The organism is Acinetobacter sp. SAAs474 (assembly GCF_032823475.1).
Taxonomy (GTDB): Bacteria; Pseudomonadota; Gammaproteobacteria; order Pseudomonadales; family Moraxellaceae; genus Acinetobacter.
The window spans coordinates 922,744-1,038,086 of the sequence record NZ_CP127915.1; the positions used below are offsets into that span (position 1 = coordinate 922,744).

A 115,343-nucleotide genomic window follows, 5' to 3' on the forward strand; every position below is an offset into this window, starting at 1 on the left:
GATGCAGTCTAAATTGATAATTTTCCAACGACCAAAGTCTAAATTACAAGCGGTAGTGAAGCTTGTTACTTTTGTGCATGAAAATTCGAATTAAAAATGCTATGTACTCAAGGGTGGGTACTCAACAGGAGTTGAATTATGGATGAAGCACAAGTAGATCGTATTCTGCAAAATCCAAAGTTTAAAGAAATGGTACGTCAAAAAAGTATTTTGACTTGGACATTGACAATTATTATGTTAGTGATTTATGTCGGTTTTATGCTTTTAGTTGGGTATAACAAAGAGTTTCTATTAAGCTCAATTTCAGGTGGCGTAACCACTTGGGGTATTCCTTTAGGACTCGGTATTATTGTTTTATCATTTGTGTTGTGTGGGGTTTATTCATATATCGCAAATAATAAATTAGATCAACTCAATACTGATGCAATTCGTGAAGTTGAAGCAATTACCCATGAGAAAGGACAACGTTAAGATGAAATGGAATTCACTTAAAACATTGGTTGCATCAACTGCAATCATGTCAGGCATGGCATTTGCTGGTCCAGATTTAGGTGCTGCTGAACAGCAAGCAACCAACTGGTCTGCAATTATTATGTTCCTGATTTTCGTTGGGGCGACCTTATTTATTACTAAATGGGCTGCAAAACAAACAACCAGTACACAAGACTTTTATACTGCTGGTGGTGGGATATCTGGATTTCAAAATGGTTTAGCGATTGCTGGTGACTATATGTCAGCAGCCTCTTTCCTCGGTATTTCGGCACTGGTCTTTATGTCTGGTTTTGATGGCTTACTGTACTCACTTGGTTTTATGGTTGGTTGGCCAATTGTTTTGTTTTTGGTTGCAGAACGCTTACGTAACTTAGGTAAATATAACCTTTCAGACGTAGTGTCTTTCCGTTTATCAGAAAAACCGGTACGAACTTTGGCTGCTTTTAGTTCACTGGTGGTTGTGGCGTTTTATTTGATTGCACAAATGGTCGGTGCAGGTCAGCTGATCAAATTATTGTTTGGTTTAAACTATAATATCGCCGTGATTGTTGTTGGTTTACTGATGATGGCATATGTTATTTTTGGTGGTATGCTGGCAACAACATGGGTACAGATTATTAAAGCAGTCATGCTGCTTGCTGGTGCAACTTTTATGGCATTTATGGTCATGAAAGGTGTCGGTTTTAGTTTTACCAACATGTTTGAACAATCTATTCAAGTATTCGCAAAAGTACATGATGTGAGTTTAACTGATGCTGCCAAAATTATGGGGCCAGGAAGTCTTGCAGCTAATCCACTGGATGCTATTTCACTTGGTTTGGCATTGATGTTTGGTACAGCAGGCTTGCCACATATTTTAATGCGTTTCTTTACTGTAAAGGATGCGAAAGAGGCACGTAAATCTGTTGTCGTGGCAACTGGTTTTATTGGTTATTTTTACCTGCTAACCTTCATTATTGGTTTTGGTGCAATTCTATATGTATCGAATAATCCTCAGTTCTTAGATGTTGCTAAAATGGCAGTAACAGGCAAATTAGAGCTGGTGGGTGGTAATAACATGGCCGCAATTCACTTGTCTGATGCAGTGGGTGGCGATTTGTTCATGGGCTTTATTTCAGCAGTTGCATTTGCGACGATTCTTGCGGTGGTTGCTGGTTTAACGCTTTCAGGTGCATCAGCAATTTCTCATGACTTATACGCAAACGTATTTAAGAAAGGGCAAACAACACCACAGTCTGAACTACGCATGTCTAAAATTGCAACTTTAGGTTTAGCTATTTTTGCCATGATCTTAGGTATTCTGTTCGAGAAACAAAACGTTGCATTCATGGTTGGATTGGCATTCTCGGTTGCTGCATGTGCAAACTTCCCGGTATTGGTACTATCAATGTACTGGAAAGGTTTAACGACACGTGGTGCGGTCATTGGTGGTGTGGTTGGTCTTGTGACTGCAGTGGTCTTAATTGTACTTTCTAAAGCAGTTTGGGTAGATACATTAGGAATTTCAGAACAGGCGGTTAATCCATTTAATGGCCCTGCAATTTTTGCAATGCCTTTATCCTTTATCTGCTGTTGGTTATTCTCTGTGACTGATCAATCTGCACAAGCACAAGCTGAACGTAAAGCATTTGATGCACAGTTTGTTCGCTCACAAACAGGAATTGGTATCTCTGGTGCTTCTGATCACTAAACTTAAATCTTAAGTCATTCGTCTCAATGATGATGCCAGTCAGCTTAGCTTGACTGGCATCATTTTTTTATATCAATAAACTTATAGCAACATCATGCTGATGAGCTAAAAACAGAGCATGATCATGGTGTTGATGATGATTTGGCTAATGTAAAATAGCATCATCATGCTTAGTTACCATAAAATAACAATCATACAACATCTTTATTGTTAAAACTTGTTTATAATCTATTTATTAATGTTAAGTTATTCTTAATATTTCTTTTCACATTTTGTGCGTTAATCATCGCTGTGAAGCACTGCTGATCAGATCATTGATGTTTGCATTCATTTCTACGTTTAAGACATGATCTATCGTTGAATAAGAAAATAATCGACTGAAATTAATTTCTTGTTTTGCGATATTCGTAAATAGCACGCTGTCTTACAGAGATATGGTCCGAGATCTTTTACGGTGTTTTACAGCTTAAAGATCTCACTATGGCATATGTTCTATTTTTTATTATTGGTTAATTTGGCCAAGAATGTCACTCATTAATTTGATTCCAGTTGCTTCTAGCATTTTATATAAAAACTGAATGGGGGAATTATGCCTTCCAATAAAAAAACGTGGTATTCCAATGTGAATCCAAATGTTTTTTTGAGTACTGTTGCTTTTATTGTTTTATTTTTAGTCGTGGTACTATTAGCACCCAATACATTTGAATTAATTACTCAGCAATTAAATGCATGGGTGATCGATTCTTTTAGTTGGTTCTATGTGCTGTCTGTGGCTATTTTCTTAATTTTGCTCATTTATATCGCTTTATCCGATATGGGAAAAATTAAACTGGGCCCAGATCATAGTCAGCCTAACTATAGTAATGCCTCATGGTTTGCGATGCTATTTACCGCAGGTATGGGAATTGGCCTGATGTTCTTTGGTGTTGCTGAACCAATTATGCATTATATTGCACCACCCACCGGTGAAGCTGCCACTGTACATGCTGCTCAAGAAGCCATGCGTGTAACATTCTTTCATTGGGGCTTACATGCTTGGGGGATTTATGCACTTGTTGGACTTTCTTTGGCATATTTTGCTTATCGACACCGTTTACCATTAAAAATCCGTTCTTCATTGTATCCACTGATTGGCGATAAAATTTATGGTCCTATTGGGGATGGTATTGATACCTTTGCTACGATCGGTACAATTTTTGGTATTGCAACAACTTTAGGCTTTGGTGTGACACAGATTAACTCTGGTTTGCACTATTTATTTGGTATTGAAAATTCATCTACCGTACAGCTGATATTGATTGTATTGGTAACTGCGATGGCATCATTGTCAGTATTTCTAGGTTTGGATAAAGGTGTTAAACGCTTATCAGAAATTAATTTAATTTTGGCAGTGTTACTGCTATGTTTTGTCTTTTTTGCTAGTTCGACCATTTATTTATTACAAACAACGATCCAGAATGCTGGTCAGTATATATCCAGTCTTTTTCATATGACTTTTAATTTATATGCTTATCAACCTAATGGTTGGATTGGTGGTTGGACCATTATGTATTGGGCTTGGTGGATTTCTTGGTCACCATTTGTAGGTATGTTTATTGCACGAGTTTCTCAAGGTCGAACCATTCGTGAATTTATTGTGGGTGTATTATTGATCCCCACAGGATTTACGCTGATTTGGATGGGCTTTATGGGAAATGCCGCATTGCATAGCGTATTAAATGAAGCCAATAGTGCATTAGTTGCTGCCGTTCAACGTGATAGTTCAGTGGCTTTATTTGAGTTTCTACATGCATTGCCTTTTTCAGGCATTATGAGTTTTGTTGCGACTATTTTGGTGATTTTATTCTTTGTTACTTCGGCAGATTCTGGGGCTTTGGTCATTGATTATTTGACTGCAAAATCTGAAGCCTCACCGACATGGCAAAAACTATTTTGGACCACATTAGTTGCTGCATTGGCGATTATTCTGCTGTTAGCTGGTGGTTTACAAGCATTACAGTCAGCAACCATCCTGAGTGCTTTACCTTTTACCGTGATTATGTTGCTGATGAGTTGGGGGCTATTAAAAGCATTACGCTTAGATGTAATGAAGGTACACGCATTACAATTGGCGCGTATTACCCCAAGAGCAATTCAGAATCCAAGGAGTTGGCAACAACGTTTAGGACTGATTATGCATTATCCACATACGCTTGATGAGACCAATACGTTTATTGATATTTATGTTAAACAGGCATTTGAAAAAATTAGTCAAGAGTTTTCAAAACGTCATTTAGATGTAGAAATTTTACGGGTTGAAAATGGTTTAAAACTTCGTGTTGATCATTTGGATGAAATTAATTTTGTTTATCAGGTGATTTCAACTGCAACCATTCCACCAAGTTTTATGCCTGATCAAGATGTTGAGCAACAGACTTATTATCAAGCAGAAGTATTTTTAAAGGAAGGTGGGCAGAATTATGATGTCATTGAATGGACTGTTGAAGATTTATTGCAGGATATTATTGACCAATATGAACGCCATTTACACTTTTTAAGCTTAGTCAGAACACCTGAGAATTAAAATCAAGAAGGACGCTAAAAGCGTCCTTCTTGATGATCGTTATGACTAAAATTAGAAACGATATTGTGCGTTTAAGCCAACAGATTGAATATCTGGATTACGACCTAATGCATTTGTGCTGCTATATTGTGCTGCAACAGATAATGCTGGAGTGATGAAATAGTTTACATCAGCAGTCCACATTTGATCATAGCTTTTTGCACTACTATTTGAGTAAGAACCACCAATACTTAACGCAGGAGTGAGGTAAAGGTCAGATTTAAATGTATAGGCTGTATTTTCACCACGTACTAAACCTGCTTCAAAACCTACAGCCATATTGGTGCCATCGATACCACCGACATATTTAGCACGTGCAGTCGCGACATCTTTTTTATTGCCAATAGTGGCACGGTCAAAAGCAGCCTTTACAGCACCATTTTGAAGAATATCAAATGTATCGTAAGTAGATCGTGCTTGGTCTGCAACACGGGTATAGCCAGCAGCAATTAAGAAGTTTGGTATTACAACAGTACCTACTTCAACAGAGTAGATATCACCATTGTTATCACGTACACCGTTTTTATTGTCACGGTTGGTATGATTGTATGCTGCACTTGCATATACAGGAACAACTGGTGTTGCAAGATAAGCTTCACCTTTTACACCAAAAGATTGTGAAGTATATTGTGTATTACCGCCTACTTGTGAAAATTTACCGAAGTTATAAGCTACAGCAACATTAGATGCTTGATTTAAAAAAGCAGCTTCAGCTAAAGGTCCTTTTTTACTGTCAACATTATTAAAGTAATAAGTTCCTTGAGCAGCACCAGTAAATTTATTATGAGCACCATCAATTTCTAAATGCTCTGATTGGCCTTGTACTTCAAATTGATAAGCTTGAGCACCGGTCATGGCTAATAGTAATGCTGTCGCTAAACCGAGTTTTTTCATAATAAATACCATTGTGTTAACGTATAAGATATCTTGGTTATGCTATTGTAACAAAATATAATACTAATGTCTTAAGTGGTTGATTTAAGAAGTTTTTCGGACTGAATATATCGATGTTGATGAAATTGGGCTATAAATAAAAAACGATAAATATCAATATCATATAATATTTTAATGACAATATTGTGAAATTTTTCTTCATAGTGAATGGGCTGTCAAATACATATTTTATTCATTATTTTAAGCTTGTTTATAATTTAACTAATTGAAAAGAATAACAAATATTTTTTAAAATCAAAATTGATTTAAATATAATCATTTTTTGTTTGTTTTTTGTATTAAAATTGATAGTTTGTATTCTAATGAGTCATTTATCCTTTAATTTTGTAATGAAACACTCAAAATAGTCAAAAATTTTACGGTTAACCTATCTTGAATACACATCGAATAATACTTAACAACATCGATAAAAATAGATGCCTAACATCACATTTTTAGTTATATATAAATTTATAATTCATTAAAAAACATCGATTGATTTTACAACATTATAAGCCAAGCATACTGACATTAATTACATGCAATTGAGTACCGTAACTCACTCATCATCATATTATTTAATAGATACCGATGATGTTGAAATCACGATCTTATTTTCTTAACGCCTATTTATATTGACAATCAAAACCTAAAAGTATGGGTTTATTTCGTGATTAAAAGCTTTACATATTATGTTATTTATTACATAATTTATAAAACCAACTATTACAGTTGGTTTTAAGGTTTTTTTTAAAGATGTAATTTATTACATCTTTTATCAGCCCAACTTCCCCAAGGTTGGGCTTTTTTTTATCTTATTTTTAATGCACCTTTTTAGTGCTTTTTTTATTAAATTTATATTTTAAAAGATAAAAAAAATCCTGATTTCGTTAAAAATCAGGATTTTTTCGCCAAAACTTGTAGGTAATTGATAAAATCTGCTGAGAATTTTATTTTATTGCCCTAATAGGGGGCATTATGCACCTAAATGTGGCAGATGTAAATAGGGCAGTTTTATATTTTATTATATAATTTTATGCTGGCCTGATTTAAAATCTTGGTTTAGCTCAATCACAGCAAAGACGTTTTAATATGATGAAATAGTGACAATTTTAATAATGATTAGATAACTAAAGCGATTTTTTATCATTAAAATAATGAGTTAAGTGAAATATTTAAGCGAATTTTTTTAATCGTATCTCGATTTATTCACAAAAATATAAATTAGTTAAAATCTTTTTAATGCCATCATAAATTGAATGACGGGATAGATATCAAGGGTACGATCGATGACTCTCATCTGGATCTAAAGTCATTATTTAAATTTTATATATTTGATAATAAAAGAAAAAATACTAAAAAGTGCTAAGGGTGACTTGATGAAACAAGACGGTTTTTGGGGTATGGATTGTTTATGAAACATCATTTACCTTCCGAAGCGATTCAGCAACGGCTTTTGCTTGCAATGCTGATTTTGCTAGTCTCATTATTATTGATTGCTATACCTTTTGTGATCCATAGTTACCAAGTTTATCAACAATCAAAAAAAGCACTATCTGAGATGTCCTTGTTGCATGATATGACCAGTCTTGCCAATAAAATTGCGAAAGAACGTGCACCGTCTAATCAAGTTATGTCTAGTAGCGTAGAACAATTGCCAAGACATTTAAATGCATTATATCGTTATAGAACTGAGGTCGATGTACAAATAAAGCAAACTATCGTCTGTCTAAAGCAACGCGGTTTTCCTAAGCTGGCAAATCAGTTACAACATCATTTACAACAAAGATTATCGATCGCTCGGCAGGCTGTTGATCATTATATTGAGTTACCCGCAGAACAGCGTAATGCACAAAAATTGGATCAAGCCATTCAAAAAATGTTTCTAGCATCGGACTGTTTACGTCCAATTTTACAAACACTAATCACACAAGATACACAACAAAAATCTGGTTTTTCACAGGATTATATCGTGATTGTTTTATTGTCCGATTTAAGGGATCAAGCCGGTAGAATGGCATCAAATATACTTGCTGCAGTGACTTTTCAAGAAAAAATACCCGAAATTAATATTGTACGAGCCTTACAAACACAATATCAGTCTTATTCGTTATGGGAGTTAATTCATCGCTTACAACCAGAACAATTACAAACAGCACAATATTTATTGTTATATCAAAAAGTAAAGGGGGAGTTGATTGATAATGCCATTCCAATCGTGTCACATTTGATTGCACAAAGTCATCAACATCAACCTTTTTCCTTGAGTGGGGTTGATTTAACCCAAGTGTTACTTGATAAATTTTCGACGGTTGTACAGTTACAAACATATTTAATTGATCAGTCAATGCCCTTATTACAACAACAATATACGGCAGCATTACATCATTTTATTGCATCGGTCATTATTTCTATGATTGCATTTATGGCTGCTTTTATGACGTTATTTTATAGCCATACACGAATTTTTAAACCTTTAATTGAAATACGGCAAATGTTATTAAGTTTGCTTACATCTGCGCATGTTGATACAGCATCATCTCCAGCGAATATTTCATTATTTGAGACCATACAAAAAATACAGCATCATTTACAACAGCGTGATGCTTTACAAAGACAATTACAATATATCGCACATACAGATGCACTCACCGGTATCGCCAATCGTTTAGCTTTGGCCGATTATATTGCTGTTTTAGAACATGATCCGATCCAATTATGTCATACAGGTTTATTGATCGTTGATATTGATGATTTAAAAACGATTAATGATTGTGCAGGCCATATGATTGGTGATCAAATGATTCAATATGTGGCGACTCAATTAAAAACCTATTTAACTCAATCTGATAGAGTTATTCGTTATGGTGGTGATGAGTTTGTTGTGATTTTAACGACAACAACTTTAGCGGATATGACCTTAATGGCTGAAAAAATTCGACAGGAAATAGCCCAGAAAAAACTGACCATTACTGCGACTCAACAGCTTATTACCCTATCCGTGAGTATTGGGATTGCACTAGGTGCAGCGACTTGGCATGAGTTATTTAATCGCGCTGATCAGTCATTATTAAAGGCTAAAGCAACTGGGAAAAATAAAATTTTAGTATCACAGACGATTGTGCATTGATAACCCGCTAAAATGGTGTGATGAATATTGTATTGATCATCATCCAACAGTCTTGGTAATGGTAAAATGCAAGGATTGAGTGAAAATTGATGCATGATGTTGCGTTTATTTTAGTGTGATCTGTCAGCTGAATCAAAATGATCATGGATCAAGATTAAAGCATTTATAAGGGATGATATGGCAATATTCACCACCGTGAAGGTGGTGAATATTGCCTTAAATGTTTAATGATTTAATAAAGGTTTTAAAAATCTCGCTGTATGTGACACAGTCGATTGAACAATCTCTTCAGGCGTTCCTTCAGCAATAATTTGTCCGCCACCTGCACCACCTTCAGGACCAAGATCAATAATCCAGTCAGCTGTTTTAATGACATCTAGATTATGCTCAATCACCACAATAGTATTCCCTTTATTGCGTAGTTCATGCAGGATATCGAGTAGTTTGGCAATATCATGAAAATGCAATCCAGTCGTTGGTTCATCCAGTATATACAGAGTTTTACCAGTATCACGTTTGGCAAGCTCACGTGCGAGTTTTACACGCTGTGCTTCACCACCGGACAGTGTGGTGGCTGATTGTCCTAGACGAATATAACCTAAACCGACTTGATGCAAGGTTTCTAAACGACGATGAATGACAGGAATCGCTTCAAAAAAATGCATGGCATCTTCTACCGTCATTTCTAATACATCGGAAATATTACGGCCTTTATAATTGACTTCCAATGTTTCACGATTATAACGTTTACCATGACAAGCATCACAAGGGACATACATATCAGGTAGAAAATGCATCGCAACTTTAATCATGCCATCACCCTCACAGGCTTCGCAGCGGCCGCCTTTGACATTAAAAGAAAAGCGCCCTGCAGCATATCCTCGGCCTTTGGCTTCTGGTGTTTGGGCAAATAATTCACGAATAGGGGTAAATAATCCCGTATATGTGGCTGGATTAGAGCGTGGTGTACGACCAATTGGGCTTTGATCAATATCGACCACTTTATCTAGAAATTGTAATCCATCAATCGAATCAAATTTTTCTGCATTCAGTGTTGTTGCACCATTTAATTGTGTTGCCGCTAATGGTAATAGGGTTCGATTAATTAAAGTGGATTTTCCTGATCCAGAAACACCTGTGATACACGTCATGATTCCTAATGGAATGATTAAATCGACATGTTTTAAATTGTGGCCAGCAGCACCTAATAATTTAATTTTTTCATCGATTTTGGGTGGTTGGACACGCGTTTTTGGAACTGAAATTTTTAATTGGCCAGATAAGTATTGACCCGTCAATGAGTTGGGATTTGCTGCAATTTCTGCATATGTTCCTTCAGCAATGACATGACCACCATGAATCCCAGCACCAGGACCAATATCAATAATATGATCTGCGGCACGAATGGCATCTTCATCATGTTCTACCACCAATACCGTATTGCCGAGGTCACGTAGACGAACCAAGGTTTCTAATAAACGGTCATTATCACGTTGATGTAAACCAATCGATGGTTCATCAAGAACATACATTACCCCCATTAAACCTGCCCCAATTTGTGAAGCCAAGCGAATACGTTGCGCCTCACCACCAGATAAAGTTTCAGCAGATCGAGAAAGACTTAAATAATTGAGTCCGACCGAGACGAGAAAATGTAACCGTTCACGAATTTCTTTAAAAATTTTGTCTGCGATTTCACCTTTAGCACCATCCAGTTGTAATGCTTGATAATAATGCTCAGCATCACCGATTGACATTTGAGTAATCTGTGCAATGGTTTTATCTAATATTTTGACATGGCGTGAAATTTCATTGAGACGTGAACCACCACATGCATCACATGCGGCATTAGACAAATATTGTGCTAAATCATCACGTACATAATTACTTTCTGTTTCACGATAACGGCGTTCTAAATGCGGTAGAATGCCTTCAAAGCTTTGTAATCGTTGATGATGGCGACCACGCTCATCAATATAACTTAAATCAATTTTTTCTTTACCTGTGCCATATAAAAATTTCTTTTGTGTATGGCTATCGAGTTGCTGCCATGGCGTATCTAAAGCAAAACCAAAATGCTCAGCAACTTTTTCCAGCATGCTATAGTAGTAAGGGCGCTGACGATCCCAACCACGAATCGCCCCTTGGCTAATCGAAAGATCTCGATTTGGAATTAACTTATCTGCACTAAAATGACTACGTGTACCTAAACCATCACATACTGGACAGGCACCGAATGGATTATTAAAAGAAAATAAGCGTGGTTCGAGTTCTGCAACAGCACGATCACATTCAGGGCAAGAATGTTTTGCGGAAAAAACACGATCAGGCGATTCTTGATTCATCCAAGAAAGAATTGCAATATCAGCTCCCAAGCGCAGCGCGGTTTCAAAAGACTCTGCAATACGATTACCTAAATCATCACGAACTTTAAAGCGATCAACGACAACTTCAATATGATGTTTTTTCTTTTTGTCTAATTCGGGAATAGGATCAATCTCCATAATTTCCCCATCGACACGTGCACGGACAAAACCTTGGCTTTGTAACTGTTCAAATAGTGCGGTGTATTCTCCTTTTCGATCACGGACTACAGGTGCAAGCAGCATCAGTGCTGTCCCTTCAGGAAGTGCTTTAACGGCATCTACCATTTCGGTTACCGTTTGCGCCACCATAGGCAAATCATGCTCAGGACAATAGGGGGTACCGACCCGTGCATAAAGCAAACGTAAATAGTCGTAAATTTCAGTAATAGTACCGACCGTTGAACGAGGGTTATGGCTGGTTGATTTTTGTTCAATGGCAATTGCAGGACTTAGGCCTTCAATCGCATCAACTTCTGGCTTTTCCATTTGTGACAAAAACTGCCGTGCATAGGCTGAAAGCGATTCAACATAACGGCGTTGTCCTTCAGCATATAAGGTATCGAAGGCAAGGGAAGATTTCCCTGAACCTGAAAGTCCCGTGATCACCACAAACTTGTCGCGTGGAATATCGAGTGACACATTCTTTAAGTTATGGGTACGTGCACCTCGAATACGGATATGACTTTGGCTCATAAAGACTTCTCGAACAGAATACGTGGAAAGGTCTATATGATAGCGCATGAAAATTGTTCAAGTACAAACTAAAACAATTAAAACGTCAAATTATGACGTATTTATACCATAACAGCACAGTTCAATACTGTGCTTAAATCATATGAATATTAAGTTGAATCATTTAAGCAATATGGCATAGGCCTGCATAGGGCCGTTCAAAAATCGAATCGATTGCTTCAAAACATTGTTGCCGTGGTTGTTGAGTTTGCCCAAAGGAGTAATGAATAACAAGACGTTCTAATTCAGAAAGCAATTGATCATACTGTAGAGCAAAATCATGCAGATCAAGAAAATCAAAGTTCAGTGTAGGATTGCAATTATAACGTTCAATAAAGTTAAGTAATAATTGTTGAATTTTACGATTGGTAAAATAAAGTAAATAGGTTGCCGCAGAACCACAATGTAAGCAACCTTGATTTAAATAAATTTCTTCTTGTTCAAACCAGCATTTTCTGAGTGTAATTATGGCACGAATGGCTTCAGTCCCTTGGGTTTCATATGGCATGGGATGGTACTCCAATTTCTGTAGAATTTAATGATAATTATTCTCAATTGAGGTTATTTTAAGACTTTAGTTATAAAATGCAAGATGAATTCTATGTATGATGTATTTAATTTTGATCACATGGCGTGTAATAGATGATCTTTTGGCGATGAAGATGTCAAACTAGATTTAAGTCACTCTGTATGGTGATGATATTATGGATCATTATTGGATGAAATTGGTTTTTAATCACAGTAATTATTCAGATATCGTAGTGATTAAAATAATGTACTTGTAGTGTATTTTATCTGGATAGATATCATCATCAGATAACAAGTTGAGTGGATGGATGATCAGACTTAATCATGCACTTTAAGTGTTGAATCAAGAATTTTTTGAAAATTGAGTGTGCAGTGTTAGCGTTGTTTTTTAAGTGTATGCTGGGTGCAATTGCAGTTTTGATGATTGCAATTTTATCTAAGAGCAAATTATTTTATATTGCAGGTTTAATCCCGCTTTTCCCAACATTTGCTTTAATTGCACATATTATTGTAGCTCAGCAACAGGGTGCTGAAGCATTACGTCAGACGGCATTATTTGGTCTTTGGTCGTTAATCCCTTATTTTATCTATTTGCTGGCAGTCTATATACTGGCCATTAAAATGCCACTCTGGTCTTGTCTGATGATTGCAACACTGTGTTGGATCATGGCTGCAATCCTGTTAATTTACTTTTGGAATAAGTGGTATTGATTCATTTTGATTGCAACCATATCAACTATAATTTGAGTATAAACATCTATTAACATGGCGATTGAGCACAATATTAATAGATGCTGAGTATGATTTTAAGGGGTTAAACCGTGCCACTGTTGTTGATGGTAGGCACTGTCCCAAAATAACCATTCCAACTGTGCACCACGTGTATAAGCCTGATGCATCTTTTCCAGTGTATCTGCATCACAACGTGCTGCGATACGATCTATGGTGGCAATCACTTGAGCAACTGCAGTATGGAAGTCTTCACCAGAATAAGTATCAATCCAAGCCTGATAAGGATTATTATCGACAGCATGCTGAACAATTGCTTTACCAACCTCAGCATAAATCCAGAAACAAGGTAGTAATGCAGCTAAAACAACTGGATAGCTTTCAGACCATGCGGTTGCTGTTAAAAAACTGGTATAATGATGACATGCTAAAGTAAGTGGTGTTTGTTCAAACTGTACTTTTGAAATTGCAAAATCTTGCATAAAATCACGATGTAAGCTGCGTTCAACCACAATGGCAATTTTTGCTGCTTCGGTAAATTGAATCACATCATCAGCATCAAATGCCTTGGCTGCACATATGGCTAAAGCACGACCATATGCCAATAAATAATGTGCATCTTGAATGACATAATGACAAAATGCAGTTGGATCTAAAGTGCCTGAACTTAGCTCTTGATTAAAAGGGTGATGGAGTATTTTTTGGTATAAATCAATATTTTTATGCCAAACATCTTGAGAAAAATGCATTGCAGGTCCGTGATCATTTATTTAAAAGTATGATGAAGACTATCATAGATCAACTGTAAAATATTGAGTCTATCGATTAGGATTGCTATTCGAGTGATTGCGATAGAAAAAATGATATCGAGATTTGGGATGACTTGCTTAAAAGCGTCATCATTACTGCTTAAACTTCAAGAATATGCTTTTGACTGTACTGGGTTTAAATAGCTGTGATGCTATGGATTAAAAGGGTGACTGATCTCTTTTTGTTTTAGCATAAGTGACTCAATGATTTACAATCCCGAGCTATGAATGCTATGGCGCAATCATCAGAAATGATCTAAAGATCATGTAGATCTTGCAATAAAAGTATGGCGATATCAAAACTGTTAAAATATCGATCATCGGTATTTAAACCGTGCCAAGAGCATAGTTGTTACGAAACAATGTTTTTTCATGGAATCAGCATCTAGTTATAAATCCCTTTGTTTTGGTGAGGGGAAGATGTTCAATTCTATCTGTATATTTATGTAGGTCATGTTATGTTGAAACATTTTGGTTTCTCAATCATTTTTACAATTGTCTGCTTAGCCATTTCTGCCTATTGGGGATTGACGCATGGTCCCAATGCTGGATTGCAAGCGATGTTTTCAGCATTGACAATTACCGCAATCTTGGCAGTTTTAGAAGTCTCTTTATCTTTTGATAATGCTGTAGTGAATGCATCAGTCCTAAGAGGTTGGGATCATTTTTGGAAAATGATTTTTTTAACTGTGGGTATTTTAATTGCTGTATTCGGGATGCGGTTAATTTTTCCGGTGGCGATTGTGGCGATTACTGCCGATATGGCGATGATGGAAGTGGTTGAATTAGCACTTAATCAGCCCACCGCATATGCGGCCAAATTGCTGGATCATCATGCAGAAATTGCGGCTTTTGGCGGTGCTTTTTTGTCATTGGTCTTTTTAAATTTCTTTTTAGATAGTGGTAAAGATACCCATTGGTTTAAATTTATTGAACGTCGTTTAGCCAATTTAGCCAATGTTCCTGCGATGTCAGTCTTTATCGCGTTAGTTGCATTATTAGTGATGGCAATGAATGTAGATGAAGCCAAACGTTTGGTGGTCACCCTAGCAGGTATTTGGGGGATTGTTATCTATATTGGTGTACAAGTATTAAGTCACCTTTTGGGCGGTGAGCCTGATGTTGATGAAAATGGCCAAGCCGTTGGACATGATGCAAATGGTGCCTCTACGGGAGTCATTAAAGCCGGTATTGGCGGATTTTTATATCTTGAAGTCTTAGATGCATCTTTTAGTTTTGATGGTGTAATTGGTGCATTTGCGATTACATCTGATGTCGTCATCATTATGCTGGGCTTGGCGATTGGTGCCATGTTTGTCCGTTCGATGACGATTTATTTGGTCGAAAAAGGCACACTAGATGCATATATTTATCTAGAACATGGTGCACACTATGCCATTGGTGCTTTGGCTATGATTATGTTTGTCAGTGGTACAGGGATACATGTACCCGAAGTGGTTACAGGATTAATCGGTATCGTCTTTATTGTTTGGGCAGTCATTGCATCTATTCAATACAAGAAAGTACAAAATACATCCTCTTCAATGTGATCTGCAGCATAGTGTTAATAGATGATATGCGTACTGCAAAAATCATACGCTACCATCATAATTTCTGTTTCAAAAGTTTACTCGTTGTTGTTTAATAAATCAGTTAAGGTATATGGCTGTATATGGCTAAGATAGCTTAATCGTATAGCGAATTTGGCGATAGATAAGGTTGTTGATATCGCCAATGGGGGATATTTATGAGGATCAGACAAGTATTTATAATCAATATAAAAAATCAATTCGCACGATCTATTCTACATAAATGTACGGGTGTATTTTTTACTTTTCATTGATGATAAAAATTGATTTGACCTGAAATAGATATTGGGAAAATGATTGAATATTCTATAATCTTCAAATGATATTAATGAGTTAGTAATCGTCTATGATGAATGCCTTAGAACGTCGCTCAACCTTTGCTTTAAGCAGTATTTTTGCTTTACGCATGTTGGGTTTGTTCATGATTATTCCTGTATTTTCAATTGCAGGACAGTCATATGAATATGCAACACCAGCTTTAATTGGTCTCGCTGTTGGTATTTATGGATTAACACAAGCCATACTGCAAATTCCTTTTAGTTTAATTGCAGATCGTTATAGTCGTAAGCCTTTGGTGGTGATTGGTTTATTATTATTTGCTTTAGGTGGTGCAATTGCTGCCATGTCTGAGACTATTTATGGCGTGATTATTGGTCGTGCTATTGCAGGTGGGGGAGCTGTTTCTGCGGTTGTGATGGCATTACTTGCCGATGTAACACGAGAAGAACAACGTAGTAAAGCCATGGCCATGATGGGTATGAGTATTGGACTTTCCTTTACCATTGCCTTTAGTTTGGGACCATGGTTAACCAGTTTGGTTGGAATCTCAGGTTTGTTCTGGGTGACCACTTGTATGGGTATTGTTGCCATTTTTATGTTAATGCTGGTCCCTAAAGTCACTCGACATCACCGTAATTTTCAACAGGGTTATTTAAGCCAGTTAAAGCATGTGCTTAAAATGGGTGATCTAAATCGTTTACATGTATCGGTTTTCTCCTTGCATTTATTATTAACGGCCATGTTTATTTATATTCCATTCCAGTTAATTGAATTTGCAGATATTCCTTTGGAAAAACATGGCTTAGTTTATCTTCCATTGTTGGTCATTAGCTTATTTTTTGCATTTCCAAGTATTATTTTTGCTGAAAAATATCGCAAAATGCGAGGAATATTCTTAACAGCGATTGCAGGGATTATTTTAGGTTTAGTGGTTCTTATTTTTGGTTATCAATCTAAATATATATTACTCATTGGGCTAGGATTATTTTTTGTCGCCTTTAATATTATGGAAGCATTACTGCCTTCTTGGTTATCTAAGTCCGCACCGATTCAATCTAAAGCAACAGCTATGGGGGTGAATGCCAGCAGTCAATTTCTAGGTGCATTCTTTGGCGGAATTGTGGGTGGACAATTGTTATTACTGCACAATACTGCATTGGGATGGGGTATTCTGGCAGCTGTTGCACTCATCTGGTTGATCATTAGTTTTGGATTGGCTCAGCCACGTTATTTGTCATCACTGGTATTAAGCTTACCTGATGGTAAAAAAACAGATGAATGGACTTCTCAGTTATTGGCCATTCATGGTATTGAAGAAGTGGTGGTGATGCATGAACAACAAGTTGCTTATGTAAAAATAGATAAACATCAAATAAATGAAGTTTCGCGACAACATTTAACGCACTTGTTAGGGAAAGAGGTAGCCATTTAAGCATAACTCTTATAAAGTAAAATATAGAAACAGATAGGAAGAATAGATCTAATGCGCGGTGTAAATAAAGTTATTTTGGTGGGAACTTTAGGTCGAGACCCTGAAACGAAAACTTTTCCAAACGGTGGGTCATTGACTCAATTTTCCATTGCAACTAGCGAGTCTTGGGTGGATAAAAACTCGGGTGAACGTAAAGAGCAAACAGAATGGCATCGTATTGTTTTACATAATCGTTTAGGTGAAATTGCACAGCAATATCTACGTAAAGGTTCTAAAGTCTATATTGAAGGTTCACTAAGAACTCGTCAGTGGACAGATCAAAATGGTCAGGAACGTTATACCACAGAAATTCGTGGTGAACAGATGCAAATGCTTGATAGTAACCGTCAACAAGGTGAGCAAGGTCAAGCGGGTTTTGAACAGCCACGTTTTAACAATAACCAAACGGGTTATGCAGCTAACAATACTCAGCAAACGGGTTATGCTAATCAAGGCAATTTTAATCAAAACCAAGCTGGTGGCGGTTATGCCAATAATAATGCCAATAGCTTTGCTGCAAAACCTCAAGCAGCACCATCGCCTGCACCAGTAGATTTAGATGATGATTTACCGTTTTAAAGTGTACTGATAATACTTTATTGATGTAATTGAAAAGGTTTACAGAATGATTGCTGTAAACCTTTTTTATGATGATCGGTAGGAAATAGATTGAATTTTACTAGCCGAGTTGAGTTAAAAATCTAAAAGTATTGAAGAAATTCGGCATGTGCTAAATATTGATCATCATTTTGCCATGCCACAAACCGAGGGCCACCCAAATCGTTGGGAATACTGTCTTGTGCATCAATACTCTGTACACAAATGATACTGCTGCATAGCAGTAATATAGCTTTCATTTTCACACGACAAATCCTTTGTCATTACACTATTTATAATAGTTAATATATTAACTATTATAAATCAAACAGTTATATTGATAATAATTATTTGAAAACAGATATATGTGATGGCAATTAATCAGGCCATAGTATTTTATTTTTTAATATATAATATTGATTATTAAGTATTTTTATTTTACTTGCTATTTGAATAACCTAGATATATCTTATATTTTTCTTTAATTTTATTAGAAATAATTTAATTTTTTTATGTGATTTTTTATCGTTATAAATTTAGTGTAATTGATAAACTTATAATATTTAAAATTTTGATAAATGACTAGGGTGTGTCCTCATTTAGATTTACACCAAATGAACATGCCGGCGATATAAATCATAGACTGATAATTACGTGCGAGTTTATCAAATCGAGTTGCTATCGCACGGAAGTGTTTTAATCTTGCAAAGGCATTCTCAACTAAATGCCTTAAGCGATATAAGTACTTATCAAAATCAGGATTGAATTTCTTACTATTTGATCTTAATGGAATAATAGGTATCATTTTTCGATTTCTAGCTGACTTCCTGATATGTTCAGAATCACATCCCTTGTCCGCGATTAGATAATCTGCTGTTTCAATTAGATCTATTAGGTGTTCTGCAACTTGGCTGTCATGGACATCACCCCCAGTGATTTTAAAATCAATCGGTCATCCATTCGCGTCGGTTGCAAGATGAATCTTTGTTGTGAGTCCTCCACGAGATTGTCCAATTGCACGCTCGAAGCCATGCCGAGCTCCACTTGCATGCTGATGCGCGCGTATGTAGCTTCCATCAATGAATACCCATTCTTGGTCCAAGCTGCCTCGTAGTTTGAAAAAAATTTATCCCATAAGCCTTTCATAGCCCAGCGATTAAAACGGTTATAAGCAGTTTTCCAAGGGCAAAACTCTTGAGGAATATCACGCCATGTCGCACCTGTGCGTAGTTTCCATAAAATAGCTTCCATAATATTTCTACTGTTCTTTGAGCTATAGCAACCATGAAATTTCATTGTTACTTGAATCTGTTGCCAAATATCATCTGTGAGAAGAGTACGTGCCATTGAAAAATATTGAAATGGAGATAAAGTAGAGCCTAATTCTAGGCGTTTAAATATTATTCTTCAAATGAGGACACGCCCTAGATAAAATGATTATATTTTTGATGGTTGTGAGTAAAAAAATAATCATCATACATTTTTTAATTAAATTGATAAAATCATCACAATAATAATTTTTTTCAATATTTATACATTTTATCGTGGTTTTATTATGTTTATTAGCGATTTTTATTGATATTTTTTTAAATAATTTAATCTAAAATTATAGCGTGTAATCCTAATTTTTCTTGAGGGAATATGCTATTTAATATTGATATATAATGGTTTTTTTAAATAAGAATTAAAAATCTTACTGAATTTTATTTAAAATAAATTATAAAGTTACATTTATATTCTTGTTTTAAATAAAAATAATTATCCGTGAGTCGAATTATTTTAATTAATTTTTAAACAGTTCTCATTTTTTATAGAGTTAATTAAATCAATCAAGCTAATTTTTATTTATTTTGTAATTTTTTTGTTTTTAATTGTTTAATTTTGAATTATATTTAAGATGCTTATTTTATTTAAATAGGATGATATAAATAAAATACAAAATATATTTCATCAATAAATTAAATAAATAAAAAATCAAATAAAAACTATTTTTTAAAAATAAAAATTTTATCCAAAGGGGTAGATTTTTTAGGAATAATAATAATGAATAATATTTATAAAGTCATTTGGAATGCCAGTTTAGCGATTTGGATTGCAGTATCTGAATTGGCCAAGGGTCATAGCAAAAGTCAAAACAATACGTTGTTATCAGTTGCTAAGCCGGTTGATAGTCTAAAAACAATAAAAACACCCGCTGCTCATTTTAAATATCACGCCCTGTTACAAGGCATATTACTGCTCTCAGGATATAGCGTATCCACTGCACAATATGCCGGGGTATCGTTGGGGGTTGGCAGCAATGGCTCTGGAACAAATGCGCTAGCGATTGGTTCGAATTTGAATCCAGGATCATCACCAACTGTTGCTTCAGCAAATAGTGCTATAGCTATAGGTGCTAGTGTGCTTGCATCGGGTGTGTCTACAGTGGCACTAGGGAGTCTGTCACGAGCCACTTTAGCCAATGCAGTGGCCCTCGGTGCATTCTCCACCACCGCCAGTAATGCAAGTAATATTGCATCGGTCAGCCAAAATAATTTAAATTATGATCAATTTGCTGGGCAAGTCACTGATACTGGACGTCAAGTTTCCGTCGGTTATGCTGGATTTGAACGGCAAATTAAACATGTGGGTTCAGGTGCGATTGCGTTAGACAGTACCGATGCCATCAATGGTAGCCAATTGTTTGCCACCAATGCGGTGTTGGGAAATAGTGCCAATAGTCAAAAAAGCCTGCTCGGTGGCGATGCGGCCTTGGCGAGCAATGGCACATTGAGTATGAGCAATATTGGGGGTACAGGCAAAAATACCATTAACGATGCAATCCTAGCGGCACGTAATAAGGCGACTTCTGGGCATAATATTGTGGCGACACCAACGCTAGAAGCAGATGGCAGTACCAGTTATCAAATTTCGACTGATGTGGATTTAACCGAGTTAAACAGTGTGGAAACGGTTGATGGTAGTAAGAAAACCACCATGACAGCAAGCAGTACCGTGATTAAAGATGGCGCAGAAATCAGTACCTTAACTGCAAAAGGCAGTAATGTGACTGATGGAACATATAGCAGTCTTTATGGTGCCAATGGCCTCAGCATTAATTGTACGGATGTGGTACTAAATTCGAATGGTTTAAATATCGGAGGGGTTAGCTTAAGTAAAACAGGCATTGATGCCAATCATCAAAAAATCACCAATGTGGCAGATGGCAGTGTTACAGCAAGCTCTAAAGACGCGATCAATGGTGGACAACTCTTTACTGCATTACAGACCAGTACCATAGGAACACAAACTACGGTCAATAATTTGGGAACTGATATTGCCAAAAGCTTTGGTGGCAATGCTGCCTATGATACTGCTACAGGGGTATGGACCGCACCAAGCTATACGGTAACCACTGATCCAAATGCGCTAACGACGACCACGGTTAACAATGTGGGAGATGCCTTAACGGGGTTAAATAGTGCAGTCAATACACCACTGACTTTTAACGGAGATAGCGGCAGTTCAGTACATAAACTGGGTTCAAGTTTTGACCTTAAAGGTGATACCAATATCACCACGGCAGTTGGTCAGGGTGAAGTACAGATTAAGCTGAATCCCGATTTAAAAGCATTAAATAGTGTGGAAACGGTTGATATCAATCATGGCCTTAAAACGACCATGACGGCAGCAATGACGCGTATCGAAGATGGTGGCAATAGTACAATCTTAAGTGCATTAGGCAGTAGTGTGAACAATGCCAATAATGTCAGTCTTTATACGGCCAATGGACTCAATATTTTTACTGCAAATCAATATACTTTATTGGCCAGTCTAAATGCCAGTGGATTAGATGTTGGTGGGGTTACAGTGACGAAAGAGGGTATCAATGCTAATCATCAAGGTATTACTAATCTTGCCAATGGGCAAATTGCTTCAGATGCTGTCAATAAAGGTCAATTAGATACAGCGATTAGTAATTTACTCGGTGAATTTAATGAGGGTGATATTGGATTACGCAATACCTTAACTGTGTTATCAAAAGGGGTTGCCAATAGTTTTGGGGGAGGAGCGCGTTATGATGAAGTCAATCAAACATGGATTGCACCAAGCTATACAGTAACCACTGATCCAAATGCGCTAACGACGACCACAGTCAACAATGTCGGTGATGCTTTAACAGGATTAAATAGTGCAGTCAATACACCGCTGACTTTTAACGGAGATAGCGGCAGTTCAGTGCATAAACTGGGTTCAAGTTTTGACCTTAAAGGTGATACCAATATCACCACGGCAGTCAGTCAGGGTGAGGTGCAGATCAAACTCAATCCAGATTTAACCGCGTTAAATAGTGTTGAAACGGTCGATGGTAGTAAGAAAACCACCATGACAGCAAGCAGTACCGTGATTACAGATGGTGCAGAAATCAATACCTTAACTGCAAAAGGTAGCAATGTGACTGATGGAACATATCGCACGCTTTATGGTGCTAATGGCCTCAGCATTAATGGTACGGATGTGGTGTTAAATGCCAGTGGTCTAGATGTTGGCGGAGTAAGGATAAGTAAAAATGGTATCGATGCCAATCAGCAAGGTATCAATCATTTAGCTAGTGGTGTACTGGATAGTGATGCGACCAATTTAGGCCAAGTAAAATCTTTGATTCATGATAGTAGCTCATCCGTGGTCGATCTTGGCTTTGGCTTAAAGGCAGATGATCAGCAAATCGTGACTAAAAAATTGGCTGAAGCAATAGATGTACGAGGTGATGGGCTTAATATCTCGACTAAAATTGATAATAATCAATTGCTGATTCAATTGGCTGATCAACTTAATGTGGCATCAATTAACGCAGGCGGATCATTGTTAAATGCGATGGGTTTAACCGTGGGCAATAGCCATGTGAATGCAAATGGTCTCTTTATTATGAATGGCCCAAGTCTGTCCAATACGGGTATTGATGCAGGAAATAAAGTGATCAGCAATGTGGCCAATGCGACGCTTGCATCTGATGCGGTCAATAAAGGTCAGCTGGATACAGCAATTAATGATATTAAAAACAACGTTAATCATCTTTCAGCAGGTAGTGTACAGTATGATAAAAATCCTGATGGTAGTGTGAATAACAATTCGATTACTTTAGCAGGAAGCAATGCAACTGCTATACATAATGTCGCGGATGGTCAGGTGTTATCTGGCTCTAAAGATGCAATTAATGGTGGTCAGCTTGCGGATGTTCAAGATAATTTACAAGCACAAATTACGCAAAATACCAATAATATTACCAATATTCAAAATCAATTTAATAGCGGTGGTATTGGCTTAGTTAAACAAAATCATCCACAGGATGATATTACGGTGGCACAGCAAACTGGAGGTACGCGCGTTAATGTCGCGGGTACCGATGGTCATCGGGTGGTGACTGGAATAAAAGATGGCACTGTTGCTGCAGGCTCGAGCGATGCGGTCACAGGGAATCAACTCTATAATAACTATGAAAATATGGCCAACAGTTTAGGCGGCGGTGCTAAATATGATAATAATACCTGGACAGCGCCTTCATATACTGTGGGTGAAGGTGATAGTCGTACCACAGTTCATGATGTTGGCAGTGCTTTGGATGCACTTAATCGAACAGATAGCACTTTAAGTGCCCGTATAGATACTCTAGGTACACAACTAGAGAATTCATTCCGTACAACCAATCAACGTATTGATAAGATTGAAAAACAGACCAATGCAGGTATCGCAGCAGCACTTGCCATAGAAGCGCCTGCCTATGTTGCTGGTAAATTTACTTATGCTGTGGGCGCAGCTGCTTATAGAGGTGAAAGTGCAGCAGGGATATCTTTACGACGTACAGCAGAAAAAGGTAATTGGTCGATGACAGCTGGTATCGCTGCTGATTCACAAGGTACGCCTGCTTTCCGTATTGGAATAGGCGGTGTTATTGATTAGTTGTAGATAGCATCTTAATTTAAAAAAGGAAGATTAAAGTCTTCCTTTTTTTGAATTATTCTTGATATAAAACATGAACGAGAGATTTAAAAAATACGTGTGCTATTCACATAATCATGAATAACCTGATGATGTGCTGTTAAAATAAGATCAGCATTTTTTGATTGTAAGGCGCTATCTAATATTTGCATATAATTTAGCAATTGTTGTTTTGCGCTATAGGCAAATTCAGAGCTGACGGCTTCATCTTCATAGAGCAGCACATAGTTTTTCGCAAAGCTATAAATTAAAAATAATATTGCGGCATCTTGGGAAAGAGATGAATGATGTAAAACATCTTCACATTGATGTTTAAGTTGTTTAAATGCATCTGTGCCAGAAGAAAGGGATTGAAAATTTTTAAAAATCGTTGAGAAATTCATTTCTTTTATCCACTCAAAAACAAAATCTATAGAAAAATAATGAAATAGTCAATCAAACTATCATATATAAAAATGAAGTAATGACTCAGCCTTTTAATCTTTAAAAACGATCATTTTTATTAAAAACTACTGTTTTACCAATTAATAGCGGTGCTCTATGATCTCATCCATACGATTTGTTATCTAAAGTTACTGTATAAAGGTCAATTTATTATGAGTTTAATCAATACTGAAGTTAAAAAATTTAATGCAATGGCATATAAAAATGGTCAATTTATTGAAGTTTCTGAACAGGATCTTTATGGCCAATGGTCAATCATATTTTTTTATCCAGCAGATTTTACGTTTGTTTGTCCAACAGAATTAGGTGATTTAGCTGATCATTATGCTGAGTTCAAAAAAATGGGAGTAGAAATTTATTCCGTTTCTACCGATACGCATTTTACTCATAAGGCATGGCATGATTCTTCAGAAGAAATCAAGAAAATCGAATATGTCATGTTGGCTGATCCTACATGGACATTAGCAAACAATTTTGATGTATTGATTGAACAAGAGGGATTGGCAGATCGTGGTACTTTTGTTATTGATCCTGAAGGAAAAATTCAAATTATTGAGATTAATGCTGGTGGTATCGGACGTGATGCGAGTGAATTATTACGTAAAGTAAAAGCAGCACAATATGTCTATGCTCATCCAGGTGAGGTATGCCCAGCAAAATGGAAAGAAGGTGAGGCAACCTTGGCACCTTCAATTGATTTAGTCGGTAAGATTTGACATACTCCCCCCACTCAGCCAAAGGTTATCGTGGGGGAATCTTTGCGACCCATGCAATTAAATTGATTACACCTTACGATGCCACACACTTGCACTGACAAGTATCGTGGCACAGCAACTCTTTACACGGCACTAAGCCCTAGTGTATCAGCTAAAGCGAAATTACGGATATTAATACGCGCATTGACGTCACGATCTTCAATCAAGTTGCAACTTAGACACTCGAATAATCGAACACTTAGCGGTAATTTCTCCATCTTAATGCCACAGCAACAACAAGTCTTTGAACTTGGTACATATCGACCAATTTTTAGAATGTTTTTACCGTACCATTAAGCCTTGTATTCCAATAATGTTAAGAATTATCCCCACGCTACATCTGAAATAGATTTGGCTAGTTTACTGTTCTTCACCATGTTTTTAATCGCTAAATCTTCTACTGCATACGTGATCGCTTGGGTTTTCACAGATTAAGTGATGCGTTCGTTTGTGATTTAGGTTGAAGCGTTGCAAACGTACCTTTTCATGGATACCTGCAACATTTAATTTCTGATGTTGATAATTCTTAGATTCTTTTTTTATACTAGAGTTACGATAGAAACCATTAAGCGTCATGCTATTAAAAGAGCAATTTAAATCATGATGCGATTGGAGTAATGATTACACGAAGGGTGATTGTCCATCAATGTTTTACAGTGATCATTTGGTATTAAAAAATTTTTTGAATATAAAAAAACTTATGAAATTTATAAAAAAATTATTAAATTCACTTGATTTTTATTTATTAATCAATGATGATAAAAGTGTAAGAAAAAGAAAAAGCGAATATAAAATAAGGGGTAAAAATGAAAATTTATATAGATTATTTATATCTCGGTATTGTAATGACAATTGCGGTTCTTTGTGTAAGTACATTACTTTCGAGTATGGGAAGACCCATGAAGTACTTATTATTTTAATTAAAAAAAACCCTAACATGTTAGGGTTTTTTTAATCATGCTATTTAATTTTAAACTGGGCGTCATGGATCAAATATGAACAAATTATTTGGTTCACGTAGATGAATTGTCAACAGTAGCTAATCTGGTAGTTTTTAATAATTAGATTTTGTGATGATTAGGTCATAATCAGCATAATATTTTAAAAGATGGATTTTGATCTTGGATATTGCAGTTATTGGTGGCGGTATGGCTGGACTCGCTACGGCAAGAATTCTAAAAGATGCTGGGCATAATATTATAATATTTGAAGCCTTGTCAGGTCGTGGAATGGATAGCCATAGTATGGCATTTGATGGTGGGCTTATTGATGCACCTTTAAGGGTGATGAATCCTCATTTATGGAAAAATACCCTCAGTTTGGCCACTTATTTGGGTATAAAAACTTATCCTGTACGTACTTATATGGCATGTAGTTGGTTGTTTGAAGATAAAACAGAAACATGGTTGACGACATCACGTAGTCGTATTGGCAATTTTCCTGTGATTAGTAATCGTAAGGGTTTACAGCAGTATGGCTGGCGTTTAGTCAAAGGGATGTTACAGCTTAAAACAGCGATTGCTAAATTTTTTAAATCTAAACAGCAAGACATCACACTGGCTGAATTCATTAATCATAATGAAATCGAAGAAGTATTTTGGCATGGTGCCGTGATGCCTGTGCTCTATACAATTTGTACATGTAATCCAAAAACAATTGGTGAATGGCCTGCAAAACCTTTGTTGACATTTTTACGTCATTTAACTGATGGTGATGCACTATTACGCTTACAGGGTGGAACACCTGCATTGGTGGATAAATTAACACAAGGTATTGAAATTATTGATAATACTGTGATTACTAAAGTGCAACAACGCGATCAACATGTATGGGTTGAGAGTGCGACAGGTCAACAATATAGTTTTGATCGAGTTGTGATTGCCACACCAACCACAAAAATTGAAGATTTTTTAGATCAAGATCAATTTGCTGAGGATTTAAATTTACTAAAACAATTTAAATTTGAAGAAGGGGATCTGGTCATTCATACCGATGCAACGGTAATGCCACCTAAACGTAAAGACTGGTCAGTGTTAAGTTATATGATGGACCGTAAGTTTACACGTCAACAATTTACGGTATGGTTAAATTCAATCGAACCTTCTTTGGTGGGTAAACAGCCGATTTTCCAAACTTGGCGTCCTGTGACAGAAATTGATGCCAAAAAAGTGATTGTCTCAGTGAAGCTGAGTCGAGCTGTGGTTGACTCACAGACAGTCGCTTTAAATCAAGCCTTACAACAGCGTCATCAACAACCTGATCGTAAAGTATTTTTCTGCGGATCATGGTCTTGTGATGGCTTGCCTATTTTAGAGTCTGCGGTAACTTCTGCAATGCATATTGCACAAATATTTAAAGCACCATTACCTTTTATTGGATTAAAGCCTCAGGTTGAGATTGCACCACAATTAGGTTATTAAAATGTCTTTGCTTCAAGCCATTCAACAGATGTTTCTTACGCATAAATATGCCATAGATCCTGCTTTGTTAGGGGACAATACAGCAGTGGCTTGGAGTAATTTAGGTTTTTGGCATCATAGCCAGCATTATGGTGAGGCTGCTGAGAAATTAGCGGATCATTTGGCACAGTGTATCAAGTTAAATTCACAAGATCGTGTTTTAGACTTAGGTTCTGGTTATGGTGCAAGTTTATTATATTGGCAAAAAAATTATCAGATCACAGAAATGACCAGTGTTGAATTACAACCATTATGTGTCGAAAAAATACAACATTATTTTAATCATAGCGTTGCTGTGTATTGCGACTCTTATTTAAATTTAAAGTCTCTTCATTTTAAAAAGAAATTTGATGCGGTTATTTGCATAGATTCTGCCTATCATAGTCCTTTAAATTTATTTTTGGAGGCAGTTCATTCTGTTTTAGCTCCTAATGCGCGAATTGGATTTCATTATCTGGTTTTATCTCAAAATTGGTGCAATGCAAGTTTATGGAAAAAGTATCAATATAAATGTTTACTGAAAACGGCTGATATTGAGTTGCAAAATTTAACTTCAATCGATGAACTACAGTCAAAATTACAACAATTTAATTTTAAAAATGTGACAGTTATTGATTTGTCTGATGCTGTATTACTTGGTTTTGCTGAATATATTGAGCAAAATTTTATGAATCATAAAAATAATTTAAAGAGCTTTAAAATTAAAATGACCGCAAAATTATGTAGAAAGTTATTTGAAGAGGGATTGATTCAGTATGTTTTAGTACATGCACAATGTGAATGATTAAATAGACAATATAATAAAGGCTCACTAAAAAGCGAGCCTAAATTAATGGTGCCGGCACACGGATTCGAACTGTGGACCTACTGATTACAAGTCAGTTGCTCTACCAACTGAGCTATGCCGGCGTTGTGGGATGCATTTTACAGAAAGTCATGATGAATGCAAGCGAAAAAATAACCGATCAAATATTTTATTAAAAAAATAAAATATGCTGTACACATGACAGCATATCTTTGGTTGATTGAGCTGATATTTATCTAAGCCCAATTCATGATGAAGGTGAAAAATCAATAATACCTAGAGTGGATCATGTTATTTACTCCTTAAGATTTTATCTAAATCTTGAGCACATTCTTCTAAAGTAAAAGCCATATCTAGTTGCATTTGAGGTTTTAGCTCATTCGCAAGTTCTCGCCATTGTTCAATGAGCCTTAATGCTTTTTGAATTTTATGTTTATTAATATCTTTTGCAATGGTTGGTGTATATCCACCACGTTTAGCATTTTTCATCTGTTTGACATAATTGAGGCTGTTATTCATATTTGCTCCCGAATAGCAGTTTTTATGTTGACTAAAAGCTGTTCAATACACATGATTTGGCGTGAATACTCAGTTTAATTGACGAAATATGGTGTATTCATCTCCTATTTTTATTCCTGATTTTATTTCAATCCTCAATAACAATGTTCTAACATAGCCTAGTATTATTGTCTCTATACTAAATGTAAAAAATAATATGGAAATTGATAAAATAACTAATTGATTATTAAAATTTTAATTTATTCATTTCTTTGTAATATTCTATCAATATATATCGTAAATTAAGCCATGGAGTCTGGTGATCGGCGTATATTTTTTAGATGGTTATCGGGATAAATCAGGCAATCAAGCTGTCCTGCTGATGCCGTTGCTATCGCCTAAAATACGTTTTAAAGTGACGTGATTTTAAGATAATGATTAAAATAACTTTAAACGTGATGATCAGGTTTAATATTTTAACCATTATTTTTAAGTATTTATTGGCGATATCTTAGATTTAAAAAAATAATATAAGACGTGCTTAAGAGTAGATCAATGCAGTGTTGAACAGTGATGATGTTTGAAGAACATATTTTACGATTTAAGTTTAAGATCAGGTTTATGTTCAAGTTCTTTAGCCAAAAAGTAGTTAAGAAAGGTTCGTATCACTGCAATAATAGCTAATTTAATTAAGCTATCTAGATCTGGATCGACCGTAGTGGCCAAAATATCCGCTGCCAATTGAAATTCTAATGCTGTCGCTAACCAATTGCCAAAACAGTAACGGGCAGTTGCGCCTGATTTAAGTTGTAATAACACTATTAGGGTTTTTACCAAGCCAATTACGACACAAATGACTGAAATCGTTTCTAAAAGTAATTGTAGGATATGCACTGAAGAAACGAGTAGGTTACGTAAAATTTCGATATCAAACATAAATATTTATTTTTAATTGCATGAATATCGCTCAGCATAGCACTATTCATGATGATCTTTAATTGAAATTTATCATCAGAGAATTGCCATCTATGATACGTTTTATTTGTTGATGAGTGATTTTATCTAGGCCTAGTTAAACGGATTTTTATAAGGACACAAGTGGTTTTAAAGCGCGATATTTTTGTGTGGTATCACCCATTTTCTGCATCTTATTATAGATAGATTTGTTATTTTAGTTGAACAGTCTGCTGTGTTACTCTGAGGTATTTGAGCATATTTATTGATTTTGTATCGTGCTAAGGATGCTTGTACCAGTATGCTGTAATACTGGTACATATTTTTTTCAGTAAAATAAAATTTTATGTTAAGGCTTATATAATCCGTATAAGTCCAACCTCATTAAATATATTGCAGATTTAAAGTGTATGGCTTGGATTAAGCATAAATTTGGTGGCTTGCATGGCGTGTTGTAATGGTGTTTTATCTTTTTGTAATTTAGATAATAATGCAGCACCTAACCACATTTGGTAAATAATTTGAGCAACATCATGTGCTGGTAATTGGTTTTTAACTGAACCGTCTTGTTGCCCTTGTGTTATTAAATATGCAATTCTAGCGATAAGGTCTTTTGTGCTTGTATCCATAATCAAGCGCATATCCTCGGATAAGTCCGCAACTTCGGCTGCAAGTTTAACAATTAAACATTTTTCAGCCCAACCACATTGGCTTTGTTCATGGTAAATCCATGCATTGAAATAGCTTAAAATTCGATCTTGTGCAGAATTGTGATTTGACCAAAGTTCTGTTAAACGCGCATGATAATGTTGAATGTAATGTTCGAGTAATGCGCAGCCAAAAGCCTCTTTTGACTGAAAATAATAATAAAAAGATCCTTTTGGCACATGGCAATTTTTTAAAATTTCCTGTAGACCAACCCCGAAAAATCCTTTGCATAACACAAGATCAAAACTATTTTCTAAAATCAGATTACGCTTATCTTGCGATTTTTTTGCTTGGGATGGTTGCATTTTATGACCTATAAATCAAAATATTAGACCGGTCGTCTATTAAACTATATAATCAGGCTTACTGTAGCAATATTCCAATATAAACAGGAAAATTTATGTCAATTATACTTCATCATTTAAATGAATCTCGTTCATTTCGCATTTTATGGTTGCTTGAACAAATAAAACAACCGTATGAGCTAAAAACTTATCTTCGTGATAAAAAAACAATTCTTGCTCCAGAAGAATTGAAAAGCATACATCCTTTGGGAAAATCCCCAGTGATTGAATTAGATGGAAAGGTGATTGCAGAATCTGGAGCAATTGTAGAAATATTAATTCAGAAATTTGCACCGCAGCTGAGACCAGATCAAGATTCTGACAGTTATATAGCGTATCTACAATGGATTCATTTTTCCGAGAGTTCAGCAATGCTGCCTTTGTTACTCAAAATCTTTAATTCAGTTGAATCAAAACATGGCACTCAATTAAAATTCATAGATCAATATGCAGAAGTAGAGCTAGATAAAGTTTTTTCTTATTTAGATCAACAATTAAAAAATAAAAAATTTTTAGTGAATAATCAATTAACAGGTGCTGATTTTATGATGGGGTTTGTGGTCTATAACCTCATAAAGTACTTGGGCAGTCGTTCAAAATACTCTTATATTGAACAATACCTAAAAAATTTGGAAGCTTTAGAAAGTTGGAAACAAGCGATGATAATTGAAAAAAACTTGAATAATTAAATGCTACGATAAATGTGATATCGCTTAAGAAAAAGCATAATTTATTGTCATGATCATATAGACTGATTGCTCCATTTCTATGGTCAGTCTGTATGCTATAAGGTTGTGTAGGTTATTTAAATACAAAAAATTGATCATCATTTGCTGAATGAGTTCAGGATCAGATCTTGTGGGAGTAAGTACACTCTGTTTTCTTTAGTTTAAATACGTTTGATAAAGTTCTTTTTATAACACATCGAATAAATCGTCTAGATTACATTGCACGCCTAGATGCTCTTCATCAATTTTTTTGACCACTAAATTATATTTATTATTTTCTGTATAAACTGCTGCATTTATCTTGATCCAAAATTTTTCATTTTTATTTAATAATGAATAAATTCGCTCTTGATCTTTTGGATTTTCAAAATGTAACTTATATTCAGCTTTTACTGTTGAGCAACGAGTAAAAATTAATTGATTATTTTCCTGTTTAGGAACGCCAGAAAAAATATCAAAAAAGAGTATTTCTTTGGATGACGCTTTTGCCTGCGCCTGAAATATCATGAATAGTATAAAAAAAAGAAACACTAGGATGCGCATTATGAGAATTATCTATCGTAAATTTGTGATCGAATATCCATAATATATCAACAATCTAAAATGAGATAGAGCCTATATTCTAGTCTATTTACAAGTTAAGTATTTTGTCATTTTAGAATTCTCAAGATTTATTGTTTCGCGTTTTAATAAAACTTCAGCTGCCGCACCATATTTTTCAGATCGATCCAAAGTATTGTTTTCATGCGTGAAATCTATTATTTTTTTATAAATATCAAACTTTTTACATTGTAGTTTAGCCGCCTTTTGATAATCTTCTTTTTCTAATGCCAGATTAAATTGCTCATGCGTATTTTTTAATTGATTTAATAAGTCATCTAAAATAGTATCTAATTCTTGTGCTGTCTCGATCAATCCATATTTTGCTGATTCGGATGTTTTTGCGATAAGATTTGTCGTTGTTAAGGATATAAACACCATAACGAATATAGTTGATAAAAATTTAAACACGCTTAAACCTCAGATCATTCATATTGAAATCAATCTAAATACAAGTATTACATGATTTATTTTAATAATGGCATTCGATTATTGATCGCTATTATTTCTGTAGTTGATTATAGCGGATGTTATTGATGATTTTATAATTCTTATAAAATTTCTATAGCTTGGGTCGATAGGGGTACAATATGAGACAATGTCATTTTTATTTTATGGGTAGGGATATACCATTCTTTTGTATCAAAATTTATTTCATCCCATTCCATGTTTATCAGTTTGTTGCGGTTTTTTTTCTGGGTTTCATTTGGATTTATCCCGATTGCCATAGAGTGCATGTCATTGCATGAAACAACAAAAAAGGCTTAAACCCTTTGGATTTAAACCTTTTAAGACATCATGTGGCTACATGATCATGAAATTTGGCGGTGAAAGAGGGAATCATATTATTAATTTAAGTTGTTGTTATTTATATATTAGTTTATTGGTTAAAATAGCTTATACCAACAAATATACCAACAAAATACAAAAGTACCCCCTAAATACATTTTATAAGATAAATCTCATAAGCCTATAGGGTAGGGGGATGGTCAAAATAACCATACCTTTTGGTAAATGACCGACCTCTTAACCATATTTTTATATGAGCGAAATTAAAAATTGAGGGTCTTGACTGAATGTAAGCCTTATCAATCAAGAGAATTGGTTTTTAAAAGTTGGGTTTTGTTGGGTTCTTATGTTGTTTTTCATTCTTAATTCTTATTATTTTCATGCTTATTTTAGTTATTTTTAGGTCTTTCTAGGCTCTCCCTCACACGCTCACGCCTTTTGTTCTTGAATAATGCTTGCACTGGTATAGCGGTTTGCTGTGTTTTTTGTAACGGAATGGCATTCTAAATGCTGTCGGGTAACTTGGTGACATTTAAAATGTGAGCAAGTGCAAGGCATACGTTTAAAACGAATCCCTTAAAACTTGGTGAGTTTTTAAATCCGATCAACTTTGAGCATATCTTTTAATGTAAGCATTACCCATAGTGGGGGTTATCCTCAATTTGAGTACATCCACCAATGACGGTTGGATAATAGTTAAAGCTCGTTTTATTTGACTACCTTTTTAGTGTAGTGAAGCTCCATAAAACTATGGCTCTTATCCATCCTCAAATTGAGTGCAGACATGACAAAACACGACCTTTATTTAAAGTTATTTGTGATACCGAATAATCTTGTATCACTCTCCAGTGAGGGGAATGTAAAAGTTAAAAGGGATTAGATTTTCCTAGACCACTGCCAATCACACGTATAAAAAAATTTCTGTTTTTAGCGAAAAGTGCATATAAGTTTAACTTTTTCCCTTGTATGCCTTTGTTTATAAGGTTTTCCTTATTTATGAGATTAACTTCTCCATTAACTTTTGGTATGTTTTTTAATCTGAAAGTTAAAGTTATGCGGTTAAAAGTGCATCTCTGTACTTCTGACAGTTTTCAGTATAATCATAATGTTAAGGTGCTTATGTGGAACATTTGAATAAAATCATAATGTTATGGATTGGATTTAAAATCCGACCCTTTATGCAAGTTTTGATAATAACTTAACTCTTTGTTTTCTAAGGTAAACGCAAAATTGCGTTTTGTAGTTTTAAGGACGTTAAAAAGGATAGGATTCAACTATCATGATTTTAGTGATAATTAAGCATTATTCTTGCATGACGTAGCATGACAAAGTGGGGATTCTTGCTATACGTAGCTATACGAAATGGGGAGGGTATGGAGTTATAAAAAAACCTCCAATTAAGGAGGCTATTTATTAAAGTAGCTGCAATACATCTGCCCGAACTTCTACCACTTCCCGATCTGCTCCACTGGCTTTATCTTTCCATTTTCTTGTACGTAAGCTGCCCTCTATATAAACCTTACTACCTTTTTTAAGGTACTTGCCTGCAATCTCAGCTAGTCGGTTGTTAGCAGTGATTCTGTGCCATTCTGTAAGCTCTTTTCGTTCTCCAGTGGTCTTGTCTTTCCATTGCTCAGTAGTGGCTATACTGAAAGTGGCAATACTCCCACCATTAGGAAATTGTTTGCTCTCAGGGTCACGACCCAATACACCCATTAAAATAACTTTGTTCACGTTTGGCATTTTTCTAAATCTCTTAAATTTTCTTAGAATGTCTATTTTTAAGGGGTAACATGGGTAACGTGGGTAACATCCTTGCTATTAAAGGGTTTCAGCCTGTTACCTCTTTATTTTTCGTTAGGTAACGTGGGGTAACATGGGTAACACAACTCAAAAAAATTAGAACTTGTTACCTCTGTTACCTGTTACCTTTTTTGCTAGGTAACACCTTCAAAGCCTTTATTTATGCGGTTGTTACCCCTGTTACCTTTGTTACCTCTTAATTTTGCTATTCCCAGCTAAAAATAGCTTCTTTTACCACATAAGCTTTAAGTGCATTTTTTCTAGCTGGTACTCTCACAGTCTTACTAGTCTTACCTGTGTCATGCTCTAACAGCTTTTCAATAAGTAGGGCATTAGCTACTTTTTTACTATCGTGTCCTTTACATACTTCATTTTTAAATTGCTCAGGTAACACAATAAATAATTTTTCACCTTTCTCTATTTTCCAGTAGCCCACTCGATTAATAATTTTCTCGATACTTTCAATATCGGGGGTAATTGCTTCAAATCGGCTAGATTCATACGCCTCTAAAAAGGCTTTAACCGCTAAAATATATTCTCTATCTTGATAATTCCCAACATACTCAAAGCCATTGACCCATGTATTAAAAACAGTTTTTACAGCATCAAACGCCGTGCCTGCTTTCCATCCTGTTATCCCTGCTTGAGTAGCAAGTTCGCCTGCAACTGCAAGTAGAGCAAAAGTGTTAGCTACACGACTTATATGTCCTTGCTGTATGTCTGCAATCAATTCAAGGTTATATTGCTCTAATAGCTGTTTAGCCTGTGCCATTACCTTATCTTTATGACTGGTTAGATAATCTAGCCATACCATGCCTGCAACGCCATAAAACTGATTAGAATGCTCTACAAGCTGTCTTGATTGTTTTGCACCATCTTCAGCAAAATCAATCTGATCGAATAAACCATATTCTGACTGGTCAACATCAATATCAATTAATCGAACCTCTTGTCCTAATTTAGTTTTTTGTCCGCTTTCTTGCATAATTTCTTTTAAGCTTTTCTCACCAGTAGACATAAAAATAAGTTTCCATTTATACGGCGCTCTAGCTGTAATTTGCTTTGTTAAACGTGCTTTACCTTTACCATTTGCAAGCATATAAACAATATTGCCAAGCTCTTTAGGGTTTGATATTTCCCCGATCTCGTCCAAACCTAAAAAGCTGTCATTGTAGCTATAGGCTGTATGCTCTAAAGCATTACCTGTTGAACGCCATGTTTTATGATGCCTTTCAGGATTACCCCATACACTACAAGCGACATATAAAGCCGTAGTTTTGCCTTTAGATGATTGACCTTTGAAGTGTATGCCTGCACCTATTTGTTGCTCCAATGGTGTAAGCAATTGCCCTGCAAAAGCTGAACACATAGCCACGACCAACTTAGAATGACTAGCAATAGGCATAGAAATATTGTTTTGCCATTGCTCAAGTGTTCCTTTGTTTTGGTAGCTACTCTCAACTCCCTGTGTAGTTTGATATACAACTAAATCACTCTTTTTATGCTGTCCGATCTGCTTATTCGGTAATACATAAACATCATCATGCCATCCAGCACGTTCTACACATAAAGCACGTTTAGCAGTCGGGTAACTCATTAAGTAGCTTTGTAGTAAGTTTCTTGCTTTACCACTGGGAGCAATTACCACGCCTTGATTAGCTAAATCTTTTCTAAGTTCTACACCATCAGATTGGAAAAACTCCATAGATAAGGCTTGAGTGTGTTTAACGCCATCAGCATCATGCCATTCTAATAAGCGTCCCCATGCATTACTTGATGAATCTCTCGTTTGTGCCAATACATGAATAGGACTTGAGATATATTGCTTATATTCGTTGTCTTTTGACTGTTCAATGTAATACAAGCCATCCTTTAAAAGATGAAATACACCATCACCATAACGGAAAGGCTTAGCTAAATGACCTTTAGGCAATATCTCTTTTTTAGGAAGTAGCTCTACTGCTTCATCAATAAACGCCGTGATTTCTTCAACTGCTTCAAATTGTGATAAATCAGTGTGAAAAAGATTTCCTTCAACTTCCATACTTTGATTAATCAATCTCACAGCCGTGTTTTGTTCAAGCTGCTGGAATGGCTCAAGCTGTATATGTTCGGCTCTCACTGGCATATATAACTGTGTATAGCCTGCCTTGTATAATTGCTGAATAACAAATTGTATTTGCTCAAAATCAAACGGCTTGAGTTCTGTTAAATTTTTATTGCATAGAGTGGGTAATACCGCCAGTACCACTGCATAACCTGTTTGAGCAATCTTAAAGAATGCCTCTAGGTGATAAGTAATAATAATCGGCTTGTCGTGGTGCAAATCACCATAACTGGCAAAGCCCTTAGCTATGCTTCCCTCTGTAAACTCTACACGCTTTCCATCATTTAACACGGCGTATTGAATCAGCTCTAAACGTCCGTTATAGATCGGCAGCATTAAAGGCTGAATATACTCAACATCATTAATATCTAATATATTGGGATTAATACAGATCGGCTTTAAAGGACTGCCAAAACGCTGAATAATTGAATTCTGTAAATACTGTGCATCGTGTGGCATCAACTCCATACAATCAGCTATAATCTGATCGGGTGTTATTTGTTGTTGGGGGGTGTCGTGATTAAGCATTGCAACACTCCTTTTTATTTGCCTGTTGTTCTACTTCCCATTTTTCAAAAGTATTCTTAACAATAAAAAAACTTTTATGTGGAAAAGATTGCATTAAATTATTCTTATGTTTTTTCGCTTCTTGAAGTTCTATAAAACGACCATTTTCAGAACTTGGATGATAGCCAATAGGTGAATTATCATCCGCAATAACAACTGAAAAATAGCTAAGATATTGACTAAAACTAGGCATGGTTAATGCGCTCCTGAATTATTTAAAGGAGCTTTACCATTCACGACCAAGTGAGGGTGGCAAAGCTGGAAAGGGTTGGTCGACCAGTAATTCAGGTAACTGGCACACTCGAAAGTGTCCCCCTCTAGCTTCACCATAAAGATATGCAGACGCATAGAGAGATTACACATACAAAAAAAGCCCACTAAGCGGACTGTATGCGCTGAATATTTATAGCCGACCAAAGCTAACCTTGAGATTTTGCTCAAAGCCCGACAAATATAACCATACTTAGGCATGTTAGCAATATCGAATAATTTATTTTGCATTCTAAATACCTCCAAACAATGCCAATAAGTTCACCCCATAAACATCCGACCATGCTTGTGCTGGGTAGGTATTTACTTTGCCATAACGGTCATCATGTACCTTTTGAGGTTTTACGCCGTGAGCCTTGCACCACTTATTTAATGCCTGCCATGTGTATTCCTTACCAGTTAAACGCTCTACAGCTAAAACCGTAGCATTACGTTTACTTTGTCCTAACTTATCTTTTAAGCGTGTGTTTTCCTGTACGGCGTTACTTGCTGTTGCCATTGCTGTAGCAGTCTTTTTATCACTGATATAAGCCTTAGTTTTAACTGCAATCTCACGCTCTAATTGTGCTTGCTGTAATTGTTCGTGAGTATCTGCTAAGACTCTTAATGCAGTAGGTAGGTCTTGGGGTAAGTTGAATACTGGATTTAATTGTTGTTCTAATTCTTGCCATCTATCCACAATATGCGCCGTAAATTCAGGAGATAAACGAGCAACAACCACAAAGCTATCTCGCTTGTTTAATTCGTAGTAATCAAACCATTGCCCCCGATATTCAAATTTAAGTGGCTCAAGTTGAGCGTCTAAAATTCCATCAGATATTAAGTCACGAATAACTCTACAAACATTTTTATGTTCTTTGCCTGTCAGCTCTGCAATTTCACGGCTAGACATTTTTAATACTGGATTCATTAATTGATTCATTTTCTAGCCCTCATTGCACACGGTTAAGATTGATATTTAAATTAATCAAAATGCCATCATTCGATAAACCTACTTGCTGTCGGTTATCCATCATGGTTAAGAGGCTTTGTTCTGCTTCTTCAAAACTGATACCAAAGTGATTGGCAATATCTTCAAGGCGGTACATGGGTTCGCCATCATCTGTATAAGCACTGACTGGCGGTAGTAGCTTTAACTCTTTAGCCTTTTGGTGCATTTCCTTTTTGATGCTCTCAGGTGTGTAGTGCATCGTTAAAACAAATGCTTGCTCTGTAATAGGGTGGTCATCACCATACTGTTTAACCATTGCTTTGTAATGGTCAAAGGCTTTGAAAAATTCAGGGTCTACATGCTCAGTCATTGTGTATACCCTCAAAAGTTAATTGAATATTTGCCTTACATGCTTGTATGCGCTTGGCATTTAAATGCTTCTCTCGTTTACGCTTATGCATCCCATGACTGTGAAACGTGCCTTTATCTTTAGATAAATTTTCTTCCATACAAATACGGTTTAATTCATCAAAAGCAGTTTGTCTTGCTGTTGGTGAATAACTGCCTGTCTTTCTAATAACTGGCAATACTTCATTAAATACCCAATCTTGAAAATTCAGTGCTTCAAGTTTGTTAGATCGGAAAATAATGCGGTATAGGTTCGGCTCATTAATAAACTTCACTTTCTGAGTACCGCCATTTGTAAGGATGTGGCAATCTGCCATACCCTTTGAATCTAGCTCTCGTAATAATCGTGAGCTTCGATCTACTGATAAAACACTACATACATCAGTCAGACAAAATAGAGGCTCACCATTTGCACCATAAACAATACGAACGCCGTGATTATTAAAATTAAAGATAGTTGGCTTCATCATTACACCCCTTTCAATTCATAACGTGCATGAGTACCAGTGCCCGAATTATTACGCTCGTTATAGGTCAAAATCTCATGGCCTTGATTGCGTAAACGCTTGATGATTGCACTCAGGCGGTAACATTTATAAAGTCGGATTGCATCTACTTGAGTAATGCTTCGGCCTTGCTTGAGGTGTTCTAAAACTTGGGTTACTTGGGTGTTATTCATGGTTTAAGCCCCTATTTTTATGTCATCAAGTAGGGTTAAAAGGTGGTGCATAGCCTGTTGTTCGGTATCAAGTAAGTGGACGATCTGCTTAGGTGATACATGCGTATTTTTAAGGCGTGTCGGGCGTATATATTCCATCAGTGCATTAATGCGCTTTCTGACTAGCTCGGAATATTCCATCGGTTCATCAATGCCAGCTTTGAGGCTTCTTTGATATTGGTTATCCAGTACGCCGTACAAATCATTTAATTGCTCAGATACTTTCTTAAGCTGGTCATGGTTTATGACTGTGACTAAATCACGGTTATAAATATCTTTTGCCACTGCACTAAGCTGTCGGCTTGCATTTAAGGCAATAGACTTAATTTGTGTTTTGGTCATGCTTAAGCCTCCAATCCTTTGGACTGCATCCATGCTTTAACATCTGATAAACGCCATACAGTTACGCTGTCTGATAGTTTAATAGGAGAGGGGAACTCACCACGCTTGACCCACTTCCATATAGTTTTATCAGATACACCAATTAAACCTTTTGAGGCTGGGCGAGCATTAATATTCTTAGTTTTGCCTTTGTTGATACCGCTTTTATAGGTGTGAGTGGTTGCTTGCTTTTCGGGGTAATTAGCAAGGTCTTTGATTCTTAAAAATTGATCTGTATTGAGAGATGACATATCTACCCATCCTATTTAGTGAAAAAAATAGATAGCCTTTGCACTTCATTGCATTGGCTTGATGGATATATGAAAGCAAATAAAAATAAAGGTAGCCTAGCTACCTAAATGCAAAAAGTAGCTAACCTTACCTTAGCTACCTTATTAAATATCAATTACTTATTGAATTTTTTTCTTCTATCTACATGCCAACTTTCAAAAGGTGATGTAATCTCTCTTAGTCTTTTAACCTTAAGTTCGTTTTTATCTTTATATGGGGTGTTGCGAATAATCCAAAAATTAGCTTTATTGGTATGATTACCTTGTTCAGTTTCATTTTCGATATATAGGTGCTCCCATAACTGTATGCAATATACTAAATCAGGCGCATATCTTTCTATTTTAGTTTCATCAAAAATTAAATCTAAAAGATTGCTCGTTTTTTGTTTAGTATGTAATTGCTCTGATTCTAATTGTTCAATTCTAGTTTTAAGTTGGCTAATTTCATTGTTTGCTCTGTGCTTATCTAAAATAAGTTCAAAAGCTTCACTACTTTCTTTTTGAATCCCTTTTGCTAATTGCTCAATTTGAGCATCTTTTTCAACAACTTTCTCTTTTAATTTTTCGACTTCTACTTGTAGTGATTGGTAGTCCAATATGAGCAAAGACGATTGTGATTTTTCTTCATGTAACTTATGTTCTAGTTGTTCAATTTTTTTAAGTAACTCTTGATTCTTTTGCTTATATTCTTCATCTACAGTGCATTCTATAGCTGGATTCTTCACACTAATATTCTGTTGTGATATATCATTTTTTTTATCTTCATCATTCAAATATTGTTTTATATCATCCCAAAAATGGTAATCAGGCTCTTGTGAAGGTATCGAAAGGTTTAGATAGTATTCTTCATAGCTTACTTGTTCTTCTTTTTCTAATACTATCGGCTCAAATATAGTATTGGATAATTTTAAGGCTTCTTTAATATCCTTATTTTCAAAAAAAGCCTTTCTCTCCCAGTATGTTTCTATACAGCCATTATGGTACTTTGCAAATTTTGTGATTGTTCTAGCTGAATATGATTGCATTTCATTTTCAGCTATATATTGTAGCCATGAAAATGCATCATTATCGCCTACCCAAGTGGTTTCGCCACCTTGATAAGCCTCGAAGCTAGTCTGAACTATTTTATGGTCTGTGCTTCTTGAGTGACTATAAAGATGAATATACATGTCTTTATTGAGTAGATAAGTAGAAACTTCCCAAATATTAGAATTAGTTTCTTTGGCTAGTAATTCTATTGCTTCTTTAAGACTTATATAGTTTTTATCATTTTCTGTATTAATTAATGCCATTAATCCCATTCATGCCTCCCACAGCACCCCCAAAGAAGACTAGGTAAACAAGTTGGGTACTTGCTTGTCGGATGCCTCCTATACCTAGCTGAATCAATATATCAAATATTTAGGTAATTGCCAGTTATTGCATGTCCTAGCTTGTCGCTTTATTTATGCACGTTTATTTTTAGGGAATGGGACAACATTATGTCTAAGGCTATCTATAAAATTAGCCCATTCTTGCATCATTTTAGTTCTGTACTGTAAATGCTGAGCATGGTTATAAGCCTGTGACACGGCGTTACCAGTCTTATGAGCAAGTTGCACCTCAATAGCATCATGCATATAGCCTTGTTCATGTAGGGTAGTAGATGCCAGTCCCCTAAATCCATGACCAGTCATTTTGCCCATATAGCCCATTGTTCTAATTGCGCTTAATAATGAATTATTACTGATCTGTTTCGCCGTGCTGTGGTTATAAAACACGAATTGTTTATGACCAGTTAAAGGATGTAATTCTTTTAAAATCTCTATAGCTTGAGTAGATAGAGGGACAATGTGAGGCTCTGCCATTTTCATTTTATGTGCTGGGATTCGCCATAATTTACTTTCAAAATCTACTTCGTCCCATTCCATATTGACAAGCTCGCCAGTTCTTACAAAAGTCAGCGTCATAAACTGTAGAGCCGATTTAACTAAGAAACTGCCGTGATATTTATCCATACGGAGTAAGAAAGGCGGAAATTCAGATATATCTAATCTCGCCATATTCTTAACCTTTCTAGGCTTTAAGGCTTCATGTAAATGTGGAGTAGGGTCATTCTCAATAATTCCTTTACGGATTGCATAGCGGAAAACACGTCCCACCAGTGGTATGGAGCGTTTAGCCATCTCTTGAGCACCTCGAGCTTCAATCTTTTGGGCACACTCTAAAATATCTTTGCCTTTGAGCTGGTCAATAGGTGTATTACCAATAAAGGGAAATATATCTTTTTCAAATACGGATAAATCACGTAAATAGGTAGCCTCTTTAATTAAATCTTTTCTATTTTCCATCCATTCGATAGTAAGCGTTTTAAATAGAGTGCTTTCATCCTCTACCTGTTTGTTTTCTTTTTTATTTTCGGATGGGTCAATGCCGTTGGCTAAAAGTTGTCTTGATCGTAAATGGCTAATTCGTGCTTGTGCCAAGCTCATAAATTCATAAGAACCTAAAGTAATATTCTTTTGCTTTCCATTAAAACGATAGGCATATATCCAAGTCATGCGTCCATTTGGGAATACATGCAATTGTAAGCCGTTGCCATCACTGTATTTATCAGGTTTTTTGGTATTGGTAGGAGGCTTTAAACGTCTTATTTTTGAATCGGTTAGCATTAGAAATACCTCATTTGTTGGTATAGGACTGCTAATCTTGGATTTATACCAACAAAAGTGGGTAAAAGGGGGGATTTAAGCCTAAAACCATCATTGAAAGAAGTTCATTTGTTGGTATAAAAAGGCTACTTTTAATTTAATACCAACAGTTATACCAACACTATACCAACGATTGCACGTTATTGCACTTCTTTGCATAGGGCATTAAAAAAGGCTTAATCCCTTTAGAATTAAGCCTTTCGATACTGCTTTGGATTGCAGTTCTTTGCAATTTGGCGGTGAAAGAGGGATTCGAACCCTCGATACGCTATTAACGTATACACACTTTCCAGGCGTGCTCCTTCAGCCACTCGGACACTTCACCATTTAGGCTGTGGATAATACCCAAAAAATATCCCTCTGCCAAGCTGAAACAATTGATTTGCGGAATTTTTTTGTTTGTAGTGTTATGATTCGCAAAAATAGTGTCTAAATTTGAAGACAAAGTATGCAAAACACCGCAAAAAAAGCTGCTTTACCCGTCATTACTCTCGCTGCACTAGGTGTAGTGTTTGGAGATATTGGAACAAGCCCTCTTTATGCCTTACGCCAATGTTTTTTAACAGCGCATTTGGCAATTAATGATGCCACTGTATTGGGAATTTTATCCTTAATATTCTGGTGTATGATGCTCAGCATTAGTTTTAAATATGTCATCATCATTATGCGCGCAGATAATAATGGTGAAGGCGGGATTATGTCCTTGCTGGCATTAAATTTACGGACAACACGAATTGCTGAAAAGAAAAAAATTTACTTAATTTCTTTAGGATTTATCGGTGCTTCACTATTTTTTGGTGATGGTATTATTACGCCTGCAATTTCAGTTTTATCAGCGATTGAAGGCTTAAGTATTGCCACCCCGATGTTTAATGAATGGTTAGTACCACTCTCTATTGGTATTTTGACGGGACTTTTTTTGGTTCAGCGTCATGGTACAGGGACGATGGGTAAATTTTTTGGTCCATTGACTTTGGTTTGGTTTTTATCGATCGGACTCGTTGGATTATGGAGTATTATTCAAACGCCATTTATATTGGCCATGGTCAGTCCACACTGGGCATTTAATTTCGTCGTTCATCAGCCATTTGTGGCTTTTTTAACGATGGGTGCTGTGATTTTAACCATGACTGGTGGTGAGGCATTATATGCAGATATGGGGCATTTTGGACGCTTACCTATTCGTCTTGCATGGTTTTTAGTGGTATTGCCTTGTTTATTGTTGAATTATGCAGGACAAGGCGCATTATTGTTACGCAATCCAGCAGCAATTGAAAATCCATTTTATATGCTGGTACCTGAATGGGCATTATTTCCCATGATTGGATTAGCAACGGCAGCAGCCGTGATTGCATCACAAGCCGTGATTACAGGCGTTTTTTCAATGGTAAACCAAGCGATTCAGTTACGTTATTTACCACGTTTAACGGTACGTCATACTTCAGAAGTTGAACAAGGTCAAATTTATTTGCCTTCCATTAACTGGATTTTATTGGTTTCGGTGCTGATTTTAATTTTATTATTTAAAAATAGTGCCAATTTAGCCAGTGCTTATGGTGTTGCTGTGACAATGACCATGCTGTGTGGAACGATTTTGATTTCTGTTTTAGCTTATGGTTACTGGCGTTGGCCAATTTGGAAAGTGGCTTTATTTGCTGTGCCATTTTTACTTTTAGATTTTATTTTTGTTGCCTCAACTTCGCTAAAAATTATTGCGGGAGGTTGGGTGCCAATTCTAATTGGTGCAATGTTATTTACCATATTAATGACCTGGAAAGATGGCCGAGAATTGGTTTTAAAGCGTGTTAGTAAAGATGCTTTACCTATTAATTTATTTATTCAAAGCATTAATATGGGAAGTGATACTAAATTTGTTCCAGGCGATGCAATTTTTTTAACAGGAACGCCAGATATTGTTCCGCATGCAATGCTGCATAATATTAAGCATAATAAAGTATTACATGAGCGAAATGTGATGGTCACTGTGGTGACACAAGATATTCCTTATGTTAAACAAGTAGATCGAATTAAAGTTGAAAAACTGGATGATCGTTTCTATCGTGTCATGATGTATTATGGTTTTAAAGATCAACCGAATGTACCTAGAGCATTAAAACAAGCTTATGAACAATTGGGTTTTGAATTTGATTTAATGCAAATGAGTTTCTTTATTTCTAGAGATCGTGTCATTCATGCTGTAGGTGGGGGAATGGCAGCATGGCGAGAAAAATTATTTATCTCCATGCAGAAAAATACCAGTCCAGTAAGTGACTTTTATCAAATTCCAACCAATCGTGTGGTGGAGTTGGGGAGTCAGATTGAGATTTAAATCTTGATGATACAAAACCAGAGTGCGATGTGCTCTGGTTTTTTAGTTTGATCAATAACAGAATATGCAATGACTGCTATCATCGATATCGCAATCAGGATGGTTTTGTTGTTTTTTTAAACAGTTAATTGCATGAACATATACAAGTTTTATCAGGCTTGCTAATCTCGCGCAAAATAAAGTCGCTTGTGTATTGTATTCATAATGGTAAAAAAGAAACGTAGTTCAAAGAATTTTTTCTCTCCGCTATGGAGTCAAAATGGCTTAAAAATAATCTTGGGCTTAATTGCATCTTGTAGTTTTGCGATTGCTTTTGGACAGGAAAAAATTAGCCAATGGGTTCAATCGACATCTTTATCGACCAATACGGCATGTCTCAATCAATTTTATCGTGATACACCGCCTTATTTAGTTAAAGATTCACTTAAAAAAGATAGTTATCCATTGTGTTTTAATGGCTTTAATGTCATGTATTCAGGCAGATCAAAAACACCATTATGGTCAGCGGAAGCACTAACACCACAGCGTTTAAGCCAAAAAATTCCACGTGAAGATAGTTTTCATGAAGAAACCCGTGTGCCATCAGCATATCGTGCTGTACTCGCTGATTATAAGGGTTCAGGCTTTGACCGTGGCCATATGGCTCCAAATGCTGATATGCCAAATAAAGAAGCGCAATCAGACAGTTTTTCTTTAGCGAATATGGTACCGCAAGCACCGAAAAATAATCAGAAAATCTGGCGAGAAATTGAAGAAGCAACACGAGCAATTGTCACCAAGCAAAAGCAAGATGTTTATGTGGTCACAGGCCCCGTTTTTTTGGGTCAGAAGCTTAAAACTATTGGTAATGGGGTCATTGTACCCACAGCCGTCTTTAAAGCGCTTTATATTCCGAAAACAGGTGCCATAGGTGCATATTATGCACCGAATGATAACTCACTTAAAATGAATGTGGTGAGTGTGTGCTATTTAGAAGAAAAACTGGGTATTAACTTATTTCCACAACTCACGTCAGAACAAAAACGTAATACTTATAAATTACCACATACGGCCAATGCGGTAAAAGCCAATCAGCCTTTAGAATACTCACATTGGGATGCAGAGAGTCAATGTGCTGAGGATGTGACAGCAGAACAATTGCAGCAATTACAGCAAAGTTTTAAATCATCCAGCCCTAATTCGAATACAGCGACATCAACGATACCAGATACAAATAATGTCGAATCATGGATTACAAAGTTATTGGCGATTTTACAATATATTCTACAATTGTTGAAATAATGGTCATGATGATTGTGATGAAATGAGTTAAAGTAAATTATACCTACATCTTGGGGAATATCATGTTTAAACCATTTCAAAATGGTGTTGAATCAGATGCAATTCATGATTTAACCATTGAAAATAATAGTGATTATATTAGTTTATACGGTAATTTACAGTTAACCAAAGATCAGCAAGGATTGGTGATTGCTAAAAAATTACAAGCATTTTTAAACAGTGTGGTTATCGCATTAGAGAGTGAAGAAAATTTACCTGAGCATATCAGCATCAAAAAAATGGGTGAGGTTGAAAATCCATTTTTTTAACACCAGCAGATCATCATCAACGAGATTGTATTGTGGATGACACCTGTGATGGTGAAATGTGAATAGTGTAATGCTTGGATCATGAGGGCAGTGAGTAGTCAATTATTCACTGCCACTCAATATAAAAATTAAGATGGTGTGACTTCAGCCTGCTCTTGCTTTTCTTGACGATAATTTTCATCTTCAACATCGGCCAATGAAAATACTAAATAAACAATAATGAGCAGAATAGCAATTAGAATGGCGATAGATATTTTTTTTAAGTTACGCATAGCTCAAACTTTTGAAATAAATAGAATAATAATATTAAAACCCAAAAATAAAATGAAACAGTATAAGTTTTTAGTTCAATTATTGTATTTGAAACAAAAATTTACAGAGTTAAGGCTTTTATTTAGAATTTAGTAGCAGTTCATGATGATTATGGATCATTCATCAATAAATTACTGTAAATCATAGCAACTTATTGATGAATATAGAAACCGTTTATAAACGCATTTCGATACCTTGCGCAGCAAGATATTGTTTAGCTTCAGGGATGGTATGTTGACCAAAATGAAAAATTGATGCAGCCAATACAGCATCAGCACCGCCCTGAATAATCCCATCTGCCAAGTGTTGTAAATTACCTACACCACCAGAGGCAATGGTCGGAATATGGACACGTTGATTAATTTGACGCATTAATTCAAGATCATAGCCTGCTTTGGTACCATCTGCATCCATTGAGGTGATCAAGAGTTCCCCAGCACCAAAATCGGCCATTTTGACAGCCCAGTCAAGTGCATCAATCCCTGTCGGTTTACGTCCGCCATGTGTAAAAATTTCCCATTTATTGTCACCTGTTTGTTTAGCATCAATCGCAACAACAATACATTGTGCACCAAAACGTTGAGAGGCTTCTTGGACAAATTCGGGATGAAATACAGCAGCAGAGTTAATACTGACTTTATCTGCACCTGCATTGAGTAATAGGCGAATATCTTCAATTTTACGCACACCGCCGCCGACGGTGAGTGGAACAAAAACGGACTCTGCCATACGTTCAACGGTACGATAGGTGGTGTCGCGGCCATTTGATGTTGCCGTAATATCTAAAAAGGTAATTTCATCGGCACCTTGTTCATTATAACGACGAGCCACTTCTACTGGATCACCTGCATCACGAATATCGAGGAATTGAACACCTTTCACTACACGGCCATTATCGACATCTAAGCAAGGAATAATACGTTTAGCAAGCATAAATTTTTCCAGTAATTACAGTATATTATGAAACTGACCTACGGTTGGTGCTACAACTTGGTAGATGGACAAGGTATTCTATCAAAATTATGTAAGTTTTTTTGCAGGTTTTCTATGTCGGTTTATACCACTTTGACTTTAAAGGAAGTTCAGGATTTTGCTTTACCTTATGGATTAAAGGTGATTGACCTGATTCCCATTCAAGGCGGTATTCAAAATACAAACTATTTTATCATTAATCATGATCAGCAACATTATGTGTTAACCATCTTTGAAGATATGGATCAGCACAGTGCAGAAGAGATTATTCCTGTACTTAGACATTTAGCACAACAGGATTTGCCTGTAGCAGTACCTTTAGAATATGCCAATCAAGCGATTCATTGTTTAAAAGAGAAACCTGCACAGATTGCACCGCGTCTGATTGGCTCACATCCTATTCCTGCCAATATTGAACAGGTAGAGGCGATTGCTACTGCCCAAGCAACCATGCATATCGCATTGCAACACTTTCCCTTACAGCGTCAAAGCTGTCGTAATCACCATTACTGGCAACAAGTGGCCAATGAACTAAAACCAAATTTAAATCCCGCAGATAAGGCATTGTTATCTGAGCTTTTTGGTTTATATGACGTCTTTACTGCGATCTATCCAGATCGTCCTACTGGTTTTATTCATGCTGATTTATTTCGTGATAATACGCTATTTCAAGGCGCTAAACTGCAAGGAATTTTAGATTTTTATGAATTAAATCATGATGAACTATTATTTGATATTGCTATTACGATAAATGATTTTTGTACCGATTATCCTCATATGCATTTAGATAAAGCAAAAGCCAATGCATTTTTAGAGGCCTATCATCAGCTTAGACCCTTAACCTTAGATGAAAAAGCATGTGTTGAACTTTATTTAGCAATGGCAGCAGGACGTTTTTGGTTAATGCGTTTGCAAGTGGCAGAAAAAAATAAAATCGAAGGGCGTTGTGGGGGAGATATTTTACAAAAAGATCCATTTGAAATGCGTAATATGCTGATTGAGCGTCTAAAATTTGTAACAGCTTAAATTGGCTTCAACGAGGAGAGTGACATGCGTGATCAAGGCCGACTGGTTGAATGGTTTGATGAAAAAGGTTATGGTTTTATTCAACCTGAAGATTTAAGCAAAGATCGGGTATTTTTACATATTAAGGATTTTTCTCGTCCAGGACCACGTCCCATTATTGGCTGTGCTTTAGAATATACCGTGACGATTGATCATCGTTCACGTTATAAGGCTTTAGATGTAATTTATCTTAAAGCCAATCAAACTCAAAAAAAACTGCTGCAATCACATCGATATCAAGCTCAACATCAAGCTACATCATTCTCTTGGCAACCCATACAAATATTAGCTATTGCTTATATTATTGCAATTGCACTACTCACACTATTTGGATGGTTAAGTAATTTAGTCGTGTTATTTTTAATCGTGATCAATATCGTGACATATTGGTGTTATGCACAAGATAAAGAGGCAGCCCGTTCAGGTGGGAGAAGAATTTCTGAGCAAAAATTACATATCTTGTCTTTTTTAGGGGGATGGCCTGCTGCATGGTTAGCACAACAAAAGTTGAGACATAAAACACAAAAACAAACATTTAAAAAAGTTTATTTATATAGCATAGTGTTTAATATTCTATTAATACTATGGTTGGTTTCACCCTTAAATCACATGATTTTTTAACGGCAATGATCGTGTGAATCATTAAGGTTATAAAATGCGCATGGATATTAATTTGTAGCATGTGCCCCATGACTTTTGTTCAGTCTTTAAACGAAGAGAAATAATATGACTACCTATACGCCTGCTCAAGACTCACAAAAAACATTAACATTGATTTTATATGTACTGTATATTGTGGCGATTGTAACGGGTGGTATTTTGGCTATTATTGCCTTGATGATTAACTATATAAAACGTAGTGACATGGACGGTAGTATTTTTGCCAGCCATTTTACTTGGCAAATTCGCACCTTCTGGTGGTATTTATTCTGGAATATTATTGCTTTTATTCCATTTGGTTTTTTATTCTGGAACAATAATAATCCCGATATTTTTGCAGGTATTGCCTTGGGTGCAAGTTTGTTTTGTTTTGCTGTGATTGCACTTTCATGGGTTTGGATTGTTTATCGTGCAATCAGAGGGTTAATTTACTTAAGTGATAACAAGCCTATGTACAGTGAATAAATGACAATGATTATTCTTGTTATGTAAGGATCTGATCAGTTGTTGATTCATGACCTTTTTAGACTGTGTGATGACTGCAAGCCGTGATTCAGTCAGTATTTATTATCATCCGTTCACTATCCATTCGATTCAATAAAAGTAGACTGGTTTTGTAGCTTAACCATTCTCTGCTTAACATCTGCTATTCCCCCAATTTTTCCTTCTTTTTATCATCATATATTTCATGATTTCCAATAGAAAATTCTTGATCTGCATTTAAATGGAAATCATATTTTGCACTCAAATGAGTCATATTTTTTTATAGCTGCTTTATCTTGGATTTATTTTTAAATATTAAGTTTACATTTTTAATATTTAAAGTTTACATTTTTAATAAAATAAATGTACATTTATGTAAGGTTTGATTTATAAATAAATTATTTTTTTATTAAAAATAAAATTTAAAATAATTAATAATAAAAGCGTCCACGACCACGTTTTAAACCAAGATTATGAATGGCGCGAACTAAAACTGCATAAGAAACAGCATAACCAAATTGCTGCTCAAAAAGCGGAACTAAATCACTAATATTTTTAAATTTTGTATTTTTTACAAAGACTTGGAATTTGTCTAAATCTTTTATATGCGATGGTGCACCAGATTTTTGACGTGCTTTAGGCTGTAAATCACCTGTTTCTTCTTCTAGTTTTATCCATGCATCAAGTGTGACACGTGAGATATTAAATGTTTTACAAACAGCAACCTTATAATCTGTTTGTTTATAAGCCTGAAGCGCAGCTTTACGTATTTCTAATGAATATTTAGCCATTTTATTTAAAGTCCTTAAAATAAATATAATTATATTATATGGCACAGTTGTTGCAAAAAATAAATAAATTAAATGCAATAATAGGTGGCATAAATGAAGCAAGCACAAGTGGCTTTCAAAAAAATGTCGTTATGGCAAGTGGTCATTATTGGCATTGCTTATATGACACCAATGGTCGTTTTTGATACGTTTGGTTTGGTTTCTGGTATTACCCATGGCCGTGTACCATTGGCTTATATTCTAGCGTTATTGGCGATGTTGTTGACTGCATTTAGTTATGCAAGATTTAGTCGTGTTAATACACAATCTGGCTCTGCGTATAGTTATACAGCACAAGCATGTGGTTCAAAAGCAGGTTTCTTTGTAGGTTGGTGCGCATTACTCGATTATATGTTACTGCCGTTGGTCAATACTTTATTGGCCAGTATTTATCTCGAAGCTTTAATTCCCGCTGTCCCATACTGGGGATGGGTGGTTATTTTTGCTAGTTTAGTTACTTTGATTAATTGTTTTCGCATTAATATTTTAGCGAATTTAAGTTTAATTTTTGTTTTGGCTCCCGTATTACTGATGGTGATTTTTATTTATCTGGTCATTGACGGTGTACAGTTACAACAAGGTCATCAATATCTATTAAGTATGACACCGCTATGGAATGGTGATCCTTCTATTTTACCTTTGATTGCTGGTGCCTCTATTCTATGTTTTTCCTTTTTAGGATTTGATGCTGTGACAACAATGTCACATGAAACCAAAGATCCCCAACGTACTATTCCACGTGCAGTAATGCTTACAACACTATTAGGCGGCATTATTTTTATTACGGCTGCTTGGTTTATTCAACTGTATTTTCCAACTAATGTACGCTTTAAAAATCCAGATGAAGCCTTACCTGAAATTGTTTTATATGTCGGTGGTGCATTATTTCAAGCGGTATTTTTATCTGCTCAGATTATGAATACTTTTGCATCAGGACTAGCCACACATGCGAGTGCATCACGTTTAATTCATATGATGGGAAAAGATGGCATTTTTCATAAAACGACTTTTGGTCAAATTCACCCTAAATTAGGTACACCTTTATATGCCGTATTGAGTATAGGGCTGATTTCACTCTGTGCGATTGGTCTTGATTTAGCGACAGTTGTGGTCATGATTAGTTTTGGTGCATTGATTGCATTTACTGCGGTAAATTTTTCTGTCTTTATGAAGTTTTATATTCGTGATCGACAACGTCAGGGATTAAAAAATAAACTCTGTAATTTAGTTCTACCTTGGCTATCTGTTGCGGTCATGTTGTGTTTATGGGCTAATTTGGAACAGAGCGCTTTATGGTTTGGTTGTGCTTGGTTAAGCATTGGTGTTTTGATTTTTATCTATAAAAAACTGAGAAAGCAAAGTATTGCAATTAGTCATGCTTTTTCGATCAATGATTAGGATGGGGGTTATTTAATCTTGAGTAACTTTGATTTTGATCGATAAATTAAACCCGAAATGAAATCGTCTAAATTATCAAATAAGTGAGTAAAACTAATGCATATACAAAAACCAAAATTTGTCGATGATGTTGAATATAAAGCCAGTCATCATGTACAAACTGGTCAAGAATGGAACTGGTTGAATCCCGATCGTGGTCACTTTGATTTTCCAGCAAATTATTATGAAAGCTCACTAGAAACATGGGCGCAGTTTGCAACATTAGATCATGAGGCTGAATGTGATGTAGTGGTGATTGGTGGTGGATTATTAGGATGTTCAACAGCATTGCATTTGGCTGAGCAAGGGGTTGATACGATATTAGTGGAAAAAAATCGTATTGGTAGTGCTGCTTCGGGACGTAATGGCGGACAATTAACACCAGGTTTGGCTCGTTGGGAAGCGAGTGAAATGTTAACGCATTTTGGTTATGAAGATGCCAAACGACTTTGGCATTTTACCTCAACAGAAGCGATGAGCTTAATTGATCAAATTATTGATCGTTATCAACTCGATTTACAGCGAAAATCTGGACATATTACAGCTGCTGTTCATGAAGGACATTTGGTTGGTTTAACACAAGCGGCAGATGCACGAAAATTTTTAGGTGAATCTCATACTAAAATCATGGGTCAACATGAATTGATGGAACATGTTGTTTCAGAACAATATTGTGGTGGCTTATTTGATCGTTTAGGTGGCCAGATTCATCCATTAGCGCTAAACCGTGGTTTGGCTTATGCATTTCATCAACAGGGTGGCAAAATTTATGAACAAACTGAAGTGATCAGGATTGATGAACGAGATGATGCCATTTATGTGCATACTGCTCATGGCGTGATTAAGGCGCGTCAATCTGTTGTCATTGCAGTTCATCATGGTTCATTTAAGCTTTTGGAGACACAGCAGCAAACCACCATTCCATTTTATACTTATGTCTGTACCACAGCACCATTAGAAGTTGATTTAAAACAATTATTGCCTACAGATGCTCCTGTATATGATACGCAATTTCAGATTGATTATTATCGTGGCGTGTCAAAAAATCGGTTATTATTCGGTGGAGAAGGTACGGGTTCATGTTGGGGTCCAGCAAAAACTGAGCAATATTTACAAGGTCGTATTCGATATGTTTTTCCACAATTAGCACACGTTAAATTGGATTTTGTCTGGAGTGGAACGACTGATTTAACAGTGAATGGTGCAACAGATAGTCGAAAATTTGGTCATAAATTCCCAATTTATGCTGTACATGGCTGGAGTGGTCATGGTGTGGCGCAAACCGTACGTATTGGTAAAGCTATTGCTGATGATTTCTGTAAAAAAACGGCTGATTTTACCATGCTGACTTCAATTAGTCATAAAGATATACTTTTTGGGCGTGCCTTAGCACCGCTGGTGATTCCAATGGCAAAAAGTGCTTATGCTGTGGGTGCCTGGATGAATCCTGGTAAAATGGTATCATTTTAGTTGGCAAGATGGTCAATAGCTAGATGATATGCATCATATAGCTAGATGATATGCATCATATAGCTATATGATGCATATGACTATATAGGATATCCGATGCCATGATGTTGCATATAGCGTGGTGATGATCTGTGATCAAGATTGATTTTTATTTGTTTTAGGTCTGAATTCACTTAAAATTACACCTAAAACAATGCATATTCCACCGAGAATACTGAGCAGTGGCAAACGTTCACCTGCGATCCGACCAATCAGAGCTGCCCAAACAGGCTCACCGGCATAAATAATGGCAGCCTGGGAAGATTCTACATATTGTTGTGCCCAGTTCATGACCAGTTGAATACAGGCACTGGCAATACCTAAGCCGATTAATATGCTGATTAAGGACCAATTGAATGCGGGCATGCTGGTTTCACCCGCGATTGGTGCAATCATGAAACATAAGAAAGAAGCAAAAAAAAGTTGTAATACGGTGAGCCGGCGAATATTGACACGTGTAGCAAAATATCCGATGAAAATAATTTCAAAGGCGATTGCAATCGCACCACATAAGGTAATGATTTGTCCAAATTGTAATTGTAAGTTATTGAATTCTTTTACTGTCAGCAGTAATAATCCGAGAAAAGCACAGGCAACACCTAGCCACATCATTTTATTGGGCTGCTTTTTAAAGCATATCCACATAAAAATGGGCACTAACGGAACATATAATGCGGTTAGAAATGCAGATTCACTGCTGCTGATGGTTTGTAGCCCAATCGCTTGTGTACCGTAACCTAACCCAATCATCCCCCCAATCAAAAAACCTGCAACACATTCTTGTCGATTAAACTGTTTTAAATGTGGCCAAGAAATTAGGCTTACCGCAATTGCTGCAGCGGCAAAGCGTAAAGCCACAAAGAGAATGGGACTACTAAACTGTAATCCATATTGTACGGTAAGAAAGCTTCCGCCCCAGATCAATGTAATCATGATCAAGGCCAATTGTGGGATTTTAGTTTGGATCTTGTGTATGACAGAGAAGGACATAAATGATGATTAATGCTCGCAGTCTTCGCTCAATCAAGTGATTTATGCTAACCAGTATTGAATGAATGCAGCAGATGATGAGCGTGTAATTTAGCCTCGCAGGATTTGAGGACCATCTTGAGCTTAAAAAAGGTCATGTTGACCTCTTTTAAGCATTATGCTGTTGCACAGCTTTAAGCATCTAACAAGGCTTGTGCTTCATGCAAATTAAGTGAACCCTCATAAATTGCACGGCCCGTAATTGCACCTAAAATTCCAGGCTGACCTTTAAGTAAACGGACATCATCCAGATTCGTTACGCCACCAGAGGCAATCACTGCCAAACCTGAAGTATTGGCTAAGTGAACGGTTTGTTCGATATTAACACCCTGCATCATGCCATCACGTGCAATATCGGTATAGACAATACTAGAAACACCTGCATCAGCAAAGCGTTTTGCTAAATCAGCTGCCTTAACATCGGTGATATTGGCCCAACCATCAGTTGCTACCATACCATTCATGGCATCAATACCGACAATAATATGCCCAGCAAATTTTTGACATGCTTCTTCAACAAATGTTGGGTCTTGAACAGCTTTGGTACCAATAATGACATAGGATACGCCTGCATCCAAATAATGCTCAATGGTTTCAAGAGAACGGATACCACCGCCAATTTGAATGGGGAGATTTGGCTGTGCTTTGGCAATTGCTTCTACCACTGGCTTATGAATAGGGGTTCCTGCAAAGGCACCATTTAAATCGACTAAATGTAAGCGGCGAGCACCTTCATTAACCCAATGTTGTGCTGTTGCTACTGGATCATCAGAAAATACAGTATCGTCTTCCATACGACCTTGTTTTAAACGGACACATTTACCATCTTTCAGGTCAATTGCAGGGATGATCAGCATGCTTATGCTCCTCGCCAAATCTTTAAATAAAGTAGAATTTTGCCATCTTAACAAAGTATTGCCCAATCGCTAAGTAGCGAATGATGATTTTTATTTCAACAACATCAGTCACTCTTCTGTCGTGCTGTACTGAAGTGACGCTATAAAGTACCTATTGAGCCAGTCAAGAACATGGTTGAGTGGAATGAAATTTGCGACGCTAAATTTTATTGTTGTACGCTAGTATCGTTCGTTCATATTGGATTTTTATATGACTAGTACTGATTTTATTATGCAAAAAGTTAGCTTTTATTGAATATAAAACCGATCAGCAGTATAGATAATCCTAATAGAATTAAAAGTAACAGAACCATTTGACACCAGCCTAATATTTTTTCCCAGCCATACATGTTCCATGGATAGCCATAGCGATTTAAAGCCTGATTACCTCGACTCACTAAAAGATAGCAGATAAAAATTAAATTTAATCCGGGTACAAAATACAATACAACAAACCAGCTTCGATGATTACGATCATGTAATCGACGAATGATAATAATTAAAATATAGTAGAGATACGGTAGTAAGAGTACGATCATCAATACAATATATAAATATTCGATTAATACCGGACGCCTATCGTGCCAAATCAGCCAAAGACAAAATTCAACAACAAAAATGATAGTTAGAAAAATAAGGTTAACAAGGCATAGCCATGCAGCAAAAGCGAGCCGACCAAAACGCCCACGTGCATACAAAGGTTTATCCAATAACGGATGTTGTGGCTTAAAGGGAAATCGCATGAGGTATTGACCTCTGTATTTTAATTGTGATTTTTTACTTTATAATTTATATGAAAAATTAAATTTTAAACAAAATTCATAATAAACAATATGTTAATTATTTATTTTAAAGGATGCTCGATTGATCAATCAAGTGGCTTAATGGTAAAAAATTAATTTTGAGTACAGTACTAATAAAGGATAAGATTGCGATACCCATAAAAAAAAGCCCATTGAGGCGAGCTTTTTTGGGTATGCAATCTAGGCAAATGTTAAATATTCCACTCAACAAAGTTTTTCAATAATTGTAAGCCAGCAGTATGACTTTTTTCAGGATGAAACTGAGTTGCAAATAAATTTTCTTGATGAATCGCCGTACAAAAACTTAAACCATAGTCACATGTTGCAGCGACAATATCATGGTCTTGAGGTTCAACATAAAAGCTATGCACAAAATAAAAACGAGTATCTTGTTCAATATTTTTCCACATTGGGTGGCTTGGATCAGTTTGATGTACTTGATTCCAGCCCATATGAGGCACTTTTAAATCAGCAAAATCAGGAAAACGTTTGACTTGACCCTGAAAAATTCCCAGTGCTGCTACGCCATTATTTTCTTCAGAGTGTTGCATCAAAGCCTGCATACCTACACAGATTGCAAGTACAGGTTTATTAAAGGCAGCATGACGAATTACGTCATTAATTCCAGCTTCATGCATTCCTTGCATACAGTCGCGCATTGCCCCTACACCAGGAAAGACGATTTTATCTGCTTGGGCAATCAGTTTGGGATCATGGGTAACATCAACAGTTGCACCGACGTATTCTAGCGCTTTTGCTGCTGAATGTAGATTTCCCATGCCATAATCAAGAAGGGCGATACGGGTCATTACAAAGTCCCTTTGGTTGATGCAACAGTATTTTCTGCACGAGGATCGATTTCACATGCCATACGTAAAGCACGTGCAAATGCTTTAAATACACTTTCAATTTGATGGTGGCTATTTTTGCCTTTTAAGTTATCAATATGTAGTGTCATTAAGGCATGATTGACAAAGCCTTGGAAAAACTCTGAAAATAAATCGACATCAAAGTTACCAATGCGTGCACGGGTAAACGGAATATCCATCCATAAACCCGGACGACCAGATAAATCAACTACGACACGGCTTAATGATTCATCTAGGGGGGCATAAAAATGACCATAACGACGTAAACCTTTTTTATCGCCTAAGGCCTGTGCAAACGCTTGTCCTAGTGTAATACCACAATCTTCTACCGTATGATGATCATCAATCTCGATATCACCATCACAATGAATATCAATATCAAATAAGCCATGTCGCTTGATTTGGTCTATCATATGGTCTAAAAATGGGACACCAGTATTGAGTGTGCCTTGGCCTGTACCATCAAGATTCACACGAACTCGAATTTTGGTTTCGTTGGTGTTTCTTACCACTTCACTGATACGTTGCGTCATAGACACGTTCCTCAAAAACGTCAAAAATGATGTAAAAATGTTTTTCGTTGTGACGAAGTCACTGCATATTAGATTGCTTAGGAGGGTTAATCAATGCCTATTACCGTTCATCCTCAAACTTCTGTAAAAAATGATGACGTTCGACAGCAACTACAACGACTTTATGATACAAGTCCTGAGTTTGAAGATGGAAAACATGCACTTGAACAACTTGAACAACAGTTAAATCAATATACCGTGCTTTATACTGCAGAATTTAATTGCAAAATTATTGGCGCCATTTGGTGTCGTGGTCAAGGAGACTCTAAGCATTTAGAGCACTTGGTTATTCATCCAGCAAACCGTGGTCGTGGTGTTGCACAAAGATTGATCGCTGAACTATATCGGCTAGAACAAGCTCAAGGGATAAAAACCTTTCAACCCGGCTGTGTTGCAATTCAGCGTTGTTTAGCACAAATACAGCAAGCATAAAATGTGAAATAGATGCCTTAAGTAAACGCTTTTTTAATTTTAATGTAGGTAAACATCTCTATTTTGCTTTAAAAATAAACATTTGATATAAAAGTGATAAAAGTCACTTGACGTATCGACGCTGAACTTGTTTAATACGCGTCATTGGCGTGATAGCTCAGTCGGTAGAGCAACGGATTGAAAATCCGTGTGTCCCCAGTTCGATCCTGGGTCTCGCCACCATATTCAAAAAATCCCTAGCAATTTTGCTGGGGATTTTTTTATTGTGTAAAAAAAAAGCATTTAAATAAAATAAATCGGATTTATATTGACTATTTAATCGAGATGCGGCTTAATACACGGCATTGGCGTGATAGCTCAGTCGGTAGAGCAACGGATTGAAAATCCGTGTGTCCCCAGTTCGATCCTGGGTCTCGCCACCATATTCAAAAAATCCCTAGCAATTTTGCTGGGGATTTTTTATTTTAGGATCATATTGATTTATTTTGGCGAAGAAAAAAATAAAGTTAAATCGATAGATACATGATTCATATCGTTCCATCAATTTATAACGGTTGGCTTTGGATTAAATTTTTATTACCAAATTATCTGTTCATATTCCATCGTTTGGTTTTAGATTGTGATAAAGAATAATCAACATGATCAAGGAACCATGGATGAAAGATTTATTTTCTGTACAGAGTCAACTTTATCAATCTGCTCGTCCGAGTTATCCCGCGTATGTACTGCAGGCTATTTTACCTTATGTAACGCAGCATCAACGCGCTTGGGATTGTGCTGCAGGATCAGGACAATTTACTCGATTATTAAGCCCTTACTTTGATCAAGTCATTGCCACCGATTTAAGTGCACAACAATTGGCACATGCACCAAATTTGCCAAATGTCGACTATCGTGTACAGGCTGTGGAAAAAACGGTTTTTCCTGCACAATATTTCAACTTGATTACGGTCGCTCAAGCGATTCATTGGTTTAATTTTGATTTATTCTATCAAACCGCACAACGTTGCTTAACATCTGATGGTGTAATTGCTGTTATTGGTTATGGTTTATTAACGGTGGATGATGATGAAATTCATGATATGGTGCAAAAATTATATCATCACATTTTAAACGGATATTGGGACATTGAACGACGTTATTTGGATGAGGAATATAAAACGATTCCTTTTCCATTTAAAGAAATTTTGCTACCGCAATTACACATGACCTATTCATGGTCTTTATCGCAATTGCTGGATTATCTCAATACATGGTCCGCAATCCGGCATTACCGACAACAACATCAACAAGATCCATTACAGGATTTTCTGGAAAAATTGCAATATGCAGATCCAATGCTGCAGATCTCATTTCCTATTTTTTTACGTTTGGGAATGAAGCAATAAGAGGGTTGGATGTTAGTTTTACTATCGTGATAATGATCAGTCAATATAGTGAATCATCCATGAGCGGTCGATGTGATCTTACTCTGAGAAAAGGAGTAAATTGATGGCTTATACTGGATGTTTAACTAATTGTGCGAAATTCTCCATCCATAATCCCTAGAAACAGTGTTTCTAATTGGGCGGTGATGGATAGCACACCAATCGTTTAGATTGGTTAGCAACGTCAACTTGTGATGTATGACTTTATTGCATCAGCCTTTTTCTATTTATTAAAAGATATCATTCTTGTATGAATGGCGTCTTAATGAAAGCCTATAAATACCGTATTTATCCGAATGGTGAACAAAGAGTGTTAATTGAATGGGGAAATTACCGCTAAGTGTTCGATTTTCGAGTGTCCAAGTTGCAACTTGGTTGAAGATCGTGACGTCAATGCGCGTATTAATATCCGTAATTTCGCTTTAGCTGATGCACTAGGGCTTAGTGCTGTGTAAAGAGTTCCTGTGCCACGATACTTGTCAGTGCAAGTGTGACATCGCAAGGTGTAATCAATTTGATTGCATGGGTCGCAAAGATTCCCCCACGATAACCTTTGGTTTAGTGGTGGGAGTATATCAATTGGCCGACTACGGTTAAAGAGAGGGATGTGTGCTTCGTCGTGCTTGATTAGGCCTAAGATCAGCATATATGAATATCGTCAATATGATCACATTGAGGAGCAATACAGCGGTTCTTACAGCCTATTTACTGAGATCTTATATATTGATATAAAAAAGCCAGTCTGTGTGACAGACTGGCTTGATCTTATCGTCTATTTAGACCACAGTATTACGCAGTTTTTTCTTCTGCTGCAGATGGAAGCATGTGACCAGTTTCTTCAAAATTGGTGTGCCAAGATAGCGCTTCACGAAGAATATGTGGTGTATGCCCGCCAATTGCACAAGCACGATCAAAGTAGTCATTCAATGCATCACGATACATTGGGTGTGCACAATGATCGATGATTGCACGTGCGCGCTCACGTGGTGCTAAGCCGCGTAAATCAGCTAGACCTTGTTCAGTCACTAAAATGTCTACATCGTGTTCTGCATGATCAATATGTGATGCAAATGGTACTACAGAAGAAATATCACCACCTTTTGCAATTGACTTGGTAACAAAGATTGCCAGATGAGCATTACGTGCGAAATCACCTGAACCACCAATACCATTCATCATTTTGGTACCACAAACGTGAGTTGAGTTAACGTTACCGTAAATATCAAACTCAAGGGCAGTATTAATACCAATAATACCTAAACGACGTACCAGCTCTGGATGGTTAGAAATTTCTTGCGGACGTAGTACTAATTTATCTTTGTACTGTTCAAGATTATTAAATACTTTCTCACCATATTTTGCTGAAAGAGTAATAGAAGAACCTGAAGCAAATTTCATTTTACCAGCATCAATGAGTTCAAAAGTACAATCTTGTAGTACTTCAGAATACATAATTAGGTCTTCAAAATTAGAATCTTTTAAACCAGTGAGTACGGCATTGGCAATTGAACCAATACCAGCCTGTAATGGACCTAGATTTTTTGGTAAACGTTGCTCTGCCACTTCTTTTTCAAAAAATTCGATTAAGTGGTTTGCAATCGCTTGAGTATCTACATCCGGTTCGGTGACGGTTGATGGAGAATCATGTAAGTCATTATTAAATACAATGCCTACAATTTTGGCTGGATCGATCTGAATGGCTTGTGTACCAATACGCTCATCCACTTGAGTTAGTGGAATAGGTTGACGTGTTGGGCGATAGCTTGGGATGTAGATATCATGTAAGCCTTCAAAAGCAGGGCTTAAGTTGGTATTGATTTCAACAATCACTTGATCAGCAAAAATAGCGAAACTTGCTGAGTTTCCTACAGATGTTGTTGGAATAATGCCACCATCTTCTGTAATTGCGACAGCTTCGATCACAGCAATATCTGGTTTTTTTAACTGAAGGTTACGCATTTGTTCAACAGTTTCAGATAAATGCTGGTCAATAAACATGACTTCGCCTTTATTGATGGCTTTACGTAATGTATTGTCTACTTGGAACGGTAGGCGACGTGCTAGAACACCCGCTTCAGTCAATTGTTTATCTAAATCGTTTCCTAAAGATGCACCAGTAATCAAAGTGATTTTTAAAGGATTTTTTTGGGCTTGTTTCACTAATGCTAATGGTACTGCTTTTGCTTCACCTGCACGAGTAAAACCACTCATTCCGACTGTCATGCCGTCTTGAATAAAAGCAGAAGCTTCTTCTGCACTAATCACTTTATCATGCAGTGATGTCAAACGAATACGATCTAAAGACATGGTTTACTCTCGTTAAATTCTTAAAACTGATACGGATTGTACCGATCAAAAAAACCATTTTGCATACCTGTTAGGCTAAGGTCTAATTTTTTGCCGAAATGTAGGTATAAATTTTCTTGATGTTTTTTATACCATTGTTTTTGAATGATAAAAACAGTGTGGTATAAAGATTGATCAAAATTGATTGATCAATATTTGTGCTTTTGTTAAAAGCGTTCTGCCCAAGTTTGTTTAAATTTTTCAAATCTGCTGATTACATGGGGGTGCTCTTTTTCTGTCAAATGGAGGGGTAAGGCAATAATCGCTTCTAGTCCACCTTCGACTTTATTATGAATCGTTAATTCACCTTGATGGATATCAACAATACGTTTGACAATCGCTAAACCGAGGCCGCTTCCTTGAATAGTACGCGCTTCATTACCACGTACAAAAGGCTGCATTAATTCTTCAATTTGATTTTCAGGGATACCGTCACCATGATCGGCAACTGAAATATAAATTTTTTGGTTTTGATACCAAGCACTTAAGTCAATTGGTTCTGCACCATAACGTTTTGAATTATTAATTAAATTACCAATTAACCGTTTAAGGGATAAGCTGCGTGCTTCAATATTAGGCAGCTCTTGCGGTGTAAAACGAATATTTAACGGTTTAAACTGAATTACTAATTCTTGTAATAGTCCATTGATATTGGTGCTCTGTAGCTCTTCATCTGAGCCATCACGCATATAAGAAATAAACTGATTTAAAATAGCATCCATATCATCGACATCATAGATTAAACCTTCTTTGAGAAAATCATCATTTGACATCATTTCTGCACTGAGACGGATACGTGTCAGTGGTGTGCGCAGATCGTGGGAAATACCTGCAAGCATGATTTTTCGATCTTTTTCTGTTTTATCCAGTGTATAGATCATCAGGTTAAAGGCTTGATTGACCTGACGAATTTCTAATGGTCCATGATTGGTTTCTAAATAAGGAGCAAATCCAGTTTTGGTATAACTATTGGCTGCATTTTGTAAGCGTAATAAAGGACGGTTGAGTTGACGAACCAATGTTAAAATAATGATCGCTGCAATCAGAGGAATGCCCAATAACCAGCCTAAAAGCAGTTCAGGACTATAGTTGGCATAGGTTTTTAAGGGTTCACGTACCCAATTACCTTGCATGGCAGGGGTTTGAATCCAAATACTTGGGGTCGGCTTAAACTGAAAGTAGACAATTACATTGTCAATATTTAATTCATTAGCGAGTTTTTCCTCAACTTTATTGGTAAAAAATTCTGCAATCACCTTGTCTTTAACATTTGGAAATTCTTTGGGATTCGTCACATATTCAATCCCGACACGTTTTTTCATCCAAGTATCGACATCAACTTTATGGCCATTTTGAAAAATTTCTAAATCAGGATTGTTAATGACTTCAAGTTCAGTGGCTAAATAACGTGCATGTTGCTGAATTTCAGGTAAATAAAGTGTTCTCCAAAAAAACCACAACGACATAAATAGGCTAAAAAACACCACAAATAAAACTAAAACAGTGGTACGCATTGCCGCAGAACGAGGTTTGATTTTGTCGAGAAAACGTTCCCAGTGAGTACGTTTACGTTCTGAATATTTGACAAAATCGGTAAATTCTTGCGGATCTATGGGGTCGAGTTTCACTGATTTATCCTACATGATGCCATTCGGGTATGTGGGCTGATATAAAAGCAATACAGGCATTACAGCTTTATTGATAGCTGTATCAAGTCTTGGACAGATTGCGCCATCCGCTTTATCAGTCGCAGATGATGCACCATACGTAGTGGTGATATAAAGTTTTAAAGCATTCTCTCTTTATATTGAGCCACTACGACTGGTGAGTTTTAGCGCAGTGTCTAGTCTTTATAATCTATTACCTATTCGGCACCATCTGGAACAAAGACATAACCTACGCCCCAAACCGTTTGAATATAACGGGCACGGGCAGGGTTTTCTTCAATCAAACGGCGTAGGCGAGAAACCTGAACGTCAATTGATCGTTCCATTGCTCCCCATTCACGTCCACGTGCTAGATTCATAAGTTTATCACGTGTCAGCGGTTCACGAGGATGCTGTACCAAGGCTTTAAGTACAGCAAATTCACCTGTTGTGAGTGTAACGACTTGGCCTTCACGTGTCAGTGTGCGTGTCGAAAGGTCTAAAAACCATGGACCAAAGCTGACCACTTCCATTTGTTGGCTCGGTGCGCCAGGTACTTCGCGAACTTGACGACGAAGGACTGCACGGATACGTGCCAATAATTCATTGGGATTAAATGGTTTTGGCAGGTAATCATCTGCACCTGCCTCTAATCCAGCAATTCGATCAGAATCACTGCCACGTGCAGTGAGCATAATTACAGGGGTATCGATATTCGATTGACGTAAACGACGGCAAATGCTTAATCCATCTTCTACAGGGAGCATGAAATCTAACACAATAAGAGAAAATAGCTCACGCTGGAGGAGACGATCCATTTGTGTGGCATCGTGAGCTGTTTTAACTACAAAACCTTTGTCTTCGAGAAAGCGTTGCAAAAGTGTACGTAAACGAACATCATCATCAACAACGAGGATACGTTCAATGCGGTCAGTTTCGGCTTGTACAGTATCTGTATTTTCAGCAGGTACAACTAAACTCATGATGTGCTCCTTTATCTTTATTGTCATCGTAAATGAAATGCTGAGTTAACATTGAGTATACGATTGATTACTATAGGTTGACTATGTGCTAAAACGACAATTACAGTTTAAATCAAGCTATAGATACTAAATATATACAGGTAAAGCAAAAATAAACCAGTATAAAAATATGAATTTATGCTGATAATGCTTATAATTTAATAGATTTTTTTAAAATCTGTCATTTAATGGTATTGTTCATTAATAATTTTAATAAAACAATTGTGGATTTTATACACTCGGTCTTTATAATCATGGCTTTTAGTATCTATCCTTGTGGAATCAAACAAGATGACTGACTTAGTTCAGCAGTTGGCAAAAGAACTTGCCGTACGTCCAAACCAAGTAGAAGCAGCAATCAAGTTAATTGATGAAGGTGCTAGTGTTCCGTTTATTGCACGTTACCGTAAAGAAGTAACGCAAGGCTTGGATGACATTCAACTACGTCAACTTGATACGCGCTTAGCTTATTTGCGCGATTTATTTGAACGTCGTGAAAAGGTCATTGAGTCGCTAAAAGAACAAAATAAATTATCCGATGATTTATTAGTGCGTGTGAATGCTGCTGAAACTAAAAATGCATTAGAAGAAATTTATGCGCCATACCGTCCAAAACGGACCAGCAAATCATTTAAGGCAAAAGCTGCAGGCTTAGGCCCGATTGCAGACAAAATATGGCATGAAGCCATTGATCCAATTGCTGCGCTGGAAGGCTTTAGCCATGAAGAATATCCTGATGTAGAAAGTCAACTTGATGCAATTCATCATATTTTAATCGATGAATGGGCACAGAATATTGCATTAACAACAGCCTTAAAAGCAGCATTTGCTAAAACAGCATTGCTTAAAAGTGCTGTTGCCAATGATGAGAAAAAGGAAGTTGGTAAGAAATTCCGTGATTATTTTGACTTTTCTGAAAGTTTAAATAAAGTTGCTTCTCATCGTTTATTGGCAATGTTACGTGGCCGTCAGGAAAATGTATTGACTTTAAAAGTCGATGGTGATGATGAGTTGCCGCTTTCATTGATTGCCACTGAATATGATTTGACAACAGTTGAACCACAAACGCGTCAGACTTTTTTACAGCAAACTGCACAATTATTCTGGTTAGCGAAGATTCGTCCAAGTATTGAACATTCTTTATTAACAGAAAAACGTTTAGCTGCTGAAGCAGAAGCCATAGATGTATTTGCTGAGAATTTACGTCACTTACTGCTTTCTGCGCCTGCGGGAACACGTTGTACCTTAGGTGTTGATCCGGGTATTCGAACTGGCGTTAAACTGGCAGTGGTGAATCAATCGGGTGATGTACTGACACACAGTACCATTTATCCATTTGCACCAAAAGAAGATAAAGCAGGCTCAATTACTGAATTGGCGCGTTTATGTCGTGAGTTTAATGTTGATTTGATCGCGATTGGTAACGGTACTGCTAGCCGTGAAACTGAAGCGCTGATTGCTGAAATGATGAGTGCCAATACAGATTTGAATTTAACGCGTGTATTGGTTTCTGAAGCTGGCGCATCGGTTTATTCAGCTTCAGAATTGGCGACGCAAGAACTACCAGATCTTGATGTATCTATTCGTGGTGCAGTTTCTATTGCACGTCGTTTACAAGATCCATTGGCAGAATTGGTTAAAATTGATCCAAAATCGATTGGTGTTGGCCAATATCAATATGATGTCAATCAAGTGAATCTTGCTAAGACATTGGATGCTGTGGTTGAAGATTGTGTTAACGCTGTTGGTGTGGATGTCAATACAGCCTCTGCGGCGATTTTGGGCTATATTGCTGGTTTAAATAAAGCCATTGCACAGCAAATTGTTGAGTTTAGAAAAGAGCATGGCCGTTTTAACAGTCGTCAAGAGTTGAAAAAAGTGCCACGTTTGGGTGAGCGTACTTTTGAGCAAGCAGCCGGATTTTTACGTATTCAAGATGGTATCGAACCGCTAGATGCATCTGCAGTACATCCCGAATCTTATGCTTTGGTCAGTAAAATTGTGACAGCTAAAGCAACTTCAGTACAAGCGATCATTGGTAATAGCGAGATTATTCGTCAAATCAATGTAGATGACTTTATTGATGAACAATTTGGTGTATTGACTGTTCAAGATGTTTTAGCTGAGTTGGAAAAACCAGGTCGTGATCCACGTCCTGAATTCCGTACAGCAAAATTCCGTGAAGATATCACTGAAGTTGCACATCTTGCTGAAGGTATGCAGTTAGAGGGGGTTATTACTAATGTAACCAACTTTGGTGCATTTGTTGATGTGGGTGTACATCAAGATGGTTTAGTACATATCTCTGAGTTAACCAATGAATTTGTTGCTGATCCGCATAAAATTGTTAAACCGGGTCAAATTGTGCAGGTTCGTGTATTAAGTGTAGATGTTGAACGCAATCGTGTTAATTTGTCGATGCGCCCAGAAGGGGCTGCTGTAGCGGCAAAACCACAGCGTCAGCCGCGTCGTGATACGGCAAATGAACCACGTGGTGAGCGTAAAGCACATGCTAAACGTCCACAACATGCACGAACAGGCAATGAACGCGGGCAGGTTAAAAAATCACAAAATTCAAAACCACAAGAAAATAAAATTGGCGGTTTTGGTGCTTTGTTATTGCAAGCGGGTGTTAAAGGTTCTCAGTAAGGCTGTTGTGCTGTTTAAGTACGATCTTCAGTATTACCAATCAAGCCAGTCAGTCAAATGACTGGCTTTTTTAATACCGATCAGAATGGCAGATCTAGCACCCTATGAAGTTTAAATCAGCGGGACAATCCAACTACAAATGATGAGCATAATACCTAAATGGCCTAATTTGCGAGTAACTTGTTCGAGTTTAGAGGGGATAAAAACAGTGTTATTGACGACTTTATTCGAATTAAAGAGTTTATTGAGTTTGCTGGCGCTTAAAAATACACCTAAATCGATACAGATCAGTATGGTACCAATATTGGCGACTAGATCCATTAAAATATAGTGACCTGTATAGAGTGAAAGAGTGACTTGGTATAAAAGAAAAAGTGCAAAGCCAAAGCAGACAAGGCGTAAAACTAAAGCTAAAATTCGCATAAATCACAAACACCAAATCAGTGCTATCTTGAGAGGATAACAATATTAAAAAACCAAAAAGATAAAACCATTAGACTTGCCAATCATGGGAATCTTATTTGCTGTTGGCAAATCTAATATATTATTTTAATTACATATTTTATGTTCAATGTCGCGAGTGCACATTGAGTATGTAAAAAAACAGGATAAAAATGCCAGATTTAATATAGCAATTTATCTGAAATAGGTCTATTCATTTACCAATGTTCGCCAGGGAATAAACGTGCATATGCTTTTTGTACCCAGTTTAATTTCTGTGACTGACCAACCGATGCACTAGAACTTGGAAAGAGGTGATAGCCAATCGACATAAATTTATTATTAATTCCTGGTGCAATCGAATACGTAATAGATGCAAGACGTCCTAAATGTGTAGCAACTTTTTTGGGGCGTTTAATAATTGCATAAGCCACCAAATCTGCTGCTTGTTCAGGTGAGAGTGTTGGGACATATTTATAAATTTTAGTGGGCGCAATCATCGGCGTACGTACCAGCGGCATATAGACCGATGTAATGGCAATTTTATGCCCGTGTACTTCTGCTGCCAGACAGCGACTAAAAGCATCTAATGCAGCTTTAGAGGCGACATAGGCAGAAAAGCGTGTTGCATTCGCCAGTACACCAATTGAACTAATATTAATAATATGGCCGTCACGACGTATCATCATCTGTGGCAAAATATTCATAATTAAGCGAATGGCACCAAAGTAATTGAGCTGCATGGTGCGTTCAAAATCATGAAATCGGTCAACAGACTCATGTACGGCACGACGAATTGAACGGCCTGCATTATTCACTAATATATCAATATGATCGACTGCACTTAAAATTTGTTTTGAGGTCGCATCAATACCATCCATATCATTGAGATCACATGGGAAAATTAAGGCTTGTCCTCCTTTTGCTTCAATTGCTGCCTTGACCTCTTCCAAGGTGTCTGCTGTTCGTGCAACCAAAATGACACGTGCACCTGCATCCGCAAGTTTATGTGCTGTTGTGAGACCGATACCACTAGAAGCACCGGTAATCAAAACAGTTTTACCTTTTACTTTTTGTTGAAATTCTTTTTCAAGTTTCGCTTTCACTTTTCAGACCCTTGCGACTCAATTGACTGGCATTTCTGATCTGATTATATCGTCAATATGACTGAAGTTAAGTTAAATTGTTTTTTATTTTTGCGACGATGAGATGACGATGAGATATTGTATGCTTTAAACATTATTTAGATTAATTTTAAGGGCTTAGTATTATTTTCTCGAATAGTTTGTCATGATAGATACAACAACCTCTTTAATTTAGGTGAAATCAAAGAGGCTGAATATAGCAGATTAAACTTGTGCCAAAGCTTGTTCTAAATCGGCAATTAAGTCATCAATATGTTCAATACCAATAGAGAGGCGGACCATATCTTCACTTACACCAGCAGCGCGTAGTTCTTCTGGACTTAATTGACGATGTGTTGTGGTTGCAGGATGACAAGCCAAGCTTTTTGCATCACCAATATTGACCAAGCGTGTAAACAGTTGTAGGGCATCAATAAAACGCGTCCCCCCCTCACGTCCATCTTCTACACCAAAAGAAAGAATGGCAGAAGGTTTACCTTTTACATATTTTTGTGCCAAAGCATGCTGTGGATGATCAGTTAGACCTGCGTAATTGACCCATTTTACTTTAGCATGTGCATTTAAATATTCTGCCACTTTTAACGCATTTTCAGTATGACGTTCCATACGTAAATTCAGTGTTTCTAAACCTTGTAAAATTAAGAAGACACTTAAAGGACTAATCGCTGCGCCTGTATTACGTAAGGGTACCACACGAGCACGAGCAATATATGCGGCATCTCCTAATGCTTCCACATAATTTACCCCATGGTAACTTGGATCAGGCGTGTTTAGAACTTTAAAACGTTCAGGGTATTTGCCCCAAGGGAATTTTCCGCTATCAATGATGGCGCCGCCAATACTATTGCCATGTCCACCAATATATTTGGTTAAAGAATGGACGACAATATCTGCGCCATGTTCAAAAGGTTTTAGTAGTGCAGGTGTAGCAACAGTATTATCGACAATTACCGGAATACCATGTTGATGTGCAATTGCTGCAATGGCTTCTAAATCAATGATATTGCCAAGCGGATTGCCAATTGACTCAATAAAAACCAATTTAGTTTTTTCATCAATTAAATCAGCAAGACTTTCAGGTTTTTGATAATCAAAAAAACGGACCTCAATACCTTGTTTAGGTAAGGTATGGGCAAAGAGGTTATAGGTTCCACCATATAGTGTAGACACTGAAGCAATATTATCACCTGCTTCTGCAATGGTTTGAATCGCATAAGTGATGGCAGACATACCTGATGCAACAGCAAGTGCACCAATTCCCCCTTCAAGTGCAGCAAGACGTTGTTCAAGCACTGCCGTAGTTGGGTTCATGATTCGAGTATAGATATTGCCTTGCACTTTTAAATCAAATAGATCTGCACCATGTTGGGTATTATCAAAAGCATATGAGGTTGTTTGATAAATGGGTACTGCAACGGCTTTGGTGGTCGCTTCCGGGCTATAGCCAGCATGAATCGCTAAAGTTTCATCTTTATAAGTCATGTTAATTTTGTCAAAATTGTAAAATATCGGATTGAGTTTAGCATTAAACTTATGCGTGTAAAGTGATTAAATGTTGAATTTAAATCTTTTATTTTCATAAAGGTCGGTATAATTTAGACTGCGATAAGTGGTATTGATGCTCTACAATATTGTTGATTATTTATACCAATATCTTTTGAGATAAAAGCTTACATATGATGAAGTGCATGCCTTATGTTTTCAGTACTTTCATCGTATAATGACCCGATTAATTTTTTTCGCACCCTGCGATATTTTGGTTTTCTATTGAGGAGTCCTACGTGGCCCAATATATTTACACGATGAACCGTGTGTCTAAGATGGTTCCGCCAAAGCGCGAAATCTTAAAAGACATCTCTTTGTCATTTTTTCCAGGTGCTAAAATTGGTGTACTTGGTTTAAACGGTGCTGGTAAATCTACTTTGCTTCGTATTATGGCTGGCGTAGATAAAGATTTCTCTGGTGAGGCACGCGCTCAACCAGGTACTAAAATTGGTTATTTAGAGCAAGAACCGCCACTAGATCCAACCAAAGATGTGCGTGGTAATGTTGAAGATGGTATGCGTGAGGCATTGGACGCTTTAGCGCGTCTCGATCAGGTTTTTGCTGAATATGCTGAACCAGATGCAGACTTTGATAAACTGGCTAAAGAGCAAGAAAAATTAGAAGCAATTATTCAAACTTGGGATGCACATAATTTAGACAACCAGCTTGAGCAGGCTGCGGCTGCATTAAACTTACCAGCTTGGGATGCAGATGTGACCATGTTATCTGGTGGTGAGCGTCGCCGTGTCGCACTTTGTCGTTTACTGCTTTCTAAACCGGATATGTTATTACTTGATGAACCGACAAACCATTTGGATGCTGAATCTGTATCTTGGTTGGAACGTTTCTTAAAAGATTTCCCAGGAACGATTGTGGCCATTACCCATGACCGCTATTTCTTGGATAATGTGGCTGAGTGGATCTTAGAACTTGACCGTGGGCATGGTATTCCATACCAAGGTAACTATTCTGCTTGGTTAGAGCAGAAAAATGCCCGTTTAGAGCAGGAAAATAAACAAGAAGAATCTTTTGCTAAAGCATTGAAAAAAGAACTTGAATGGGTTCGTTCAAATGCGAAAGGTCAGCAAAAGAAAAACAAAGCACGTATGGAACGCTTTGAAGAGTTAAACTCGCGCGAATTCCAACAACGTAATGAAACTTCAGAAATCTATATTCCACCTGGTCCACGTTTAGGTAATAAAGTGGTTGAAGTGGAAAATATCAGTAAATCATTTGCTGATAAGTTGTTATATAAAGATTTATCTTTCACTGTTCCACCAACGGCAATCGTCGGTATTGTGGGTCCAAACGGTGCAGGTAAAACCACTTTATTCCGTATGATGACCGGTGAACAGCAGCCAGATACTGGTACAGTGACTTTAGGTGATTCTGTTAAAGTCGCATATGTGGGTCAGATTCGTGACACCTTAGATGACAATAAAACCGTTTGGGAAGAAGTTTCTGGTGGTTTAGATATTTTACGTGTCGGTGATTATGAAATTGCTTCACGTGCATATATTGGTCGTTTTAACTTTAAAGGCCAAGATCAGCAAAAACGTGTGGGTGAGTTATCTGGTGGTGAACGTAATCGTTTGCAGTTGGCAAAAATTTTACAGCAAGGTGCCAACGTTATCTTACTCGATGAACCATCTAACGATTTGGATGTAGAAACTTTACGTGCACTGGAAGATGCCATTCTAGTGTTCCCAGGTACCGTGATGGTGGTTTCGCATGACCGTTGGTTCTTGGACCGTATTGCCACACATATCTTATCTTTTGAAGATGAAACACCAGAGTTCTTTCCTGGTAACTATACCGAGTTTGAGGAATATCGCCGTAAAAAATATGGTGATGATCTAGCAGCAAAGCGCACTCGCTATCGTAAAATTGGTGCTTAATTGTTAAATTTGCGCCCATTGTTTTAATCGAAATGCCAATCAATTTTAGATTGGCATTTTTTATATTTGATTTAAAATTAATATTCTTAAATAACAAAAAATAACAAAGCTGCATTTTTAGATTTAAATTTGTAATGTTATTACACGGCACTTAATTGCTATATTTAGGCCAGTATTTTATTTGATGAATATCGTGAAACGTTCAAGATTATTTATAACAGTCTTGCTGAGCTTATTTATTTTCCAGAGTGCTTGGAATATTGCGGCTGCGTTTTGTATTCATGGTAATAATCCTGATTCTGCATTGATTAATCATTTTGGTCATCATGTATTAAATCAACAACATTATAATCATACTCATTCAGTATCTTCTGGGTCCTTGCTTAAATATTTAGATCAAATTAATCAACATGGTGATCATTTGCCTAGTGTGAATTGGGTCTATATTTTGCCCCAAGATACGGCGATAGATCCTAGAATGATCATTGTTTTTAGCCCCGTTATTTTTTGGGATCAAGCTAATTTTTATCAATCACCCTATTTAAATATTCCGATACAGCCTCCCGTATTTTCCCCGCTATAGGTGGGGTAGCCAAAATAAAACCGACCATTCGTTTTTTTACTAATGGTGTATATCTATGTCAAAAATAAAGTTAAATCCAAGAATTGGTTTACCGTTACGGTCGAATATTCATTTACTTGGTCGATTAGCCTGTGCATTGCTGATCAGTTTCAATATTGAAGCTGTCTATGCAAAGACTACCGATGCTACAACAGTTGATCAGCTCTCTTTGGCTGAAATTACTGAACGTGTTAAAGCCTATCAAAATTCACAGGGCGTGTGGCAAGCCCAGCAAGATATTGCAGATGCCAACATTAAAAATAGTCAGTTATGGAATAATCCTACCTTACAAGTAGATCGTACCGGATTTAAAAATGATCAAGATCAAGAATGGGCGGTTAGCCTATCACAGCCTTTAGATGTTTTTGGTCAACGCCGTGCCAGCCGTGCTTTAGCACATTTAAGCAAGCAACAAGCCAGTTTAAAACAAATGATTTATGATCAACAATTGGCGATGGCAGTCAAGTCGTTATGGTCACAAGTCATGTTGGCGGAAATTGAAACCAGACTGCTAAATGAGCAACTAAAGGTCAGTTTAGAAAATTTGGCAGCGACAGAAAAACGCTTTCAAGCAGGCAGTATTGCTCAGGTTGATGTAGAACGTGTGAGATTAACACAAACCAATCTTACTGCTTTAGTCCAGCAAGCAGACTTAACACGCCAAACTTTAAAAAATCAGTTATTTAATTTATGGGGGCAATCGACGGTCTCTAATGCGATTGGTGATGACTTTGTCTCTATGTGGCCACAAGATACTTTAACCAGCATAGAACAAAATCGAACAGAAAATCTCGTTGAAAAGTCTTTAAAACTAGATGAATTAGAAACCAGTGCTCAAATGGCCTTACTTAAAGCAAAAGCACGCCCGAATCCTGATATAAATCTAGGGGTTAAACGAACTAAAACAGCGCAAAATCAAGTTGATAGTCAATTGGTTTTAGGTGTGAGCGTACCCTTGAAATTGTTTAATCGAAATCAATATGCGACACAAATTGCACAGGTTAAGTCTGCGCTAATCGAAAAACAGCAAAACTTTTATCAAACACAGAATCAGTTAGATGTGCAAACCTTAGTGGTTGAGTTAAACCAATTAAAATCACAATTTGACTTTATTTTACAGCAACAGATTCCATTGGCTGTCCGTGTACAAAAACGCACCTTAGAAGGCTTTAAAGCAGGTAAGTTTAATGTCATGGATGTGCAGCAAGCGACAGCACAGTTATTGGATATTCGTTTGCAAAGTGTGCAGCTTTTAAAATCAGCTTGGCAAAAATCAATTGAAGCACAAAGTTTAAGTTTAGGGATTGATCCTAGCATAGTCACGTCTAAAAATGTCTTGGTACAACTCAATCAGGCCTTGATACAAGAAACCAAAGCGCTACCCGTTATAGAGGCAGGAAATTAAGATGAAAAATATTGCGAATCAATATGGAAAAGTTTCACAGAAAGTCTTAATTCTGATCGTCTTAATCATCACGGCCTTGATTGCACTGGGTTTAGCTTTTTGGAAAAAAACACCTGCAGAAGCAACAACAGATACTCAAACTGCACATGACGAAGAAAAAGAGGCAGAGCAGACCGTTAGTTTGACTGCACAGCAGGTTACAGAACAGGGTATTCAGCTACATAAAGCAGAAGTAGGGCCAATTGAGCAAATTATTAATTATCCAGCACGCTTGGTTGCCAATACCGATCAGCAAGCACATGTTGCGCCAAGTTTTAGTGGTCAAGTTCAATCTGTTAATGTTGCTTTAGGGGATTATGTTCAAAAAGGTCAAGCGCTGGCTGTTTTATGGGTACCTGATTTGGTTGACCAACAAGCTGAATTAAAAATTGCTCAGACTAACTTGCAATTGGCGCAACAAGATTATCAACGTGAGCGAGATTTATGGGCACAAGGGATTTCAGCGAAGCAGGATTATCAACGTGCATCGAATGCATACCGTCAAGCCCAAATCCAATTACAAGCTGCTCAAACGCGCTTATCTGCATATGGTGCACGCGCAGATTCTAATGGGCGTTATATTTTAAAAGCACCGATTTCAGGTGTGATTAGTCAAAAAGATATTGTAGTTGGTGAAAATGTACAGCTTGCTTCATCACTATTTGTTATTGATCAATTGGATCAACTGTGGTTAGAGTTTTTGGTACCTAATATTGATGTAGCACAAATTCAGCCAAATCAAATCATTGAATTTAAATCCTTACAAACAGGCAAAAAATATCAGGCACAAATTGTACATTTAACAGCGATGGCTGATACACAAACGGGTCGTTTGCAAGTACGTGCTAAAGTTCTTGATCGTGCAGATGAATTACGTCCAAATTTAATGGTCAATATTGAATTGCAACAACATAAAGCAGATCAATCATTACGTGTGTTAAAACGTGCTGTACAACAAATTGATGGTAAAGATGTGGTCTTTGTACCTCATTCAAAAGCCAAGCAAATTATTTTTAACCCACAACCTGTGACATTAGGACCAAGTTCAGTGGATGGGCAATGGGTTGAAATTACTAAAGGTTTAAAGGCGGGACAGTCTTATGTGGGGCAAGGTAGCTTTTTGTTAAAATCTGAACTGGAAAAGGGGGAAGCAAGTCATGCACATTAATGATATTGAACAGCCCAAGCAGGATCCTCAGGATTGCTTACCACCACCAGAAGGTCTTTTTGATCGCATTATTCAGTTTTCGATTCGTAATGCGATTTGGATCATGTTGTTTACGATGGCATGGATTGCTGTCGGGATTTATAGCTATCAAAAACTACCGATTGATGCTGTACCTGATATTACCAATGTCCAAGTCCAGATTAATAGCCAAGCCAATGGTTTTAGTGCTTTAGAGGTTGAACAGCGGATTACTTATCCAATTGAAACGGCAATGGCAGGGATTCCGAACTTAGAGCTCACTCGCTCTGTATCACGTTACGGCCTGTCGCAAATTACTATTGTATTTAAAGATGGCACTGATATTTACTGGGCAAGACAGCAAATTAATCAGCGTTTACAGGAAGCCAGTACTGAATTACCGGAAAAAATTTCTCCAACCATGTCACCTGTTTCAACTGGACTGGGCGAAATTTATCAATGGATTGTAAAGGCACAGCCGACTGCTAAAAAGCCAGATGGTTCAGCATATGAGCCGATGGACTTGCGTGAAATTCAAGACTGGATCATACGCCCACAATTACAACAGGTAAAAGGTGTTGCAGAAGTTAATACCATTGGTGGCTTTAATAAAACTTATGTGGTTACACCTGATTTAAGTCGTTTACAACAATTGCAAATTAGCACCACAGACCTACAAAAGGCATTGCAAGAAAGTAATGAAAATCGTGGTGCTGGCTATATTGAGGAAAATGGTCAACAGCTTACGGTACGTGTTCCTGGTTTATTAAATACCGTTCAAGATATTGAAAATATTACGGTAAGTACCAAACAAGGCTATCCAATTCGCGTTGCAGATATCGCTCAGGTTTCAATCGGGCATGATTTACGTACTGGTGCAGCCACCTATAATGGTGAAGAGACAGTACTGGGTATTGTCATGATGGGAATTGGTGAAAATAGTCGCACGGTAGCAAAAGCTGTTGATGCAAAAATACAAGAAATTCAGAAAACTTTACCTAAAGGTGTACAGATTGAAACAGTTTATGATCGAACATCACTGGTAGAGCGTGCAATCGCAACGGTACAAAAAAATCTGGTTGAAGGTGCCGTGTTAGTGATTGTGATTTTATTCTTATTTTTGGGTAATTTTAGAGCAGCGCTGATTGTTGCTTGTATTATTCCATTATCGATGCTGTTTACATTAACGGGCATGGCTGAAAAAAATATCAGTGCTAATTTAATGAGTCTGGGTGCACTGGATTTCGGTATTATTGTCGATGGTGCGGTGGTGATTGTAGAAAACTGTATCCGGCGTTTGGCATTAGCACAGCATCAAAAAGGGCGTTTATTAACACGGAATGAACGCTTTACCGAAGTCTTTTTAGCGGCTCAACAAGCCCGTCGACCATTAATTTTTGGTCAGTTGATTATCTTGGTGGTGTATTTCCCTATTTTTGCTTTATCTGGTGTGGAAGCAAAATTATTTCATCCAATGGCCTTGACTGTGATTTTGGCCTTGATTGGTGCGATTATCTTATCTGTTACTTTTGTCCCAGCTGCAGTGGCTTTATTTGTGACTGGAGAAGTAAAAGAAAAAGAAAGTCGCTGGATGCTTTGGTTAAAGCAAAAATATGAGCAGCTTTTAGATATTGCATATCAATTTAAATATTTGGTCATTACTTTGGCATTATGTATTTTGGTGCTGACAGGGATTATTTCGACGCAGGTCGGCAGTGAGTTTGCGCCACAGTTGAGTGAGGGTGATTTTGCTGTACAACAATTACGTTCGCCAAGTACCAGCCTAAGCCAGTCTTTAAGAATGCAAGAAAATACTGAAAAGGTTTTGTTAAAAAAATTTCCAGAAATTAAAGCAATTTTTGCTCGAACAGGAACGGCTGAAGTTGCGACTGATGTGATGCCACCTAATATTTCAGATGGTGTTATTTTATTAAAACCACAAGCAGAATGGCCTAATCCTAAAGAAAATATTGCTCAATTACGTCAGCGTATGCAGGAATACTTAGAAACCTTACCGGGCAATAATAGTGAGTTCTCTCAACCGATTGAATTACGATTTAATGAACTGATTTCAGGTATTCGTAGTGATATTGGTGTCAAAGTTTTTGGTGATGATATGGTGATCTTAAATCAGGAAGCCGAAAAAATTGCTCAAAAAATGAGAAGTATTTCAGGTGCAACAGCCGTCAAGGTTGAGCAAACAGAAGGTTTACCCTTATTGAATGTTGATGTGGATAAGGCACTTGCAGCTCAATATGGTTTATCGATTAAGGCGGTACAAGATTTGGTTGCAGCCAGTATTGGTGGACAAAACGTCGGGCAAATTCTGCAAGGTGATCGACGCTTTGATTTTGTTATTCGTTTAAATGATGCACAGCGAACTTCTGAACAATTGTCAATTTTACCGGTATCTTTACCCAATGGAGGGCTGATTCAGCTTAAAGACATTGCCAAGGTTGAGGTAATCTCTGGTATTAATCAGGTGAGTCGTGAAAATGGTAAGCGTCGTGTGGTCATTACAGCCAATGTTCAAGGTCGAGATTTGGGCTCCTTTGTGCAAGAGTTACAAGGCCAATTATCACAGCAAGCGTTACCAACAGGCTATTGGTTAAGTTATGGCGGACAATTTGAAAATTTAGCATCAGCTAAAGATCGAATGACGATGGTTGTACCTTTGGCATTAATTACAATTTTCATTTTATTAATGGCTGTTTTCCATAACGTTAAAGAAAGCCTATTGGTGTTTAGTGGTGTGCCATTTGCCTTATCAGGTGGATTAATTTCACTCTGGTTAAGAGATATTCCTTTATCGATGTCTGCAGGGGTTGGCTTTATTGCCTTATCGGGTGTTGCGGTATTAAATGGTTTAGTGATGCTGACTTTTATTAAAGAGTTAAGAGCAAATCTGGATATTCATTTGGCGACATGGAATGGTGCTGTGCTGCGGTTACGCCCAGTATTAATGACGGCATGTGTGGCATCTTTTGGTTTTATTCCGATGGCAATTGCTACAGGTACAGGAGCAGAAGTACAACGTCCATTAGCAACTGTTGTGATTGGTGGAATTATTTCCTCAACGATTTTGACTTTAATTTTATTGCCGATTATTTATCGTTGGATGAATGAGCGAGTTACACAAAAAAAAGTATCTGTGCTTTAAAAAATAGCGCATTAGATCAACAATAAGCCGATCATAATAGCAGCAGAATGATCATATCTATGATCATTCTGCCATAATAAAGGAGATAACAATGAGTAAAGAAGGTGGTCATAGTCATGATCATGGCGTTGTTGTAACTGGAACAAATATTAAAAAATTAGCCTTTGCTTTGGTTTTAACAACATCATTTTTAATCGTTGAAGTTGTTGCAGGTGTCATGACGCAGAGTTTGGCGTTAATTTCTGATGCTGCACATATGTTGACGGATGCAATTGCTTTGGCGATTGCACTCGCTGCGATTCGTATTGGTCGATTACCCGCAGATAATAAACGAACGTTTGGTTATCAACGTTTTGAAATATTGGCAGCATTATTTAATGCCATGATGTTGTTTATCGTTGCAATGTATATTTTATATGAAGCATATCAACGACTTTTTCAGCCACCAGAAATTCAAAGTATTGGAATGTTAATTGTGGCAACCATTGGTTTGCTCATTAATTTGATTTCCATGCGTATATTATTCTCTAGTTCGAAAGAAAGTCTAAATATGAAAGGTGCTTATTTAGAAGTCTTGAGTGATGCTTTGGGATCTGTGGGCGTGATTGTTGGTGCGATTATTATTTATTTCACCAATTGGAGTTGGGTGGATACTTTTATTGCAATTTTAATTAGTGTTTGGATTTTACCGCGAACTTGGATTTTACTCAAACAAAGTACCAATATTTTGCTTGAAGGCGTTCCGGAAGAAATTGATATTGAAACATTACGTCAAGATTTGTTGGCTTTACCAGATGTAGAAAGTATCCATCAATTAAAAGTTTGGGCAATTACATCTAAAAATATACATTTAACAGTGCATTTATATGCACCTCATGCAGATCGTAATCAGTTGTATCGGGATGCAGCAGCGTTATTACGCCATACACATGGCATTAATGAAATCACTGTACAAATTGAAGATAATGATTGTGTTACATAATTCTGTATGCGCACAGACAGAATGAGTGACCATATTTTACGGCAATACGAGAGCGCAATATGAATTGATAAAAACTCAATTGTTTATTCTGTATTGGCTGACATATAAAATCTGTTACGGTCACTCATTTATCAATGATTAGCTTAATTTAAGGGCGGCAAAAATTAAATTTGCCATTGATGATGGCACTCACGACACTGCCATTTTTTTTGTGATTGCATAAAAGATTGCATGGAAATTTTAAAATCGGGTAAGTCGCGGTAAAACATAAAGCCTGCAATTAAGCAGAGAACAAAAACTACAACCGTTGCAATTTGTAATGTTGTTCCAGCACCATTACCAAAAAGCCACATTGCAATACTGATTGCCACCAAAAGTAATAAAACCAAAACGGCTGGAATGAGAAAAATCAAACTTTTGGGCACAACAGGACGAGCAACTGTTTCACCAGGTTGAGTGACTGGCATAATTTTAGCACTTTGGCATTTTGGGCAACGGTATTGCATTATGGCTCCGGAATTGAAATTTATTTATTATTTTAGCGAAATGTTTTGAAAATAAAAAATATACTTTAAACAAATAGACAATAAAAAACCCAAGTCATGATGCTTGGGCTTTTTATCAGATGTTGCCATCTTAAATATGGCGTCCCTACGGGGATTCGAACCCCGGTTACCGCCGTGAAAGGGCGATGTCCTAGGCCTCTAGACGATAGGGACTTATTGAGGCTACAGATTAGAGTGTTAACACCTTGTCTCTGTGTGAGCGCTATATTAGGGATATAATCACAATGCGTCAATAAAAAAATGAGTTATGTGTTGTCAATTGCATCATTTTTCGGCAATTTTAAACTTTCATTGAGTTTTTCCCATACTTTTGCTTCTTTTTTACTTGGTCCGCCGATAATTTCAAGTGCATGACGTAGACGTGCAAATGTTAAATCTGGACCAATCGTTACCATCGATTGCATTACAGGCGTAGAGCTGGTTGAGCCGGCAATTGCGATAAAGAATGCGGGCATAAAATCACGCAGCTTAATATTCATCTGATTTGCAAGATCCATTAAGGTTTGACTAACGGTATCATTATTCCAGGTAAATAAATTTTCTAAACGCCAAATTGCAAATTGTAGACTCTGACGAACTTGTTCTTCAGTTAATTTTTTACTGATAAATTGTTCTTTTTCAAGAGTTGGGAATTGATTAAAATAAAAACCTGCCCAATTGACTGCTTCAGATAACAAATTAATACGTGGCTGAATCGCAGCAGCAATATCTTCTAAGGTTTGACGATCTGCTTTCCAGGCTAATAATGTGTCTAACAGTTCAGCAGGAGTGAGAGATTTAATCCATTGACCATTTAACCAATTCAATTTTTCAACATCAAAAATTGGGCCACCCAGAGAAACACGTTGAATATCAAAATGTTCAATCATGTCATTTAAGGTGAATTTTTCACGCTCATCAGGCATAGACCAACCCATACGGCCTAAATAATTTAATAGTGCTTCTGGTAATACGCCAATATTTTTATAATAGTTAATCGATGTCGGATTTTTACGTTTAGAGAGTTTAGATTTATCTGGATTACGTAACAGCGGCATATGACACAATACTGGCATTTCCCAGCCAAAATATTGGTACAGTAATTGATGTTTTGGTGCTGATGGAATCCATTCTTCACCGCGTAAAACGTGAGTAATTTCCATTAAGTGATCATCAACCACATTGGCCAAGTGGTAGGTTGGTAAGCCATCTGTTTTCAGTAGAATTTGCATATCAACCTGTGCCCAAGGAATTTCGACCTCACCACGCAACATGTCATTAAATTTACAGCTACCTTCAGTCGGTACCTTCATCCGAATAACATGAGGTTCTCCAGCAGCTAAACGACGTGCAATTTCTGCTTGAGAAAGTGTGAGGCCACGACCATCATAGCGAGGCGTTTCTCCACGAGCTTGTTGCTCTGCACGCATTTGATCTAGTTCTTCAGGGGTGGCGAAACAATAAAAAGCATGCCCTTTTTCAACTAGTTCTAAAGCATATTGTTTATAGATATGCATACGTTCAGATTGACGATAAGGCGCATGAGGTCCGCCAACATCTGGACCCTCAGACCATTTTAGACCTAACCAGCGTAATGAATCCAAAATCATTTGCTCTGATTCTGGTGTGGATCGCACTTGATCAGTGTCTTCAATACGCAGAATAAATTCACCTTCATGTTTTTTAGCAAAACATAAATTGAATAAGGCAATATATGCAGTACCTACATGAGGAAAACCTGTAGGAGAGGGTGCGATACGAGTACGAACTTTCATAGCAACATCATATTTAGAATGTAAATGGTGACTATTATAACGAAAAAGCCCCATAAAATTATGTTTAAATTGGTTCTAATCTGTGCAGTATTTTATATTTAATTATTTATTTACAGATCATTCAAATACGAATTGATTAATATCACAGCAAAATTAGCATGAAATTTACCCGTTTGAATGCATAGCAGCTTAACCATAAAAATAAAGAATAGAACGACCAGAACTTAATTTAAAAGTTCTCAAACGACTAGCTATTGAAGATAGTAATCATCCTTATGAGAAAAAAGATTGAATCAGTAGTGTGACTTTTTGATTTTGTGCTGAAAAAAAGTTTTGAGTTGGTGTAACGTTCATGGATCTAAGCACTTTAAGTTTATTATTGGATGGTGTTTCTCCCTTAATTTTTTGCTCATTTAATGCTTTACCAATTACAGAAACTTTGCTGTTGTTTATGGTTTTACTTGGCATAGCTTCAGCAGATACTACACCTGCACAATATCCAGTTTGAGACAGTAGGATTAAACCAAAGCACAGTAAGGTATTTAATTTCATTACTCCATTCCCCCATAGTCAGTACATATAGTATTCTCATATCACGATATTGTTGATATTGAATACTTTCGGTATATAATATCTTAGCATCTTGCTATGAAAAAATTTCATGATTATACATGATGTCGTTTTTAAATTTGTTTTACTAAAATTTTAATTTCTGCTTAAAATTAAATTTCGCAGCTATGTCGTAAAAAATAACAAAATAATCGCAATTAATCCAGTTTTTTAATGTATCAACTCATGACAGAATAAATGATTTCATTTCTTCTCAATTAACATGAGATTGGTTTGGAAAATGCTATTTTTACTTGGAAATAATTCAAAATAAAATGCTTATTGATGCGATCTATTAGATAAAGAAAGCTGTTATGGGGTGATCAATTTAAATCACATCCTACTTAAAACAGTCGATTAAGTGCGCATTATGGGATTTTAAATCACTGCTTCATATATCTAATTTATAAAAAATTATATATAGATTATTCATGTTTTTACTTTATGTTGGGTGGATTTAGTTGATGTATTTTGATTGCGATTTTAGTTTGGATTTCATATATTTGCTGATATCTAAAATAAATTGATTGTTACGCTATGAAAACGCCTTTTAAAGCACTGTTTAGTGCTGCATTATTTGTGACAGGTTTTGGTTTGTCTGCATTGAGCCAAATTCACGCTGCAGAACGTCAGTTTTTAAATGTATCTTATGATGCAACACGTGAATTTTATGATGAGTTTAATCAGTCATTTGGTGCGTGGTGGACCTCAAGAACAGGACAAAAAGTTGATTTTAAACAATCACATGGTGGTTCTGGAAAACAAGCACGTGCCGTGGTAGATGGTTTAAAAGCAGATGTTGTCACATTAGCATTAGCCAATGATATTAATGAAATTGTAAAATCAGGTCAGATTCAATCCAATTGGCAAAAGCAATTTCCATATAATTCTGCTCCATATACCTCGACTATTGTGTTTATGGTCCGTAAAGGCAATCCAAAACATATTAAGGACTGGCCAGATTTAATTAAGCCAGGGGTCGAAATTATTACACCAAATCCGAAGACTGGCGGCTTACCTCGTTGGGTTTATTTATCTGCATGGGGTTATGAATTAAAACAGCCAGGCGGTAATGATGCTAAAGCTAAAGCATTTGTGAGTAAACTTTATCATAATGTGAAGGTTATGGATTCTGCTGCACGTGCTTCTATGACTACATTTGCAGAGCGTGGTATTGGCGATGTGTTATTAACTTGGGAAAATGAAGCACTTGTTACACAGAAAACCTTGGGTAAAGATAAATTTGAAATTATTTATCCATCGATTTCTATTTTAACGGAACCATCTGTTGCAATTGTAAATAAAACCGTTGATAAAGATGGTAATAAATGGCTGGCAAAAGCATATATTAATTATATGTATTCACCATTAGGCCAAGATATGGTTGCACAGCATTATTATCGCCCTCGTAATCAAGCTGTTTTGGCGAAATATCGTTATCAATTTCCAGCATTAAAAACCTTTACCATTGATGAGGTCTTTGGTGGATGGGGCAAAGCACAGCAAACCCATTTTGTAAATGGCGCTATTTTTGATCAGATTTATAGTTCAAAACGTTAAGTCATTCAATTACTCAAAGTAAACGGCACATGCAGAGTTCAATCATGTTGCCGTTTTATATTAAAGATCATGTTAAAAATATTCTATTCACTATAATCAAACTAAATTTTGCGCGGCTTATAAGGATGGATTGAGATGATGGGTGTTACTGATCTCGTTTTTATCCGTAATATCGTTAAAATTTTCTGCCGAGTAATATTGCTATCATGATATAAGGCATGCGAGTGCTGATGAAGATAATATTTTTTGTCTTTGATTTTAAATGATCAATACAGCACAGTAGCGATAAGAGTCTGGAGACTCATTGTAGATTGGTCTGTTGATTAATCAACAATATAAAAATGATATTGATATGTAAATCAAGAGATTTGGTATTCTACTTTGACAAGGTGAATCATTTAAAAGCAATTTAATCGTCATTAAAACAAAATCGCTGAATATTCTTATGAAGAAATTATCGCATTTTTAAAGATGGTTAAAATAGCATCATCCGCAGTTAAAGTTGATTTCTTATGATCATAATTTTTAATTATTATATTAATTTCAATAGTTTATATGGGTTTTGATGATATTGCTTTAGTGACTGATCCATCATATACAGTTGATTAAATTTACTTGAATTTACATTGAAAACGGTTTTCTCTATGAAAAGTAATATTTACCTACAAAAAGTCGTTTGGAGCTTTGTTAAAACAAGGTAATAATGTGTAGTTAAATTTTTGGCTTTTAGATTGACTACGCTTATGTCGCATATTTCTGTATTACTTCATGAAACTGTTGATGCTCTTTTGGCAGGTCGCAATACAGGAGTTTATATTGACGCGACTTTTGGCCGAGGCGGCCATACGCGTTTATTACTGTCTAAACTCGATCAACATGCTCGTGTGTATGCATTTGATAAAGATCCTCAGGCTTTAGCAGTTGCTGCTGAATTAGAACAACAAGATTCAAGATTTACCATTATTCATGCCAGTTTTGCCGATTTACAATCACAATTAAATCATCTTGGTATTAATGCCGTAGATGGAATCATGGCAGATTTAGGCGTATCTTCTCCTCAACTCGATCAAGCTGAACGCGGTTTTAGTTTTATGAAAGATGGGCCTTTAGATATGCGGATGGATAATTCTCAGGGGCCTACTGCTGCAGAGTGGTTGCTACAGATTGATGAAGAAGATTTGGCCAATGTTATTTTTAAATATGGCGAAGAGCGTTATAGCCGTCGTATTGCAAAGGCAATTAAACATGCGGGTTATATTGATACCACAGCACAACTTGCTGAAATTGTTAAAGTTGCCCATCCAAAATGGGAGAAAAACAAACATGCGGCAACACGTACTTTTCAAGCGATTCGTATTGCGATTAATAAAGAATTAGAAGATATTGAGGTTTTTTTACCACAAGCAGTAGATGTTCTTGAAGTGGATGCTCGTTTGGCAGTGATTAGTTTTCACTCCTTAGAAGATCGTTTGATTAAACAATTCATTCAAAAAGAATCGACATTAGCTGAAGATAATGGTTGGGGCTTGCCTCAGCAAGTGATAGATACACGTAGATTAAAAAAAGTGGCACGGATTCGTGCAAGTGAGGAAGAAGTTAAAGCGAATCCACGTTCGCGTAGTGCTTGGCTTCGTGTTGCAGAGAAAATTAAATAATCATAGGTCAATCATGACGACAGAAACGCTTGAACATACACGTGATAACATAAGAAATAAAAAAATTTTATGTTATGCGTTATTATTACTTCTCGTCCTTGGTAGTGCTGTGATGGTTGTTTTTCAAGTTTTTGAATATCGACAAAATTATCGTGAACTCACCGGTTATTATCGGGAGCGTGATGATTTAAATGCTGAATGGGGGCGGCTGTTGATTGAGCAACAAACCTTTGGTGCAACTGCACAAATTGGTACGCGAGCTGTGACGCAATTGCGTATGTATTCACCTCCTGCAACACAGACAGTGGTGATTTCTTTACCTATGAAAACACCAGATCAAAAGTAGGATTGTGTAAATGACCGATTCTCGTAAAAAAATAATACGAAAAAAACAGTCCATTACTGAACGTAATACGATGAGTGTCGATATGTGGCGCTATTATCTGATGTGGGGGGTCGTATTACTGTGCTTTTTTGCTTTGGTCTGTCGTGCTTTTTATGTGCAAATTATTAATCATGATTTTTTGCAAAATAAAGCCAATGCCAATATTTTAAGAACAGAAAAAATTAAAGCCATGCGTGGTGTGATCTATGATCGCCATGGTGTACCTTTGGCAATTAGTACGCCTGTAATGAAAGTGGTCATTGATCCACAAGATTATTTTGAAAATAAAAAATTATATGATGAAACTTTGCTTGAGCTTAAAAAAGATCCACATAATCGTAAATTGAAACGACAATTGCCAGATAAAAATTTTAATTTAGATGAGTTAGCTGATATTGTCGGTATGGATCGTGCTGAATTACGTCAAAAAATGAAAGAACGTCCTCGTTCACGTTATTTGGTTTTACAAAAAGAAATTCCTCCCCAACAAGCCGAGTTAATTACCAAACTTAACTTTCAGGGTGTTTATACCGAAAAAAATTATAAACGCTTTTATCCTCAACCTCAGCCTAATGCACAAATTATTGGTTTAACCAATAGTGAAGGGGTGGGGATTGAAGGTTTAGAAATGCAGTTGAATAATCGTTTGGCTGGCATGGATGGCGAGCAACAGATTGTGAGGGATAAACGTGGTAATCGGGTTAAAGATCCTGAAATTATTAAGGATGTTGAAGCGGGTGAAAATATCACGCTCAGTATTGATTCACGTTTACAATATATTATGTATCGTGAATTGACGGCAGCAGGGATTGCCAATAATGCACGTTCAGCAACAGCAATTGCGGTGGATGTCAAAACAGGTGAAATTTTGGCGATGACATCTTGGCCTTCTTATAATCCAAACGATAAAAATGGCTTATTAAATAAAGATGCGATGCGTAACCGTGGTGCAGTTGATTCTTTTGAACCTGGTTCAACCATGAAACCTTTAACCGTTGCTATGGCGTTAGAAAGTGGTAAATATTCACCTAATACCATCGTCAATACCGCACCTGGCTCTATGCGCGTTGGAAATCATACGATTCGTGATACTCATAATTATGGCGCATTAACATTAGGGGGAATTATTCAAAAGTCTTCTAACGTTGGGGTGGCAAAAATTGCGCTGTCTTTTCCTTACGCGACCTTACCTACATTTTATAAGCGTATGGGTTTTGGCGAACGTTCAGCCGTGAAGTTTCCTGGTGAGAGTGCTGGATTAATTTTACCTAAAAGCAAATGGCATGTTTCTGAAGTGGCCACGATGGCCTATGGTTATAGTTTAAATGCAACCGTATTACAACTGGTTGATGCTTATGCCATGATTGCCAATAAAGGTAAAAAAATGCCATTAAGTTTATATAAGCTGGATGAGCAACCGAAAGGTGAGCAAATGATCAGTGCTAAAATTGCTGATGAAGTATTGCTGATGATGGAAGCTGTAACTTTACCAGGTGGTACAGCACGTCAGGCGCAGATTCCAGGTTATCGTGTGGCTGGTAAAACGGGTACAGCACATAAATTACGTGCAGATCGTAAAGGTTATTCACAAACTGATTATCGTGCACTATTTGCCGGTATTGCACCTGTGAGTGATCCACGTTTAGCGATGATTGTGGTTGTTGAAAATCCAAAAGGTTCTTATTATGGCGGTACCGTTGCAGCACCTGTATTCGCGCGTGTCATGCAAGAGTCATTACGTCTGTTAAATGTACCTTTAGATAAACCTTTAGATACTTCTCAAGTCCAATAAATAGGTGATAAATGCCAATATCTTTCCAAGACCTATATCCCATTGAACACCCATTGGATTGGATGCAGCAACCATTTCAGGGTTTTAATCTGGATAGTCGTAAAGTCAGTACAGGGCAAATTTTTCTTGCCCTGACTTCGTTTTCACAGCCGCAAAGAACAGCTGAATTTGCACAAGCTGCATTAGCACAGGGTGCTTTGGCGGTTATTGCTGAGACAGATCTTGGATTATCTCATCCCCATGTATATGTGATTCCTCAAATTCGTCAGTTAATGGGTGAGTGGCAAAAACGTTATTTGCAACTCAGTCAGCCGCTCCAACCTGCTCGGGTTATTGCGGTGACAGGTACCAATGGTAAAACCACCATTTCACGTTTAATTGCTGAATTATTGATGTTGCAAGGAAAAAAATGTGCAGTCATGGGGACAACAGGAAATGGTATTTTACCCGATCTAGAGCCATCCTCACATACCACATTAGATGCCTTACAGTTACAACATGCCCTACATGATTATGCGATAAAAGGTGCTTGCTTTGCCTCGATAGAAGCCAGTTCTCATGGTTTGGTACAAGGTCGTTTAAATGGTAGCGATATTGAAATCGCAGTGTATAGTAATTTAAGTCGTGATCATTTGGATTATCATGGCACTTTAGAGGCCTATGCTGCAGCAAAATCATTATTATTTCAATTTGCAAGTTTAAAAGTCGCGATTATCAATCTGGATGATGAATATGCATCTGTGATGTTAAATGCGGCAAAAAATAATCCTGCAAAACCTAAAATTTTAACGTATTCAACAACGCAAAATGCAGATTATCAAGTACACGATATTCAATATAGTTTAAATGGTGCAAACTTCAAGCTGGTAACTGCACAGACTGAAATTGAGATATATAGTCCACTGCTTGGACATTTTAATGTTGAAAATCTGGTGGCCAGTTTAATTGCAGTTGAACAAGCTGGTTTCGAATTATCTGCATTGGTATCAGTCGTTGCACAACTTAAAGGTGCACCTGGTCGTATGCAAGTCATTCGTGATGAACAACGATTATTTATTGTGGACTATGCGCATACACCAGATGCTTTAATTCAGGTTTTAAATACCTTGAAACGCCACGTAAATCAACAGTTATGGGCAGTATTTGGCTGTGGAGGGGATCGTGATCGTGGTAAGCGTCCTTTAATGACACAAGCGGCATTGGACTATGCTGATATCGTGTTAATGACCTCTGATAATCCACGTAGTGAAGACCCGGCACAAATTTTTGCGGATATGAAAGCTGGTATTGATTTTACTCAAGCCCATATACATGAAATCCATGATCGTCGTGCAGCCATTAAATTTGTATGTCAGCATGCAAAAGCAGGCGACATTGTGGTGATTGCAGGTAAAGGACATGAAAACTATCAAGAAATTGATGGTGTACGTCATTGGTTTGATGATGTGGTCGAGGTGAAATCTGCTTTGGAAAATCAACATCATCTTGATACTTCATATCCAGCTCAATAGGAAATTTACATGCATACTTCAACAACCAGTACTGTTCCTTTAGTGCCTTGGACAGCTGAGCAGTTGCAACAAGCGACAGGCGGACAGTGGTATCAAAATCGTATTCCTCAAGAGGTGATCAAACGTATTGTAACGGATTCACGTGATGCTGAAGCAGGTGATGTATTTCTTGCATTACAAGGTGAAAAATTTGATGCACATCAGTTTGTGCCTCAAGTAGCTGAAAAGGGATGTAATATTGCAATTGTTCATCAGCCAGTAGATGCCGATATTTGTCAGCTGATCGTCGATGATACGCGTTTGGCATTAGGTCATTTGGGGGCATATCGTCGCGCGCAGTATCCAGATTTAAAAGTGATTGCTTTAACTGGAAGCAGTGGTAAAACCACCACAAAAGAAATGTTAGGCAGTATTTTTACACGTATTGCACCAACATTAATTACCCGTGGTAATTTAAACAATGACTTGGGTGTTCCCATGATGTTATTGGAGCTCTGTCCTACACATCAATATGCGATTATGGAGCTGGGTGCAAGTCATCAAGGTGAAATTGATTATACATCTGCTTTAGTCCAACCACATGTTGCGGGTATTTTGAATATTGGTACAGCACATTTGGGTGAGTTTGGTGGCCGTGATGGTATTTGCCGTGCTAAATCAGAAATTTATGCCCATATTGATGCAACAGGCATTGCGATTGTTCCTGCTATCGATGATTTTAGTGATGAAATTCGTCAAGCTGCTGAAAGTAAAACAATACTGAGTTTTGGTGATGGTGGCGATGTATTTGCAACTGAGATTGTCTTACATCCACAATCTTCAACATTTATCCTTAATACGCCACAAGGTAGACAGCAGGTTAATTTACCTTTTGCTGGAGAACATAATGTACAAAATGCCACAGCAGCAGCAGCATTTGCTTTAGCGTTGAATATTGCCTTAGATGATATCGTGATAGGATTAGAGCAGGCAACAGGCGCAAAAGGTCGTCTAAATTTTATGCCTCATAAGCATCATTTATTTATTGATGATACTTATAATGCTAATCCTACATCCATGCGTGCAGCTGCCGAAGTGCTTGCACAGCAACAAGGTATCCGTGTCATGGTAATTGGAGACATTGGTGAGTTAGGCAGCAATGCCGCGCAACAACATTATATGCTGGGGCGTGATTTGGTTGCTGTCAAAGGTTTAAACTTTGTTGTTGCAGTGGGAGAATTTGCACCCGCTGTACAAGAAGGTGCAAGAAGTACCCAATACGGTAAAAAAATGCAGGCTTTTTTAACCCAAGAGCAGGCTTTACCTTTATTAATTGATCTAGTTCAAACACATCAGCCTCAGTCCATGAGTTTCTTGTTTAAAGGTTCTCGTTTTACCCATATGGAAACTTTGTTGGCTGACTTGATGGAGAAAATATAAATGCTGTTATGGTTATTTGAACAGCTTGCTGGCTATCACAGCTCATTTCAAGTTGTCCGTTATTTAACATTAAGATCGCTATTAAGTATCTTAACTGCCATGACTATTGGTTTAGTACTTGGTCCGATCATGATTCGTAAGCTTCAGGCTTTAAAATATGGACAGGCTGTAAGTGCTTATGCACCAGAAAATCATGCCAAGAAAATGGGTACACCTACCATGGGTGGGGTATTGATTTTACTGTCAATTGGTATCTCAACGTTATTGTGGGCCGATTTATCAAATCCCTATGTATGGATTGTCCTTGCGGTTATGGTGATTTTTGGTGCTGTTGGATGGGCAGACGATTGGATTAAAATTCGTTATAAAGATAATGCAGGGTTGCCGGCACGAAAAAAATTCTTTTGGACTTCGGTGGCATCGCTGGGTGCGGGTATTGCATTATATATCATTGCAAAACAGCAAAATGATCCAGTATATACAGCCGATATGTTAAATGTACTGATCCCATTTTTTAAGGAGGTCAGTATTCCTCTGGCCATGATTCCTTGGGGAATTGGCTTTATTATTTTTACCTATTTTGTCATTAATGGTGCATCAAATGCCGTCAATTTAACCGATGGTTTGGATGGTTTGGCAATTATGCCGATTGTTTTGGTTGCAGCAGGTCTTGGCGTTTTTGCTTATTTATCTGGTGATTTACGTTTTGCGAATTACCTGCATATTCCTTATGTTAAATATACCTCTGAATTGGTGGTGATTTGTGCTGCTATGATTGGTGCTGGCTTGGCTTTCTTATGGTATAACGCACATCCTGCACAGATTTTTATGGGTGATGTCGGTGCATTATCTTTAGGGGCAATGTTGGGGACTATTGCCGTTATGGTTCGTCAAGAAATCGTCTTTGCAATTATGGCAGGTGTATTTCTGGTTGAAGCCATTTCAGTATTTTTACAGATTGGTTCATTACGTATGCGTAATAAACGTGTTTTTCTCATGGCACCTCTGCACCATCATTATGAAAAAAAGGGCTGGCGTGAAACTCAAGTTGTGATACGTTTTTGGATTATTACCATTATGCTAGTGGTTTTAGGGTTGATGACCTTAAAATTACGTTAAGTAAGATGCAGCAAAAAAGTCGGCAACTGCCGACTTTTTTATGTTTAATGCTGCTTTGGAGAGAAAAATGAATTTGCTGATATGTCCTGTATGTCATGAGTCATTACAGCTTAATGATAAAACTTGGCGCTGTGAAAATCATCATAGCTACGATGTCGCTAAGCAAGGTTATGTCAATTTACATGTGGTACAACATAAACACAGTAAAAATCCAGGTGATACCGTTACATCCGTACAAGCACGTCGTGCATTTTTAGCTGCTGGCCATTATCAGTTATTACAACAGGCGGTGGTTGATAAAATCGCTCAGTTACGGATTGAGAATTTATTAGATATCGGCTGTGGTGAAGGCTATTATACCAGTGCAATGCAACAACAAGTCTTGCAATGTGTTGGGGTCGATATTGCTAAAAATGCCATTCAAGTTGCCGCTAAAGTTAATCCTCAAGTCACTTGGGTGGTGGGTACTGGTGCAACATTACCAGTATTAAATCAATGTATTGATTTATGTAGTAGTTTATTTAGTCCAATTCCTAAAAGTGAAATTCTACGCGTCTTAAAGCCGAAAGGGTATTTGCTGGTGGTAACTCCTGCGAGCGAACACTTGTATGCGATGCGTGAAGCATTATTTGAAGAAGTTAAACCGCATGAATCAGGTAAATTTGTGGCGCAACTTTCTGATGCTTTTGAGCTGATTGATCAGACAATTGTTTCAAATGAGATGCTGCTTAATCAAGATGATTTAAAAAATTTAATTGCCATGACACCTTATGCCTATAAAGCTAAGGCTGAACGGCGTTTAGCTTTAGAACAATATCAACAGTTTACAGTGACTGCACAATTTCAAATCTATTTATTTCAAAAGAAATAGTGGTTTAAAATAGCTTGAATCTGACGATTATATTGCTATGTTATTGGCAATTTGGATCAGTGATAAGCATATAAACAGGCGATAAACTATAGGCGATGAGTGTTTAATGCTCATTAAAGTAATTTTTACAGATGACTTGATTGGCTAGATAAGGCCCTCGTCAAAAACGATCAGTATTTTAATGTCATGATGATCTTGGACTCACTTTTGAGCTCATGCGATTGGTTTGTATATCTGATATCTGATATCTGATTAAACAATACATCAGATCGTTAATATCGTGCTATGGTTATCCGTAATGATCAAATTTATGGCGAAAAGCAAATTGCATTTCGTCATAAAATAATCGAGGTTATGGAGACTGCTCCAGTGTGCAATATCATCTGCTTAAATACATTAGAGCTTTGTTTATCATACTAAAATTTGTTTTTTTATCCTCTATTTTTATCAATTTAATAAATTAAAAAATAACCAGCATTGAACAGTACATAGAGATGATGTTTTATTTTTAGCTATGATAGGACAGATCAACTTTGTTAGCACGATAAGTCGTGATAGCTCACCTTAATAAGATCACATCAGAATTATAAACAACAGGCTGGAAATTTTTTAATCCAGCGTCAACAATTCAGAGAGATTTTAGCTCTATGCCCTATATAACGATATTAATTTTTCCCTTATTTATCAGTACTCAGATTTTTGCTCAAACGACTCCAGAGATGATGACAGTCAGATCAATACAATCTATTTCCAATCAACAACAGTTGCAGGGTCAGACGCTATCCTTTACGAGACCACCATTAGCTGGTTCATTTATATCATTTAATCCAGATCAGCATACGACTAGGTCACAATCATGGCAAAAATTAAAAGATCAGCATATGATTAAGCCAGATCATGATTTTTCTTGTGGGGCGGTAGCGATGATTGCCTTATTGAATGATGATGACCAGCAAAATTTTATACAACAACAATTGTTCAGCAGTATAGGTCAAAAAGATGGCCCAGCTTCTTTTATAGATAGGCAAAAGGTTTTAAATGAATTGGATATTCAAGCTCAAGGCTACGCCATTTCACTGCATAGATTACAGCAGCTACAAATTCCTGTAATTTCAGCAATAAATCAGGATTTTGTCAGACTAACTCATCCTTCCTTAGGCCAGAAGATGCGAAGTGTACATCCATTGAAACGTATCTGGCTGACCCATGCTATCGATGGCACCAAGGGAAAAATTTTGTTGATTGTGCCAAAAGAAGTTGTGCTTGAAACACCGAAAAATTTAGTGTTTTTTAGAACATCTCAAAAATTTATCGCAGTGGATATATTCGATCATTTACGTTGTAGCAGTATTGCTCCAGATATGATTTTTTATGATGTGACTCAAAAAAAATCAGGTATTGAATCTCAATACCTGAATGAATCGTCTAATCGTTTTATCGATGATAAATCGTTACTCAATTTGTTGAATTAAATTCTCCAATGCATCAGCACGGCCTACAGGTTTATTGGTTGTATTATTACTACTGGATGGTTTTACGGCGATAGGTTCAGGCAAATCATCAAAGTCATTATTGCTCGGTGCAACATTAATGACAGGTGCTGGACGATAAATTGGTCGCGCTAAAGGTGGTGATGAACGATCAATGCTAGGACGTGGTATAGTATTGACTGTTCGATTTGGATCTTGTGCTTTAAGATCTAATTTGACCCATGCTTCTGGTGTATCTTTAAGTGCTTTTGCCATAAAGTTACTCCAAATCGGTAGCGCTGCAATACCACCATATTCACGGCGTCCCAAGGTTGTTGGTCGATCAAAGCCAACCCAAGCAATCGCAACAAGTTTGCCGTTAAATCCAGCAAACCAAGCATCTTTTGCATCATTGGTCGTTCCTGTTTTACCTCCCAGATCATTACGACCAATTTTAAGCGCAGCACGGCCTGTACCATGTTGAATAACATCTCTTAAAATATTGGCCATATCATAGGCTGAGCTGGATTTTAAAATACGTTGTGCTTGACGATATTGGCTGTTTTTAACAGTATTTTGTTTTTGTAGTAAAGCAGCTTGAGCAATCGCTTCATCACTAACATCTTTAATGACTTCATCATCTGTCGTCATCACGCTAGAGGATTGAGGATTTTTTTCTTGGGTAGAAATACATGAAATACATGCATATTCAGGGTCTGCTTTATAAATCACTTTACCATATGCATCCTCAATATAACTAATGAAATGAGGTTGGACACGATAACCGCCATTGGCAAATGTTGCATAGCCAGTTGCCATTTGTACAGGTAATACCTGTGGTGTTCCTAAGGCAATGGTATAGTTATTGGGAATTTGATTTTCTTGTAAACCGAAGTCCATCAGTAACTGCTTAGTTCGCTCAATACCGATCATTTGTAAAAGGCGAACTGATACTGTATTACGTGATAAATACAATGCACGACGTAATGGAATCATCCCTAAATAACGACCATCGGAGTTTCTGGGCGTCCATTTGCCAATGGTGATAGGGCTATCATTGACCATGGTATAAGGGGTCATACCACGCTCAAGTGCCAGTGCATAGACAAATGGTTTAATGGTTGAACCCGGTTGACGCCATCCTTGTACAGCACGGTTAAAAGTAGATTGATAAAAGTTATATCCACCGACAATGGCTTCAATGGCACCATTATTGGGATTCATTGCAATTAATTGACCTTGTACTTTTGGTGTTTGTACCAATGACCAATTGCTTAAATTATCGTCGGGTCTTAAACGAATAATATCTTTAACTTTAACCAGTTGTGATGCGGTATAAGGTGCTGCACCGACACTATTGGCATTACGGTAAGGTCTTGCCCAAGACATGCCTGACCAATTGACCGTCACAGTTGTGCCATTTTGTAATCGTGCTTCAAAACTTTTTTGATTAACTTTGGTGACTTCTGCAGGATAGGTATTGGCATAAGCAACAAAGTCGCTTAAAGGCTTATCATGTGCTTCAGGGCCACGCCAACCATGCCGACGGTCATAATCTTCAAGGCCTTCTTGCACAGATTCTTCTGCATAACTTTGCAGTTTGCTATTAATTGTCGTATAAACTTTATATCCAGAATCAATGGCTTGTTCACCAAATTTTTCAACTAATTCGGAACGAACCATTTCACCAACGTAGGGAAATTTATTGATTAAACTGCGATCTGGCATATTCAGATTAATCGGTTCAGCAATCGCAACCTGATATTCATTTTGACTAATATACCCCAGCTGTAACATACGGCCTAAAATCCAATTGCGTCGTTCTAAGGCACGATCTGGATTAACTACAGGGTTATATTTTGAGGGTGCTTTGGGTAAGCCTGCAATCATAGCCATTTGCGCAATGGTTAATTGATTTAAATTACGGTTGTAATAGGTTTTTGCCGCAGCAGCAATACCATAGGCATTCTTACCTAAAAAAATCTTATTGACATATAAGGTTAAAATTTCTTCCTTGCTGAGATTTTGTTCTATCTTTCGAGCTAAAAAAACTTCAGTTAATTTTCTTTTTAACGTTCTTTCTGGGCTTAAATAATAATTTTTTGCGACTTGCATTGTGATCGTTGAGCCACCAGTTTGTACATTTGAACCGGTAATTGCCTCACTCATTGCACGGGCTAAACCTTTAAAGCTAATTCCACTATGATCAAAAAATGCTGAATCTTCTGCAGCTAAAAAAGCATAGATAAACTTTTTGGGTATTTTATCATATGCCACAGGAATAGAGAGTTTTCCGCCATATTCAGCAATTAATTGCTGATCTGAGCTATAGACTTGTAATGGTTTTAATAATGGTGCCTTTTTAAGCATGGTCATTTCGGGTAGAGATGGCGCAATATAGAGATACATCCCATAAAAGCCCATTGGAATAGACATTGATATGATGATGATCATTAGAAAAAATGGGTGAATGCGCCCCGAGCAAGATAGCTTTTTCATAACAAGTAAGTTTTAATAAAGGCTTATAGCAAACGAATAAGCAGTCAGTATATCCTGTACGCATAGTGATTGTTAGATGAGATATTGTTAATCAATAAAAAAATATACGCATTTCAATCTATGAATAGCGGCTTAAAAAAAATAATAATAGGAATAAAATATTGTGTTTGGTGTACTTTCTCGGCCCAGTAAAGGGCTAGTTGGAGTAGATATTAGTTCTACTTCTGTCAAATTATTAAAGCTTTCTCTTAAAAATGATGGTTATTGCTTAGAAAATTATGCAGTAGTCCCTTTGATTGAAGGCAGTATTATTGAAAAAAATATTATCAATGCAGAAGCCGTGGTAGATGCAATCAAACAGGCAATGAAGCTGATTGCTGTGTCTAGACACGATGTAGCGTTTGCACTTCCAACCTCTCTGGTTGTGACCAAAACTATGGAAATGGATGCAGATGTACCGGACGATGAACGAGAAGTTCAAATTCGTCTAGATGCAGAACAGTATATTCCATTTCCTCTCGATGAGTTGATTCTTGACTTTGCGCTTGTGTCGAATGCCAAAAACTTAGCGCATCGTGTCAATATTTTGCTGGTTGCAACACGGATAGAAAATGTAGAAACACGTAGAAATGTTATTGAATTAGCAGGACTTATTCCTAAAGTTGCAGACGTTGAAATGTTTGCAATAGAAAATGTCTTGGGTACTTTTACCGATTTATGTCCTGTGGATGCTGGGATCATTGTCATTTTGGATATTGGTCATACGACCACAACATTATCCGTCTTAGAGCAATACCGAACGATTTATAATCGGGAACAGGTATTTGGTGGAAAACAGTTAACTGATGCAATCCAGCAGCATTATCATTTATCTTTTCTTGAAGCTGAATATCTTAAAAAAAATGCGTCATTGCCAGATGATTATCGTGATGAAGTTTTAGATCCGTTTCTAAATTTACTCATACAACATGTTCAACGTGCTTTACAGTTCTTTTTTTCCTCCTCTGCGATTAGTGATATTGATTATATTTTATTGACTGGTGGCTGTGCCAATATCATGGGATTAACCCAATGGTTACAACAAGAGTTAGGTTATCCAGTCATGATGATTAATCCATTCTTAAACATGAAGCTCAGTCGTAAAATTAGTCCTCAACAATTGGCAAATGATGCGCCAGCGTTGATCGTGGCTTGTGGGCTTGCGTTAAGGAGTTTTGATCAGTGATTAAAATTAATTTACTGCCTTGGCGAGATGAATCAAGAATTAAACGACGCAAAGAATTTGTCATGATGAGTGCACTGGTGGTGATTGTCGCGAGCATGATAATGATGATGATTGCTTATTTTTACCATCAACGACTGCAGGATCAATTACATGCTAATCAAACCATTATTCGTGCTAATCAGGCTTTAGATCAACAATTAAAGTCATTAGATGGTTTACAAAGTCAGCGTCAGCAAATTATTGAGCGTATGGCACTTATTCAAAGTTTACAGAGTCAGCGACCGATTGTCGTAAGGTTGATAGATGAGCTTGTCCGTATGATGCCAACGCCATTATTTTTGACTCAATTGACACGTAAAGATGATCAGCTTGTCTTGATCGGACATGCGGATAATCCAAATACTGTTGCTGAATTTTTAAGAAATCTAGAACGCTCCCCTTGGTATCGCAATGCATTGATGAACTCATTTGTAGCGAAAGAAAAAGAAACAGCGCAAAACGTGCAAGGTATTGTGATTCCGGTTGTGGAATCTGGATTTGGTGATTTTGTTGTTACGGTCGATATTACTGAACCTGAGCCACAGTCAGCTATGGATCAAGTTGTTGATCGTGAGCGACCATCATCTGAGGTGAATTCATGAGTATAAATCGTGATCCATTATTAGATCGACAGACATCGGATAGAACAAGCGATATTCGCTTTTTTAAGCTTCAACAACTCAGACAGCAATTGAATACTTTGGATTATCATAATTATGGTGAATGGCCTGGCATGATTAAAATCATATTTTGGATTTTACTTTTTCTGATGCTACTGGGGCTTGGATATTTTATGGTGATTCAAGCTAAAATCCAAGAAATTGATCAGGCATTTACTTTACAAACGACTTTACTGCATGAATTTAAACACAAGGATTCACAACTCAGAAATTTAAAACAATATCAATTACAGTTAATTACGATGCAGGAAAATTTTGCTCAACAACTACAAGCCTTACCGAAGGAAACAGAAATCCCAGCTTTGATTGAAGATATTCATATTACTGGACGTCAAGCAGGGTTAAAGCTTAAAAATATTGTTTTAGAGCCTGAAGTACAGCATGAGTTTTTGATTGAACAGCCGATTTCTATTATAGCAACAGGCGATTATCACGCATTTGGTCGGTTTGTCAGCACTTTAGCGCAATTATCTCGTATTGTCACACTGCATGATTTTATGATTACAGCAGTTAAACATCCCGATCGGCCTACGGATATGCCAAGTATTACTTATCATATGAATAGCAAAACCTACCGCTATATCGATACATCAGAAATAAAGAAAGAACATGAATAAATATCAAAGGATATTAGCCTTTTGGGGATTAATTTTATTGAGTGGATGCCACTCACGTAGTGATGATGTTAAGGAGCAGATGGCAAAGATTCAGCATCAGGCCACTTTGCCAGTTGAATCTAATCCAACATTAGTACCAGCGCCAATATTTGAATATTCAGTATATCAATTGCGTAGTCCATTTGTTCCTCATTCATTGGCAAATGCCTTACAACGAAGAACATATACCAAGATGGATTTGAATGTCTCTCGACCACGAGAAGAGTTAGAAAACTATTCACTTGAATCTCTAAGAATGAAAGGGAGCTTTAAAACAATTGAGGGAAATCCTTTTGCATTAATTCAAACGCCTGATCAAACACTAAAACGAGTTCGATTAGGCAGTTATATGGGGCATAATCATGGTCGTGTCATCAAGATTCAACCAAAAAGTATTGATTTGATTGAAATGATTGCAAATGGAGATGATGGTTATATTGAGCGTTCACGACGTTTGATTTTGAGTGATAATTTTTAATAACAATAATAGATAATAATAAATAACAATGATTTATATAGAAAAATATTTAAGATTAACTTATCTATGGATAGGTCAATGGTTGGTTGGGTTACTCTTATGTGCCACCATACAACCTGTTTATGCACAGTTAGCTATTACCCATATTGAATCCTCCCATAGGATAGATCAAGGTACCGAGATTTATATTACATTTAATGGCTTACCATCTCAGCCTATCGCATATCAACTCAAGCAACCCGATAGGATTGTGTTGGATTTTGATCAAGTACAGCAGCATGTTGTACAAAAAAAAATGGCCATTAAAAGTCCCGAAGCCACATCAATGGATCTTTCTTCTGATCGACAACGTTCACGTTTGCTGATTTATCTTGCAAATGCGGGTGCATTTACCACACGTATTGATGGCAATAGGTTTATTCTTAAAATTTATCCGGTGGAGCAACATAAAAAATTAGCAGATCATTCCTTATCTTCGTCGATAAAACAACAGCAAGGTCTTGATAAATTTAATTTTCAATCTGGTCCACATGGGAGTGGTCAACTGATTTTAACCTTATTTGATGCTGCTACACCGATCGATATTCAGCAACAGGATAGAAATGTCGACATTAAATTACTGGGTCACCCCCTCGCTAAAAAAATGATCGGTCATTTAAATGTTGCTCATTTAGCACCAGCGATTACTGCTGTGGATGCTTATAATCAAGCTGGAAATGGCATTATTCGTATCAATATGAAGACTGGTCATACATATAATGCTTATCAGACTGAAAATATTCTCACCCTCAATTTTCAACCCATAACTCAGCATCGTGGTGTGAATACATCAATGCTCCCGCTATATACAGGAAAAAAAATTTCTTTAGATTTTCAAGACATTGATATTCGACGTGTTTTACAAATATTGGCAGATTTTACCCATATTAATATGGTTGCAGCAGATAGTATTACAGGGCATATTTCTTTGCGTTTACAGGATGTTCCTTGGGATCAGGCTTTAGATATTATTTTAACAGCTAAAAATTTACAAAAGCGTCAAAATGGTAATGTGATGTTAATTGCACCTGTCACAGAATTTGCACAATCAGATGCAGAACGGGCTAAAATGTTGGCAGAGCAAGTCAAGTTAGCCCCTATACAGACTGAATATATACAACTGAATTATGCTAAAGCTGAAGATATTGAAAAGTTAATTAATTCAAATAAATCAGCAATGCAGCCTACAACTGCATCACATCATTCGTCAGAGAATCAAGAAAGTTTATTAAGTTATCGTGGTGGTGTTGCCATGGATAAAAGAACCAATACTATTATTGTGCATGATACAGCACCTTTTATCAGTAAAATTCGCAATATGATTGCCTTACTGGATGTTCCTATTAAACAAGTCATGGTTGAAGCACGCTTGGTGACTGCAGATACTCATTTTTCTCGAGAATTAGGCATAAAATGGGGGGTACAACGCCATTTAAATACAGCTACAGATTCATCTAATTCTTTATCCATTACAGATCGTACGATGCCATCATTTGATTTGGCCGTTGATTTGGCAACAAAAGCAGTAGGAACACTCAGTTTTGGATTATTAAATATTTCCGATCATATGTTGAATTTACAGCTCACAGCAATGCAAGCTGATGGCTTTGGTGAGGTATTGTCTGCACCCAGAGTATTGACTGCTGATAAACAAACGGCATACATCTTACGTGGCGATCAAATTCCTTATCAGGCTTGGAGTCAGACAACAGGGAGTAAAACTGAATTTAAAAATGCCAATTTAAAACTGGAAGTCACACCGAGTATTACCGCAAATGGTCAAGTACAAATGGCCCTTAAAATAGAAAAAGATACGATTGGACAATTAACAGAGGCAGGTTACACCTTAAAGACCAATAAACTAGAAACCAATGTGTTAGTTCATGATGGTGAAACTGTTGTATTGGGAGGAATTTTTGATGATATAAAAACCATTAGTGATCAAAAAGTACCTTTATTGGGTGATTTACCATGGATTGGCGCCTTATTTAAGCAGAATAAGAAAACCAGCATGCAATCTGAACTATTGATTTTTATTACACCACGAATAGTTAATGACACTGTTTCAAGAAATCATTAATATATTTTCAATTTAAGCAGAAATAATAGGTGACTCCTTGCTAGGCAAAGAGTTTGAAACCCTACCAAACATTTATTTGGTAGGGCCGATGGGAGCAGGAAAAACAACAGTCGGTCGTCACTTGGCAGAATTACTTGGACGGGAATTTCTCGATAGTGATCATGAAATTGAGCGTCGAACTGGTGCTACAATTCCCTGGATTTTTGATAAAGAAGGGGAAAAGGGATTTCGGTTACGCGAAACCACGGTGATTGATGAGTTAACCCGTCAATCTCAGTTGGTTCTTGCCACAGGTGGTGGTGCGGTAACAAATTGGCAAAATCGTTATTTTTTAAAAAGTCGCGGTATTGTCATTTATCTGTTTACGCCGGTTGAAATTCAATTGCAACGGACATATCGAGATAAAAATCGCCCATTATTGCAAGTGGAAAATCCAGAGCAACGTTTACGAGATTTGCTGGCAATTCGTGACCCACTCTATCGTGAGGTTGCTCATTATATTATTGAAACCAATCAAGGCGCAGCACGTGATTTGGCGCAAAAAATTTTAAACTTGATCGTTTCTAAAGCATTAACCTTAAAATAAAGCAGTTATATCATGCAAACCTTATATGTTGAACTTGGTGATCGCCGTTACCCTATTTTTATTGGTAGCCATTTAAATTCAAAGCAACTCCTTGAACCCTATATTCATGGCCAACAAGTTATGATTGTCACCAATCAAACGGTTGCTCCTTTGTATTTACAACATTATATTGAAGCATTACAGTGCCTTAATAAAAAGGTGGCAACTTGTATCTTGCCTGACGGAGAGCAGTTTAAAGATATAGCGCATTTGAATTTAATTTTTAATGCCTTATTGGAAGCGGGTTTTAACCGTGATTGTACTGTTTTAGCCTTAGGGGGTGGCGTGATTGGTGATATGGCAGGTTTTGCATCTGCTTGTTTTCAACGAGGTGTATATTTTATTCAGGTGCCGACAACTTTATTGTCTCAAGTTGATTCTAGCGTTGGCGGTAAAACAGGAATTAATCATCCGCTAGGTAAAAATATGATTGGTGCATTTCAGCAGCCACAAGTGGTACTTGCAGATATGACACAATTAAAAACTTTACCTGCAAGAGAGTTATCAGCGGGTCTGGCTGAAGTGATCAAATACGCTTTGCTTGGTGATGCTGAGTTTTTGTTATGGCTAGAACAACATATCGATCAATTGGTTTTAGGTGATGAAACGCTATTGGCTGAAGCTGTTTATCGTTCATGTGCACATAAGGCACGTATCGTTGCTCATGATGAAAAAGAGCAAGGTGAGCGAGCATTATTGAATTTAGGGCATACATTTGGTCATGCAATAGAATCTTATTTAGGATATGGTCAATGGTTGCATGGTGAGGCAGTAGCCACAGGAATGGTGATGGCTGCAGATTTATCTTGTAAAATGGGATGGATCAGCACAGATGACCTGAATCGAATTAAAGCGATTTTAGTTCGCGCCAAATTACCTATTGTTTGTCCTCAAATTCCATTAGATGACTTTTTAGCGTATATGGCGCATGATAAAAAAGTTTTGAACGGTCAATTGCGTCTGGTATTACTACAGCAAATTGGTCAGGCTGTGATTACGAAAACGTTCGATATTGAGCTGATGAAACAGGCAATATTGGCAAATCAACAATAAGTATTAGGTGTTTTATGTCTACACTCCACTCACCATCGCAAAAAAATCAGTCAACTATATGGCTTGTGTGTGGAGTGTGTTTGCTCTTTTTAGCATTTATTTTTTGGATATTCACTGAAAAAGATACGGTAACATTGATCGAAAAAGAATCGGAAACATCACTGGAAAGGCAAATTCAGCCTGAAAAAGTGGCTGCTACCACATATTTAGGGGGCTTGACTGATGAAGTGAAACCCTTAGAAAAAACAGTACGTATTCAAGCAACAGATAACCACGATGCTGAGTTTCGTGGCACTAAGTTTATTGGTGATCGTCAAAATAACTATACAATTGAATTATTTAGAACCAATAAAGAAGATGTCATTAAAGATTTTCTCAGAAGACAAAATTCACGTGATGGTTTCTTTTATATTCGTTTGTCTAGCGAAGATATTCCTGAGCAATATGTATTATTATACGGTGATTTTGTCAATCAATTTTCAGCGGATTCGGCACTAGGGAAACTGGAGATTGGCTTGCCTGCTTCAGTCAAACCTACTGTGCAGACTTTTAAAAACTATATGGCGGATGTAAATGATTTAGGCGCGGAAGAAATGGGACTGAATAATGCCTTATATGCAGTCAAATTAACGCCTGCACCGATACCTAAACCGGCAATTATTACTGAACCTGTGACACCTTCAGCGACATTAAATGTTGAAACACCGACTACGACCACTACAGTGACACGTAAAGATCAACAAGGTAATATTGTCGATATTCAGACATCACAAACTAAACCGCTTGCGCCAAGTAATACCAGTCAGTCAACCAATACACCATAGATGATTAAATGCCAATTTTGTTGAATGAAAAAACTACTCTAATTTTTAGTTTCAAGCAAAAAGACTGATCTGCACTGAGGTTTTACGCTGATGTCATCGCTTGGTCGTATGATGACAGAGATGACGTTGTTGAGCTAATGAGTTGATTGTTGAGATTTTTAAGTTTTATGATATATTAATTATTATTACTGTTTATTTTTAAATGAATTATGGCTTTTTAATGGCTATTATTTAGAAAAATATCATGATTGCTGGTCGCTAGAATAAGCTGTTGATCTCAATCATGACTGGGATATGACAGCTAATCAGTATAAAAATAGCATTATCTGGTTTTGAGTTTTGTACCTCAGATATTGGGTTTAGAGCCAAAATGGTTTTAAGCCATGTCGATTATTATTTATACATTCAATCAAGATTTTTTTGCGTATGATTTTTTAACATACAATCCTATGTTTCAGCATGTAGCTCTGTAAATGCATCACATACTGCTGTTGCATCATGATATTGCACTGAATAATCACCAATAGGGGGCCAAAATGAAGCAGTATTTTTGATCTGTTTTTAAATATGCACATAAAGGGTGCAATTAGATTCATCATCGTGCTATTAGCTGTTTATAAATAACAAAAAAACACTGAATAACTTGAAGGATTGAATAAATTTAAAAGTTGGCACTATTTTTGCTTTATTGGTGCATGAGTTGAGTAAATGTCACTATTTTGGCGCAAAAAGATTCAATGAGTATGCGAAAATGTTCTGAATGTTTGCTTCGTTTAAGTGCGTAATAGTCACAAATAGTTTTTTATCTCCTTATGATTAAATGATAGTTTAATCATATAGACAATGTTGTGAATCATACGTTTTTCTGTAAGTCATAAAGACTAAATCGCAATATAAAATTTAGATTGGTTTAATGCTCGACAGAGCAAGTGAAAAGAAGGGTACGCTATGCACATGCCATCGCCTAATACTGTAGCTCCCGCTCAAGGTTTATACCAACCGGATGAGTTTAAAGATAACTGTGGTTTTGGTTTAATCGCCCATATGAAGGGAGATGAAAGTCATGATCTGGTCAAAACTGCAATTCATAGCTTAAGCTGTATGACCCACCGTGGTGGTATTGCTGCAGATGGTAAGACCGGGGATGGTTGTGGCCTTCTTTTAGCAATGCCCAAAGCTTTTTTTCGTGAAGAAGCTAAAAAGATTAGTGATATTACACTCAGTGAAATATTTGCTGTAGGCAGCATATTTTTAAACCTAGATCCAGCATTAGCCGCACATGCCAAAAATATTTTAACTAAAGAAATTGAAGAAGAAGGCTGTCGTGTTATTGGATGGCGTGTCGTTCCAACCAATAATGATGCTTTAGGCTCGATTGCTATGCAGTCATTGCCAGCATTTGAACAAATTTTTGTTAACTGTCCAATGGGCGTTACAGAAGTTGAATTTAATCGTAAATTATTGATGGCGCGTCGTCGTGCTGAACAGCAATTAACACAAGATCCATATTTTTATGTAACGACATTATGTTCAACTGTGATTAGCTATAAAGGCTTGATGATGCCATCTTATATTGCTGATTTTTACACAGATCTGGCAGATGAGCGTTTAGCATCACATATTGTTGTTTTCCATCAACGTTTTTCTACCAATACTTTACCACGATGGCAATTGGCACAACCTTTCCGTTATTTAGCACATAACGGTGAAATTAATACGATTACCGCGAATCGTAATTGGGCGATTGCACGTACACCAAAATTTAGCAATGAATTGTTGCCTGGCCTAACCGAACTGAATCCTATTGTGAATCTTACTGGTTCTGACTCTTCTAGTTTAGACAATATGCTAGAAATTTTAGTCGGTGGCGGTATGGATTTATTCCGTGCATTACGTATGTTAGTTCCACCTGCATGGCAAAATGTGGAAACTTTAGATGCTGATTTACGGGCATTCTATGAGTTTAACTCTAAACATATGGAAGCATGGGATGGTCCTGCAGGTCTGGTCATTCAAGATGGACGTCATGCAATTTGTATGTTGGATCGTAATGGGTTACGTCCTGCACGTTGGGTGATTACCAAAAATGGTTATATTACCTTAGCATCAGAAATTGGTGTTTGGGGCTATGAACCAGAAGATGTGATCTCTAAAGGGCGTGTTGGTCCAGGTCAAATTTTAGTGATTGATACCTTTACTGGTAAATTACTTGATACCAATGATGTGAGTCAGCATCTAAAACGTATGCGCCCATATCGTCAATGGTTACGTGAAAACTCTGTACGGATACAAGGTAGTCCAGAACTTGAAGAATATTTATGTGATCAAGGCTTAAAAGGTGATGACCTTAAAGCGGCACAAAAAATGTTTATGGTGACCTTTGAAGAACGTGATCAATTATTGCGTCCAATTGCTGAGAGTGGTCAAGAAGCTGTTGGATCAATGGGTGATGATACTCCAATGGCGGTTTTATCACGTCAGGTACGTCATGTTTCAGATTATTTCCGTCAACAATTTGCTCAAGTGACCAATCCTCCGATTGATCCATTGCGTGAATCGATTGTAATGTCATTGGAAACATGTTTAGGACGTGAACAAAATGTGTTTGAACAAAGTCCAGAACATGCTGATCGTTTGATCATCTCTAGCCCTGTATTGTCTAATTCAAAAATGCATCAAATTCGTACATTGGGGCGTGCAGGTTATGAAATTGCAGATATTGATTTAAATTATCCGCAAGAAGAAGGTTTAGATGCGGCAATTTCACGTATTTGTGAACTATCTGCTCAAGCAATTCGTGATGGTAAAACATTGTTGGTATTATCGGATAAAAAAATCCGTCCAGGTTATTTACCTGCCAATGCTGTGATAGTGACTGGAGCCGTACATCATTATTTAATGAAAGTAGGTTTACGTACCGATGCTAACCTCATTATTGAAACGGCATTAGCCCGTGATGCACATCAATTTGCCGTCATACTCGGTTTTGGTGCAACGGCAATTTATCCTTATCTGGCCTATGATGTGATCAATGACTTGATTGCAAAAGGTGAGCTTTTAGGTGATCCAATACATGCTCAAGCTAATTTCCGTAAAGGCATCGAAAAAGGCTTATTAAAAGTTCTGTCTAAAATGGGAATTTCAACGGTTGCATCTTATCGCGGTGGACAGCTATTTGAGGCAGTGGGATTGTCTGATGAAGTTGTTGCCAAGTGCTTTACAGGTGTTCCGAGCCGTATTCAAGGTGCAACTTTTGCCGATTTAGAAAATGATTTAAAACAATTGGCGGATTTAGCATGGAAATCACGTAAACCGATTGATCAAGGTGGCATGCTTAAATTTGTCTTTGGCAAAGAATATCATGCATTTAATCCAGATGTGATTAATGCTTTGCATAAAGCGGTTCGTTCCGGAGATTATGCAGATTTTAAACAATATGCAGAGCTTGTTAATCATCGTCCGATTGCCACAATTCGTGATTTATTTAAATTAAAAACTGATCAGTCTATTGCACTTGATCAGGTTGAATCTGTTGCAGATATTTTACCGCGCTTTGACTCTGCAGGTATGTCTTTAGGTGCTTTATCTCCTGAAGCACATGAAGCGATTGCCATTGCAATGAATACCATTGGCGGTCGTTCAAACTCTGGTGAAGGTGGTGAAGATCCTGCACGTTACGGTACGATTCGTAATTCAAAAATTAAACAAATTGCCTCAGGACGTTTTGGTGTAACGCCAGCCTATCTTACATCGGCTGAAGTTTTACAGATTAAAGTTGCACAAGGTGCCAAACCGGGTGAGGGTGGACAATTACCTGGCGGTAAAGTTAATGGCTTAATTGCACGATTACGCTATTCTGTTCCTGGTGTGACCTTGATTTCACCACCACCACATCATGATATTTATTCTATTGAAGATTTGTCACAATTAATCTTTGATTTAAAACAAGTTAATCCACAGGCAATGGTTTCGGTCAAATTGGTTTCTGAACCAGGGGTTGGTACTATTGCGGCAGGTGTTGCCAAAGCTTATGCTGACTTTATTACCATTTCTGGTTATGACGGTGGAACAGCAGCTTCGCCACTTTCTTCCATTCATCATGCTGGTTCACCTTGGGAGTTGGGTTTAAGTGAAGCGCATCAGGCACTTCGTATTAATGATTTGCGTGGTAAAGTGCGTGTACAAACCGATGGTGGTTTAAAAACTGGTCTCGATGTTGTTAAAGCCGCTATTCTCGGTGCTGAAAGCTTTGGTTTTGGTTCGACACCAATGATTGCACTTGGCTGTAAATATTTACGTATTTGTCATCTCAATAACTGTGCAACAGGGGTTGCAACCCAACAGGATCATTTACGTCAGTCACATTATATTGGCGAGCCAGAAATGTTGATTAATTTCTTCCACTTCATTGCTGAAGAAACACGTGAATGGTTGGCTGCGCTTGGTGTTGCTCGTCTTAAAGATTTGATTGGTCGTACAGATTTGTTGGAAGTCTTACCTGGTGAAACAGATAAGCATAGCCATCTTGATTTAACGAAATTATTAGTATCGCATCCTGCTGCTGAAGGCAAAGCACAATATTGTCAAGTTGAAGGCAATGCACCATTTGATAAAGGGCTTTTGGCTCAACAAATGGTGACAGATATGTTACCTGCCATTGATGCACATACGGGTGGAGAATATCGTTATCAGATTGGTAACTGTGATCGTTCGATTGGCGCACGTATTTCGGGTGAAATTGCACGTCGTTATGGTAACTTAGCAATGGAAGATCAGCCGATTACCATGCACTTAACGGGCACAGCTGGTCAGTCACTTGGCGTTTGGAATGCGGGTGGTTTGCATATTCGCTTGGAAGGCGATGCAAATGACTACGTCGGTAAAGGTATGGCTGGTGGGCGAATTTCCATCTTCCCACCAAAAGGTTCGCCATTCCAAACACAAGAAACAGCGATTATTGGTAATACCTGTTTATATGGTGCGACAGGCGGTAAACTATTTGCTGCAGGTACTGCGGGTGAACGTTTTGCTGTACGTAACTCTGGGGCTTTTGCTGTCATTGAAGGTGCTGGTGATCATTGCTGTGAATATATGACAGGTGGTGTGGTGACAGTATTAGGTAAAGTCGGTCATAATTTTGGTGCAGGTATGACGGGTGGATTTGCTTACGTGCTTGATTTAGATAATGACTTTGTTGATCATTACAATCATGAGTTAATTGAACTCAATCGTATTTCTACCGAAGCAATGGAAGAACATAAAACCTTCTTATGTCGTATTTTAGATGAGCATATTAAGGAAACTGGTAGTGCTTGGGCGTATAAGATTCGCAATGAGTTTGATTTTTATGGCCGTAAATTCTGGTTGGTAAAACCAAAAGCTGCCAACTTACAGACTTTACTTAAAACAACTCAAGCAGATCCACAGTAATTCCACGACCAAGATATAGGCAGGTGTAAGTCATAAAACTTACGCCTACCCACGGAGAGAGACATGGCAGAGCGCCTAAACAATGACTTTCAATTTCTGGATGTGCCACGTCAAGATCCAGAGAAAAAAGATTTAGCTGTCCGCAAAGCTGAGTTTGTGGAAATTTATAAACCGTTTACCGCCGAAATTGCAAAAAATCAAACACATCGCTGTTTAGGTTGTGGTAACCCATATTGTGAATGGAAGTGTCCAGTCCATAACTATATTCCAAACTGGTTAAAACTGATTGCAGAAGGGCGTATTTTTCAAGCAGCTGAATTATGTCATCAAACCAATACTTTGCCAGAAGTTTGCGGGCGTGTTTGTCCACAAGACCGTTTATGTGAAGGGGCTTGTACCTTAAACGATGGTTTTGGCGCAGTGACCATTGGTAATGCAGAAAAATATATTAATGATACTGCTTTTGCTTTGGGCTGGCGCCCAGATATGTCACATGTTCAGTGGACTGATAAAAAAGTGGCGATTATTGGTGCAGGCCCAGCAGGTTTAGGCTGTGCAGATATTCTGGTGCGTGCGGGTGTAAGACCGGTTGTTTTTGATAAACGTCCAGAAATTGGCGGATTACTTACCTTTGGTATTCCAGAATTTAAAATGGAAAAAGACGTGATGAAACGCCGCCGTGAAATTTTTAGCGGAATGGGCGTGGAATTTCGGTTAAATACTGAAATTGGCCGTGATGTGACCATCGATCAACTATTAGCAGATTATGATGCCATCTTTATGGGAATGGGAACCTATACCTATATGAAAGGTGGTTTTGCTGGCGAAAATCTAGAGGGTGTATACGATGCACTTGATTTTCTAATCGCTAATGTCAATCGTTGCCAAGGTTGGGAAAAAGATCCAGCTGAATACATTAGTGTTGAAGGTAAAAAAGTGATTGTACTTGGCGGCGGTGATACTGCAATGGATTGTAACCGGACCTCAATTCGTCAAGGTGCAGAATCTGTAGTGTGTGCTTATCGTCGTGATGAAGAAAATATGCCGGGTTCACGTCGAGAAGTTAGAAATGCCCGAGAAGAAGGTGTGGAATTCCAGTTTAACCGTCAGCCGATCGAAATTATTGGTGAGCATGGTAAAGTTACTGGGGTTAAGGTTGTGACAACTCAGCTTGGTGAAGCAGATAGTCGTGGCCGTCGTAGTCCAGAACCAGTGCCAGGCTCAGAAGAAATTCTCGCGGCAGATGCAGTACTACTCGCTTTCGGTTTTCGTACCAGTCCTGCAGATTGGTTTAGTGATGTGAATATTCAGTTAGATAGTTCGGGGCGTGTTATTGCGCCTGAGCAACAAAGCTATAAATTCCAGACCTCTAATCCAAAAATTTTTGCGGGAGGTGATATGGTACGTGGCTCTGATTTAGTGGTTACTGCAATTTGGGAAGGGCGTCAAGCTGCCGAAGGTATTCTAGATTATTTAGATCTCTAAGATAGAGGTATCGATTTTAAGATCAAAAATCCGCTTAGGCGGATTTTTTTATGTCGATATGACTGTATAAATAAAATAAACAAATCGATTGAAAAATAAGGTTAAAATGAATTTATTTAAAAGCAATAAAATGAAAAAAATTAGGGGTTTTACGCTGTGAATACCATAAAGAAAAGTATTTTAGCACTGCTATTGATGAGCAGTTTAACATTGGGTGGATGTGGATATAATACCTTGCAAGTCAAAGATGAGGCAGTGATTGCTGCATGGTCTGAAGTTCAAAACCAGTATCAACGTCGTGCAGACCTTGTACCCAATTTAGTCAATGTGGTTAAAGGCTATGCAAAACATGAGCAGCAGGTTTTAACCGAAGTTACACAAGCACGTGCGAATGTTGCAGGGATTAAGGTCGATAAAGATGTGTTACAAGATCCTGCATTATTTGAAAAATATCAACAAGCACAGGCACAAATGACCAGTGCATTATCACGTTTGATTGCTGTTTCAGAAAATTATCCAGATTTAAAGGCAAATCAACAATTTAGAGATTTACAGGTGCAGCTTGAAGGGACTGAAAATAGAATAGCCGTAGCACGCAATCGTTATATTACCACCGTACAAGACTTTAATGCTTATGCACGACAGTTTCCTCAAGTGATTACTGCAAAAGTGATTGGCATGCAAACTAAGCCAAATTTTGCTGCAGCACCGGATGCACAGCAAGCACCACAAGTTTCTTTTGAATAATATTAAAGAATAATGCCATGTTGAATTTTATAATGCTGTGGCTGCGATATTATTTGCTTGCTGTTATGATGCTGATTAGTGTGTTTAGCATATCCTTGACGTATGCACAACACAGCATTGCTCAACCGATAGAAAACAGTGTTGTGTCGACAGAACAAGTAACTGAAAAGCAAACCACTCTAGCATCATCATCTGCACCTGTTACAGATAGATCTGCTATTGCTGCTGATTTAACGACAACATTGCATCAGCTACCTACTTTAAATCAGCCTATTATTGATTCAGCCAATTTATTGTCTGCTTCTGATCAGGCACGTCTACTCAGCCAGATCAACACTTTATATCAACAGGCTCAGGCACAAGTCGGTATCATTATTATTCCGACAACAGGTTAAGAATCCATTTTTGATTATTCCATGCGAGCAGCAGAAGCTTGGCAACTGGGTAGTCAAAAACATGATAATGGTTTATTAATCACGGTCGCAGCTCAGGATCGTAAAATTCAAATACTGACGGGTTATGGTTTGGAAGGCGTATTACCTGATATTGTGTTAAATCGTATTATCCGTGACAAAATAACCCCATATTTTCAGAATCGTCAATATGGTCAAGGATTATCAGAAGGATTAATAGAGATCCAGCATATACTGGATATGGATCCTGAGGTTGCAGCACAAGCTGCGCAAGAACTACAACAGCGGTATGAAACAGCATTGCTTGAAAAACAAAATCGTGAATATCTGAGAAATGCCGTCGGCATAATTTTGTTGCTGGGTATCTTGGCATCTTTTTGGGTTGGAAATCGTTTAAGCTCAGCGACTGCGGGTGTTGCAGGTGTTGTTGCTGGCTTGGTCTATGGCATGGGAATTTTAAGCAGCCTTTTGATTGGTATTGTCGTGTTCTTTTTACTGATTACCAGCATCGCCCAAACGGTTTTTCAACTATTATTGACGATGATTGGTCGTGGCGGTGGATCAGGTGGTGGATCTAGAGGTGGTGGATCATCCGGATATCGCGGCGGTGGAGGAGGTTTTGGCGGAGGAGGTGCATCTGGCTCATGGTAACAAGATCTGATACAACACATATACTGACGCCACCTAAGCTGGTTGAGTTTGAACAGCCCAGTTTAACAAGATGGCTTAAGCATTTTTTTTATGTATCACGCACGAATAAAATCTTTAATTCACAAGTATTGGCAGGTATTACGCAAGCTGTAGAACATGCTGAACAAGGCCATCATGGTGAAATACAAGTGGTGATAGAGGGACATATTCCTGCTCATCAAGCCTATTATCAAAATGTATCTGGTCGTGCGAGACAATTATTTGCGCAATTGGGTGTTTGGGATACTGAATTCAATAGCGGTATTTTACTATATATTAATTTATGTGAACGTCGTATAGAAATTGTGGTTGACCGCGGTATACAGCAATATACAGCGCAATCTATTTGGGATGAATTATGTCAGCAGATGGCTGTGCAGTTTAAGCAGCAACAATTTAATGAGGCTATTTTAGCGGCTATCCATCGGATAGGTGAAATTTTAAATATTTATTATGAGAAAGAGTTGGGGCAGATTGATAATGAAATTAATAATCAGCCGGTGATTTTATAGTGGTTTGATCTATAGCATACAAGCAAGCGTAGAGCTAAACTCATTTCTGACGCTCGTACAGGATTCTTAATAAAGTTTTTTTATCTCAAATGTTTGTCGATTTTAAATTCTATTGTATAAACCGCTCGCTTCACTATATGCGACGCTATTTTAGCCGCCGCATAAATGAAGTTGAGTCGCATCAAGCCAAAATCGTGGCGGATAAATACAATCAGGCAGCCAGTAGTGCTGTGCTGTTAGATCCTCTAGATGTAGTGTAATCATCGTGATGCTACTGAATAAAATTATCAGCGCCAATAGATATGGTTTTTTTTGCGTCCATATCATGGGCGTAGATTGCTGGAGCATTGCATTCAAAATAAGCATCAATCCCCATAGATTCAGGATTTGACTGAGTGGATAAATCAACGTACCAGAAAATAGTATATTCATTAAAAAAGAAATTAAAAATCCAATTAAAAATATCGGTAATTGTTGATGTAGATCGTAAATTTTTTTAATGATATAGATTAAAAAAAAGGTCATGATTAGACCCGCCATTCCCCATTCTGCTAGCCACTGTAGTATCCAATTATGTGGATGTGCTGAAAATAAATACGGCTGTTGAAAAATAAAATTGCCACCACCTACCCCTAAAATGGGTGCATCCAACCATAACTGAATAGATTTAATCCATAAATCTATAC

General features: G+C 37.1%; 94 protein-coding genes, 5 tRNA genes and 3 pseudogenes (1 of these 102 running past the window's edge). 55 read left to right on the forward strand and 47 right to left on the reverse strand.

Annotated elements, in window-relative coordinates:
• Window positions 1–138: 138 nt before the first annotated feature.
• The 3 genes from QSG86_RS05290 to QSG86_RS05300 all read left to right on the forward strand — a co-directional run bounded on the left by QSG86_RS05290 (window position 139) and on the right by QSG86_RS05300 (window position 4,745).
• Entirely contained in the window at window positions 139–471 is a 333-nt protein-coding gene (locus QSG86_RS05290; RefSeq protein ID WP_317030537.1) for a DUF485 domain-containing protein, read from the forward strand.
• A 1-nt stretch (window position 472) separates the two neighbouring features.
• A complete protein-coding gene (locus QSG86_RS05295; RefSeq protein WP_317030538.1) occupies window positions 473–2,182 on the forward strand; it encodes a cation acetate symporter in 1,710 nt (569 codons plus the stop codon).
• Between the two features lie 589 nt (window positions 2,183–2,771).
• Window positions 2,772–4,745, forward strand: coding sequence for a choline BCCT transporter BetT (locus QSG86_RS05300; RefSeq protein ID WP_317030539.1), 1,974 nt, complete (start codon window positions 2,772–2,774; stop codon window positions 4,743–4,745).
• 51 nt (window positions 4,746–4,796) lie between these two features.
• On the opposite strand, the gene omp33-36 is transcribed toward QSG86_RS05300, so the two are convergent.
• Window positions 4,797–5,678, reverse strand: coding sequence for a porin Omp33-36 (gene omp33-36, locus QSG86_RS05305; RefSeq protein ID WP_317030540.1), 882 nt, complete (start codon window positions 5,676–5,678; stop codon window positions 4,797–4,799).
• Between the two features lie 1,453 nt (window positions 5,679–7,131).
• Between omp33-36 and QSG86_RS05310 the strand changes: the two genes are divergently transcribed.
• Complete coding sequence (locus tag QSG86_RS05310; protein WP_317030541.1) at window positions 7,132–8,847, forward strand: diguanylate cyclase; 1,716 nt, start codon at window positions 7,132–7,134, stop codon at window positions 8,845–8,847.
• Window positions 8,848–9,071: 224 nt separating this feature from the next.
• On the opposite strand, the gene uvrA is transcribed toward QSG86_RS05310, so the two are convergent.
• Together uvrA and QSG86_RS05320 are read right to left on the reverse strand one after the other, a co-directional pair.
• Window positions 9,072–11,906, reverse strand: coding sequence for an excinuclease ABC subunit UvrA (uvrA, locus tag QSG86_RS05315; RefSeq protein ID WP_317030542.1), 2,835 nt, complete (start codon window positions 11,904–11,906; stop codon window positions 9,072–9,074).
• 163 nt (window positions 11,907–12,069) lie between these two features.
• Window positions 12,070–12,453, reverse strand: a complete 384-nt coding sequence (locus tag QSG86_RS05320) for a hypothetical protein (protein WP_317030543.1) — start codon at window positions 12,451–12,453, stop codon at window positions 12,070–12,072.
• Window positions 12,454–12,845: 392 nt separating this feature from the next.
• Between QSG86_RS05320 and QSG86_RS05325 the strand changes: the two genes are divergently transcribed.
• Window positions 12,846–13,184 carry a GlpM family protein gene (locus tag QSG86_RS05325; protein ID WP_317030544.1) on the forward strand — a complete coding sequence of 113 codons (339 nt, stop codon included), beginning with the start codon at window positions 12,846–12,848 and terminating at the stop codon, window positions 13,182–13,184.
• Between the two features lie 95 nt (window positions 13,185–13,279).
• On the opposite strand, the gene tenA is transcribed toward QSG86_RS05325, so the two are convergent.
• Window positions 13,280–13,951: a thiaminase II gene (gene tenA / locus QSG86_RS05330; RefSeq protein ID WP_317030545.1), complete on the reverse strand. Its 672-nt coding sequence runs from the start codon at window positions 13,949–13,951 to the stop codon at window positions 13,280–13,282.
• Between the two features lie 518 nt (window positions 13,952–14,469).
• On the opposite strand from tenA, the gene QSG86_RS05335 reads away from it, so the two are divergent.
• The 3 genes from QSG86_RS05335 (at window position 14,470) to ssb (QSG86_RS05345) (ending at window position 17,929) form a co-directional block, all read left to right on the forward strand.
• Complete coding sequence (locus QSG86_RS05335; RefSeq protein WP_317030546.1) at window positions 14,470–15,561, forward strand: DUF475 domain-containing protein; 1,092 nt, start codon at window positions 14,470–14,472, stop codon at window positions 15,559–15,561.
• Between the two features lie 385 nt (window positions 15,562–15,946).
• Window positions 15,947–17,311, forward strand: coding sequence for an MFS transporter (locus tag QSG86_RS05340; RefSeq protein ID WP_317030547.1), 1,365 nt, complete (start codon window positions 15,947–15,949; stop codon window positions 17,309–17,311).
• A 51-nt stretch (window positions 17,312–17,362) separates the two neighbouring features.
• Window positions 17,363–17,929, forward strand: a complete 567-nt coding sequence (gene ssb / locus QSG86_RS05345; RefSeq protein WP_317030548.1) for a single-stranded DNA-binding protein — start codon at window positions 17,363–17,365, stop codon at window positions 17,927–17,929.
• A gap of 122 nt (window positions 17,930–18,051) precedes the next feature.
• Here the strand turns inward: ssb (QSG86_RS05345) and QSG86_RS05350 are convergent, their stop codons facing one another.
• Window positions 18,052–18,213 (reverse strand): hypothetical protein, encoded by a 162-nt coding sequence (locus QSG86_RS05350; RefSeq protein WP_317030549.1) that lies wholly within the window; start codon window positions 18,211–18,213, stop codon window positions 18,052–18,054.
• A 329-nt stretch (window positions 18,214–18,542) separates the two neighbouring features.
• Window positions 18,543–19,294 (reverse strand): annotated as a pseudogene (locus QSG86_RS05355) (IS5 family transposase).
• A 696-nt stretch (window positions 19,295–19,990) separates the two neighbouring features.
• Between QSG86_RS05355 and QSG86_RS05360 the strand changes: the two are divergent.
• Window positions 19,991–23,884: an ESPR-type extended signal peptide-containing protein gene (locus QSG86_RS05360; protein WP_317030550.1), complete on the forward strand. Its 3,894-nt coding sequence runs from the start codon at window positions 19,991–19,993 to the stop codon at window positions 23,882–23,884.
• Between the two features lie 86 nt (window positions 23,885–23,970).
• Here QSG86_RS05360 and QSG86_RS05365 read toward each other — a convergent pair whose 3' ends face one another.
• On the reverse strand, window positions 23,971–24,306 hold the full coding sequence (locus QSG86_RS05365) for a hypothetical protein (protein ID WP_317030551.1): 336 nt from the start codon (window positions 24,304–24,306) through the stop codon (window positions 23,971–23,973).
• A gap of 213 nt (window positions 24,307–24,519) precedes the next feature.
• On the opposite strand from QSG86_RS05365, the gene ahpC reads away from it, so the two are divergent.
• On the forward strand, window positions 24,520–25,083 hold the full coding sequence (gene ahpC, locus QSG86_RS05370; protein ID WP_317030552.1) for an alkyl hydroperoxide reductase subunit C: 564 nt from the start codon (window positions 24,520–24,522) through the stop codon (window positions 25,081–25,083).
• Window positions 25,084–25,205: 122 nt separating this feature from the next.
• On the opposite strand, the gene QSG86_RS05375 is transcribed toward ahpC, so the two are convergent.
• The gene (locus tag QSG86_RS05375) at window positions 25,206–25,400 is read right to left on the reverse strand and encodes a zinc ribbon domain-containing protein (protein ID WP_317032677.1); all 195 of its coding nucleotides are present in this window, start codon (window positions 25,398–25,400) and stop codon (window positions 25,206–25,208) included.
• An 843-nt stretch (window positions 25,401–26,243) separates the two neighbouring features.
• On the opposite strand from QSG86_RS05375, the gene QSG86_RS05380 reads away from it, so the two are divergent.
• Together QSG86_RS05380 and QSG86_RS05385 are read left to right on the forward strand one after the other, a co-directional pair.
• Window positions 26,244–27,542, forward strand: a complete 1,299-nt coding sequence (locus tag QSG86_RS05380; protein ID WP_317030553.1) for an FAD-dependent oxidoreductase — start codon at window positions 26,244–26,246, stop codon at window positions 27,540–27,542.
• 1 nt (window position 27,543) lies between these two features.
• Window positions 27,544–28,365 carry a class I SAM-dependent methyltransferase gene (locus tag QSG86_RS05385; protein WP_317030554.1) on the forward strand — a complete coding sequence of 274 codons (822 nt, stop codon included), beginning with the start codon at window positions 27,544–27,546 and terminating at the stop codon, window positions 28,363–28,365.
• Window positions 28,366–28,414: 49 nt separating this feature from the next.
• Here QSG86_RS05385 and QSG86_RS05390 read toward each other — a convergent pair.
• From QSG86_RS05390 to QSG86_RS05405, 4 genes are all read right to left on the reverse strand, one after another.
• Window positions 28,415–28,490: transfer RNA gene (locus QSG86_RS05390), tRNA-Thr, on the reverse strand.
• Between the two features lie 187 nt (window positions 28,491–28,677).
• Window positions 28,678–28,905 carry a hypothetical protein gene (locus QSG86_RS05395; RefSeq protein ID WP_317030555.1) on the reverse strand — a complete coding sequence of 76 codons (228 nt, stop codon included), beginning with the start codon at window positions 28,903–28,905 and terminating at the stop codon, window positions 28,678–28,680.
• Between the two features lie 573 nt (window positions 28,906–29,478).
• Window positions 29,479–29,820, reverse strand: coding sequence for a DUF1622 domain-containing protein (locus QSG86_RS05400; RefSeq protein WP_317030556.1), 342 nt, complete (start codon window positions 29,818–29,820; stop codon window positions 29,479–29,481).
• A 419-nt stretch (window positions 29,821–30,239) separates the two neighbouring features.
• Window positions 30,240–30,851, reverse strand: a complete 612-nt coding sequence (locus tag QSG86_RS05405) for a TetR/AcrR family transcriptional regulator (RefSeq protein WP_317030557.1) — start codon at window positions 30,849–30,851, stop codon at window positions 30,240–30,242.
• A 95-nt stretch (window positions 30,852–30,946) separates the two neighbouring features.
• On the opposite strand from QSG86_RS05405, the gene QSG86_RS05410 reads away from it, so the two are divergent.
• Entirely contained in the window at window positions 30,947–31,579 is a 633-nt protein-coding gene (locus QSG86_RS05410; RefSeq protein WP_317030558.1) for a glutathione S-transferase, read from the forward strand.
• Window positions 31,580–31,804: 225 nt separating this feature from the next.
• On the opposite strand, the gene QSG86_RS05415 is transcribed toward QSG86_RS05410, so the two are convergent.
• From QSG86_RS05415 to QSG86_RS05485, 15 genes and pseudogenes are all read right to left on the reverse strand, one after another.
• A complete protein-coding gene (locus QSG86_RS05415; RefSeq protein WP_317030559.1) occupies window positions 31,805–32,149 on the reverse strand; it encodes a hypothetical protein in 345 nt (114 codons plus the stop codon).
• 96 nt (window positions 32,150–32,245) lie between these two features.
• On the reverse strand, window positions 32,246–32,629 hold the full coding sequence (locus tag QSG86_RS05420) for a hypothetical protein (RefSeq protein ID WP_317030560.1): 384 nt from the start codon (window positions 32,627–32,629) through the stop codon (window positions 32,246–32,248).
• Between the two features lie 1,794 nt (window positions 32,630–34,423).
• Window positions 34,424–34,750 (reverse strand): annotated as a pseudogene (gene ssb, locus QSG86_RS05425) (single-stranded DNA-binding protein); the annotation flags it as partial.
• A gap of 265 nt (window positions 34,751–35,015) precedes the next feature.
• The gene (locus QSG86_RS05430; RefSeq protein WP_317030562.1) at window positions 35,016–37,445 is read right to left on the reverse strand and encodes a DUF927 domain-containing protein; all 2,430 of its coding nucleotides are present in this window, start codon (window positions 37,443–37,445) and stop codon (window positions 35,016–35,018) included.
• Window positions 37,438–37,677 carry a hypothetical protein gene (locus QSG86_RS05435; RefSeq protein ID WP_317030563.1) on the reverse strand — a complete coding sequence of 80 codons (240 nt, stop codon included), beginning with the start codon at window positions 37,675–37,677 and terminating at the stop codon, window positions 37,438–37,440. Before QSG86_RS05435 ends, QSG86_RS05430 begins: the two co-directional genes overlap by 8 nt.
• 2 nt (window positions 37,678–37,679) lie before the next feature.
• A complete protein-coding gene (locus QSG86_RS05440; protein ID WP_317030564.1) occupies window positions 37,680–37,985 on the reverse strand; it encodes a hypothetical protein in 306 nt (101 codons plus the stop codon).
• Window position 37,986: 1 nt separating this feature from the next.
• Window positions 37,987–38,676 (reverse strand): Rha family transcriptional regulator, encoded by a 690-nt coding sequence (locus QSG86_RS05445; RefSeq protein ID WP_317030565.1) that lies wholly within the window; start codon window positions 38,674–38,676, stop codon window positions 37,987–37,989.
• A gap of 10 nt (window positions 38,677–38,686) precedes the next feature.
• Window positions 38,687–39,055, reverse strand: a complete 369-nt coding sequence (locus QSG86_RS05450; protein WP_317030566.1) for a hypothetical protein — start codon at window positions 39,053–39,055, stop codon at window positions 38,687–38,689.
• Entirely contained in the window at window positions 39,048–39,563 is a 516-nt protein-coding gene (locus QSG86_RS05455) for a Bro-N domain-containing protein (RefSeq protein WP_317030567.1), read from the reverse strand. Before QSG86_RS05455 ends, QSG86_RS05450 begins: the two co-directional genes overlap by 8 nt.
• Entirely contained in the window at window positions 39,563–39,772 is a 210-nt protein-coding gene (locus QSG86_RS05460; protein ID WP_317030568.1) for a helix-turn-helix domain-containing protein, read from the reverse strand. Before QSG86_RS05460 ends, QSG86_RS05455 begins: the two co-directional genes overlap by 1 nt.
• A 3-nt stretch (window positions 39,773–39,775) precedes the next feature.
• A complete protein-coding gene (locus QSG86_RS05465; protein WP_317030569.1) occupies window positions 39,776–40,153 on the reverse strand; it encodes a hypothetical protein in 378 nt (125 codons plus the stop codon).
• 2 nt (window positions 40,154–40,155) lie between these two features.
• Window positions 40,156–40,443 (reverse strand): helix-turn-helix transcriptional regulator, encoded by a 288-nt coding sequence (locus tag QSG86_RS05470; protein WP_317030570.1) that lies wholly within the window; start codon window positions 40,441–40,443, stop codon window positions 40,156–40,158.
• Window positions 40,444–40,598: 155 nt separating this feature from the next.
• Window positions 40,599–41,783, reverse strand: coding sequence for a hypothetical protein (locus QSG86_RS05475; protein ID WP_317030571.1), 1,185 nt, complete (start codon window positions 41,781–41,783; stop codon window positions 40,599–40,601).
• Between the two features lie 144 nt (window positions 41,784–41,927).
• Window positions 41,928–43,133 (reverse strand): tyrosine-type recombinase/integrase, encoded by a 1,206-nt coding sequence (locus QSG86_RS05480; RefSeq protein WP_317030572.1) that lies wholly within the window; start codon window positions 43,131–43,133, stop codon window positions 41,928–41,930.
• A gap of 273 nt (window positions 43,134–43,406) precedes the next feature.
• Window positions 43,407–43,497: transfer RNA gene (locus QSG86_RS05485), tRNA-Ser, on the reverse strand.
• A 123-nt stretch (window positions 43,498–43,620) separates the two neighbouring features.
• Here QSG86_RS05485 and QSG86_RS05490 point away from each other — a divergent pair.
• The 3 genes from QSG86_RS05490 (at window position 43,621) to QSG86_RS05500 (ending at window position 47,090) form a co-directional block, all read left to right on the forward strand.
• Window positions 43,621–45,501 (forward strand): potassium transporter Kup, encoded by a 1,881-nt coding sequence (locus QSG86_RS05490; RefSeq protein ID WP_317030573.1) that lies wholly within the window; start codon window positions 43,621–43,623, stop codon window positions 45,499–45,501.
• A 204-nt stretch (window positions 45,502–45,705) separates the two neighbouring features.
• Window positions 45,706–46,782, forward strand: a complete 1,077-nt coding sequence (locus QSG86_RS05495) for a DNA/RNA non-specific endonuclease (protein WP_317030574.1) — start codon at window positions 45,706–45,708, stop codon at window positions 46,780–46,782.
• A 62-nt stretch (window positions 46,783–46,844) separates the two neighbouring features.
• Window positions 46,845–47,090: a hypothetical protein gene (locus QSG86_RS05500; RefSeq protein WP_317030575.1), complete on the forward strand. Its 246-nt coding sequence runs from the start codon at window positions 46,845–46,847 to the stop codon at window positions 47,088–47,090.
• A 128-nt stretch (window positions 47,091–47,218) separates the two neighbouring features.
• Here QSG86_RS05500 and QSG86_RS05505 read toward each other — a convergent pair whose 3' ends face one another.
• The gene (locus QSG86_RS05505; RefSeq protein WP_317030576.1) at window positions 47,219–47,362 is read right to left on the reverse strand and encodes a hypothetical protein; all 144 of its coding nucleotides are present in this window, start codon (window positions 47,360–47,362) and stop codon (window positions 47,219–47,221) included.
• Window positions 47,363–47,576: 214 nt separating this feature from the next.
• Window positions 47,577–48,335, reverse strand: a complete 759-nt coding sequence (gene hisF / locus QSG86_RS05510) for an imidazole glycerol phosphate synthase subunit HisF (RefSeq protein ID WP_317030577.1) — start codon at window positions 48,333–48,335, stop codon at window positions 47,577–47,579.
• A 114-nt stretch (window positions 48,336–48,449) separates the two neighbouring features.
• Between hisF and QSG86_RS05515 the strand changes: the two genes are divergently transcribed.
• The 3 genes from QSG86_RS05515 (at window position 48,450) to QSG86_RS05525 (ending at window position 50,564) form a co-directional block, all read left to right on the forward strand.
• Complete coding sequence (locus QSG86_RS05515) at window positions 48,450–49,400, forward strand: homoserine kinase (protein WP_317030578.1); 951 nt, start codon at window positions 48,450–48,452, stop codon at window positions 49,398–49,400.
• A 24-nt stretch (window positions 49,401–49,424) separates the two neighbouring features.
• Window positions 49,425–50,060 (forward strand): DUF1294 domain-containing protein, encoded by a 636-nt coding sequence (locus tag QSG86_RS05520; protein WP_317030579.1) that lies wholly within the window; start codon window positions 49,425–49,427, stop codon window positions 50,058–50,060.
• A 105-nt stretch (window positions 50,061–50,165) separates the two neighbouring features.
• Entirely contained in the window at window positions 50,166–50,564 is a 399-nt protein-coding gene (locus QSG86_RS05525) for a hypothetical protein (protein ID WP_317030580.1), read from the forward strand.
• A gap of 449 nt (window positions 50,565–51,013) precedes the next feature.
• Here QSG86_RS05525 and QSG86_RS05530 read toward each other — a convergent pair whose 3' ends face one another.
• Entirely contained in the window at window positions 51,014–51,373 is a 360-nt protein-coding gene (locus QSG86_RS05530; protein WP_317030581.1) for a helix-turn-helix domain-containing protein, read from the reverse strand.
• Between the two features lie 93 nt (window positions 51,374–51,466).
• On the opposite strand from QSG86_RS05530, the gene QSG86_RS05535 reads away from it, so the two are divergent.
• Both QSG86_RS05535 and QSG86_RS05540 read left to right on the forward strand, forming a co-directional pair.
• Window positions 51,467–52,810, forward strand: coding sequence for an APC family permease (locus QSG86_RS05535; RefSeq protein WP_317030582.1), 1,344 nt, complete (start codon window positions 51,467–51,469; stop codon window positions 52,808–52,810).
• A 96-nt stretch (window positions 52,811–52,906) separates the two neighbouring features.
• Window positions 52,907–54,319 carry an FAD-dependent oxidoreductase gene (locus QSG86_RS05540; protein ID WP_317030583.1) on the forward strand — a complete coding sequence of 471 codons (1,413 nt, stop codon included), beginning with the start codon at window positions 52,907–52,909 and terminating at the stop codon, window positions 54,317–54,319.
• Between the two features lie 135 nt (window positions 54,320–54,454).
• On the opposite strand, the gene QSG86_RS05545 is transcribed toward QSG86_RS05540, so the two are convergent.
• The 5 genes from QSG86_RS05545 to hisB all read right to left on the reverse strand — a co-directional run bounded on the left by QSG86_RS05545 (window position 54,455) and on the right by hisB (window position 58,488).
• The gene (locus tag QSG86_RS05545) at window positions 54,455–55,348 is read right to left on the reverse strand and encodes a DMT family transporter (RefSeq protein ID WP_317030584.1); all 894 of its coding nucleotides are present in this window, start codon (window positions 55,346–55,348) and stop codon (window positions 54,455–54,457) included.
• Window positions 55,349–55,521: 173 nt separating this feature from the next.
• A complete protein-coding gene (gene hisA, locus QSG86_RS05550; protein ID WP_317030585.1) occupies window positions 55,522–56,244 on the reverse strand; it encodes a 1-(5-phosphoribosyl)-5-[(5-phosphoribosylamino)methylideneamino]imidazole-4-carboxamide isomerase in 723 nt (240 codons plus the stop codon).
• A gap of 281 nt (window positions 56,245–56,525) precedes the next feature.
• Window positions 56,526–57,026, reverse strand: coding sequence for a DUF805 domain-containing protein (locus QSG86_RS05555; RefSeq protein WP_317030586.1), 501 nt, complete (start codon window positions 57,024–57,026; stop codon window positions 56,526–56,528).
• A 251-nt stretch (window positions 57,027–57,277) separates the two neighbouring features.
• On the reverse strand, window positions 57,278–57,895 hold the full coding sequence (gene hisH, locus QSG86_RS05560) for an imidazole glycerol phosphate synthase subunit HisH (RefSeq protein WP_317030587.1): 618 nt from the start codon (window positions 57,893–57,895) through the stop codon (window positions 57,278–57,280).
• Window positions 57,895–58,488 carry an imidazoleglycerol-phosphate dehydratase HisB gene (gene hisB / locus QSG86_RS05565; protein ID WP_317030588.1) on the reverse strand — a complete coding sequence of 198 codons (594 nt, stop codon included), beginning with the start codon at window positions 58,486–58,488 and terminating at the stop codon, window positions 57,895–57,897. Before hisB ends, hisH begins: the two co-directional genes overlap by 1 nt.
• 93 nt (window positions 58,489–58,581) lie before the next feature.
• Here hisB and QSG86_RS05570 point away from each other — a divergent pair, with 93 nt between their 5' ends.
• The 5 genes from QSG86_RS05570 to QSG86_RS16645 all read left to right on the forward strand — a co-directional run bounded on the left by QSG86_RS05570 (window position 58,582) and on the right by QSG86_RS16645 (window position 60,726).
• Window positions 58,582–58,959, forward strand: coding sequence for a GNAT family N-acetyltransferase (locus QSG86_RS05570; RefSeq protein WP_317030589.1), 378 nt, complete (start codon window positions 58,582–58,584; stop codon window positions 58,957–58,959).
• Between the two features lie 146 nt (window positions 58,960–59,105).
• Window positions 59,106–59,181 (forward strand) — tRNA-Phe (locus QSG86_RS05575).
• 124 nt (window positions 59,182–59,305) lie between these two features.
• Window positions 59,306–59,381, forward strand: a tRNA-Phe gene (locus QSG86_RS05580).
• Between the two features lie 234 nt (window positions 59,382–59,615).
• Entirely contained in the window at window positions 59,616–60,347 is a 732-nt protein-coding gene (locus QSG86_RS05585; protein ID WP_317030590.1) for a class I SAM-dependent methyltransferase, read from the forward strand.
• 304 nt (window positions 60,348–60,651) lie between these two features.
• Window positions 60,652–60,726: a helix-turn-helix domain-containing protein gene (locus tag QSG86_RS16645; protein WP_410487512.1), complete on the forward strand. Its 75-nt coding sequence runs from the start codon at window positions 60,652–60,654 to the stop codon at window positions 60,724–60,726.
• A gap of 449 nt (window positions 60,727–61,175) precedes the next feature.
• Here the strand turns inward: QSG86_RS16645 and QSG86_RS05590 are convergent, their stop codons facing one another.
• From QSG86_RS05590 to ompR, 3 genes are all read right to left on the reverse strand, one after another.
• On the reverse strand, window positions 61,176–62,693 hold the full coding sequence (locus QSG86_RS05590) for an acetyl-CoA hydrolase/transferase family protein (protein WP_317030591.1): 1,518 nt from the start codon (window positions 62,691–62,693) through the stop codon (window positions 61,176–61,178).
• A 206-nt stretch (window positions 62,694–62,899) separates the two neighbouring features.
• Window positions 62,900–64,360, reverse strand: coding sequence for an ATP-binding protein (locus QSG86_RS05595; RefSeq protein WP_317030592.1), 1,461 nt, complete (start codon window positions 64,358–64,360; stop codon window positions 62,900–62,902).
• A 236-nt stretch (window positions 64,361–64,596) separates the two neighbouring features.
• On the reverse strand, window positions 64,597–65,361 hold the full coding sequence (ompR, locus tag QSG86_RS05600) for a two-component system response regulator OmpR (protein ID WP_317030593.1): 765 nt from the start codon (window positions 65,359–65,361) through the stop codon (window positions 64,597–64,599).
• Window positions 65,362–65,691: 330 nt separating this feature from the next.
• Between ompR and QSG86_RS05605 the strand changes: the two genes are divergently transcribed.
• On the forward strand, window positions 65,692–68,049 hold the full coding sequence (locus QSG86_RS05605; protein ID WP_317030594.1) for a Tex family protein: 2,358 nt from the start codon (window positions 65,692–65,694) through the stop codon (window positions 68,047–68,049).
• Window positions 68,050–68,160: 111 nt separating this feature from the next.
• Here QSG86_RS05605 and QSG86_RS05610 read toward each other — a convergent pair whose 3' ends face one another.
• The 3 genes from QSG86_RS05610 to QSG86_RS05620 form a co-directional block, all read right to left on the reverse strand.
• Window positions 68,161–68,472 carry a hypothetical protein gene (locus QSG86_RS05610; protein WP_317030595.1) on the reverse strand — a complete coding sequence of 104 codons (312 nt, stop codon included), beginning with the start codon at window positions 68,470–68,472 and terminating at the stop codon, window positions 68,161–68,163.
• A gap of 236 nt (window positions 68,473–68,708) precedes the next feature.
• Window positions 68,709–69,596, reverse strand: coding sequence for an SDR family NAD(P)-dependent oxidoreductase (locus QSG86_RS05615; RefSeq protein WP_317030596.1), 888 nt, complete (start codon window positions 69,594–69,596; stop codon window positions 68,709–68,711).
• Between the two features lie 243 nt (window positions 69,597–69,839).
• Window positions 69,840–71,117 (reverse strand): O-acetylhomoserine aminocarboxypropyltransferase/cysteine synthase family protein, encoded by a 1,278-nt coding sequence (locus QSG86_RS05620; protein WP_317030597.1) that lies wholly within the window; start codon window positions 71,115–71,117, stop codon window positions 69,840–69,842.
• A 299-nt stretch (window positions 71,118–71,416) separates the two neighbouring features.
• Here QSG86_RS05620 and ettA point away from each other — a divergent pair, with 299 nt between their 5' ends.
• The 6 genes from ettA (at window position 71,417) to QSG86_RS05650 (ending at window position 80,472) form a co-directional block, all read left to right on the forward strand.
• Window positions 71,417–73,078, forward strand: a complete 1,662-nt coding sequence (gene ettA, locus QSG86_RS05625; protein WP_317030598.1) for an energy-dependent translational throttle protein EttA — start codon at window positions 71,417–71,419, stop codon at window positions 73,076–73,078.
• 193 nt (window positions 73,079–73,271) lie between these two features.
• Window positions 73,272–73,661 (forward strand): cation efflux protein, CzcI-like, encoded by a 390-nt coding sequence (locus QSG86_RS05630; protein ID WP_410487445.1) that lies wholly within the window; start codon window positions 73,272–73,274, stop codon window positions 73,659–73,661.
• Window positions 73,662–73,716: 55 nt separating this feature from the next.
• Window positions 73,717–75,105 carry a TolC family protein gene (locus QSG86_RS05635; RefSeq protein ID WP_317030600.1) on the forward strand — a complete coding sequence of 463 codons (1,389 nt, stop codon included), beginning with the start codon at window positions 73,717–73,719 and terminating at the stop codon, window positions 75,103–75,105.
• Window position 75,106: 1 nt separating this feature from the next.
• Window positions 75,107–76,312 (forward strand): efflux RND transporter periplasmic adaptor subunit, encoded by a 1,206-nt coding sequence (locus QSG86_RS05640; RefSeq protein WP_317030601.1) that lies wholly within the window; start codon window positions 75,107–75,109, stop codon window positions 76,310–76,312.
• Window positions 76,302–79,490 carry a CusA/CzcA family heavy metal efflux RND transporter gene (locus tag QSG86_RS05645; protein WP_317030602.1) on the forward strand — a complete coding sequence of 1,063 codons (3,189 nt, stop codon included), beginning with the start codon at window positions 76,302–76,304 and terminating at the stop codon, window positions 79,488–79,490. The genes QSG86_RS05640 and QSG86_RS05645 overlap by 11 nt, the downstream gene beginning before the upstream one ends.
• 91 nt (window positions 79,491–79,581) lie before the next feature.
• A complete protein-coding gene (locus QSG86_RS05650; RefSeq protein ID WP_317030603.1) occupies window positions 79,582–80,472 on the forward strand; it encodes a cation diffusion facilitator family transporter in 891 nt (296 codons plus the stop codon).
• Window positions 80,473–80,636: 164 nt separating this feature from the next.
• Here the strand turns inward: QSG86_RS05650 and QSG86_RS05655 are convergent, their stop codons facing one another.
• From QSG86_RS05655 to QSG86_RS05670, 4 genes are all read right to left on the reverse strand, one after another.
• The gene (locus QSG86_RS05655; RefSeq protein ID WP_317030604.1) at window positions 80,637–80,978 is read right to left on the reverse strand and encodes a hypothetical protein; all 342 of its coding nucleotides are present in this window, start codon (window positions 80,976–80,978) and stop codon (window positions 80,637–80,639) included.
• A 137-nt stretch (window positions 80,979–81,115) separates the two neighbouring features.
• Window positions 81,116–81,191 (reverse strand) — tRNA-Glu (locus QSG86_RS05660).
• A gap of 92 nt (window positions 81,192–81,283) precedes the next feature.
• Entirely contained in the window at window positions 81,284–82,792 is a 1,509-nt protein-coding gene (gltX, locus tag QSG86_RS05665; protein ID WP_317030605.1) for a glutamate--tRNA ligase, read from the reverse strand.
• Between the two features lie 273 nt (window positions 82,793–83,065).
• Window positions 83,066–83,344 (reverse strand): hypothetical protein, encoded by a 279-nt coding sequence (locus tag QSG86_RS05670; RefSeq protein WP_317030606.1) that lies wholly within the window; start codon window positions 83,342–83,344, stop codon window positions 83,066–83,068.
• A 594-nt stretch (window positions 83,345–83,938) separates the two neighbouring features.
• On the opposite strand from QSG86_RS05670, the gene QSG86_RS05675 reads away from it, so the two are divergent.
• The 9 genes from QSG86_RS05675 to QSG86_RS05715 all read left to right on the forward strand — a co-directional run bounded on the left by QSG86_RS05675 (window position 83,939) and on the right by QSG86_RS05715 (window position 95,185).
• Complete coding sequence (locus QSG86_RS05675) at window positions 83,939–84,961, forward strand: sulfate ABC transporter substrate-binding protein (RefSeq protein WP_317030607.1); 1,023 nt, start codon at window positions 83,939–83,941, stop codon at window positions 84,959–84,961.
• Window positions 84,962–85,704: 743 nt separating this feature from the next.
• Window positions 85,705–86,616: a 16S rRNA (cytosine(1402)-N(4))-methyltransferase RsmH gene (rsmH, locus tag QSG86_RS05680; RefSeq protein ID WP_317030608.1), complete on the forward strand. Its 912-nt coding sequence runs from the start codon at window positions 85,705–85,707 to the stop codon at window positions 86,614–86,616.
• 13 nt (window positions 86,617–86,629) lie between these two features.
• Complete coding sequence (gene ftsL, locus QSG86_RS05685) at window positions 86,630–86,962, forward strand: cell division protein FtsL (RefSeq protein WP_410487446.1); 333 nt, start codon at window positions 86,630–86,632, stop codon at window positions 86,960–86,962.
• 10 nt (window positions 86,963–86,972) lie between these two features.
• Window positions 86,973–88,793, forward strand: coding sequence for a penicillin-binding protein PBP3 (gene ftsI / locus QSG86_RS05690; protein WP_317030609.1), 1,821 nt, complete (start codon window positions 86,973–86,975; stop codon window positions 88,791–88,793).
• Window positions 88,794–88,804: 11 nt separating this feature from the next.
• A complete protein-coding gene (locus QSG86_RS05695; protein ID WP_317030610.1) occupies window positions 88,805–90,304 on the forward strand; it encodes a UDP-N-acetylmuramoyl-L-alanyl-D-glutamate--2,6-diaminopimelate ligase in 1,500 nt (499 codons plus the stop codon).
• A 9-nt stretch (window positions 90,305–90,313) separates the two neighbouring features.
• Window positions 90,314–91,723: a UDP-N-acetylmuramoyl-tripeptide--D-alanyl-D-alanine ligase gene (locus QSG86_RS05700; RefSeq protein ID WP_317030611.1), complete on the forward strand. Its 1,410-nt coding sequence runs from the start codon at window positions 90,314–90,316 to the stop codon at window positions 91,721–91,723.
• Entirely contained in the window at window positions 91,724–92,842 is a 1,119-nt protein-coding gene (gene mraY / locus QSG86_RS05705) for a phospho-N-acetylmuramoyl-pentapeptide-transferase (protein ID WP_317030612.1), read from the forward strand.
• 67 nt (window positions 92,843–92,909) lie between these two features.
• Window positions 92,910–93,713: a putative RNA methyltransferase gene (locus QSG86_RS05710; RefSeq protein WP_317030613.1), complete on the forward strand. Its 804-nt coding sequence runs from the start codon at window positions 92,910–92,912 to the stop codon at window positions 93,711–93,713.
• A gap of 881 nt (window positions 93,714–94,594) precedes the next feature.
• On the forward strand, window positions 94,595–95,185 hold the full coding sequence (locus tag QSG86_RS05715; protein ID WP_317030614.1) for a hypothetical protein: 591 nt from the start codon (window positions 94,595–94,597) through the stop codon (window positions 95,183–95,185).
• Here the strand turns inward: QSG86_RS05715 and ponA are convergent.
• A complete protein-coding gene (ponA, locus tag QSG86_RS05720) occupies window positions 95,165–97,681 on the reverse strand; it encodes a penicillin-binding protein PBP1a (RefSeq protein WP_317030615.1) in 2,517 nt (838 codons plus the stop codon). The two genes, QSG86_RS05715 and ponA, sit on opposite strands and share 21 nt — an antisense overlap.
• 163 nt (window positions 97,682–97,844) lie before the next feature.
• Between ponA and QSG86_RS05725 the strand changes: the two genes are divergently transcribed.
• From QSG86_RS05725 to QSG86_RS05790, 13 genes and pseudogenes are all read left to right on the forward strand, one after another.
• Entirely contained in the window at window positions 97,845–98,906 is a 1,062-nt protein-coding gene (locus tag QSG86_RS05725) for a pilus assembly protein PilM (RefSeq protein ID WP_317030616.1), read from the forward strand.
• Window positions 98,903–99,547, forward strand: coding sequence for a PilN domain-containing protein (locus tag QSG86_RS05730; protein ID WP_317030617.1), 645 nt, complete (start codon window positions 98,903–98,905; stop codon window positions 99,545–99,547). Before QSG86_RS05725 ends, QSG86_RS05730 begins: the two co-directional genes overlap by 4 nt.
• Window positions 99,544–100,242: a type 4a pilus biogenesis protein PilO gene (locus QSG86_RS05735; protein ID WP_317030618.1), complete on the forward strand. Its 699-nt coding sequence runs from the start codon at window positions 99,544–99,546 to the stop codon at window positions 100,240–100,242. The genes QSG86_RS05730 and QSG86_RS05735 overlap by 4 nt, the downstream gene beginning before the upstream one ends.
• Entirely contained in the window at window positions 100,235–100,759 is a 525-nt protein-coding gene (locus tag QSG86_RS05740; protein ID WP_317030619.1) for a pilus assembly protein PilP, read from the forward strand. Before QSG86_RS05735 ends, QSG86_RS05740 begins: the two co-directional genes overlap by 8 nt.
• 28 nt (window positions 100,760–100,787) lie before the next feature.
• Complete coding sequence (gene pilQ, locus QSG86_RS05745; protein WP_317030620.1) at window positions 100,788–102,878, forward strand: type IV pilus secretin PilQ; 2,091 nt, start codon at window positions 100,788–100,790, stop codon at window positions 102,876–102,878.
• A gap of 88 nt (window positions 102,879–102,966) precedes the next feature.
• Window positions 102,967–103,464, forward strand: coding sequence for a shikimate kinase AroK (gene aroK / locus QSG86_RS05750; RefSeq protein WP_317032679.1), 498 nt, complete (start codon window positions 102,967–102,969; stop codon window positions 103,462–103,464).
• A gap of 12 nt (window positions 103,465–103,476) precedes the next feature.
• Window positions 103,477–104,556 (forward strand): 3-dehydroquinate synthase, encoded by a 1,080-nt coding sequence (gene aroB / locus QSG86_RS05755; RefSeq protein WP_317030621.1) that lies wholly within the window; start codon window positions 103,477–103,479, stop codon window positions 104,554–104,556.
• 14 nt (window positions 104,557–104,570) lie between these two features.
• Window positions 104,571–105,380 (forward strand): hypothetical protein, encoded by an 810-nt coding sequence (locus QSG86_RS05760; RefSeq protein WP_317030622.1) that lies wholly within the window; start codon window positions 104,571–104,573, stop codon window positions 105,378–105,380.
• A gap of 954 nt (window positions 105,381–106,334) precedes the next feature.
• Window positions 106,335–110,810 carry a glutamate synthase large subunit gene (gene gltB, locus QSG86_RS05765; protein ID WP_317030623.1) on the forward strand — a complete coding sequence of 1,492 codons (4,476 nt, stop codon included), beginning with the start codon at window positions 106,335–106,337 and terminating at the stop codon, window positions 110,808–110,810.
• Between the two features lie 63 nt (window positions 110,811–110,873).
• A complete protein-coding gene (locus QSG86_RS05770) occupies window positions 110,874–112,295 on the forward strand; it encodes an FAD-dependent oxidoreductase (RefSeq protein ID WP_317030624.1) in 1,422 nt (473 codons plus the stop codon).
• Window positions 112,296–112,490: 195 nt separating this feature from the next.
• Complete coding sequence (locus QSG86_RS05775; protein ID WP_410487513.1) at window positions 112,491–113,042, forward strand: LemA family protein; 552 nt, start codon at window positions 112,491–112,493, stop codon at window positions 113,040–113,042.
• Between the two features lie 17 nt (window positions 113,043–113,059).
• Window positions 113,060–114,106 (forward strand): annotated as a pseudogene (locus QSG86_RS16650) (TPM domain-containing protein).
• Complete coding sequence (locus QSG86_RS05790; RefSeq protein WP_317030628.1) at window positions 114,100–114,657, forward strand: TPM domain-containing protein; 558 nt, start codon at window positions 114,100–114,102, stop codon at window positions 114,655–114,657. The pseudogene QSG86_RS16650 and the gene QSG86_RS05790 overlap by 7 nt, the downstream one beginning before the upstream one ends.
• 150 nt (window positions 114,658–114,807) lie before the next feature.
• On the opposite strand, the gene QSG86_RS05795 is transcribed toward QSG86_RS05790, so the two are convergent.
• Window positions 114,808–115,343 carry the final stretch of an O-antigen ligase family protein gene (locus QSG86_RS05795; protein ID WP_317030629.1) on the reverse strand. It continues 781 nt past the right edge of the window, so the window shows 536 of its 1,317 coding nt (coding positions 782–1,317); its start codon lies off the right edge, out of view; its stop codon occupies window positions 114,808–114,810.

Excerpts from the sequence above, each read along its gene's own strand:
- QSG86_RS05290 (WP_317030537.1), top strand. The coding sequence starts at position 139 with ATGGATGAAGCACAAGTAGATCGTATTCTGCAAAATCCAAAGTTTAAA.
- QSG86_RS05295 (WP_317030538.1), top strand. The coding sequence starts at position 473 with ATGAAATGGAATTCACTTAAAACATTGGTTGCATCAACTGCAATCATG.
- QSG86_RS05300 (WP_317030539.1), top strand. The coding sequence starts at position 2,772 with ATGCCTTCCAATAAAAAAACGTGGTATTCCAATGTGAATCCAAATGTT.
- omp33-36 (WP_317030540.1), bottom strand. The coding sequence starts at position 5,678 with ATGAAAAAACTCGGTTTAGCGACAGCATTACTATTAGCCATGACCGGT.
- QSG86_RS05310 (WP_317030541.1), top strand. The coding sequence starts at position 7,132 with ATGAAACATCATTTACCTTCCGAAGCGATTCAGCAACGGCTTTTGCTT.
- uvrA (WP_317030542.1), bottom strand. The coding sequence starts at position 11,906 with ATGAGCCAAAGTCATATCCGTATTCGAGGTGCACGTACCCATAACTTA.
- QSG86_RS05320 (WP_317030543.1), bottom strand. The coding sequence starts at position 12,453 with ATGCCATATGAAACCCAAGGGACTGAAGCCATTCGTGCCATAATTACA.
- tenA (WP_317030545.1), bottom strand. The coding sequence starts at position 13,951 with ATGCATTTTTCTCAAGATGTTTGGCATAAAAATATTGATTTATACCAA.
- QSG86_RS05335 (WP_317030546.1), top strand. The coding sequence starts at position 14,470 with ATGTTGAAACATTTTGGTTTCTCAATCATTTTTACAATTGTCTGCTTA.
- QSG86_RS05340 (WP_317030547.1), top strand. The coding sequence starts at position 15,947 with ATGATGAATGCCTTAGAACGTCGCTCAACCTTTGCTTTAAGCAGTATT.
- ssb (WP_317030548.1), top strand. The coding sequence starts at position 17,363 with ATGCGCGGTGTAAATAAAGTTATTTTGGTGGGAACTTTAGGTCGAGAC.
- QSG86_RS05360 (WP_317030550.1), top strand. The coding sequence starts at position 19,991 with ATGAATAATATTTATAAAGTCATTTGGAATGCCAGTTTAGCGATTTGG.
- QSG86_RS05365 (WP_317030551.1), bottom strand. The coding sequence starts at position 24,306 with ATGAATTTCTCAACGATTTTTAAAAATTTTCAATCCCTTTCTTCTGGC.
- ahpC (WP_317030552.1), top strand. The coding sequence starts at position 24,520 with ATGAGTTTAATCAATACTGAAGTTAAAAAATTTAATGCAATGGCATAT.
- QSG86_RS05385 (WP_317030554.1), top strand. The coding sequence starts at position 27,544 with ATGTCTTTGCTTCAAGCCATTCAACAGATGTTTCTTACGCATAAATAT.
- QSG86_RS05395 (WP_317030555.1), bottom strand. The coding sequence starts at position 28,905 with ATGAATAACAGCCTCAATTATGTCAAACAGATGAAAAATGCTAAACGT.
- QSG86_RS05400 (WP_317030556.1), bottom strand. The coding sequence starts at position 29,820 with ATGTTTGATATCGAAATTTTACGTAACCTACTCGTTTCTTCAGTGCAT.
- QSG86_RS05405 (WP_317030557.1), bottom strand. The coding sequence starts at position 30,851 with ATGCAACCATCCCAAGCAAAAAAATCGCAAGATAAGCGTAATCTGATT.
- QSG86_RS05410 (WP_317030558.1), top strand. The coding sequence starts at position 30,947 with ATGTCAATTATACTTCATCATTTAAATGAATCTCGTTCATTTCGCATT.
- QSG86_RS05430 (WP_317030562.1), bottom strand. The coding sequence starts at position 37,445 with ATGCTTAATCACGACACCCCCCAACAACAAATAACACCCGATCAGATT.
- QSG86_RS05435 (WP_317030563.1), bottom strand. The coding sequence starts at position 37,677 with ATGCCTAGTTTTAGTCAATATCTTAGCTATTTTTCAGTTGTTATTGCG.
- QSG86_RS05440 (WP_317030564.1), bottom strand. The coding sequence starts at position 37,985 with ATGCAAAATAAATTATTCGATATTGCTAACATGCCTAAGTATGGTTAT.
- QSG86_RS05445 (WP_317030565.1), bottom strand. The coding sequence starts at position 38,676 with ATGAATCAATTAATGAATCCAGTATTAAAAATGTCTAGCCGTGAAATT.
- QSG86_RS05450 (WP_317030566.1), bottom strand. The coding sequence starts at position 39,055 with ATGACTGAGCATGTAGACCCTGAATTTTTCAAAGCCTTTGACCATTAC.
- QSG86_RS05455 (WP_317030567.1), bottom strand. The coding sequence starts at position 39,563 with ATGATGAAGCCAACTATCTTTAATTTTAATAATCACGGCGTTCGTATT.
- QSG86_RS05460 (WP_317030568.1), bottom strand. The coding sequence starts at position 39,772 with ATGAATAACACCCAAGTAACCCAAGTTTTAGAACACCTCAAGCAAGGC.
- QSG86_RS05465 (WP_317030569.1), bottom strand. The coding sequence starts at position 40,153 with ATGACCAAAACACAAATTAAGTCTATTGCCTTAAATGCAAGCCGACAG.
- QSG86_RS05470 (WP_317030570.1), bottom strand. The coding sequence starts at position 40,443 with ATGTCATCTCTCAATACAGATCAATTTTTAAGAATCAAAGACCTTGCT.
- QSG86_RS05475 (WP_317030571.1), bottom strand. The coding sequence starts at position 41,783 with ATGGGATTAATGGCATTAATTAATACAGAAAATGATAAAAACTATATA.
- QSG86_RS05480 (WP_317030572.1), bottom strand. The coding sequence starts at position 43,133 with ATGCTAACCGATTCAAAAATAAGACGTTTAAAGCCTCCTACCAATACC.
- QSG86_RS05490 (WP_317030573.1), top strand. The coding sequence starts at position 43,621 with ATGCAAAACACCGCAAAAAAAGCTGCTTTACCCGTCATTACTCTCGCT.
- QSG86_RS05495 (WP_317030574.1), top strand. The coding sequence starts at position 45,706 with ATGGTAAAAAAGAAACGTAGTTCAAAGAATTTTTTCTCTCCGCTATGG.
- QSG86_RS05500 (WP_317030575.1), top strand. The coding sequence starts at position 46,845 with ATGTTTAAACCATTTCAAAATGGTGTTGAATCAGATGCAATTCATGAT.
- QSG86_RS05505 (WP_317030576.1), bottom strand. The coding sequence starts at position 47,362 with ATGCGTAACTTAAAAAAAATATCTATCGCCATTCTAATTGCTATTCTG.
- hisF (WP_317030577.1), bottom strand. The coding sequence starts at position 48,335 with ATGCTTGCTAAACGTATTATTCCTTGCTTAGATGTCGATAATGGCCGT.
- QSG86_RS05515 (WP_317030578.1), top strand. The coding sequence starts at position 48,450 with ATGTCGGTTTATACCACTTTGACTTTAAAGGAAGTTCAGGATTTTGCT.
- QSG86_RS05520 (WP_317030579.1), top strand. The coding sequence starts at position 49,425 with ATGCGTGATCAAGGCCGACTGGTTGAATGGTTTGATGAAAAAGGTTAT.
- QSG86_RS05525 (WP_317030580.1), top strand. The coding sequence starts at position 50,166 with ATGACTACCTATACGCCTGCTCAAGACTCACAAAAAACATTAACATTG.
- QSG86_RS05530 (WP_317030581.1), bottom strand. The coding sequence starts at position 51,373 with ATGGCTAAATATTCATTAGAAATACGTAAAGCTGCGCTTCAGGCTTAT.
- QSG86_RS05535 (WP_317030582.1), top strand. The coding sequence starts at position 51,467 with ATGAAGCAAGCACAAGTGGCTTTCAAAAAAATGTCGTTATGGCAAGTG.
- QSG86_RS05540 (WP_317030583.1), top strand. The coding sequence starts at position 52,907 with ATGCATATACAAAAACCAAAATTTGTCGATGATGTTGAATATAAAGCC.
- QSG86_RS05545 (WP_317030584.1), bottom strand. The coding sequence starts at position 55,348 with ATGTCCTTCTCTGTCATACACAAGATCCAAACTAAAATCCCACAATTG.
- hisA (WP_317030585.1), bottom strand. The coding sequence starts at position 56,244 with ATGCTGATCATCCCTGCAATTGACCTGAAAGATGGTAAATGTGTCCGT.
- QSG86_RS05555 (WP_317030586.1), bottom strand. The coding sequence starts at position 57,026 with ATGCGATTTCCCTTTAAGCCACAACATCCGTTATTGGATAAACCTTTG.
- hisH (WP_317030587.1), bottom strand. The coding sequence starts at position 57,895 with ATGACCCGTATCGCCCTTCTTGATTATGGCATGGGAAATCTACATTCA.
- hisB (WP_317030588.1), bottom strand. The coding sequence starts at position 58,488 with ATGACGCAACGTATCAGTGAAGTGGTAAGAAACACCAACGAAACCAAA.
- QSG86_RS05570 (WP_317030589.1), top strand. The coding sequence starts at position 58,582 with ATGCCTATTACCGTTCATCCTCAAACTTCTGTAAAAAATGATGACGTT.
- QSG86_RS05585 (WP_317030590.1), top strand. The coding sequence starts at position 59,616 with ATGAAAGATTTATTTTCTGTACAGAGTCAACTTTATCAATCTGCTCGT.
- QSG86_RS05590 (WP_317030591.1), bottom strand. The coding sequence starts at position 62,693 with ATGTCTTTAGATCGTATTCGTTTGACATCACTGCATGATAAAGTGATT.
- ompR (WP_317030593.1), bottom strand. The coding sequence starts at position 65,361 with ATGAGTTTAGTTGTACCTGCTGAAAATACAGATACTGTACAAGCCGAA.
- QSG86_RS05605 (WP_317030594.1), top strand. The coding sequence starts at position 65,692 with ATGACTGACTTAGTTCAGCAGTTGGCAAAAGAACTTGCCGTACGTCCA.
- QSG86_RS05610 (WP_317030595.1), bottom strand. The coding sequence starts at position 68,472 with ATGCGAATTTTAGCTTTAGTTTTACGCCTTGTCTGCTTTGGCTTTGCA.
- QSG86_RS05620 (WP_317030597.1), bottom strand. The coding sequence starts at position 71,117 with ATGACTTATAAAGATGAAACTTTAGCGATTCATGCTGGCTATAGCCCG.
- QSG86_RS05635 (WP_317030600.1), top strand. The coding sequence starts at position 73,717 with ATGTCAAAAATAAAGTTAAATCCAAGAATTGGTTTACCGTTACGGTCG.
- QSG86_RS05640 (WP_317030601.1), top strand. The coding sequence starts at position 75,107 with ATGAAAAATATTGCGAATCAATATGGAAAAGTTTCACAGAAAGTCTTA.
- QSG86_RS05645 (WP_317030602.1), top strand. The coding sequence starts at position 76,302 with ATGCACATTAATGATATTGAACAGCCCAAGCAGGATCCTCAGGATTGC.
- QSG86_RS05650 (WP_317030603.1), top strand. The coding sequence starts at position 79,582 with ATGAGTAAAGAAGGTGGTCATAGTCATGATCATGGCGTTGTTGTAACT.
- QSG86_RS05655 (WP_317030604.1), bottom strand. The coding sequence starts at position 80,978 with ATGCAATACCGTTGCCCAAAATGCCAAAGTGCTAAAATTATGCCAGTC.
- gltX (WP_317030605.1), bottom strand. The coding sequence starts at position 82,792 with ATGAAAGTTCGTACTCGTATCGCACCCTCTCCTACAGGTTTTCCTCAT.
- QSG86_RS05670 (WP_317030606.1), bottom strand. The coding sequence starts at position 83,344 with ATGAAATTAAATACCTTACTGTGCTTTGGTTTAATCCTACTGTCTCAA.
- QSG86_RS05675 (WP_317030607.1), top strand. The coding sequence starts at position 83,939 with ATGAAAACGCCTTTTAAAGCACTGTTTAGTGCTGCATTATTTGTGACA.
- rsmH (WP_317030608.1), top strand. The coding sequence starts at position 85,705 with ATGTCGCATATTTCTGTATTACTTCATGAAACTGTTGATGCTCTTTTG.
- ftsL (WP_410487446.1), top strand. The coding sequence starts at position 86,630 with ATGACGACAGAAACGCTTGAACATACACGTGATAACATAAGAAATAAA.
- ftsI (WP_317030609.1), top strand. The coding sequence starts at position 86,973 with ATGACCGATTCTCGTAAAAAAATAATACGAAAAAAACAGTCCATTACT.
- QSG86_RS05695 (WP_317030610.1), top strand. The coding sequence starts at position 88,805 with ATGCCAATATCTTTCCAAGACCTATATCCCATTGAACACCCATTGGAT.
- QSG86_RS05700 (WP_317030611.1), top strand. The coding sequence starts at position 90,314 with ATGCATACTTCAACAACCAGTACTGTTCCTTTAGTGCCTTGGACAGCT.
- mraY (WP_317030612.1), top strand. The coding sequence starts at position 91,724 with ATGCTGTTATGGTTATTTGAACAGCTTGCTGGCTATCACAGCTCATTT.
- QSG86_RS05710 (WP_317030613.1), top strand. The coding sequence starts at position 92,910 with ATGAATTTGCTGATATGTCCTGTATGTCATGAGTCATTACAGCTTAAT.
- QSG86_RS05715 (WP_317030614.1), top strand. The coding sequence starts at position 94,595 with ATGATTAAGCCAGATCATGATTTTTCTTGTGGGGCGGTAGCGATGATT.
- ponA (WP_317030615.1), bottom strand. The coding sequence starts at position 97,681 with ATGAAAAAGCTATCTTGCTCGGGGCGCATTCACCCATTTTTTCTAATG.
- QSG86_RS05735 (WP_317030618.1), top strand. The coding sequence starts at position 99,544 with ATGAGTATAAATCGTGATCCATTATTAGATCGACAGACATCGGATAGA.
- QSG86_RS05740 (WP_317030619.1), top strand. The coding sequence starts at position 100,235 with ATGAATAAATATCAAAGGATATTAGCCTTTTGGGGATTAATTTTATTG.
- pilQ (WP_317030620.1), top strand. The coding sequence starts at position 100,788 with ATGATTTATATAGAAAAATATTTAAGATTAACTTATCTATGGATAGGT.
- aroK (WP_317032679.1), top strand. The coding sequence starts at position 102,967 with ATGGGAGCAGGAAAAACAACAGTCGGTCGTCACTTGGCAGAATTACTT.
- aroB (WP_317030621.1), top strand. The coding sequence starts at position 103,477 with ATGCAAACCTTATATGTTGAACTTGGTGATCGCCGTTACCCTATTTTT.
- QSG86_RS05760 (WP_317030622.1), top strand. The coding sequence starts at position 104,571 with ATGTCTACACTCCACTCACCATCGCAAAAAAATCAGTCAACTATATGG.
- gltB (WP_317030623.1), top strand. The coding sequence starts at position 106,335 with ATGCCATCGCCTAATACTGTAGCTCCCGCTCAAGGTTTATACCAACCG.
- QSG86_RS05770 (WP_317030624.1), top strand. The coding sequence starts at position 110,874 with ATGGCAGAGCGCCTAAACAATGACTTTCAATTTCTGGATGTGCCACGT.
- QSG86_RS05775 (WP_410487513.1), top strand. The coding sequence starts at position 112,491 with ATGAGCAGTTTAACATTGGGTGGATGTGGATATAATACCTTGCAAGTC.
- QSG86_RS05790 (WP_317030628.1), top strand. The coding sequence starts at position 114,100 with ATGGTAACAAGATCTGATACAACACATATACTGACGCCACCTAAGCTG.